The sequence below is a fragment of the Seonamhaeicola sp. ABD4_175 genome (assembly GCF_056160885.1).
Genome location: NZ_JBSWYC010000001.1, coordinates 989900 through 1105242, shown reverse-complemented (window position 1 = coordinate 1105242; position 115343 = coordinate 989900). Strand labels below are relative to the sequence as shown.

Genomic DNA, 115343 nt, shown 5'->3' with positions numbered 1-115343 from the left:
ACAATGGATTTACACGCAGACCAAATACAAGGTTTTTTTGAAAAACCAGTTGATCATTTGTTTGCTTCAACTATATTTTTACCGTATTTGCAAAGTTTAAATCTTGATAATTTAACAATAGCATCACCAGATATGGGTGGCTCAAAAAGAGCTTATTCATATTCAAAAGCATTAAAAAGTGATGTTGTAATTTGTTATAAACAACGCGCAAAAGCTAACGTAATTTCACATATGGAATTAATTGGTGATGTTACAGGAAAAAATGTAGTGCTTGTTGATGATATGGTTGATACCGCAGGAACATTAACAAAAGCAGCCGATTTAATGATGGAACGTGGCGCCTTAAGTGTAAGAGCCATTTGTACACACCCAATTTTATCAGGTAAAGCTTATGATAATTTAAAGGCATCAAAATTAGAAGAATTAATAGTAACAGACTCTATACCATTAACGCAAGAAAGCGAAAAAATTAGAGTGTTAAGTTGTGCAGATTTATTTGCCGATGTTATGAAAAAAGTACATAACAATAGCTCTATTAGTTCAACATTTGTAATGTAATGTTTTAACAAGCATTATAAAAAAAGAGAATATTAATTAAATTTTAAATAGAAAAATGAAATCGATTACAATCAACGGATCTCAAAGAGAAAGCGTGGGCAAAAAAGCAACTAAAGCCTTACGTAATGCTGGACAGGTTCCTTGCGTATTATACGGAGGAGACAAGCCAGTGCATTTTGCAGCACAAGAGTTAGACTTCTCTAATTTGGTATACACACCAAATGCGCATACAGTTGTAATTACTTTAGATAACGGCGAAACTTACAATGCTATTTTACAAGATATTCAGTTTCACCCTGTAACAGATAGAATTTTACACATAGATTTCTACCAGTTATTTGATGATAAAGAAATTACTATGGATATTCCTGTAACATTTGTTGGTAACTCTAGAGGTGTTAAAAATGGTGGTGTTTTACGTAAAAACAAACGTAGTTTAAGAGTTAAAGCTTTACCAGCTAACTTGCCAGATTTTATTGAGGCAGATATTACGCCTTTAAAAATTGGTGGTAAATTATACATAACTACTTTAGAAAATGATGCATACAAATTTATGCACCCAGACAACACTGTTGTTTGCCAAGTAAGACGTTCTAGAGCATCTGTAGATGTTGAAGATGAAGACGAAGATGAAGCAACTGAAGCAGCAGAAGCACCAGCAGCTGAAGCATAAGTAGCAAACTTATAAATAACAAAAAGCATTCTGTTTTCAGGATGCTTTTTTATTTTTACGCAAATTTGTAACATGTAATGTGTAAATTTATTTTCAATTTTTTAAAAAAAAGACAAAGCACTTTTATTGTTGAAGAACAAAACGAGATGAAAAAATTTTTAGTAGTAGGCTTAGGAAATATAGGAGAGAAATATGAAAACACACGCCACAACATAGGCTTTAAAGTGTTAGATGCATTTGCGAAAAATGAAGATTTAACATTTCAAACCGATAAATTAGGTGACGTCACCTCATACAGGTTAAAAGGGCGTACCATTATATTTTTAAAACCAAGCACATACATGAATTTAAGCGGAAAAGCAGTATTGTATTGGCTAACAAAAGAAAAAGTGCCTTTAGAAAATTTACTAATTATTACAGATGATTTAAACTTGCCCTTTGGTAGCTTAAGGCTAAAAACTAAAGGGAGTGATGGTGGCCATAATGGTTTAAAAGATATACAAGCAAAATTAAATACAACTGCTTACAACCGTTTTAGGTTTGGTATAAGTGATGCTTTTAGTAAAGGCAGACAAGTAGATTATGTTTTAGGTGAATGGAATGATGATGAAATGAGTAAATTAAACGAACGATTACAAAAATCTACCGAGTTAATAAAATCATTTGTTTTAGCGGGCGTAAGCAACACCATGAATACCTTCAACGGAAAGTAATAAAAGCATTATTTTTTTACTTTACCTAACAATAATTTTTTTGGTAGCCTTTTTTATACCATCAGAAATATTTACAAAATACATACCTGCTTGAGGATATTTTAGTAACGTGTTTTCTTCAAAATCACCACCTGTATTGTAGGTTTTTTTGTAAATAAATCGGTTTCTAATATCAAATATTTCAACAGTAATTGGGCGAGAAAGTGCGCCGTTTAATCTTATTGTAAATATACCATTATTAGGGTTTGGGTACAATATAACATTTTCAAAACCACCATTTTCAATACTCATAGTAGGTATTACATTTATGGTATAATCTTCAGTTTCACCATCAACATCGTTATTGGTTGCACTAGGCTCAATAGTGCCAGAACCACCAGGATAACTAGTTGCAACGCGCATTATAGTGTTGCCTAAAACAGCATTAATAGGAATTTGTATTGTGAAAGGTGAATTGCTTGTAGGCGTATTTGAGGCATTGGTAGCAGCGCCTAAATTATAAGCTTCATCTTCAGAAAATATGGTATCTTGGTTCCAATCTATCCACGCTTTAGTTATACTAGTAAAGTTTCTTTCGGTGCTAACATTTACTGTTAGTTGATATTCAGAATCTCTATTAACTGTAGTTGAAACATCAGTAAAATCTGAGTAATTTGATGTCTTTCCTGATGCCTGATTTATAGTATTGAAGTTTACTAAGGTTATTGATGTATCAAAGGAATCACTTGAGCCAACCACATTAATAGTATAATCTTCAACTTCACCATCAAAACCATTTTCACAAGCTGTTGGCAAACCATCATCTTTAAATTTAGTAGACACACGCATAATAGTATTGCCTATTAAAGCATTGTTTGGTACTAAAATAGGTAGGCTACTATTTTGGGTAGGCCCATCAGCCACATTGGTAGCATCGCCTAAATTGTATGTTTCGCCAGCATCATCAAAACTACAGTTTTGGTTCCAATCTATCCAAACGTGGGTGTTGGTGGTAAAATTACCATCGGTATTTACCCTAACTGTTAAATTGTAAGTGTCATTTCTGTTTATATCTGTAGACATACTAGTATAATCACTATAGCCATTTGGTTTACCTGATGTTTGATTTATGGTGTTAAATTGCACAAATGTGGTGCTAGTGTTATATTCTGTATTGGCAACAGATTCGCACAAGCCGTTATAAAAAGGCAGATTGAAATTTGTATTTTTAGTTATTGAACTTGATGTGCCAATAACAGTGATTGAGTAATTACCTTGTGGTGTATTGTTTAGTCCGTTAATGGTCATGGTAACACTGCCCGAGTTTGTCATGCTAGCTGGTGAAAAACTAACGCTGCTACCTGATGGATTATTTGATGCGCTAAAGGTAGTGGTTTCGTTAAAACCGTTTACAGCTTCATAATTAAAAGTATACGTTACACTTGTAGCGTTACACTCAATAGGTGATAAAGTTTCATTTACAATAAAAAAATCTGGATTTGTTGATATTGAAAAATTAAAATCAGATACATCATAAAAAATATTATCTGCAGCTTCAATTAAAATTCTAGCATTATCAGTATCTGCAATTGCAGGAACATTGTAGGTAAAAGAACCGTCGTTTGGTGTGTTTGTTGCTATTACGGTATCAAACGTAGTGCCTCCGTTAGTAGATAAAAGAATATTTACATTCTGGCAATTAATAGTAGCGTTGTTAGTTTCACCAACAATCCATTGTATATTTTGTGTGCTACCTTGAGCCCAAGACACGGGGTTTTCAACACTAAAAGGTGTAACATCTTCAACGGTTATTTGCATGGTATCGTAACTAGATTGTCCGCCCGAAGCATTATTAGGTGCACGGTCTCTAACGGTTAAAGCCCAATTTAAAGTACGTGCAACACTAGCAACTGTTTCCCAATCACTACCAAGCGTAGGGTCTGTTTGTTCAATATTTCCAGCTAAAACACTATTAAAATTAGGAATATACCTATCTGGATTACTAGTTGGTGGTAAAGATCGGTTCATAGAACCAGTGGTTAATGAGGGCCCAAAATTTAAAAAATTGGTAACACCATTGTCTATTTGTTCCCAGCAAAAAGTTAAGTTATCGGTACCGTCCGCATCAGTAGCATTTCCTTTTAAAATGTAAGGTGTGCTTTTGGGTATGTTGTAATTATTACCTGCATTGGCACTTGGTGGGTTGTTAGCAATACCTTCAGTAGTTTGGCAACTTTTGGTAGTAATATTATCAAGAATTTGTTTTATACTGTGATAATGAAAATAATCATCGCCACTTAGTTCAACGTTATTTGCTCCCTCTAAACCTGCATATGCCATTATGGTTGAGCCACTTCCGGGTTCAGAGTTTACGCCAGTTCCTTCGCTTTCATAAGCCCATGTGTGGTTGGCACCCATTTGATGCCCAATTTCATGTGCAACAAAATCAATATCAAATAAATCACCTTCAGGAACATTGTTTGATGGCGATGTAAATGCACTTCCTTTCTGGTTGTTTATACAAACACAGCCAATACAACCAGCATTTCCGCCGCCGCCCGAAGCTCCAAATAAATGACCAATATCGTAGTTAGCTTCACCAATAACACTTGTTAGTGTATTTTGAATTTCTGATGTCCAAGCACCATCAACCCCTGTGTTAGACTCTGAATACGGGTCTGTGTTAGCATTGGTGTAAATTATGGCATCATTATTAGCAATGAGTTCAAACCTTATAGCCATATCGGTTTCAAAAACTTCATTTACTCTGTTTAGTGTTGTATTTATTGCCGCCAAAGCATTGGCTACAGTACCACCGTGGTATGCGGTATATTCGCCAGTTACAGAAATAGCTATTCTAAATTTTTGAAGTGTTTGGTTATTAGCGCCACTTTCATTAATTTTTGAAGTTTTATTGTTAGATTTTGCTAATTTATTTAATGCACTAAAGGTTTTACATTCTAAATTATTTGATAATCCTTTATGATCATTTTTACTGTACAACACATATTGGTTTGAGTTTTTTGTAATAGGTTGCATAAATACATTGGGCTTATCTATATAAGTTATCATGGTTTGAACACCATTGGGCGAAACACTCATGCGTAATCTTGCTCCAGAATTATTTGCGCTAAAACCAATGTATGATTTAATATTAGGAAATTTAGCAGCCAGTTCTGGTGCAAAAACTGGCGCTTCAAAAATGGTAAACGTTTCTAAAGAGCCGTTAATTCCTGGAATGCGTATGGTTGTATTTTGTGTTTTTTTAGTAGAAAACCTTAAAGCAACATTAGCAATACTTTTGTTAAAATGGTTTCTGTTTAAGCTAAATAAATGAGCATTATCTTGGTTTATTTCTAATTTAGATAGGGTTGAAGTGTTTTCAATGTTTTTTAGTTTTTCCCAAGAATATGTTTGCGCAAATCCTGAAAATGCTGTTAAAACCATTGCTATTGAAAAAACATAATGTAGTTTTGTTTTCATAAGGTTGTACAGGGCAATTTTTTAAACAAATCTAGCTTTTTTAAATTAATATAACAATTAAGCTCTATAAATGAGTGAAGTAAAAAATATAGCAGCATACAAATCTAGTGAACCAACCGTAGTTACTATTGGTACGTTTGATGGTGTGCATATTGGCCACAAAAAAATTATAAATAGGCTTGTAAATACAGGAAAAATAGAAGGTTTAAAATCGGTTATTTTAACGTTTTTTCCGCATCCAAGAATGGTATTACAAAAAGATGCCAATATTAAATTAATAAATACTATTGAAGAAAGACGTAGTATTTTAGAAGCCGCAGGTATAGACCACTTACTTGTAAAAGAATTTACACATGAATTTTCTAGACTTAGTGCCGAAGATTTTGTTGTAAAATTATTATTGGGTAAACTAAATGCTAAAAAAATAATTATTGGTTATGACCACCGTTTTGGAAGAAATAGAAGAGCCGATATTAACGATTTAAAAAAATTTGGAGAACAGTACAATTTTAATGTTGAAGAAATATCAGTACAAGATATTGATGATGTTGCAGTAAGCTCCACAAAAATTAGAAAAGCATTAGTAGAAGGCCAAATAGAAAAAGCAAACCAATATTTAGGTTATAATTATATGCTATGTGGCACAGTAACTAAAGGCAAAGGTTTAGGTAGGCAATTAAATTATCCTACGGCCAATTTACATATTGAAGAAACTTACAAACTTATACCAAAACAAGGCGCTTACATAGTAAAAGCTACTATTGATAATAACATGGTTTTTGGTATGATGAATATTGGTACAAACCCAACTGTAAATGGTAGTAAAGAAACTATTGAAGTGCATTTTTTCAACTTCAGTAAAGATATTTATAATACATCTGTAAAAATTGAAATGTTAAAGCGTTTAAGAGATGAGCAAAAATTTGAATCTGTTGAAGCTCTAAAAGCACAATTAAACAAAGACAAGCAAATAGCACAAGATTATATAGCAACTAAACATGGTTAATACATGGTTATTTAAACATATTGATAACAGTGCACTTATAATTTTTAGAATAATATTTGGGCTGTTATGTTTTTTAGAATCGGTTGGTGCTGTTTTTACAGGTTGGGTAAAAACCACGCTTATAGACCCCAAGTTTACATTCTCTTTTATTGGGTTTGATTGGTTGCAACCGCTCCCCGGAAATGGTATGTATTTTTACTACATTATTATGGGTGTTTTTGGGCTGCTTGTTATGGTTGGCTACAAATACAGGTTTAGCATGTTTGCCTTTGCACTTATGTGGGCTGGTACTTATTTTATGCAAAAATCATCATACAACAATCATTATTATTTGTTAATGTTGTTAAGTTGTATCATGGTTTTTTTACCAGCAAATACCTATGCTTCTTTTGATGTTAAACAAAACCCAAGTATAAAAAGCGTTTCAATGCCATTATGGTGTAAATGGGTTTTTGTTGTACAACTTTTAATAGTTTATACCTATGCCTCGGTGGCTAAATTATATCCAGACTGGTTAAACACTAGCGTTTTAGAATTACTTATGAAATCTAAAGAAAGTTACCCTGTTGTGGGTAGTTTTCTGCAGCAAAAATGGTTGCATTACGTGTTAAGTTACGGTGGTATTTTGTTTGACGGATTTATTATACCACTTTTACTATTTAAACCAACCAGAAAGTACGTTTTTGTAATATCTATTTTCTTTCATTTATTTAATTCATTTATATTTCAAATAGGCATATTTCCGTATTTATCATTAGCATTTTCGTTGTTCTTTTTTGAGCCAAAAACTATTCAGCAGTTATTTTTAAAAAAGAAACTATTTTATACTGATAATATCATAAAAGTACCATCATATAAAAATATTTTATTGTCAGTTTTCAGTATTTATTTTATAATTCAAATAGCGCTACCATTGCGCCATCATTTTATTAAAGATGATGTTTTATGGACCGAAGAAGGCCACCGTTTATCATGGCGAATGATGCTACGTAGCCGCGGCGGATACGCAACGTATCGCATTAAAAATAATGATACAGGAGCCTCTATGATTGTTAATTTAAACGATTATTTAACAAGAAAACAAAAACATAATGCTAGTACAAAGCCAGATTTTATTTGGCAGTTTTCACAATATTTAAAAAAGAAATATAAAAACGAAGGGCAACATATTTCAGTATTTGTAACCAGTAAAGTAAGTATAAATGGCAAACCTTTACAACCGTTAATAAATTCTGAAATAGATTTAGCAAACACCAGTTGGCATACTTTTAAGCACAACAGCTGGATTTTACCTTCAAAACAAGACTAAATAAATTAGTAATTTCCTAAATTTGTCGCTTAAATTTTTCAACGTATGTTACAAGTACCTTTTATTAGAGAAAACAAAGATTTGGTTATTGAGCGTTTAACTAAACGAAACATTGATGCAACGCAAGATATAAACCAAATAATCTCTTTTGACGAAGACAGAAGACGCATTCAAACAGAATTGGATAATACCTTAGCAGAATCTAACGCATTATCAAAAGAAATTGGTATGCTTTATAAGTCCGGAAACGTTGAAAAAGCCAATGAAATAAAAGCAAAAACAGGCCAGTTAAAAGAAGCTTCAAAAAAATTAGCCGAAGATTTAAACAATGCCACCAATGCTTTAAATGAATTACTGTATAAAATTCCTAATGTGCCAAACAGCATTGTGCCTAAAGGAAATACAGATGAAGATAATGAAGAGGTTTTTAAAGAAGGCGATATTCCTGTTTTACACAAAAGCGCATTACCGCACTGGGAATTAGCTAAAAAATATGATATTATAGATTTTGAACTTGGTAATAAAATTACAGGCGCTGGTTTTCCGGTGTACAAAGGTAAAGGTGCTAGGTTACAACGTGCATTAATTAGTTATTTTTTAGATAAAAACACACAAGCAGGTTACACAGAGTTTCAATTACCTCATTTAGTAAACGAAGCATCTGGTTTAGGCACAGGCCAATTGCCCGATAAAGAAGGGCAAATGTACCACGTAACTGCCGATAATTTATATTTAATACCAACTGCCGAGGTACCAGGAACCAATATTTTTAGAGATGTGGTTTTAAACGAAGCAGAATTACCAGTTACCATTACAGGTTACACACCTTGTTTTAGGCGAGAAGCTGGTAGCTATGGCGCACATGTTAGAGGTTTAAATAGGTTGCACCAATTTGATAAAGTTGAAATTATACGTGTAGAACATCCAACAAAATCTTACGAAGCCTTAGATGGTATGGTAGCACACGTTAAAACCATTTTACAAGAACTTAAATTGCCGTACAGAATTTTAAGACTTTGTGGTGGCGATTTAGGATTTACATCAGCCTTAACCTATGATTTCGAGGTGTTTTCAACAGCACAAGACAGATGGTTAGAAATTTCATCAGTATCTAATTTTGAAACATTTCAGGCTAACCGTTTAAAGTTAAGGTTTAAAAATACCGAAGGTAAAAATGAATTGGCACACACTTTAAATGGCAGCTCATTAGCATTACCAAGAGTGTTGGCTGGTATTTTAGAAAATTACCAAACCGCAGAAGGTATTGTAATACCAGAAGTTTTACAGCCTTATACAGGTTTCAAAATAATTAATTAAAATCAAAAATTTTTTGACTTAAAAAACTCACTTTTTTAGTGGGTTTTTTTGTTTTTATCGGTGAAATGCATTTTAATCATGCTGTTTAACGATTTTTTAGTAGGTTTTTTTGTCTTTCTATATTTATTTTAGAAGTTAGCTATACCAAATCTATCAACCTACTAACCATGAAAAATTTAAAGCGCATAATCATTTTAATAGCCTTAGTATTTTTTGCAGGAAAGGTGTTATTTTCAGATTTTAAAATTGATAAATCAGAAAATAACGTAACGGCCTACGCAAAAAAATAGTTGCTAATTATTTCCAAGATTTTAAAATTTTTATAACTAAAATGTCCTGAATCTTAACAAACTGTTGTTTTTTAAACGTAACGGTAGTTAATGGAACATTTATTTTTGGTTGGTTAGGATGCCCGAAATGTATTTTTCGGGCATTTTTGTTTTTAAATGCTAAACTAAACCTTAAGGTTTATAATAATATTTACAAGTACTAGCATGCCATTTATTATATTTACAACATGAGATTGTTTTTGGTATTATTTTTAATGTTTTCTGCCAGCTTGTTTGCACAAGATGAAACCTTGGCTTTAAATTATTTTAAAAAAGGGCATTATGAAAAAGCTTTGCATGAATACCAAAAGTTATATGCGCAAAGTACTTCAAACATCAACTATATTTATAAAATAATTGAAACGCATCAGCAATTAGAACAGTTTGATGAGGCTGAAACTTTTTTACTAAAACTAATTGCAAAAAAAAATTATCCAGCATTTTTGGTAGAGTTAGGGTACAATTTTCAACTAAAAAACAATTTAGAAAAAGCCAACCAATATTACCAAGAAGCCTTAAATTTTATAAATGAAAGACCAAGCCATGTATACGCTGTAGCAAGAGCATTTCAAAACCATGCCTTGTTAAACGAGGCTATTACAGCTTATGAAAAGGCTATGGAACTTAACAGCAGCTATAATTTTAGTATACAGTTGGCACAATTATATGGAGAGCAGGGACATATTGAAAAAATGTTTAATAGTTACTTAAATTTCACACAAATAAATCCTGCTGCTTTGCCCGATATTAAACGTAGAATAAATGAATTTTTAGGTGAAAGTGGTGATGATGTTAATAACACACTTTTTAGAAAAACCTTACTAAAAAAACTTCAACAAGAACCAAACGTACTTTGGAATCAGTTATTAAGTTGGTTGTTTATTCAGCAAAAAGATTTTAATAAAGCGTTTATACAAGAAAAGGCCATTTTTAACCGTAAACCCGAAAGTTTAGATAGAATTTTAGAACTTGCTTTAATTGCTGTAAATGATAATGATATTGAAATAGCCACCCAAATACTTAACTACATTATAACCACTGCCCAAGATGCAGATACAAAGCTAAATGCGCATTACACTTTATTACAGTTAGAAACTAAATTTGGCAACACCAACAATTATAATGATATAAATAATAAGTATTTAAAGCTTTTTGATGAGTTTGGTAAATTTTCGCAAACCTTAAACCTGCAAATAGCTTACGGTCATTTTTTAGCGTTTTATAAAAATGATACCAAAGCAGCCACCAGTTTTTTAGAAAAAACATTAGAGTTACCTATTTCGCAAATGCAAAAAGCACAAGTAAAATTGCAGTTAGGTGATATTTTAGTGTTACAAGAAAAGTTTAATCAAGCGCTTATTTATTACACCCAAATACAACGTAATTTAAAAAATAGTACCATATCACAAGAGGCACGTTTTAGGGTTGCAAAAGCTAGTTATTATAAAGGCGATTTTAAATGGGCAGAGTCTCAGTTAAAAATTCTAAAATCGTCAACATCGCAGCTAATAGCCAATGATGCACTAGATTTAAAGTTGTTAATTTCAGATAATAAATACGAAGATTCACTTCAAACAGCATTAAAATTGTACGCTAAGGCCGATTTGTTGGCCTTTCAAAATAAAAAAGATGAAGCAATAACCGTTTTAAACACAATTTTAAACAACCATAAAACCGAGCCAATAATTGCACAAACTTTGTTTAAACAAGGGCAATTATTTAAAGATAAAAACCAAATAGAAAAAGCGGTAGCTAATTTTGAAAATCTCATAAAAAACTACAGTGATGGTATTTTGGTTGACGATGCCTATTTTCACTTAGCTCAAATTTATGAAAAACAGCTAAACCAACCCGAAAAGGCAAAAACACTGTATGAGCAAATTATATTTAATCACGCAGATAGTATTTACTTTATTGAAGCCAGAAAACGTTACAGAACCTTACGTGGCGACGCTATAAACTAAATTCCAAAAGGCAAAAACCAAATTCCAAAATCAATACCATACCTTTGTGCTTTAATAAAGGTTACTAAAACTAATTGTTTTAAAGCTTTTTTATAAGAATTTTGAATTTTTTATAATTATGATAATTTATAACGTAACAGCAAATATAGATGCATCTATTCATGATGAATGGTTAGTATGGATAAAAGAACATATACCGCAAGTACTGGCAACAGGCAAATTTGATAAAGCCACACTAACACGTGTTTTGGTTGAAGAAGCCATGGGCGGCATAACCTATTCTATACAATACAGAGCCTATTCACGCGAGGCTTTAAATGATTATTACAAACAAGACGCACCACGGTTGAGAGCCGATGGCTTAAAGCGCTTTGCCGATAAAATGTTAGCTTTTAGAACAGAGTTAGAAATGGTAGACGAGTATTTTGTGAACATAAACCCTAATTAAAAACCAAACGCCCAATGACGGTAAAAGCAAAAAAACATTTAGGTCAGCACTTTTTAAAAGACGAAAATATTGCAAAAAAAATTGCCGATACTCTCACCTTAAATGGCTATAAAAAAGTGTTAGAAATTGGTCCGGGCATGGGCGTACTCACAAAGTATTTATTACAAAAAGATGTTGAAACATATGTTATTGAAATTGATACAGAATCTGTTGAATACCTGCAAGCTAATTACCTAAATTTAGCACCAAGAATTTTAGAAAAAGACTTTCTTAAATATAATTTAACTGAAGTTTTTAACAATCAACCTTACGCCATAACAGGCAATTTTCCGTATAATATTTCAACACAAATAGTATTTAAAACGTTAGAAAATCGTCATCAAATACCAGAGTTTACAGGCATGTTTCAAAAAGAAGTAGCACAACGTATTTGCTCAAAAGAAGGCAGTAAAGTTTACGGTATTCTTTCAGTTTTAACCCAAGCATTTTATAATGCCGAGTATTTGTTTACGGTACCACCAACGGTTTTTAATCCACCACCAAAAGTAGATTCTGGTGTTTTAAGGCTTACACGAAAAAAAGAATTTACCTTGCCATGTAATGAAGCCCTTTTTTTTAAAGTAGTAAAACAAGCATTTCAACAACGCCGAAAAACACTTCGTAACAGTTTAAAAACATTCAATTTATCTAATAATTTAAAAGCAAATACTATCTTTGGCCAGCGGCCAGAGCAATTACCAGTTCAAGCGTTTATAGAACTTACGCTGCTTATTGAAAAAGATCAAGAATAAACATCACACAAAGTGATTTCTATTTTCATCAGAAATATATGCAAGAGGAAAAAGAAAACATACAATTTCAGTTAACCGATGAACTTTTAGAGCAGGTTGAGTTACTAATCGAAATTAAAAAAGATAAAGAACTTAAAGCTTTAATGGATGACTTCCATTATGCTGACATTGCCGAAATTCTAGATGAACTTAATTTAGACCAGGCCATGTACGTCATTAAACTATTAGATTCTGAAACAACTTCAGATATTCTAATGGAACTTGACGAAGACAACCGTGAAAAGGTACTTAAAAATTTATCTGCAAAAGAAATTGCTGAAGAAATTGAAGAGTTAGATACTGATGATGCTGCAGATATGATTGCAGAATTACCAGAAGAGCGCCAAAAAGCTGTAATAGATCAAATTGAAGATGAAGACCACAGAGCCGAAATTACAGAGCTTTTAGCCTATGATGAAGACGTTGCCGGTGGATTAATGGCAAAAGAGCTTGTAAAAGTATATGAAACATGGACGGTTGCAGGTTGTTTACGCAGAATTCGTGGGCAAGCTAAAGATGTAAAACGCGTACATTCCATTTACGTAGTTGATAAACAAGAATGTTTAATTGGGCGTTTATCATTAAAAGATTTAATTACCGCTAAAAGCGAACAAAAAATAGCCGACATTTACATTTCTAGCGTAGATTATGTAAATGTAAACGAAGATGCCGAAGAGGTTGCCAAAATTATGGCAAAGTATGATTTAGAGGCAATACCAGTAGTTGAAAGCGATGAAAACAAAGTGCTTTTAGGCCGTATTACCATTGATGATATTGTTGATGTTTTAAAAGAAGAAGCAGATAAAGATTACCAATTAGCAGCAGGTATATCAAAAGATGTTGAGGCCGATGATAGTATTTGGCAACTAACACGCGCTCGCTTACCATGGTTAATTTTAGGTTTATTTGGCGGTTTAGGCAGTGTGTTCATTATGGAAGGTTATGAAGAAGCCCTAAACAGTTATAAAGAACTCTTTTTCTTTACACCACTTATAGCAGCCATGGCCGGTAATGTAGGTGTGCAATCTAGCGCTATTATAGTACAAGGTTTAGCTAATGATATTGTTAAAGGTAGCCTTTTAAGCAGGCTGTTAAAAGAAGTAGGTTTAAGCCTTATAAATGGTGCCGTTTTAGGCATTTTGGTAATACTTTTTGGTTATGTAATGGACATGCAATTTAATTTCAGCATGACTATAGCTATTTCAATGATGTCTGTAATTATTATAGCGGCTTTAATAGGTACTTTTGTGCCCATTATTTTAGATAAACGTGGTATTGATCCGGCCATTGCAACGGGGCCTTTTATTACAACAAGTAACGATATTTTTGGTATTTTCCTGTTCTTTTATATTGCAAAACTTATTTTAGGGTTTTAATTTTTTAGATGTTAAATTGCCTCAAATTCATATAACATTTTAGTTATGAAAATTCTTCATTTAGATACTAATAATCCACTTTTAATCAATCAATTACAAGATTTAGGATTTACTAATTATGAAGATTATACCGCATCAAAAGCTGAAGTTGAAAAAAAAATTTCAGAATATGATGGTATTATTATTAGAAGCAGATTTACCATTGATAAACAATTTTTAGATGCTGCAAAAAACCTTAAATTTATTGGTAGAGTTGGTGCCGGTTTAGAAAATATAGATTGTGAGTATGCTGCAAAAAAAGCCGTGTACCTAATTTCTGCACCCGAAGGTAATAGAAATGCTGTTGGAGAACATTCATTAGGCATGTTGCTATCATTATTTAATAAATTGAATAAAGCCAATACCGAAGTAAAATCTGGCAAATGGCTTCGCGAAGAAAATCGAGGCATTGAGTTAGATGGTAAAACCGTTGGACTTATTGGTTACGGTAATATGGGCAAAGCATTTGCAAAAAAATTACGCGGTTTTGATGTTGAGGTTTTATGCTATGATATTAAAAATCATGTAGCCGACGAAAACGCAAAACAGGTAAGTTTACAGCAACTTCAAGAAAACGTTGATGTTTTAAGTTTACACACACCACAAACATCATTAACGTTAAATATGGTAAATACAGATTTTATTAATGCATTTAAAAAACCGTTTTGGTTAATAAATACTGCCCGCGGTAAAAGTGTTGTTACTAAACATTTGGTTTTGGCATTACAAACAGGCAAAATTTTAGGTGCTGGTTTAGATGTTTTAGAGTATGAAAAAGCATCTTTTGAAAGCTTATTTTCTACTGAAATGCCTGAAGCATTTCAATATTTAATAAAAGCAGAAAATGTTTTGTTATCACCGCATGTTGCTGGTTGGACGGTTGAAAGCAATGAAAAATTGGCGCAAACTATTGTAGATAAAATTAAAGAAAAGTTTGTTACTTTGAGTGATTCCAATTTATAATTAGAATCGTAACAAGAAGTTTATTAACTTTAACATCAACCCAACGTCTTGCTTAATTTCTGCTTTTCTAAATTTTAAATTATGACATTAGGTGCGTTTTCTATTAGTTTAAGTGTAAAAGACATTTATAAATCAAAAGATTTTTATGAGCATTTAGGGTTTACTGTTTTTGCAGGTGATATTGAAAAAAAATATCTCATTATGAAAAACGGAAATGCTCTAATTGGTTTATTTCAAGGCATGTTTGAAAGTAACATTATAACGTTTAATCCTGGTTGGGATGAAAGCGCAAATAAGCTTGATAATTTTACCGACGTTAGAGATATTCAAAAGCATTTAAAAAATAATGAAATAGCACTTATAAATGAAGCAGATGATAACACCAAAGGTCCTGCAAGCGCAATGCTTTTAGACCCTGATGGAAATGCTATTTTGCTAGATCAGCACGTTTAAAAATTAAGTGATGCAATACGAAGCTAATTCTCCAGAAGATTACATAAACCAAGTATCCGAAGATCGTAAAGTTATTTTAAAAAAGTTAAGACAAGTTATAAATGATAATTTACCAAAAGGCTTTAAAGAGGGAATGCAATATAAAATGATAGGTTATTTTGTACCGCATACGGTATATCCAGACGGCTATCACTGTAACCCAAAAGAACCTTTACCTTTTATGAGTTTTGCATCACAGAAGAATTCTGTAAATTTATACCATAGCGGTATTTATGCAAAAAAGGAATTGCATGATTGGTTTGTTGCAGAATACCCTAAACACAGTAAGCGTAAATTAGATATGGGTAAAAGTTGCATTAGGTTTAAAAACATGGATGATATTCCGTTTGATTTGATTACCCAATTAGTCAAAAAAATAACTTGTAAAGAGTGGATTGAAATTTATGAATCTGCAATAAAAAAATAAATATTAAACATGGGTGCTAAAGCAAAAACTTTAATAATTAAAATTAATCTATGAAATTTAGTTATAGTTTATAGTAAGTATGGTAATATATTTTAACTACCTATTTTAGCATGCTAGATATTCTTCAGCAGTATAATTTATCGGTTTATAAATGGATAGCCATTGGTTTTGCAGCTTTTGTTTTAGGCGCTTCAAAATCTGGTATAAAAGGCATTGGCATAGTAATAGTTATAATGTTGGCATTTGTTTTTGGCGAAAAAGCTTCAACAGGTGTATTATTACCAATGTTAATAAGTGCAGATGTTTTGGCAGTTAGTTATTACAACCGCCATACGCAATGGAAATTTATAAAAATGCTTTTGCCTTCAATGATTTTGGGTGTTTTAGTAGGCGTTTGGGTGGGCGATACTATCTCTGAAATTGTTTTTAAACGTATAATGGCACTTATAATTATTAGTTCTATAGGTATTATGTTGTTTTTAGAACGCCAAAAAAGCAACAACATACCAAATAACAAAGCATTTTCGTATTCAATGGGGTTTATGGCTGGCTTTACAACCATGATAGGCAATTTAGCTGGCCCTATTTCAAACATTTATTTTTTAGCTATGCGTTTACCAAAAAATGAATTTATTGGTACTGCGGCTTGGTTATTTTTTATTATAAATGTATTTAAATTACCGTTTCATTTTTTTGTTTGGAAAACGGTATCTGTGCAATCACTTACTCTAAACGCCTGCTTATTTCCAGCGGTAGTTATTGGTTTCTTTTTAGGTGTAAAATTGGTAAAACTAATTTCAAATACAAACTATAGGCGTTTTATAATTATTATAACTACTATTGGTGGGCTTGTTATGCTATTTAGTTAATAAACAATAACCTATTAAATAGTAATATGAAAAAATTAAAACACCAAGTAGTATAAAATAAATTTTAATTTATAAATTTATACACTAACCATTTAAACAATTTTATATCATGTCTGATGAAAAAAATTTAAGCGACGACCTAAACGATATGTTAGGCGATGCTAAAGAAGGCGTAAAAAAAGCAGCAGATAAAGCTGAAGATTTTGCTGATGACGCCAAAGAAACAGCTAAAGAGTTTACAAATGATGCCAAAGAAGTATTAAGTGATGGTAAAAATGTAGCAATAATTGCCCACATTACTTTAATAGGATGGATTATTGCTTTGGTAATGAATAATGGCAATAAAACTGAACTTGCTTCATTTTACATTAGGCAAATGTTAGGACTTATGATTTGCTCTTTTGTATTATGGTTTGTGCCAGTAGTTGGCTGGATTTTAAATCTTGTACTTATTGTTTTCTGGATTATGAGTTTAGTAGGTGCATTAGGCGGAGAAAAGAAAGAAACACCGGTTATTGGAAAGTTTTTTCAAGATTGGTTTAAGTCTTTATAAATACATAAAAAGTCAAAATTTTATTATTTTGACTTTTTTATTTAATTACATTATCGTAATATTGCAATATATAATTTATATGAGTTATGGGAATTACAAAATCACAAATATTTACACAGCAGCAAAATGATTTAGCACAGTTTTTTAAAGTATTGGGGCATCCGGCACGTGTGGCTATTCTTCAATATATAAGTGAGCAAAATAGTTGTATTTGTAATGATTTGGTTGAAGAAATTGGTTTGGCCCAGGCTACCATTTCACAACACTTAAAAGAATTAAAAAGTATAGGCTTGCTTAAAGGTGAAATTGAAGGTAAAAGCATGTGTTACTGTATAAATATTGACCGTTGGAACGAGATTCAAAATCATTTAAACTCATTTTTTAATAATACAAAACAAAATTGTTGTTAAAATATATATTATGAAAACACAAGAATTATTACACATTTTAGAGCAAAACCAAGACAAAGCATTGCTTTTTGAATATGCACCAAATATGTTGGTGGGCACTAATTACCACATAACCGAAGTGAAACACATAACTGTAGAATCTGTTGATTGTGGCGCACAAACTGATGATTGGAATGAAACCATTATTCAACTTTGGGAAAGCCCTAGTGAATTAGGTAAACCTAATTACATGAGTGTTTTAAAAGCACAAGGCATACTTAAAAAAGTAGGTAAAATTAAACCTTACAACCTAAACGCTGAAGTTAAGTTTGAATACGGTAATGCGGCATTTCATACAGCACAACTTTTTGTTAACGATTTTGAAATTAAAAACAACAACTTAATTTTTAAGTTAGCTGTTGAAAAAACCGATTGTAAAGCCAAAGGTATTTGTGGTGTGCCAGAAGAAGATGTTAAAATGGAGGCAAGTATAAATAATAACGAACCTTGTTGCTCACCAGATGGTAATTGTTGTTAATTAATAAATATTTTTTATTCCCGCAAAGGCGAGAAAACTATTAAAAAAGAAAACTAATTAAAATAAATTCCTGTCTTTACGGGTAAGATAAATTATGAATAATACCTTATTTGAAAACATATCACAAACTATAGCATCTTTAGATGTAAATACAGTTACCGAAGAAAGAAAAGCAATACTTAAACCGTTAATTAATTATATAAAGAAAAAAATAGAAGCCAAAGCCCCTGTTAGATTAAACTTTATTTGTACACACAATTCTAGAAGAAGCCATTTATCTCAAATATGGGCACAAACTATGGCGGCTTATTTTAATATAAATAACGTAACATGTTATTCTGGTGGCACTGAAGCTACTGCAATGTTTCCAAAAGTGGGTGAAACGCTGCAAAGCCAAGGTTTTAAAATAGATCAATTATCTGAAGGTTTAAACCCCGTTTATAGCGTAAAATTTTCAGAAAATGCACCTGCAGTAATCACATTTTCTAAACGCTATGAAAACGCGTTTAACCCATCATCAAACTTTGCAGCCATTATGACTTGTTCATCGGCAGACCAAGGTTGCCCTATGGTTTTAGGCTGCGATAAACGTGTGGCGGTTACCTACGAAGACCCAAAGCAATCTGATGGTACTCCACAACAAACTGAAACTTACTTTAACCGAAGTTTAGAAATTGCTACAGAAATGAAATATGTGTTTGAGAGTTTATAGAAACTAATTATTTTTTTTAAGTGCCTGTATTTTGTCATTTATTTTTGTGATAGTAAATGTACAAATCACAATAAAAATAAACATAGCAATAACAAAATCGGTTAAGCTTTCGGCTTTCATATCGCTCATAAATGTGTATAAAATAATACCAAAAGCAATAGCAATATATATAATAATTTCGGGGGTTAATATTTTAAATAGTTTCATAGTTCGATAGGGTGTTTTTTTAATCTTTTCATAACAAAAAGAAAGCGTTTTGTTTAAATAACGCATTTATTTTGCAATTATTTTTTCTGCAAAATATTGCAATTTTCGTACCAAAAGCTATTGTAAATTATTATTATGTTAATTTTAAGAAAAGATTAACGGTATTTTTTAACATATAAACTGTTGTAGTGATTTTAAATTGAAAGATTTTACACCAAAAAGAAGTGGTTTATTTTTCAATAAATTTACGTTCTAATTCTGCTTGAAATTCTTCCATAACAGGGCGCACGGTGCTTTCGGGTAAGTCGGCTATTTTAATGTACATTAAGCCATCAACAGCATTATTAAATAAAGGGTCTACGTTAAAAGCAACCAAACGAGCATTTTGTTTAATATATTTTTTAAGTAAAACCGGAAGTCTTAAAGCACCTGGTTCAATTTCATCAATAATTTTGTCAAATTTATTAAGGTCTGCTTCGGTTTCATCAAAAACAAAATCTTTATCGGCGTCTTTTAATTTTACTTTAAATTCTTTTTTAGGGCGCACGTATTGTGCCAAATATGGGTCGTAGTAATGTGATTTCATAAACTCAATCATCAACGATTTTGAGAAGTTTGAAAATTGATTACTAATACTAACACCGCCAATTAAATAATTGTGTTCTGGATAACGTAATGTGGTGTGTACAATACCTTTCCAGAGTAAAAATAAAGGCATTGGTTTTTGTTGATAGGCTTTAATTATAAAGGCGCGCCCCATTTCAATAGACTCGCTCATCATTTTATAAAGTTCGGGTTCAAACCTAAATAAATCTTGCAGGTAAAAACCATCAATTCCATATTTTGCAAATATTTTTGATCCTAAGCCCATGCGGTAAGCGCCTGCAATTAGTTTACTTTCATTGTCCCATAAAAACATATGGTGGTAGTAGGTGTCAAACGTATCTAAATCTATGGCTTCGTTGGTGCCTTCTCCAACTTCTCTAAAAGTTATTTCGCGTAAGCGCCCAATTTCTCTTAAAATGTTGGGTATTTTATCGGCTGCAGCCAAAAACACTTCGTAATTTTTACTTTCTAGTAAGCGGGCATTGGCTTTACGTAAGGTTTCAACTTCGGCATCCATAACGCTAGTATCAATAGGGGTTACAATGCGTTTGGGTGGTTTAACGGTTTTAAGCGTTGTTGGTATTTTATCTAATATTTTAGGTTTATCTTCAAAAGCATTAGAAAGCATATAGGTTTTTTTTCTAATAAATTCTGAAAAATCTTCTAGTGTTTTATGCTCTTTTTGGTCTTTTACTAAAATAGGTTTACCAATGCGTACCTTAATGGTTCTGCGTTTTTGAGTTAGTAATTCTGAAGGTAATTTAGCAGTGCGAAACGTATCACTAATTTTTGAAAGTTTGTAAAATAACTTGCTGTTTTTAGCGTGAAAATAAATAGGCACAATAGGCACTTCGGCTTTTTTTACTAGTTTCATAGCAGCTTCTTCCCATGGTTTATCAACTACTAATTTGCCATCTCTGTAGGTTGATACTTCACCTGCTGGAAAAATACCCAATGGATGCCCTTCGCGTAGGTGTAAAATAGCATTTTTAAAACCAGCAATACTTGAAGCCGCATCTTTTCTGTCTTCAAAAGGGTTTACGGGCATTATGTATGGTTTTAAAGGTGCAATTCTGTGTAATAAAAAGTTGGCTATAATTTTAAAATCTTTACGCTGTTCTAGCATAAGTTTTAATAGTAAAATACCATCTATACCACCAAGCGGATGATTTGATACGGTTATGTAAGCGCCATCTTTAGGAAGGCGTTTAAGGTCTTCTTCTGGGATTTCAAATTTTATACTAAAATCTGATAAAATGCCATTTAAAAAATCAAGGTCGTTTAAATGTTTGTTGCGTTTATAAATGCGGTTAAGTGTTGAAATTTTTAACACCTTCATTAAAAGCCAACCTATAAAAGTACCAATAAACCCGTATTTGCTTAATTGTATGGCTTTTGCAACTTCTTTGGCAGATACTAATCCTTGATCTTCTTGTTTAGTCATAAGTGTAAAAGTACTAAATTTTCAATCTGATATTTTAAAAATATTAGTTATTTGGTAACTATTTGAATAGTTTCTTGTGTTAACTGTTTAAGTAAAACGGTTTTATCTGTTTCTAATTGTTTAATGGCTTTTTGGTTGTAATGCCTAATTGTGTACAATGATACGTTGTAATGGCAAGTTACACTAAATTTAGCTTTTAGTTGTTGCAGTAAGTTATCTAAATTATTATACATGTTATTTATGCAAACAGAAAAGCTTATGGCAGAGTTTTGTATTACATCAACTTTCATTTTATGTTGATGTAGTAGAGCAAAAATTTCGCTAATATTTTCTTCAACTACATACGAAAAATCTAAGGTAGATAATGAAATTAACACCAGGTTTTTTTTCACAATAAAACAAGGAATTAAGGGTTCAATAGTTGTTTCTTTACTTACTGTTGTACCCAAATGTGTTGGGTTTAAAAATGATTTTACATGTAAGGTAATTTCTTTTTTCTGTAAAGGTTGTAATGTTTTTGGGTGAATAACAGAGGCGCCATAAAAAGCAAGTTCAATAGCTTCAGTATATGATATTTTATGTAATAATTGGGTGTTTTCAAAATAACGCGGATCTGCATTTAAAACTCCCGGAACATCTTTCCAAATAGTTACGCTTTGTGCATTTAAGCAGTATGCAAAAATGGCTGCTGTATAATCACTGCCTTCGCGCCCAAGTGTAGTTGTAAAATTATTGGCATCGCTACCTAAAAAACCTTGGGTTACGTTTAAAATATTTGTATTTAAATTGCCAGAAATGGCTTTTTGTGTGGCTTGCCAGTTAACATTGGCACTACGGTAGTAATCATCGGTTTTTATAAAATTTCGGGCGTCAATCCAATTGTTTTTTATACCAATAGTGTTTAAATAATGGCTTACAATGGTGGTTGAAACAAGTTCGCCGTAGCACACAACCTGATCATAAACAAAACTATAGTTTGGTGATTTGTTTGTTTTTAAAAATGCATTGAGCTCATTAAATAGTAGTTTTACTTGTGTAAAAACTGGGTGATTTTCGTTATCAAATAAATCGAATAAAATATCATTATGAAATTTAATAATATCCTGTACAGTGCTTTGTAGCTCACTTTTATTATTAAAATAATTGGTAATAACAACCTCTAAAGCATTGGTAACTTTACCCATTGCAGATATAACAACTAAAGTGTTTTGGTAGCCAACGGTTTTTAAAACATTTGCTAAGTTTTTAACACTTTTTGCGTCTTTTACTGATGCACCACCAAACTTAAATATTTGCATTTTAAAGTTTTGCTATGTAGTTTTTTATGCTTTCTTGGTTCATTTGTACCACATCCCAATCGCGCATAACGTTAGCGCCTTTGCTTTGGTAAAATTTTATGGCGGGTTCATTCCAGTCTAGCACTTCCCAATTAATACGTTTTACGCCTAAACTATGCCCGTATTTAACAACTTCATCAAGCAGTTTAGTGCCAATTCCAGCACCACGGTATTTATTGCTTACAATTAAATCTTCTAAATGAATTATTTTTCCTTTCCAAGTAGAGTATCGGTTGTATACAAGTGCAATACCCTCAACGCTTTTATTAACTTCTGCAACAAAGCATGTAAAGGCTGGTTGTTGGCCAAAGCCATCATTAATTAAATCTTCAACAGTAACTTCAACAGCATGGGGTTCTTTTTCAAATTCGGCCAGTTCATTTATTAAAGATAAAACTGCAGGCATATCATGTTGCGTTGCTTTTCTAATATTAAATTGCATAGTAAATTTTATATTTTCAAATATAAGTTAAAGAAAAATAAAGTTTTCATTATTCTAATACGAAAACGTTGTAGTTAATAGAAATTTAATTGATATTTGTAAAGAATTTAATACTAAATATTTATGACCCACCAAAAACAAACGCTAGGTGAATTTATTATTAAGAATCAAGCATCTTTTAAATATTCTTCTGGTGAATTGTCTAGTTTACTAAACTCTATTAGGCTTGCCGCAAAAGTTGTTAATCATGAAGTTAATAAAGCTGGTTTAGTTGATATTTTGGGCGCTGTTGGCGATACCAATATACAAGGTGAAGACCAACAAAAACTTGATGTTTATGCCAATACTAAGTTTATACAAACGCTTACAAAGCGTAATATTGTTTGTGGTATTGCAAGTGAAGAAGAAGACGATTTTATAACAATTAATAGCCAAGATGAAAACCACGGAAATAAATATGTAGTATTAATTGATCCGTTAGATGGTTCATCAAACATTGATGTAAACGTATCTGTAGGTACTATTTTTTCAATTTACAGACGTATAACACCTATTGGAACACCCGTGCAACTAGAAGATTTTTTACAAAAAGGAAGTGAGCAAGTTGCCGCTGGTTATGTGGTTTACGGCACATCAACCATGTTAGTGTACACCACCGGCGATGGTGTAAATGGTTTTACATTAAACCCTGCAATAGGTTCTTTTTACCTATCGCATCCTTGTATGGAGTTTCCTGAAGATGGTAATATTTATTCGGTTAACGAGGGTAACTATGTGCACTTTCCGCAGGGTATAAAAAACTACATAAAATACTGTCAGGAAGAGGTTGATGATAGACCTTACACCTCAAGATATATAGGCTCTTTGGTGTCTGATTTTCATAGAAACATGATAAAAGGCGGTATTTATTTGTATCCGCAAAGTTCAAAAAATCCAAATGGAAAATTAAGGTTGCTTTATGAATGTAATCCTATGGCATTTTTAGCAGAACAAGCTAATGGAAAAGCAAGCGATGGTTTTACTAGAATTATGGATGTTGAACCAACTGAACTACACCAACGTGTACCGTTTATTTGTGGTAGTAAAAATATGGTTGACAAAGCCGAAGCATTTATGCGTAAAGCCCAAAACTAGTATTATTTTATTTGTAATAAATATGCTTTTTGAAGCACAGTATTACGTGTTTCAGGATTTAGAAAATTAAATGTCAATTTAGTAACGCGGTAATGATTAAACTCATGTTTTTTACTCAAATTTACGTGAGTTTTAAGCGTGTCTAATTGTTGTTTGTAAGCAAATAACCAAGCCCCTTTTTTTAGTGTGCTTAATTTGTTAACCGAAACCCGAGAAAGGTTTTTTTGTGTGTAAAACTCTAAAGACCAGCTTTGTTTTCCTTCTAATATATAAACATCATTAGTATTAATATTTTCTGATGCTATAATTTTTGAAGCATTATTACCCGCTTGATACTTTAATAAATTTGGGTAGAACATCATATTTAAACAAAAGTTTATAAACACCATAAATAACACAGATGTAGTTATTAGTTTTATATGTGTAGCACTTGGCTTTTTAAAATGATAAAACATAATAAAAAGTAAAACTAAAAGGCACAAAACAAAAATTACAAATGAAATTTTAAAAGCCCAGTAACATAAAAAAAGAACCAAAACACTACCTAAACTAAGCGTTATATACTGCGTTGTTAAAAGTATTTTTAAAGTTTTTGTTTTGCCATTTTCTTTTAAAAATAATATATATCCAGCTACTAAAACGGCTGCAATAGGAAATAAGCTATTTAAATAATGAGGTAATTTAAATTTTGAAAAACTCATAACAACTAAGGCTGCTAATACACCTATTGATGTTAAGGTTTCTTGGTTTTTAATATCTTTAAATTTGGAGGTTACATGTTGTTTTATTCTTGTAAAAAGTGCTGCATAAAAAATTAAACTCCAAGGTAAAAAAGCCCAAAGAATGGTGTGAAAAAAGAATAAATAATCGGGGCTTGTTGGTTTGAAACCACGCGATGTTAAACGATTAAAACTTTGATCCCACAAAATAAATTTAATACCAGAAACATTTTTTTGTCCGTTAAATACTTTTTCAGGATGTAAATCAAATTGATAATAATAAGCGTATAAAACAGGACTAATACTTAACGCAAAAACCAATAGACCTATTATAGATTTCCAATTAAAAACCAATATTAGTTTCCGTTTATATAAAACATAACTTAATGTACAAACTCCTAAAATAAAAACACCCAAAAGTCCTTTTGTTGAAAATGCTAAACTCGCAAAAAAAGCTCCAAAAATTAAATGTTTAAGTTTTTCAGAGTTTACATAGCATACAATTTGCCACAAACTTAAAATTACTGAACCAGTTAAAACAGCATCAGTTCTCACGTCATGGTTAGCTAAAAAAATAGCTTGTGTTGATAAAAAAATTAAAGCAGCAGGGTGTCCGTTTCCTTTTTGGTAAAGCGTATTGGCTAGTTTAAAACAAGCAAAAACACCACCAAATGTAAACAGTAAAGCAGGAATTCTATATGCCCAATGATAAACTCCAAATATTTTGAATGATAGAGCGGCTAACCAAAAGTGCAAATGTGGTTTATCTAAATAAGGGTTTTCGCCTCTGTAAATATTAAAAAAATCGTTTTCAAGATACATGCGCATTGCCATGGTGGCATGTTGCGCAGAATCGTTTTCCATTAACGGAATAAACAAACCTGTTATATAAATTATTAATAAAAGACTATATAAAATTGTATAATCTTTTTTTTGAAGCAAAAACACCATTTTAAGTTTGGTTTAATGGTGCAATTTATAAAGATGAAACAGTTTATTTATACGCCATTAAAGAAATTAACTATTTAATAATTTTAGCATGCATTACATGTTGAAACTAAAAAAGCGGACTTAATAAAAGCCCGCTTACCATTAACTATTTTAACTAACAACCAGTAAAAAATAGTAAATTACTTATGTTTTTTACCACGATATAGTGCCATTCATTGTTAAAATTTTACCCGAAACGGTATTTATAACGGTTGTATTATTAAAAACAACTTCTTTTTCACTTTTACTAACACTAAAACCGCTACCACAATCGGTATTGTTAGCTGAGGATGTTGTTGGTGTTGAGCAAACATACCTATATTCTGTACTGTTTTTTACTATTACCATAGATATAACTTTATTAACAGCAGCAGTATCTTCAGTATCAAATTGAGCGGCAACAATTACAAAACCGCTAGTGGCACCATTGCTTGAGTTAATTTCATCACCATCAATAGTAGTGTTTTTATCTAAAAGTGTCACAGATTTTGTGGTACCTGTAGAGCTTAAACCATCTAAATTAATGTTTCCAACGGTTAAAGATGTGCCCACAAAAGATGTATCATCACCTGAAAGCTGAATGGTTCCTGAAACGTTAGAATTTTGGCTATCAGTATCATCACTACTTGAACATTGTAAATAAAATAACGACAGTATTGTAAGAATTAAAACTTTTGTTTTTTTCATTGTTGAGTGGGTTTTAAGTACGGTAAATAAGTAAATGCTAAAACTTTATTTTTTTATTATTTTGAATGAAGCGTTGCCCACGTTAGTTTGTAAATTTAAAATGTACATACCGCTTTTTAATTGATGTAGCTCTAGTGTTTTTGTGTTTTTAATTGTTGAGAACACAGTTTTGCCAAGGGTATTATAAATTTTAATAGCTTTAATATTTGTGTTTGAAGGAACGTTAATATTAACATGATTTTTGAATGGCGAAGGATATAAACTAATATTTTTATGTAAGCTAGTTTCTGTGCTTAATGAGTTATCAATGTTAAAAAGTGCAGTGTCATAAATAGACCAATCGCCGTTAGTATCTTGAACTCTAACATAAAAAACATGTTCTCCTTCAGCTAAACCTGTGGTGTTAATATTTAGTGTTTGCGTGTTTTGTGATGCATCGCCAAAGGCTACTTGTGTTCCATTGCCCACTCCAGGATCAGTATCTATAAAATACTCGGCATTGGTTACTTGATGCGATGAAAAATCAAAGGTTTTTATGTAAATAGTTTGTCTGTCATATAAACTCCAATTACCATTGCTATCTTGAGTTCTTAAATAAAAACTATGAAAACCTTCAGTTAACCCATTTGTTGGAATTGTAAAAACCTGGCTTAAACTACCTGAATTGCTATCAATAGTAAGCGGATTACCGTTACCTATTCCAGGGTCGGTATCAAAAAAGTATTCAGCAACTGCAATATTCGCTATTAAAAAACTTTTTAGGTAAAAATGGTGTCTGTCATACAAACTCCATTTTCCATTATTATGCTGGGTTCTTATATATAAATTATGAAATCCTTCGCTTAGCGTATTTGTTGCAATTGTGTACGTTTGTGTTAAAACACCGGTATTTCCATTAACAGTAAGTGCGGTTCCATTACCAACACCAGGATCAGTATTAAAAAAATACTCTGCGCTAATTATATTTTGGCAAATAGCATTTAAGCTAAAAAGTACCAAAAAGCATATTAAAATGCATTTTTTCATATTAGTTGGTATTTGTGTTTATGGTAACACTAAGGTTGGCTCCGGGGGCAATTCTATCTGTAATATCAGTAATTTTTACTGTTGGAATGCCATTGGTATATCCATAATTATTAAATGCATTTGAACCATCAAATAGTCCCATATCTACGCCGCCAGCACCTGTACCAATTGCCGGAGAACCAGCTTGTAAATTATAATCATCTGTTAATGCATTAAATGCGCTGCCTGTAGCGCTCACAAAGTTTGGGTTTTGATTGTTTAAATTATTACTGCCAGATAAGTTACTGTAGTTACCACTACCTAAATTGTAGGTTAAGCAATTTTCAAAATTAACACCTGTAGAGTTTATGTTTAATGTTGTACTAGATGATTCTATAAATATACAATTTTGAACATCTAAATTTCCTGTAGCGTTATTTACATTAATTGGGGCTGAAGCATCTATAAATATGTTGTTTTTTATAGTTACAGATTCAGGATAATAAACGTAAATATTATCAGTAATAACATTATTGCTAATTGTTGTATTGGTATAATTAGTATATGTAGAAGAGTTACTTGCAATTCTAAAAAGAATATTTCCTCTAATAAGCATATTATTTACGCCAGCATTGTTGGTGTTAGACCAAAAAGTGCCTTCAATATAATTGTTTTCAATAATCAAATTTGTTATTGCTGTAGATGGGTTTAAGGCGTTTATATCATTTGTTATATTAAAACCTGTTATTGTAACATTAGATGCGTTGTTAAGTAAATCAACCTCATCTATCATTGATTTTTTATCAGCATCACTGTGTGAAAAACCAATAAGTGTTAATGGTTTATCAATATCAATATCTCCATAATTTATTTCAGAGGCGTGTACATATATGATGTCTCCGTTACTTGCGGCACTAATTGCACTTTGTAAATCACTGTATTGGGCGTTTGCTCCAACTGAATTATCAACAGTTAATGTGTTTTGGGCTTTTAGAAAAAAAATGCATAGCAAAGCCATGATCAAAAGGGTGTTTTTTGATGTCATTGTGTTTTGTTTTAAAGGATTAATTAATAGCTAAATTTTATAGTTTGAATAACTTTTTTAAGTCCTTTTTAGGTTTTGATGTAGTTGGTTTTTTAGGTTGAGTTGTTGTGTTAACAGCAGGAATTTGTTTTTGTTGGTTTGTATTAATAGAATTATCTGGTGTTGGTTGTTCAGGTGTACTGCCTTTAATTCCTGCTTTACGTTTTACTAAAGCCACCAGAATTTTGGTGTCTTGGTGGTAATAATACCCGTAACCATAGCCATTGTTGTAAACATTATTATAAACATCAATAGCTTCGGTGTAGCGTTTTTGTTCTTCTAAAATCCAGCCTAAAAGCGTTTGTTCTTTTTTTAAGTATGCAGAATTGTAGCCTGTTTTATGCAGCTTTAGGCTTTGTCTAACATCGGCTTCGGCTAATTGTAATTCGCCTAAATAAAAATAGGTTTCTGCACGTCTGTAATATGCGGTAGAGTTAGGTGTCATGGCTACTTGTTGGTCTAAACGCTCTAATTGTGAACGTGACACGCGTGCTTTAGCAGACATGAGTTTGCGTTGCCTTTCTTCTTCAAGAATTTGATAATACATATCGCAACTATTAACAAGCTCATAAAAGAATTTAAATTTAAGTTCTTTTCTTAACTCTTGCCCTTTTTTGTATTTAAGTTGTTGGTTTTCTTCGTTTATGCTAGCATCAATAGCACTAGCATGGTTTGGTAGTGTTTTGTTAAAACAATACTCGTAGGCACTTCTACTATTTCTTACTTCGTTTATTTTGTTTTCAAAGCAATTACAAATATCGTTTTTAAACTGGGTTTTGTAGCCTTGAGCAATCATTGTATTCGGTAACAATGTTAACAAAAAAATAGTTGCAATTATGTGTAATTTATTCTTCATCTTCTTTAGTATTGGTGCCAGTTGCATAGCCTTTTACCGTTTTTAGGCAGTATTTTAGTGCTTTTTTTGATTTGTTTAGGTTTGCCGTAGCTTTTAGTTTTTTTAAATAAGCACCATCATCAGAAAGATCATCAATTAAATCTGGTAATACGTGTAGTAAACTATCAATGTTTTTTTCTGCTTTAGTAACAACTTCAGATTCTAATTCAGAGGGTATATCTACACCTGCAGTAGTTAAACTATCATAAACAAAAACCTTGTTATATAAGTCAAATGATTGTGTTACAAAAACATCAACAGTTTTAATGTTTGATGCCCGTTTAGGTTCGGTTAATCGTTTAGGTTGAGAGTAACCAATAGCTACATTAAAAAAAATAATAAATAGCATACCCAAAAGGGTGTGTGTGTGAGGTAGAGATTTCATTCTTGTTAGGATTAATTAATAGCAAATTAAAAATAAGGCTATAACGTATAATGAAATACTTAAATTTATTATTTGGCGGGTTTCAGTTATTATTTGTAGGTTTTTTTATTGTGAATTAACAGTATATTCTTTCTGTTGTTTATATATTTGGCTTAACAACAATATTTTAACCCTTTTGTATGTGTAAAAAAATAAGTTACTTGTTTTTTTTACTAAGTTCTTTTTTGGTTGCTCAACAAAAAGAAATTGATTCTTTAGAAAACCAATTAAAAAACACAAAATTGGCAGATTCTACACGATTGAATTTGCTAACAGACCTTGGCTATTACTACTATAACATAAATGCCAATAAAGGTTTAAAAGTATTGGATGAAGCTATTGTTATAGCCAAAAACTTAAAAAATACCGATAAGGAGGCCAGAGCATACCAATATAAAGGGCATAATTACTCAACAATTGGTAAAGATTCTATGGCATTGGCCATGTATGATAAAGCTGGTGAAGTATATAAAACCAATAACAACTACAATAAACAAGCACGCCTTATTTATAACAAAGGCCTTATTTATTTTAATAAAAGCAATTATGTAAAGGCTAACAATTGTAATGTTCAAGCTTTTGAGGCATTTAAAAAAGCAAACGATAGTGTTTTAATGGCAAAAATGCTTAATAGTATGGGTATAAACTATATGTATTTGTCTGATTATCCATCATCTTTATCAAAGTATTTAGAAGCACTTACTATTTATAGAAATTTAAATGATACTATTAGTTTAGATTTTGCAAATGCTAGCCAAAACTTAGGTATTTTATATACTAAATTAAAAACTTATAATAAGGCCTTAGTGTATCATGAAAAAGCCGCAAAAATTTACCAAAAGTTAGAGTATGAATACGGTTTAGCTAATAGTTACAATAACATTGGTAATATTTATGATTATTTAAAGCAACAACAAAAAGCCATTAATAATTACCAAAAATCGTATGATATAATGCAAAAAAACGGCAATAAATTAGGTATGGCTAATGCATTAACCAACATAGGAATTGTAAACGTTGGTTTAAACAAACATAACCAAGCCCTAAACTATTTTAATAAAGCAAAAGCGTTATATGAAACTTTAGGCAACACTAATAATTTAGCAATAGTTTATGAGTACATTGGTGAAAATTACTTAAACACAAACAGTTTAAATAAAGCTAAAAATAATTATCAAAAGGCCTATAGTTTAGCAAAAAATGCGCAAAGCTTATCATTACAAGTCTCAGCTTTAGAAGGTTTAACTCAAGTAAATAAGCAATTAAAAAACTATAAAAACGCTTATAATTATTTAAGTGAGGCTGTTACATTAAAAGACAGTTTTAATTCTATAGAAAACAAAGAAGAGTTGGTAAGACTTGAAGAAAAATATAAGTATCAAAACGAAAAAAATATATTAGAAAACAACCATAAACAAGAACAGTTACTTTTTAAAAATGAGTTAAAAAGACAAAAATTTATAAAAACCACCTATTTATTAGGAGGTAGTATTGTTGTATGTTTTATAATAGGTTTAATGGTTTTTTATAAGAAGAAACAAAAAGCCGATTATAACGCCAAAGTTGCAACAACCGAATTAAAAGCGCTACGTGCACAAATGAATCCGCATTTTATATTCAACACCTTAAACGCTATAAATAATTATATTGTTAGTAATAAGGTTGATGATGCTTCAAATTATCTCACTAAATTCTCTAAATTAATGCGGCAAACTTTAGAGGTTAGTATGTATGAAAACATTACTGTTGAAGAAGATTTAAAGTTATTAGAAAATTATTTAGATATTGAAAAAAAACGTCTTCCTAACGGGTTTAATTACCTAATTAATATTGATAAAAATATAGACGTAAACAATACGCTAGTGCCATCAATGATTATGCAACCCTTTGTTGAAAATGCTATTTGGCATGGTATATCTAAACTAGATGTTGAAGGATTTATTACTATTCAAATAAAAAAAATAAACAACCAACAGTTGTGTTACAGTGTAGATGATAATGGTGTTGGTATAGCTTCTAAAAAGAAAAAGAATATTGAGCATACATCATTAGGAATTAAAATTACAAACGATAGAATTGCAGTAATAAACAAAACCCAAAAAACAAATGCACAGGTTAAAATTATAAGTAAATCAGTTGGTACCAGAGTAGAAGTTATATTACCATTTCAAATAGCATATTTAAATGATGATTAATACAATAATTATAGATGATGAACAGCATTGTATTGATGCTTTACTTAAACTAACAAGCAAATACAATCATGTTTTTAATGTTTTAAAAACATGTACTAATGTTGCAGATGCGGTAGAAGCCACAAAAGCCTTAAAGCCCAATTTAGTTTTTTTAGATGTTGAAATAAATAATACCACAGGTTTTGAGTACTTGAAGCAAGTGGCGCATTTAAATTTTATGGTTGTTTTCACAACGGCCTACAGTAAATATGCCGTAAAAGCGTTTAAATTTGCAGCGCTACATTATTTGTTAAAACCTATTGATTTTGATGATTTTGATGAGGTTGTAAATAGGTTAAAATCTCAAAAATCTACACAAGATGTTAGTACAAAAATAGATACCTTACTTTATAATTTAAAAGAAGATAATACTAAAAAAAGAATAAGTGTAAATACAGCCAATGAGTGTGTTGTTTTAAATGTTTCTAATATTATTTATTGTGAGGCTAAAGTAAATTATACTGATATTTATATTGAAAATGGAAAGAAAATAACAAGTTCAAAAACCCTAAAGCGTTTTGAAGAAATGCTACAAGAAAGTGGTTTTTACAGAGTGAGTCAATCATGTTTAGTAAACTTAAGCCATGTTAAGAAATACACAAAAACAAAACCACCATATGCTGTTATGAGTAATACCGAAAAAGTGAAAGTATCATTAAGTAGTAAAGAGGGTTTTTTAAAACAGTTAATAAATTTATAAGCATAAAAAAAGCGAACTGAAAAGTTCGCTTTTTTTATGGATTATATATAGTTTTTAAAGAGCTACTAAATCACCTTCTGCATTTTTAGTTGGAAGGTCTGATTTTCCCATTAAAAATATATCAACTTGTCTTGCAGCTTCTCTACCTTCAGAAATTGCCCAAACAATTAAAGATTGCCCACGGCGCATATCGCCAGCAGCAAAAATGTTTGGTACATTTGTTTGGTATTTACCATATTCAGCTTTGTAATTTGAGCGCGCATCTTTTTCAATACCTAATTTATCGGCTAAAGTACTTTCAGGACCTGTAAAACCTAAAGCTAATAATGCTAAATCACAAGGCCATGTTTTTTCAGTACCTTCAATTTCAACCAATTTTGGTCTTTCACCAGGAATCATTTCCCATTCAACATTAACGGTTTTTAAGGCTGTTAATTTTCCGTTTTTATCTTTAATAAATTCTTTAGTGTTAATTAGCCAGTTGCGTTCAACGCCTTCTTCGTGTGAAGAAGATGTTTTTAACTGTAATGGCCAATAAGGCCAAGGAGTAGATGGCGAACGGTGCCCTGGAGGTTTTGGCATAATTTCAAAGTTAGTAACAGATTTTGCACCTTGGCGGTTTGATGTACCAATACAATCTGAACCAGTATCACCACCACCAATTACAATTACATCTTTACCAGTAGCTAATACTTGATTTTTTACTTCTTTGCCAAAAACAACTTTTGTTTGTTGTGTTAAAAAGTGCATTGCTTGTACAACACCATCGGCATCAATGCCAGGTGTTGGTAAGCTACGTCTTTCTGTAGCACCGCCACAAAGTACAATAGCATCAAAAGCCTTTAATTCTTTCACATCATAATTAACCCCAACATTTACATTGGTTTTAAAGGTGATTCCTTCGGCTTCTAATATTGCTACACGTCTATCTATGATGCCTTTTTCCATTTTAAAGTTAGGAATACCGTAGCGTAACAAACCACCTATTTCATCGTCACGTTCAAAAACAGTTACTGTATGGCCAGCTCTGTTTAATTGTTGCGCTGTAGCTAAACCAGCAGGTCCTGAGCCTACAACAGCTACAGTTTTACCAGTACGTACTTTTGGTGGTTGAGGTTTTATCCAGCCTTCTTTAAAAGCACGTTCAACGATGTTTTTTTCAATATTTTCAATAGATACAGGGTCTTCAATAATACCTAATACACATGATTTTTCACATGGTGCAGGGCATAATCTACCTGTAAACTCTGGGAAATTGTTAGTTGAGTGTAATATCCAAGAAGCTTTTTTCCATTCGCCTTGATGAACCATGTGGTTAAAATCTGGAATTAAATTACCAAGCGGGCAACCACTATGGCAAAACGGAATACCGCAGTCCATACAACGTGATCCTTGTTTTGATATTTCTTCCTCAGATAACGGAACAGTAAATTCTTTATAATGCTTTACACGTTCATCAACTGATTTGTAAGCTTCGTCTTGTCTTTCAAATTCTTTAAATCCTGTTACTTTTCCCATGACTATGCAATTGTTAATTCTTCAACCATTGGTTCTTCGTTAGCTATTCTTTCTAAAGCTACTTTATATTCTTTTGGCATTACTTTTACAAACTTAGGTAAGTAATCATTCCAGTTTGCTAAAACGTCTTTACCTTTGTTACTATTTGTGTAGGCTACGTGGTTTGTTATTAGTTGTTTTAATTCTGCTTCATCAGCTTCGGTAATAGGATCAAAATCAATTGTTTCTTCATTACATAAACCTTTTGTAAATTGATCAGCTTCATTTAAAACAAAGGCATAACCACCACTCATACCTGCGGCAAAATTTCTGCCTGTTTTACCAAGTACTACTATTTTACCACCAGTCATATACTCACAACAGTGGTCTCCAACACCTTCAACTACCGCAGTTGCACCAGAGTTACGTACAGCAAAACGCTCACCAGCAATACCGTTAATGTAGGCTTCACCTTGTACGGCACCAAATAAGCATACATTACCAACAATAATGTTTTCTTCGGCAACAAAATCGGCTTGGGTTGGTTTTTTAACAATTAGTTTTGCACCAGATAAACCTTTACCAAGGTAATCGTTTGTGTTTCCTTCTAATTTAAAGGTTAAACCGTGTGCACCAAAAGCGCCAAAACTTTGTCCTGCAGAACCTGTGAAATTGATGTTTAACGTGTCTTCAGGTAAGCCTAAATGGCCATAAATTTTAGAAATTTCGTTACTAACAATAGCACCAACTGTTCTGTTAATGTTGCTTATTTTGTATGATAAATTTGTTTTCTCTTTACGGTATAAAGCTCGGTGAGAATCTTTTAATATTTTGAAATCTAAAACGTCCTCTAAATCATGATCTTGCTTTTCAGTATTTCTAATAGTAAGATTGTTATACTCGGCAGGTCTGTGTAAAATACTAGATAAATCTAAACCTTTAGCCTTATAGTGTTTTATAGCTTTATTAGCGTTAATTTTTTGGGTTTGCCCTACCATTTCAGAAATTGTTCTGAACCCTAATTGTGCCATAATACCTCTTAATTCTTCGGCAACATAGTAGAAGAAGTTAATAACGTGTTCTGGCGTGCCTTTAAAGTTTTTACGCAACTCTTTGTCTTGTGTAGCAACACCTACCGGACATGTGTTTAAATGACACTTACGCATCATGATACAACCTGAGGCCACTAATGGTGCGGTTGCAAAACCAAACTCTTCAGCGCCTAGTAAAGCTGCTATAGCAACATCACGTCCTGTTTTTAATTGTCCGTCACATTCAACAACAATTCTACTTCTTAAGTTATTAAGAACTAATGTTTGTTGCGCTTCAGATAAACCAAGCTCCCAAGGTAAACCAGCGTGTTTTAATGATGTTAGTGGAGAAGCTCCAGTACCACCATCAAACCCTGAAATAAGTACAACATCAGCTTTGGCTTTAGCTACACCGGCAGCAATGGTACCAACACCAACTTCAGATACTAATTTAACGTTAATTCTAGCATCACGATTGGCATTTTTAAGATCGTAAATTAATTGCGCTAAATCTTCAATAGAGTAAATATCGTGATGTGGCGGTGGTGAAATTAAACCAACAAATGGTGTAGAGTTTCTGGCATCTGCAATCCATGGTAAAACTTTTTCACCAGGAAGCTGGCCACCTTCACCAGGTTTAGCACCTTGTGCCATTTTAATTTGAATTTCTTTGGCGTTTGATAAATAGTGTGATGTTACACCAAAACGCCCTGAAGCAACCTGTTTAATGGCAGAGTTACGGCTATCGCCATTAACGTCTTTTTGGAAACGACGTCTGTCTTCGCCACCTTCGCCAGAGTTAGATTTACCGCCAATACGGTTCATAGCAATGGCTAGGTTTTCATGAGCTTCTCTAGAAATAGACCCGTAAGACATAGCGCCTGTTTTAAAACGCTTAACAATTTCTGTCCAAGGTTCTACTTCTTCAATAGGAATTGGGTCTAATTTATCAAACTCAAATAAACCACGAATAGTCATTAACCTTTCGGCTTGTTCGTTGATGGTTTTTGAGTAAATATCGTAACTTTTTTGATCACTTAACCTAACAGCTTGTTGTAATTTAGCAACTGTTGTTGGGTTAAACATGTGGCGCTCGCCATTACGTCTCCAACGGTAATCGCCTCCAATATTTAAACCTAAGCGGTTTTTAATTTGTGTATCTGGATAAGCGTATTTATAGCGTTCGCTAATTTCTTTTTCAATTTCATATAAGCCAATACCTTCAATTCTTGAGGCTGTATATGGGAAATATTTTTCAACAAATGCAGAGTTGAAACCAACAATTTCAAAAATTTGAGAACCTCTGTATGAGTGTAATGTAGAGATTCCAATTTTATTCATAATTTTTAATAAACCTTTACCAATGGCTTTGTTGAAGTTTTCTACAGCTTCATCTTCATTGTAATCTGTAATAAAACCTTCTTTCACCTGCATTCTAATAATTTCATTAACCATGTACGGGTTAATTGCAGATGCACCATAGCCAAATAATGTGGCAAAGTGGTGTGGTTCACGAGGTTCGGCAGATTCAATAATAATATCAAAATATGAACGCTTACGCAAACGGTTTAATTGGTGGTTTACATATGAACACGCTAATAAAGCAGGAATTGGTGCGAAATCTTTATTTACACCTCTGTCTGATAGAATGATAATATTTGTTTTTCTATCAAGTGCTTTTTCAACTTGTTTTATAATATCTTCTAAAGCATTTTCCAATCCGTTTAATCCTTGTTCTTTAGGATATAACATGTGGATGGTTTCTGCTTTAAAGCTTTCAATATTAATGGTTCTAATTTTTTCTAAATCGGCATTAGAAATAACAGGGTTTTGAATTCTTAATTTTCTACACTGTCTTTCAGTAATGCTGAAAATATTGCGGTCTTTACCAAGATTTAAACTAATATCGGTTACAATTTCTTCACGTATACCATCTAATGGTGGGTTTGTTACTTGCGCAAATAATTGTTTAAAGTAGTTTGAAATTAGTTGAGGTCTGTCTGATAACACAGCCAAAGGCGTATCAATACCCATTGAGCCAAGAGCTTCTTTACCTTTTTGCGCCATTGGTGTTATAACATCTTGTATGTCTTCAATGGTATAGTTAAATAAGCGTTGGCGTGTTTTAGTATCAATAGTTTCTATTGGGCAAGTTTCATTGGTGTAAGGTACATCTCTTAAGTGTAGCCTTGTTTTATCTAACCATTCTTTATATGGTCTTTCAGAAACTATTTTATTTTTTATTTCGTCATCACCAATAATACGTCCTTCGTTCATATCAACTAAGAACATTTTACCTGGTTCTAGGCGTCCGTGTTTTTCAATATCTGTTGGGTCAATATCAACAACACCAACTTCTGAAGACATAATTAGTTTACCGCTTTTGGTAAGGGTGTAGCGTGATGGTCTAAGGCCATTTCTATCTAAAAGAGCACCAATATAATCACCATCAGTAAATGGTATAGATGCAGGCCCATCCCAAGGTTCCATAATACAGCAATTGTATTCATAAAATGCCTTTTTCTCTGGGCTCATGGTGTTGTGTTTTTCCCATGCTTCAGGAATCATCATCATCATTATTTCTGGCAAAGAACGATTGGTGTGTGTTAAAAGTTCTACCACCATATCCATTGATGCAGAATCTGATTTTCCTGGCAATACAATAGGGAAAAGTTTATCTATTTGTGGGCCAAAAACATCACTTTTCATGATTTCTTCGCGCACGCGCATTCTACTTACGTTACCTCTTAGGGTGTTAATTTCACCATTTTGACACATAAAGCGGAATGGTTGTGCTAACTCCCAAGCGGGCATGGTGTTAGTAGAGAAGCGTTGGTGCACCAGCGCTAACCTAGTAACAAGATCTTGTTGCTGTAAATCTGTATAATAAGGCCCAATATCTTCAGGCATTATAATACCTTTATATATTAAGGTTGTAGTTGATAAACTAGGAATGTAAAAGTAATCGCTTTGTGAAATTTTAGATAATCTAATTTCATGCTCAGCTATTTTTCTGGCAGCGTATAATTTGGCTTTAAAAGTAGCTTCTTCTATAGCATCGGTTTTACCAATAAAAATTTGTTCAATTTCTGGTTCAGATGCTTTAGCAATGGCTCCTAATTGCGATGAATCTACAGGTACAGTTCTCCACCCTAAAATAGAAAGTCCTTGTGCTTTTATTTCTCGTTCAAAAATGTTTTTGCAAAATTGGTATTGGTTTTTAATTTTTGGTAAAAACACCATACCAACGGCATACTCTCTGGGCGCAGGTAAATTAAAATTACATACGCGGTTAAAATAATCATGAGGGATATCAATTAATAAACCAGCACCATCACCTGTTTTTCCATCGGCACTAACACCACCACGGTGCTCTAGTTTTACTAAAATTTCTAAAGCATCATGAATGATTTGATTTGTTTTTTCTCCTTTAAGATTACAAATAAAGCCGGCACCACAGTTTTCGTGTTCAAATTCCGGCGAATACAATCCTTGTTTCTTAAGCATAATCAACTAATTATATTGGTTTAAAGCGTGACTAAGTAAGCTAAGATAGGCATACATTTTAAATATATAATAATGGTGAATTCATTATTTCGATTTTAATGGTGAACTAGAGCTAAAAATAATTATATGTTAATATTAGTCTATAATTTTAATAAATATTCAATTGCTAAAATGCAATGATAAATGCGGATATGTGAATTAATCATAACAAAACTTGAAGTTATTGAAAATAACACAATTAAAACTTTGAAAATACTGACAATAATTCAATTTAATGAGTTGTTAAAAAATTAAAAAATTAAAAAATAAACATAATACCCCTAAAAAAATGGGGGTAAAATTAAAATATCATCAAAAGTTATTCATTTACCCCTATTTTTTATGGGGGTTAAAAGTTTTTGGCATAGTTTAGCCTCGTTCTTAAGGAAAATAACTAATAAAAATTAATCTTAAATGAAAACAATTATGAAAAAATTATTTACGCTTTCATTCCTTTTTGTAGCAACTGTTTTATTTGCACAAGAAGAAGAGAAAAAATCACCTTTAACAATTTCAGGTAGTGTTGATGCTTATTATCAAACATATTTAACTGCTCCTGATGATGCAGGCGTTTCTTTTGGAACTGCTTTTGCAGGAAAATCTGGTTTTGCTTTAGGTATGGCAAATATTATTGCTAGTTACGAAGGTGAAAAAGCTGGAGTAGTTTTAGATTTAGTAACTGGACCAAGAGGTGCTGGTGCAACTTTTAATAGCGATATTGTTGATGGTATTGTAAATCAAGCTTATGTTTACTGGAATGTATCTGAAAGCACTACGTTAACATTTGGTAGATGGAATACATTTTTAGGGTATGAAGTTATTGCGCCAGCAGCAAACTTTAACTACAGTACGTCTTACTTATTCTCTAGTGGACCTTTTTCTCATATGGGTTTAAAAGCAGATTTTGCTTTATCTGATGACTTTAGCTTAATGTTAGCAATTACTAACCCATGGGATACTAATGATGTTTCTATGACAGGCGAGTATGCTTTAGGTGCTCAATTAGGGTATAAAGGGCAATTCTTAAACCTATATTATGACAGTGGAAACAATGGTGGTTTAGGTTTTGAAGTTGATTATACTGGTGGTTTTGATTTATCTGATTCATTCTTTTTAGGTATCAACGCTGCTTATAATGATAATGATGGTGAAGGTTTCTACGGTGCTGCACTATATCCTCAAGTTGCTACTTCTGATAGCTTTTCAATTGGTTTAAGAGGTGAGTACTATGGTTTACATGGCGAAGGTGATGATTTACCAAGTGTATTTGCTACAACTTTAACTGGTAGCTATACTGTTGATAACTTAATTATTAAACCAGAAATCAGATTAGATTCTTGGAGTAATGATATGCCATACATTGATAGTGATGGTGCTGCAGCAGATAACTTAGCTGCATTTACTTTAGCCGCAATCTACTCTTTCTAATATATATAATACAGTTTAGGTGTTCTGTAGCAGAGCACCTAAACATTTCAAAAAAAATAAATTACTAACCGTAAAACAATTATTATGTCTTTATACAACATACCTCTTTTTTTTCAAGACACCGCCGCTATTGAAGGCGATATGGGAATGCTATGGATGCTTATATCTGGTATCTTAGTATTTTTAATGCAAGCAGGATTCACGTTAGTGGAGTCTGGAATGACACGTTCTAAAAACGTGGTTAATATAGCCATGAAAAACGTACTAGATATAGCCGTAGGATCACTTGTTTATTGGGGTGTAGGTTATTCATTAATGTATGGAGATACAAATGGTTTGATTGGTTGGAGTGGTTTTGCTTTTAACCAAGGACCTGCAGATTTATTCTTTCAAACTGTATTTTGTGCTACTGCTGCAACTATTGTATCAGGTGCTATTGCTGGTAGAACAAAATATAACACGTATATCATTTTCTCTATTGTAATGACTGCTTTAATTTACCCAATAGCAGGTGGATGGCAATGGAATGGCGATGGTTGGTTAGCTCAAATGGGCTTTATTGACTTTGCTGGTTCTTCAATTGTACACGCCGTAGGTGGTTGGGCTGCATTAATTGGTGCTGCATTAGTTGGTCCAAGATTAGGAAAATATACCGAAGATGGTAAAGCTGTTGAAATTCCAGGTCATAACAAATTATTAGGTGCTTTAGGTGTATTTATCCTATGGTTCGGATGGTTTGGTTTTAACGGTGGTTCTCAATTAGCTTGGGGTGGAGATGATGCTGTAGGTGCTTCTATGGTAGTGTTAGTTACTAACTTAGCTGCTTCTGGTGGTGCTTTAGGTGCGTTAATTATCTCTTGGGTTAAATACAAAAAACCAAATTTAGATATGACATTAAACGGAGCCTTAGCTGGTTTAGTAAGTATTACTGCAGGATGTGGTAACATGGGCGAAGGTGGTGCAATAATAGCTGGTTTAATTGGAGGTATTATTGTAGTATTCTCAATGGAGTTTGTTGAGCAAAAATTAAAAATTGATGATGCTGTTGGTGCGTTTTCAGTACACGGTTTAGCCGGTGCTTGGGGAACACTTGTAATTGGTTTATGGGGTATTGATGGCGATGCTGGTATTGGTTTATTCAATGGCGGTGGTTCAAGTCAGTTTGTAACACAATTAATAGGTACACTTGCATACGCTGCTTGGGCAGTTGTAACATCATTTATTTTCTTCTTTGTGCTTAAGAAAACAATGGGACTTAGAGTTACTGAAAAAGAAGAAATTGAAGGTCTTGATTTATCAGAACACGGTGCATTAGCTTACCCTGGTAAAAGACAAAGAGAAATAGAAGATTAGTATTTCTTTATAAAATAAGCTTTTAAGCTTGATAAAATGGATGCCTGAGAATTTCCTTAAGGCATCCATTTTTGATGAAAAAAAATATTTCAATTTTCAATAAACGCAACCAATAACTTATATTGTACCAACTAACACGCAATTTGTTACTAATTAAACAAATTATTAAAATTAAATATTATGAAAAAAATTGAAGCAATCATTAGAAAATCCAAGTACAGTGCTGTAAAAGAAGCTTTGCACGATGTTGGAGTTAACTTTTTTTCTTACTGGGACGTAACCGGTCTGGGAAATGAAAAAGAAGGGCACGTTTACCGCGGTGTGTCTTACAGTACTAGTGATATTCAACGTAGATATTTATCTATAGTTGTAAATAATGATTTCGAAGAAACTACAATTAATGCCATTTTAAACTCAGCTGCAACTGGTGAAGTTGGAGACGGAAAAATTTTCGTGTCTGACGTTTCAGAATGCTACAGAATACGAACTGGCGAAAAAGGTGGAGACACATTAAAATAACAACAACTAAATTAAAAACTCTTAAAGAAAACGAATTATGGAAGGATTATTTACAGCAAATAACGTATGGATGATGATTTGTACGGCACTTGTGTTTTTTATGCACACAGGATTTGCTTTTTTAGAAATAGGACTTACAAGACAAAAAAATACTATTAACATTTTATTTAAAAATATTTTTATCATTACAGTTGGGCTACTGTTATACTACATAGCAGGTTTTAACTTAATGTACCCTGGTTTTGCCGAGGGTTCTGCTGGAATTTTTGACTTTCCTGGTTTTGGTATAGCGCCGCCAGAAAACGGAATGACTCCAGAATATGCCGATGGCGGTTACACATGGTGGACAGACTTTTTATTTCAAGGTATGTTTGCAGCTACAGCGGCAACAATAGTATCTGGTGCTGTTGCAGAGCGTATTAAAATTGGCCCATTTATGGTTTTTACTGTTATATATGTAGGTTTAATTTATCCAATAGCTGGTTCATGGAAATGGGGTGGTGGTTTCTTAGATATGAGAGAAACACCTTTTTATGATTTTGCAGGTTCTACTTTAGTACACTCTGTAGGTGGTTGGGCTGCTTTAGTGGCAGTTTGGTTACTTGGTGCTAGAATTGGTAAGTTTGATAAACAAGGAAAACCACAAGCTATTCCTGGGCATAATATACCTTTAGCTACGGCCGGTGTATTAATACTTTGGTTAGGTTGGTTTGGTTTTAATGGTGGTTCTGTGTTATCTGCAGATCCTGAGTTAACATCATTAACCTTAGTAACTACATGTTTAGCTGCGGCTGCAGGTGGTGTAGTGTCTGCTCTTGTATCATTTTTACGTTATAAAAACTTAGATTTAACCATGTTTTTAAATGGTATTTTAGGTGGTTTAGTTGGTATTACTGCTGGCGCAGACCAAATGACACCTGAAGATGCTATAATTATAGGTGCTATTGCTGGTGCTTTAATTGTATTTGCCGTTAGTTTTGTAGATAAAATTAAATTAGATGACCCTGTAGGTGCTATTGCTGTACATTTAGTATGTGGTATTTGGGGTACTTTAGCGGTTGGTTTATTTGGTGTGTTAGCTGGTGTAGATCAGTTTATTAGTCAATTAGTTGGTGTGTTATCATACGCAGCTATTTGTATACCGTCTGCTTTCTTAATTTTCTTTATTATGAAGAAAACAGTTGGTATTAGAGTTTCTGAAAAAGAAGAGCTAGAAGGCTTAGATGCTCATGAGCATGGTATGGATGCTTATGCCGATTTTAGAATGAATGAACACTAATAAAATTTAGATTATTATATAGTTAGTAAAAAGAGGTTCTTATTTTTGTATTTTTAAGAGCCTCTTTTTTTATTTAAGGTATTAATACTTTTAAATTAACCCTAACTTAGAGGTATTTATAGCCCCAAGCGAAAGTTTGGGGCTTGTTTTTTGTAATAATATTGTGTTAAATTGAAACTATAATTACCCCTTTTTGCTTTAATTGTAAGCTAATTTCCTTTTGGTTCAATATTTTAACTTTTCAAGATAAAAAAACATTTTAAAATATAAGTTTAATGTGTTTTTTGTTATAAATTGTAACCGGTTTAAAGTTGTTGTAACTTTTAGTTTTTTCCTTAATTTAGAACATAAAAAAAGCCTTCAATTTCTTGAAGGCTTTTTTGTTTTTTAAAAATATTACGTTGTTTTATTAAGCTGAATTTCTACTAGCATTAATATTACCAAATAGAGAGCGTGTAACTATTTTTTCAAAAATTAGCTTCTCAGGATTATCATTTGCTACCCCAGCTTTTTCTAACTCTTGTACTTTTTTAAGTGCGTACTGTTGTATAGTTAAAAGAGGTAAAACAATAGATTCTCTAACTTCAATAGAAGCTTTGCCTGATGGTTCATTCTCCATAAGTTCACTGTAACCAGTAAGCTTTAATAACAGTCTTTTGGTAATTTGATATTCTTCAAAAATAATATTCCAAAATGCACCAAACTCTTCGTCTTTAGCCATATACTTGGTTAAATCAAAGAATGATTTGGTTAAAGACATCATACTATTTTCTAAAAGTGTTTTAAAGAATTTTGAATTGTTATAAAGTTGTTCAACTTTTTGCCACTCGCCATTGTCTTCATAAGCTTTTAGTGCAGTACCAACGCCATAAAAACCTGGTACATTTTGTTTTAATTGGCTCCAAGAACCAACAAAAGGTATAGCTCTAAGATCTGAGAATACTAATTTATCAGATGTACCACGTTTTGATGGCCTACTACCAATATTAGTTTTAGCATAGTATTTTAAAGTACTCATGCGCTCTAAATATGGTATAAACATTGGGTGGCTTTTAAAATCTTTATAGGTTTGATAGCTTGTTTCTGCTAAGTCTGTCATAACAGCTCTATCTTCATCAGATAAGCGATTCTTTTCACCATCAATCCTATTTTTAATACCAGAACTTATTAATTGTTCTAAGTTGTATTGTGAAGAATGGTTTGTACCAAAGTTAGAGCTTACTGTTTGCCCTTGAATAGTTATTTGTACTTCTTTATCTTCAATTGTAGGCCCTAATGATGAATAGAAATTATGTGTTTTTCCGCCGCCACGAGCTGGTGGTCCACCACGTCCGTCAAAGAAAATAACAGTAACATCGTATTTTCTAGACATTTCAGTTAGTAATTCTTTGGCTTTATAAATACCCCAGTTGGCCATAAGGTAACCACCATCTTTAGTACCATCAGAGAAACCTAACATAATATGTTGTTTGTTGCCTCTGGCTTTTAAATGCGCTCTATATTCCGGGTTTGTATAAAGTTGCTCCATTACGCTTGGTGCATTTTCTAAATCTGGAATAGTTTCAAATAATGGCGCTACATCAACCGTTAAATCATCTTTAAAAGATACCATTCTTAACATGGCAAAAAGTTGCATTACGTTAAGGGCTGTTTGGTTGTTGCTTATAATGTAACGGTTGGCTCCACGTTCGCCGTTTGCTTTTTGAATGTCTTTAATAATGGCAATGGTTTTTAATGTATTTCTAACCATTTCATCTTCAAAAGCATCTAAATCGCCAACATCATCGGTAGCTTTTGATAGTATTTCAATTTGCTCAGCTTCAGATAAAGTGTGATAATTTTCTGGAAATGATGATGTTCCTGTAGCAATTAAACTATCAATAACGGTAGTAAATACACTGTGGTGTATTCTACTATCTTGCCTAATATCTAATGATGCAAACCTGTATTCAAATAAATGAACACGGTTTATAAGGTTGTTAATTTCGGTAACGTATAATGATTGGTGTTCGTTTACAATTACATCTCTAATGCTTAAAAGTTCTGCCTTTAGTTCTTTAACGCTAATGGCTTTTTTAGATTTTAAGTTTATGCTGTAATCATACATTATAGTTTCTAAACGTATAATTCTGTCTTCAACACCTCTAAATGTTAGTTTTTTACGTAAATCTCTTAAATCTTGATAGTATTTTTTAAGAATTGCTTTTTTAAGCTTTTTGGCAACTTTAAGTGTTGTTTCTGGTTTTACAAAAGGGTTTCCATCGCGGTCACCACCTGGCCAGAAACCAATATTTATAATGTCGTTATGTTTTTTACCATCATCATAAATATTAGATTGTATGTAGTTATATATATCGCCAAATGTTTTATAAAAAACGTTTTCTAAATACCAAATTAGGCTTTTAGCTTCTTGGTAAGGGGTTGGTTTTTTATGTTTAAAAAATGGCGTTTTACCTAACTGCCCAAACAGGTTGTTAATTTCAGTTAAGTCGTTGTTTTTAATAGCCTCGGTAAGGTTTGTAATAATACCTAAAACAGAGCCTGGATAAAACTGCGTTGGGTGTGCTGTTAGCACTATACGTACTTTAAATTCTTCAAGAAATTGTTTTAATTCTTCAAGTTTACCTTCAGATCTGGCATTGCCTTTAAGGTTTCTTAAAGTACCAACACCATCCATATTGTTTACAATAGGAAATGCGGCATCTTCAATGGCGTCAAATAGTACTACTTGCCTTTCAATGTACTGAATAAAACGGAATAGTAGGTTTATTTGACTTTCCTCGGTGCGTCTTGCTTGGTATTTTTTAAAGAATGTTTCAACAATAGTTGTTGGGTCATCACCTTTAGCAAAACCTTTTTCGCAAGTTTCATGAAAAAGAGGAAGTAATACACCAGTTTTTGTAACAGAATCAAAAGGTAAAGTCATAAATATACTGTTGTATATTTGGTATTTTGACATTACGTTATGATTAAATCGCTTTAATTTTGGTTCAATAGACATTCTTTAGTTTTATGAATAATTAATAATTATTTGTTAGTAAAAATACTAAAGGATTATGAAAGCCCCTTAACCCGCATTAAGTTTTATTAATAATTTGGCATAATGTTGAACAAATTATCAATAATTAAAGAAACGCTTTATATCTTTTTACTTTTTGTAAGCAATTTTAGTGGTTGTATTAAGCTGTGTGCGTTATTACGCATGATAAATATCATATTATGTAGTAATTACTGAATTTATCTTCGTTTTTTCTTAGTTCAAATAATCTAAAAAATCATTCAATTTTTATAGTTATGAGACAACCTCATTCATTTCACATTCCAGTTATGGGTATAGCATTTACTATTGATACTCCATTAAAAGTTGCACACTATGGTATAAACTCAGTAATTTCTTTGGTAGATGATATTTTGCTAGAAAAACTTCGAAAAATGTACTGCGAAAAATTTGAAATGCAATACACTGAAATAACCAATAAAGTAAAAGATTTTAGAGCAAAACGTATTACCTCATATCTGAATTTGATGAATTATTTAGTTGATGAAAAATTCACAGCTTTAAAAAATGATTCTTTAGATAAAGTTGAAGACATAAAAACCCATTTAAGCATGTTGCCATGTGGTGCGGTTTTAAAACAAGAATTTACAAAATTACTTAAAAGTGGTATTGCTGTTTCTGAAATTAAAAATTGGTTGTCAAAACATTTAAAACAAGGAAGTATTGATGTAAATATAATGACAAAAGTTGATAAAGAAAACACATTTAACAAGCAACAATTACCAACAGAATATAATGATGCGCATGCTGCTTTAAGAGGTTTTGCAAATAGTAAACTAGAATCTTCGGTTGTGTTATCGGCAGGTTTAAACCCAAGGTTGTATGCATATATGGCGCAATTTGATGATTTTTTTCCTAATAAAAATGGCCAAATAAAAAAGAAAATAATTTTAAAAGTAAGTGATTATCGGTCGGCTTTAGTACAAGGTAAATTTCTTGCCAAAAAAGGCTTATGGGTTTCTGAGTACAGAATAGAATCTGGTTTAAACTGTGGAGGGCATGCCTTTGCAACTGATGGTTATTTGCTAGGGCCCGTTTTACAAGAATTTAAAGATAAACGCGAAACACTAACAAACACTATACATGAGGTGTTAATTGGCGCGTTAAAAACAGCTGGTAAAACGCTGCCAAAAACTCAATTGGAAACAGCAATTTCTGCGCAAGGTGGTGTTGGCACACATTGGGAACATTCGTTTTTACTAAACGAATATAAATTAGATTCTGTAGGTTGGGGTAGCCCATTTTTATTGGTGCCAGAAGCTACCACTGTAGATAATGATACGCTAAATAAATTGGCAAATGCCCAAGAAAACGATTTGTATTTAAGTGATATTTCGCCACTTGGTGTGCCATTCAATAGTTTAAAAAATAATACAAAAGACATTGAAAAAAATAAGCTAATTTTAAAACAAAGACCCGGCAGTTCTTGCCCAAAAAAGTTTGTGGCTCTCAATAAAGAGTTTACTGAAAAAGGTATCTGTACAGCATCAAGAGAGTATCAGTATTTAAAACTTAAGGCGCTTGATGCCCAAAATTTATCTACTGATGCCTATAAGAAAGCATTTAATAGTATAACTCAAAAATCGTGTACCTGTGTTGGGTTGGGCACATCGGCTTTGTTAGCGTATAATTTAAGCACAAAAGTTGAAGGAAAAGGTGTTTCTGTTTGCCCAGGACCAAATATGGCTTACTATTCAAAAATAATGAGTTTGAAAAATATTACAGATCATATTTATGGCAGAGACAATATGGTAACAGATGCAAACAGACCAAATATGTTTATTAAAGAACTTAATATTTATATAGATTTTATTTTGAAAAAAATAGATGCTGTAAAAAGTAATATGAACAAAAAAGAAGTTAACTACATTATGGCATTTACAAACAATTTAAATAATGGTATTACGTACTACAAAAGGTTGTTTAATGGCGCAAAAACCGTATTTGAAGATACAAAACAACAAGCCTTAAATGAGCTTGATAAAAACGAATGTTTACTAAATAAACTGCAACAGCAACTACAACAAAAAACACCATTTTAAAAATAATACAAGTATTTGTTTGGCAAATATTTAATTTTTTAATTAAACACCGTTTGTATTTAATTGATTGTTATTTTTTAGTGAAAATGTAATTCAATAAAAATTATAATTAGGATATTTGTAGTCTAGTTTCAAATTAACGTGTAAAAACGCTAATTTTAACAATACTTATTTATTCAAGAAATGGATTTTGTAAAAGAGATAAACCAGTTAAGAAAAGAAAAGAATGCCGTTATTTTAGCACATTATTACCAAGAAGGTGCTATACAAGATATTGCAGATTATGTGGGTGATAGTTTAGGTTTATCACAACAAGCAGCACAAACCAATGCCGATATTATTGTTTTTGCAGGCGTGCATTTTATGGCTGAAACTGCAAAAATTATAAACCCAACAAAAAAAGTAGTCTTGCCAGATTTAAACGCAGGTTGCTCATTGGCAGATTCTTGTCCGCCAGAGTCATTTAAAGCGTTTAAAGAAAAACATCCAGATCATATTGTAATAACTTACATAAACTGTTCAGCAGAAATAAAAGCACTAAGTGATATTGTTTGTACATCATCAAACGCGCTTAAAATTGTAAATTCCGTGCCTAAAGAAACACCCATAATTTTTGCACCCGATAAAAATTTAGGGCGTTATATTATGAAAGAAACAGGTAGAGATATGTTACTTTGGGATGGTAGCTGTGTGGTACACGAAGCCTTTTCAATGGATAAGTTAATTGAATTGCATAAAAAACACCCAGATTATAAAATTATTGCTCACCCAGAATCTGAAGAACATATTCTAAATACAGCCACCTACATTGGCTCAACTTCAGGTATGATAAATTATGTAAAAGAAAACCAAAATGATAAGTTTATTGTAGCTACAGAGGCTGGTATTTTACATAAAATGCAGTTAGAAATGCCAAACACAGAGTTAATTCCGGCACCAGCTGTTGAAGATAATACCTGTGCGTGTAGTGAGTGCCATTTCATGAAAATGAATACCATGGAAAAACTTTATAAGTGTTTATTACACGAAACACCAGCCATTGAAGTGCTAGAGCCATTAAGGTCTCGCGCATTATTACCTATTGAACGTATGTTAGAACTTTCAAAATAAACCATGCTAGAAACGCATTATTTAGTTATTGGTTCGGGCATTGCGGGTTTAACATTTTCAGTTAAAATAGCCGAAACATTTCCTGATAGAAATGTTGTTATAATAACTAAAGATAGTGAAGACGAATCTAACACAAAATATGCCCAAGGTGGTATGGCTGTGGTGCTTAATAAAGAAGAAGATTCGTTTAAAAAACACATAAAAGATACGCTTATTGCGGGTGATGGTTTATGTAAAAAAGAGGTAGTTGAGTTAGTTGTTAAAGAAGGACCAAAACGCTTAAAAGAACTTATTGAGTGGGGTGCTAATTTTGATGAAGATGCCTCTGGAAATTTAGATTTAGGAAAGGAAGGTGGCCACTCTGAATATAGAATTGTACATCATAAAGACTTAACCGGTGCCGAAATTGAACGTACACTTATAAAAAGGGTACATCAACTACCAAATATTACGTTATTGCCACATCATTTTGCTTTAGATTTGGTTACAAATCATCATGTAAAAGCAGGTAATACAAATGAGTTAACTTGTTACGGCGCTTATATTTTTAACCAAAAAACGGGCGAAATTTTCACCATAAAAGCTAATGCAACATTGTTGGCTTCGGGCGGTATGGGTTGTGTTTACGGCCACACTACAAACCCAGTTATAGCCACTGGAGATGGTATTGCCATGGCCTACAGAGCCAAAGCTCGTATTAAAGATATGGAGTTTGTGCAGTTTCATCCAACAGCATTGTATCAGGAAAAAGGCGAATCGGCTTTTTTAATTTCTGAAGCGGTTAGAGGCTTTGGCGCGTATTTGCGTAATGGTAAAGGCTACCGTTTTATGCCAGATTATGATGAGCGTGCAGAATTGGCATCGCGTGATATTGTTTCACAAAGTATTGATGCCGAATTAAAAAAATCTGGTGATAACCATGTGTATTTAGATTGTACACATCTTGATATTGATGGTTTTAAAAAACATTTTCCAACCATATATAACAAATGTTTATCACTTCATATTGATGTTGAAAAAGATTGGATTCCGGTAGTGCCAGCTTCACACTACTTATGTGGTGGCATAAAAGTTAATAAAAAAGGCAAAACTACAATAGATAATTTATTTGCCTGCGGCGAATGTTCTAGAACAGGTTTGCACGGGGCCAATAGGTTAGCGTCAAATTCACTATTAGAGGCTTTAGTGTATGCGCACAATATTTACAAACATCATACAAAAAAAGAATACCCAGCGCATAATGTTATAATTCCTGCATGGAATGATGAAGGCACTGTAATACCCGAAGAGCACGTTTTAATTAAACACAATTTAAAAAGTTTACAAGCTTTAATGCGTAATTATGTTGGTATTGTTAGAAGCAATAAACGTTTAAAAAGAGCTATTAAACATTTAGATGTAATTTACAATGAAGTTGAAGATTTGTATCGCGAGTCTAAAATTACGCCTTCACTTTGTGAGTTAAGAAACATGGTTAATGTGGCGCATCTTATTATTACGCAATCTTTAGAGCGTAAAGAAAATAAGGGTGGTTATTTTAATAAAGATAATGTTTAAAACACGTTTTTTTTAAGCAATTTTTAAATCGGGGTTGTTAGTGTCTATCTCAGAGTTAATATGCTTATGCTGATTTATTTTTTCTAACAAAAGTTGCTTGTTTACTGGTTTAGTAAGGTAGTCATTCATACCTAAATTTAAAACTTTGGTTTTGGTTTCTTGCATAGCATCGGCAGTAACAGCAATTATTGGTATGTTATTTTTAATGCCGTTTTCACTTCCGTTTCTAATAATTTCAGTGGCTTCATAACCATCCATAACGGGCATTTGTAAATCCATTAAAACAAGGTCATAAACATGTTGCTTAAGTGTGTCTAAAGCTTCTTGCCCGTTGTTTACAATAGCAAAGGTTGTATTTGAAAAACCGCTTAAAATTTTTCGCATAACCATTTGGTTCATTTTATTGTCTTCAACTACTAAAATATGTACAGGATTATCGTTATTAGTATTATTAGTTACAGTAGTTTCAATTTGGTTAAAGCTTTTTAAATTTAAATCTATAAAAACGGTTGTACCTTTATTAGGCTCGCTGTCAATTTTAAGAGAGCCGTTAAAAAGTTCAATAATATGTTTTGCTATGGTTAAGCCTAAACCAATACCGCCAAAAGCTCTTTTATGGTTAAGTTTCATTTGGTTAAAGCTATCAAAAACGCGGTCTTTATCTTTAGGGTCTATTCCTATACCTGTATCAGATATTTGAAATGAAAAACGGCACATATCATTTGGTTGCTTTAAGCATTTTACTTTGAAGTAAATATTGCCTTCTTTTGTAAATTTAACAGCATTACTAAGCACGTTGTTTATTATTTGAATAAACCTATCAGGGTCTGCGTAAACACTTGAAGGTATTTCAGAATCCATTTCAAACGTATATTTTAACCCTTTTTTTAAGGCTTCAGCTTTCCAATTATTACTAATTTGATTGAGTTTAATTGTAGGGTTAAAACTAGTTGAATTTAACTCTAGCTTATTGGTTTCAATTTTTTCAAAATCAATAATATCATTTACATTACTAAGTAAGCTAAGTGATGCATTTTTTATAATTTCAAAAGGTTTGCGGTTGTTGTTATTTTGTTGGGTTTCTAGTTCGCTTTCGGCAATGCCCATAATGGCATTTATTGGTGTGCGTAACTCATGACTCATGTTAGACATGAAATAGGTTTTTAACTGGCTTATTTCTTCAGATTTTTTTAAGGCTTCTTCTTGCGATTTTTCTTTTTCTAGCCTTAATTTTTTTATAAGATTTGTCATTGACAACGATAGAAATATAACTTCAAAACCAGACCCAAATTTTGCACTGTTTAGCGTAATAAAATTGTTAGGTAATAAACTTAAATTATTCATTACAAAACCAAGTAAGCCAATAACTAAAAATAAAATCCCAACTGAGAAAAACGGGTCTATTTTAATACGCTTAAATTGCATGGTAAATATGGTTGTAAGAATAAGTAGTAAACTAAACAAACCATTTATGTTGCTTAATGGGTAAGCAATTTTAAGCGTTTCAGCATTTATAAATAACATTAAAAATGAAATACCTATAATACCATAAATAATATTAAAAGCTTTTTTAAACGAATGTAGTTTTGTGTGAATGTTTAAAAAGTGCTCACAATATTTAAGTAAAAAAAAGTTAGATGATAATGCCGTTATTAAAACAGTTCTGCTATTAAAGTAGCCGCCATTTACTAAAAAGTATTCATGTATAAAACCATCTAAAGCGGCTTGCATTAAACCAATTGAAAACACATAAATACCATAATATAAAAATGATTTTTCTTTTAAACTAGTGAAAAAAAACAAGTAGATAATTCCGGCTAAAAAAAGGAGTCCGTAAAATAAACCAAAAAATAGTTGTTGTTTGTAGTTAACTAATAAAAATTCTGTTTCAGAGTATAGGTTTAAAGGTAAGTTTATAGTTTCACCATCACTTTTTAAATGGATATAAATATTTTGAACTTGGTTTGGTGGTAATACTAGTTTAAAAACTGTAGCGTGATGTTTTACATCTTTTTGAGTAAACGGAATTTTATCACCGTTTTTAAATAATTCTATATTGTTTTTATCAATTTTATAAAGATTAACAACATCTGTTATAGGTCTTGCGGTTTCTAAATAAAATGTTTTTGCTTGGTTATTGGTGTTCTTTAGTTTGAAGTTTACCCAATAATTATCGTTTGTAAAACCTACGCTATGGTTAGCATTTTCTAGCCTTTGGTATTTTAAATTAGTAGTGTTTAAAATAGTATGAATGTTATAGTTTGTTTTTCCAACATTAACATATTCAGCATATTCAAAAAGGTTGGTATTTTCGTTTTCTTGTACGTTGTAAATAGGTACCTGAGAGAATAATGTAATGCTTATAAAGCAAATTAAAATTGAGAGTGTATATTTCATTACTAAGGGGCTATTAGAAATCAAACATACTTAACTATGGGCTTAATAGTAATAAAATAATGTTAAAAAATGCATTTTGAAGATTATTTATGCATTTCATCGTGTTTTTTTAATTAAAAAAGGCCACTAAAATAGTGGCCAATTATTTGTGAGCAAAAAAAGGTTATTTACTAAGCATGAGTAATTCATTGCAAAGTATTTCGGTTATATAGCGTTTTTCGCCATCTTTTGTTTCATAAGTTCTATTAGTAAGTTTACCCTCTACGGCTATTTCTTTTCCTTTAGTTATGTAGCTTTCAACTACACTAACTAAGCCACCTTTTACAACAACGTTGTGCCATTGGGCGCGTTCTACTTTGTTACCGTTTTTGTCTTTGTAACTATCATCTGTGGCAAGGGTAAATTTTGCCATTTTGTTGCCATCATTAAAGTTAATAATTTCTGGGTCTTGCCCTAATCTACCAATCAACTGTACTTTGTTTCTAAGTGCGTTCATAATTTTATTTTTAAATGTTAAACAGTTAATACTATCGAGTTCTAATGTTTCGACATGGCAAATGTCACACAGAAAGCAAACGTTATTCGGTATTTACTTGTTTAAAATCGTTTGTAAACGTTTGTAGTCGTTTAAAAATGATTAATATTTAATTTGTTATATTTACAACATAATAGCAATCTCTCTCAAAAACAACCATATGTTAAACGTAAAAAAAGAAGCGTGGGAAACACTTAAGCGCCCTATTTGGAAAGAAAACGAAATGTACCAAGTATCAAACTTTGGTAGAGTTATTAGATTTAAAATGAAATCTAAAGGTGAATTTTTTAAGTTTTCAACAGTTGCTAATGGCTATGAAGCTTTTACAGCCGTTAAAAAAAATAAAAAAAATGATTTGCAATACGTGCACCGTGTTGTGGCCGAACTTTTTATTGAAAACCCAGAAAATAAACCTTTTGTGATTCATAAAGATTATGATAAAACTAATAACCATGTTGATAATTTAGCTTGGGTTACACGAAGTGAACTGGTGCAGCATAACTTAAAAAACCCTAATGTAATTGCTTCTAAAGAAAAAAAGAAACACAACCCGCCATATTCAAAACTGTCAGAAGGCAAAGTAAAAATGATTAAACGTAAAATTTTTGATCCTAATAGGAAAACAAGATTACGGTTAATTGCAAAACAATTTGGTATTTCTGAAATGCAACTATACCGTATTAAAACAGGCGAAAATTGGGGGCATGTTACAGATTTTTAACAAAAAATAAATATAAAACATCAAATCATTTTCTTTATTTTGAAAGTAATTTAAACCACTTACTATAAGTAATGTATTAAATTATTATGCATTTTTCAAAGTAAAAACCACTAAACACCCTATGAAAACACTACAATTTAGTAACAACCACGAAATGCCAGCTTTTGGATTAGGAACATGGAAATCTGCCGAAGGCGAAGTATATAATGCTGTAAAAACCGCTATAAAAAATGGTTACAGACACATAGATTGTGCAGCTGCATATGGAAACGAAGCAGAAGTTGGTAAAGCCTTAAAAGAAGTTATAAACGAAGGCATTGTTACTAGAAATGAGCTTTGGGTAACATCAAAACTATGGAGCAACATGCATGCAAAAGATGATGTTATTGAAGCTATTAATAAAACATTAAATGATTTACAATTAGAATATTTAGATTTATACCTAATACATTGGCCAATAGCACAAAAAAAAGAGGTGCCTTTTGTAAGTAAAGTTGAAGATTTTATTCCGTTAGAAGAATTACCTAACGAACTTACTTGGCAAGGTATGGAAGAAGCTGTATCTAAAGGTTTAACAAAGCATATTGGTGTTTCAAATTTTGGTCCCAAGGCATTAAAGCAGTTATTAGAAAGTGCTAAAATTAAACCAGCAATGAACCAAATTGAATGTCACCCTTATTATCAACAAAATGATATGCTAGCGTTTTGTAAAAAACACGGTATTCATGTTACGGCTTATGCGCCATTAGGTTCGGGTGATAGAGCTGCTAAATTTAAAGCTGAAGATGAGCCTGTTCTTTTAAAAGACCCAGTAATTTTAAACATTGCTAAGGCTAAAAACGCATCGGCAGGTCAAATATTAATAAGTTGGGCGTTACATAGAGGTACTTCGGTTATACCAAAATCTGTAAATCCAAAACGAATTGTAGAAAATTTTGAAGCCCAAGCTGTTGAATTATCGCAAAGCGATATGGATAAAATAGCGGCTTTAGATAAAAATTACAGATTTTTAACTGGCGAGCATTGGGTTTATGAAGGAAGCTCATACACACTAGAAAGCATTTGGGCTTAATGCCGTAATAAATGTTTCTTAAATATAAACTTTATGGAAAGACAATGCTTAGAGTGTGGAAGCAAAATTGTTGGCAGAATAGATAAGAAATTTTGTAGTGATGGTTGCCGTAATGCTTACAACAATAAAATAAATAAAGACAATAAAAACCTTATTCGAAACACCAATAATAGGCTTAGAAAAAACTACAGAGTTTTAGAAATGTTAAACCCTAACGGAAAAACAAAAGTGTCTAGATCTAAGCTTATAGAAAATGGTTTCGATTTTAATTTTTTTACAAGTATTTATACCACAAAAGCCGGAACTGTTTATTATTTTGTATACAATCAAGGGTATTTACCTATAGATGGAGACTACTACGCTCTAGTTACCAGAGAAAAATAAAATGTAACACACCGTAATAAATACATACTAATAAGGCAATAATGTAAGTTTAATTATGCAACTATTTATACCTGTTTTATTTATTGCTGTTTTTATTACAATAGTTTTTTTATTTATTTACTATAGTAAAAAAAAGGTGCTATTACGGCAATTAGCTAAGTTTCAATTTAAAAATATAGCACAGTTTAAAACCAATACACCCATAAAAATAATGGGCAAAGTTTTACAAAGTCATGAGCCTTATGTTATGCCTTTTAGTAAACGAAAATGTGTAGCTTTTGAGTTTAAAATAGAACAGAAAATTAGCACAGGCAAACATTCTAGATGGAAAACACTTGTTGAAAAACAAGATATTCAAGATTTTTTTATTGAAGAACGCGGTGAAGTTGTTATGGTAAAACCTACAAACCAACCAAAAAACTATATTAGTTATTTGGTGAAAGATAAACGAGTGTCTTCAGGATTTTTTAAAGAACCAACGCCAGAGTTTAAAAAACTTTTGTCAGATTTTGATATTGATAGCCAAAACTTTTTCGGTTTAAATAAAACACTACGTTATTCTGAAAGGATTTTAGAAGTTGGCGAAACTATTGTAGTAGCAGGTGTTGCAAAATGGAAAACATTGCCACAACCCATTGAGGGTTATAGCTACTCTAAAATTGCAGCTTTAGAAAGTACCAATACACAAAAATTAATAATTACAGATTTGCCCGAAGCCCAAAAAAATAAGCACGCTTAATGCTTATTTCCACCAGTTTTGCCCTTTTAATTCCATGGCAGCTTTTAAAACATCTTTTTGGCTAATTTGCCCAACTAATTTACCATTTTCAATAATAGGAAAGCGTCTACGTTTGGCATTTAAAAATTTATTAGCGGCGTCAAAAATATTCATATTACCATCAATAGTTTCAATATTTTTAGCCATATGTTTTTCAATGGTTTTATCTTGCATTGGCAAGTTGTAATAACGGCTTTCGCTAATTTGCTTAATACAATCACCTTCAGAAATAACACCAATTAGTTCATTATTTTCATTAACCACTGGTCCACCCGAAATACGATTTTTAATTAAGGCTTCCATAACACTTTCAATGGTTTGGTTTGGGGTAAACGTAATCAAATTGCGTGTCATGTAATCACTCACCTTTAAAGGTTTATTTTCTGTTGCATTACCTTGTTGCCTTCTGGCTCCTTGAAAACTTTTTATACCCATAATATTTAAATTTAGTCTTACTAAATGTAGAAATTATTTTTTAGTTTTCCTAATACTAGCAACTTATAAAACGCTTTATATTAGGGTTTTTGGTTTTGTATAATGAAAGTTTATTAAAATAAATAAGATACTTTTTAAGCTAATAAATGTTTATTTTTTTAGCTTTAGGCCTTAAAATTTTAAAAAGATGAAGCAAATTTTAGTATTGCTAGTAGCAATAAGTGGTTTTGTAATGCAAGCGCAAAATAATGAAGCTATGTTAGCACATTATGAAGCTTATTACAAGGCAATGAAAAAACAAGGTGATATACAAGGTGTAATTAATGCCATGACGCATTTAAATGTATTAGCACCATCGCAGGCAAGAAAAGATACGTTGGCTTATATTTACATGGACCAAGGTATGAATACACAAGCTTTAAACACTATAGGGTTTGAAAAAAATGCTAACGATTCTGATATTGCTATTCAAGTAAAAGCTTTGGCGCTTAAAGCACTTAAACAACCCAAATTAGCTATTACTTTTTTTGAAGAAATGTTTAATAGAAACGAAAATCCTTTAATAGCTTATGAATTAGCTGAATTAAATATTCAGGTTAGAAATAATGCTGAAGCTGAAAAACATATCATTTATGGTTTAGCAAATTCAAAAGATTTAAAAAAGGCGTTTTTTGAAAGGCAAACACCTTATGAAGTACCTTTAAAATCGGCCTTTAAATATTTAAATGCTTTGAACATTTTTTCAAAAGACCCAAAAAGTAATATAGATGCAGCTGTAGATGTTTTAGATGAAGCTTTAAAAGAAGCGCCAAACTTCAATATGATTAATATTACTAAAAATGAATTGCTAAGGCAAAAGCAAGTGTTAAACAATCAAACACAAACATCAGAAGATAAAAACTAAAAAAAAATCGGCATTATTTAATGCCGATTTTTTTTTGATTTATAAGCCATTGGTTGTTACCAAATTTTAACGCGGTTTTCTGGCTTTATGTATAATTTGTCGCCTTCTTTGATATCAAAAGCAGTATAAAAAGCATCAACGTTTAAAAGTGGTTGAACCGCTCTTGTCATACCTGGTGAATGCGGATCGGTTTTAATTTGATTTTTAAGCGCATCATCTCTCATTTTGGTTCTCCAAATGGTTCCCCAAGACATAAAGAAACGTTGTTCTGGTGTAAAACCATCAATGTTTTCAGGTCTTCCGTTTTCTTCTATACTTAGTTGTAAAGCATCATAAGCAGCAACTACACCACCTAAATCACCAATGTTTTCGCCTAAAGTAAACGGACCGTTTATGTTAGTTTCAGGTAAAACTTCAATAGCGCTATATTGGTCTGCAAGGTTTTTGCCTAACGTTTCAAATTGTTTTAAATCTTCGTCTGTCCACCAGTTGTTTAAGTTACCATCTTTATCATAACGTGCTCCAGAATCATCAAAACAATGTGAAATTTCATGACCAATAACAGCACCAATTCCACCGTAATTTACTGCATCATCAGCTTGGTAGTTGTAAAAAGGCGGTTGTAAAATAGCAGCAGGGAACACAATTTCATTAAACGCCGGATTAAAATATGCGTTTACCACTTGTGGTGCCATAAACCAGCGGCTTTTATCAACAGGTTGTCCTAAATCTTTTAGGTTTGAATTGTGCGACCATTTACTTGCATTAAGCATGTTTTGGAAGAATGATCCGCCTTCTTCTACACCACTTATTTCTAGCTCAGAGTAATCTCTCCAAGTATCAGGATATGCTATTTTTATTTTTAAAGCCAATAGTTTTTCAACAGCTTTTTCTTTAGTTTCAGGGCTCATCCAATCTAGGTTATTAATTCTATTTTCATAGGCTTTAATAACGTTGGCAATCATTTTTTCTGCTTTTACTTTAGCTTCTGGCGGAAATTTTTCATCAACATAAAGTTTTCCTAAAGCCTCGCCAATAGTACCGTTAAGGGTTTGTAATGCATCTTCATCACGTGGCTGTTGCTTTTTTGCACCTCTTAAGGTTTTGCTGTAAAATTCCCAAGATGCCGTTTCTAAATCTGTACTTAAAGAACCGGCAGCATCGTTAAATAAATTCCAGCGTAGGTATGATTTCCAATTGTCTACATTATTTTCGGCAAAAATGTTTTGTAAAGCATTCATGTATTTCACTTCGGTAACAATAACGGTATCAATTTGGGTAACGCCAATACCAGTGAAGTAGTTTTTCCAGTTTATTGCAGGTACCATTTTTTGTAAATCTGCAATAGACCTTGGGTTGTAGCGTTTGCGAGCATCTCTTCGGTCTACTTTGTCCATTCTAGGTTCAGCCAAACGCGTTTCAAAAGCTAGAATTTTTTCAGCTTCAGCATTTGCAGTAGCTTCGTCATTACCTAAAAACTGAAGCATTTTTGTTATATAAGCTACATATTGCGCTCTTTTTTCTTTTGAGTCTTCATCATCCTTTACGTAGTAATCTCTATCTGGTAAACCTAAACCACCAGTGCCAAGGTAGCCCGCATTAATATTACTATTTTTAGTGTGAGGTGATACACCAAAACCAAAAAAGCCACCACCACCAAGAGGTTCCATTTCAACTAAATAATTTTGTAAATCTTGAATGTTTTTAATGGCGTTAACTTTTGCTAAATAAGGTTTTATAGGCTCTAAACCTTGTTTGTTTCTGTTAATAGTATCCATAATGGTTTGAAAAAGCATAACAGCTTTTTCTTGGTCTGAACCAGGAACGACGTTTATTTTATTAAGATCTTTATCATCGGCCATGGCAGCTCTTAAAATAGCAAGAGCATCGTCATTGGTGTTTTTTCTTAATTCATCAAAGCTTCCCCAGCGGGTACGATCGTCAGGAATTTCATTGTTGTCAAGCCATTTTCCGTTTACGTATCTAAAAAAATCGTCACTTGGTTTAACAGATGTATCCATGAATTCTATATTAATTCCTGGTGTGGTTTCTGCCTGTGCAGTTTCTTTTTTTGCATCATTTTTACAAGATGCTACACCCAACAATATGGCCAAACCATAAACGGGTATTAGTTTTGAGTTAGTTTTCATTTTTAAAGAACTATGTTTTAAGTTTTTTTATGAGACGCACTTATTGCAAGATTGTTTCATATTTTTTGTTAAAAAAGTTTTAAGCTTACAATTTAATGCTAATACTTGTTTTTTTGGCTTAAACAATAAATATATTAACATTTTTTTAATAAAATGAGAGCAAAAAAATAGGCGTACTACACATACGCCTATTTTTAAAATGGATTTACCAATTATTATGGTTTTATAATGTCTTGATTATCAAACTCTATTTTTTTATTTATTTGAAGGTTTAAGTTTGAAAAAGCAATAAAAACATCTTTAATAACAGCTAAAAGTTCTGTTTTAGAGGTAGATTGTAAATTATATAAACTTTCTAGTTTTAAAAACTTGGTTTCAAAAGCATTTATTCTTGCCGTAATTGAGGCGGCGTTTAATGGTTTAGGTATGTTTTTCTTTAAATCTGTTAAGGTGTTGTTTACAACTTCTTTGTTTTCTAAGAAAAACGATAAATCGGCTTTTTTTAAATTAACAATTACTTCTTTTAATTGTGTATACTCTGTCCATTCTGCCACAAAAACTTGGGCTTTTTCATCAAGTAAATAATCGGCATATTTAATTTTAGTAATATCTTTTTCTGTTACTTTATGGTTTTGGTTTTCAGTGTTTTTGGTAGTGTCTTCAGCGTTTTTTTTGCATGAAAACATTGTGAAAAATATGCATAAAGCACTAATTACTAATTTGTTCATAAAGCTTGTTTTATTAGTATAACGCAAATATATACTAATAGTTTATTTTTTAATTTAATTAATAAAAATTATAAGTTAATTGTATCTTTGGGCGCTACCCTAAAAGCTTAATTATTATGATGGAAAATTTTTGGTTTAATGTTGAATACGGAATAAATCATGTATTAGATATTAATGCCTATGACCATGTTTTATTTTTAATTGCATTAACTGTACCGTATCTTTTTAAAAACTGGAAGCGCGTTTTGCTTTTGGTGTCTACATTTACTTTAGGGCATACATTATCATTGGTATTAGCATCATACGGTGTTGTTAGAATTAATGCAGAAATAGTTGAATTTTTAATACCGGTAACCATTTTTGTGGTAGCAATATTTAATGTGTTTACAGCCGGTAAAAATGCGCAAAAAGAAAAAATTGGTGTTTTGTTTATATCTACACTATCTTTTGGTTTAATTCATGGTTTAGGTTTTGCTAGAGAGTTTCAAATTTTGTTAGGCGATTCAGATAATAAATTAATAATGTTACTAGAGTTTGCTTTAGGTATAGAAATTGCGCAGTTAATTATAGTTTTTATAGTGTTATTTTTGGGCTACATTGTGCAAACAATCTTTCGCTTTTCAAAAAGAGATTGGGTTATGGTAATTTCGGCTATTGTAGTTGGTTTGGTTATACCAATGATTTTAGAAAGTGATTTTTTAGCCTAATAACACAACTTTTTAAAGTACTTTTTACGTAAATACCACAAAACCTGTAGTATTTTATAAAACTTTAACTAACAAGCATTGTATTTAAAATACATAGCAAGTATATTCGTTATACTTAATGTGTTTACGTTATAAAAACAAAAACGTAATAAACACATACTTTAATAAACATATTAATGCCAGAACAAAAACAATTAAAGTACGATAAGGCATATTTAAGAATTGCTAAAGAGTGGGGGAAGTTATCTTATTGCAAACGCAAACAAGTAGGCGCCCTAATAGTTAAAGACAGAATGATAATTTCTGACGGCTATAACGGAACACCATCTGGTTTTGAAAATTGTTGCGAAGATGAAGAAAATTATACAAAATGGTACGTTTTACATGCCGAAGCCAACGCTATTTTAAAAGTAGCAGCATCAACACAATCTTGTAAAGGTGCTACATTGTATATAACATTATCACCATGCAAAGAGTGTAGTAAGCTCATTCATCAGGCCGGTATTGTTAGGGTGGTTTATCACACAAAATATAAGGATGATTCTGGCCTAAAGTTTCTAAAAAAAGCAGGTGTAGAACTTAAATTAATTGAAGATATAACAGCCTAATGCCTTACAAAAAAAAATATTTGCCACTTTTATTAGGTGTAGCCACAGCCGCAGGTATTTTTATTGGCGGTAAACTAAATTTTAGTGATTCGCCAGATAAGTTATTTTCAACCAACAGTAAAAAAGAAAAGTTAAACAGGCTAATAGATTATATTGAATACGATTATGTAGATGATATTAACACAGATAGTATTGTTGATGTTACCGTTAATGGTATTTTAGATAATTTAGATCCGCACTCTGTTTACATTCCAAAAGAAGATTTAGAACGCGTTACCGAAAACATGAAAGGTGATTTTGTAGGTATTGGCGTTAGTTTTTACACCTACCGAGACACTATTACAGTTATTAGAGCTATTGAAGGTGGCCCAAGTGAAAAAGCGGGTATTAGAGGAGGCGATAGAATTTTGATGGCTAATGGCGATTCACTTTTTGGCGATAAAATTTTAGATACCGAAATTATAAAAACACTTAAAGGCCCTATAAATTCAAAGGTAGATTTAACAATATACAGAAAAGGTGCACCAAAACTTTTAAATTTCACCGTAAAACGTGGTGTAATACCCATAAAAAGTGTTGATGCATCATACATGCTTACTAATAAATTGGGCTACATAAAAGTTAACAGGTTTGCAGAGTCAACGTATAAAGAATTTAAAAAAGCACTTGAAAAACTTATAGATAGTGGCGCTACAGAAATAGCCCTAGATTTACGAGGAAACCCCGGCGGATTTTTAACCATAGCAGAACAAATGGTTGATGAGTTTTTGGGTAAAAATAAACTCATTTTATTCACCAAAGATAAAAGAGGCCATATAGAAGAAAGTTATGCTACCAAACGTGGTAGTTTTGAAAACGGAAAGGTATATGTGCTCATAGATGAAAACTCAGCATCGGCTAGCGAAATTGTGGCTGGTGCACTTCAAGATAACGATAAAGGTGTTATTGTAGGAAGGAGAAGTTACGGCAAAGGCTTAGTGCAACGCGAAATGGATTTGGGTGATGGTAGCGCTGTACGTTTAACGGTGTCTCGTTACTATACACCAACAGGCAGATCTATTCAAAGGCCTTATAAAACCATTGGTCATAAAGATTATTATGATGAATATTCTGAAAGATTAGATAGTGGCGAACTCTTAGATCCTACTAAAATTGAAGTAGCCGATTCTTTAAAATTTAAAACACCAAAAGGCAAAATAGTGTATGGCGGTGGAGGTATAATTCCTGATGTTTTTGTACCTATAGATAATACCTTGCATAATGAAACATTACAATATATAGAACAATATCAGTTTTTTGATAACTTTATTTTTAGGCAGCTAGATTTAGATCGTAATGCGTATGACGGTATTTCAAGAAAAGATTTTATTGAAAGTTTTGAAGTAGATGACGATATGGTTATAAAATTTCAAGATTACGTAAATACTCAAACACGGTCAAAAATAACCTTTGTAGCGTATCATGATGAGGTAAAGCAATATTTAAAAGCATCATTAGCCGAACAATTATATGGTAATGGCGCTTTTGAAGAAGTTATTAATAAAACAGATATAATGATTGAAGAGGTTATTAAGTTAAGCGAAACAGCACCTTAATTATACACTAACCTTATCATGTACTTTGGTGTGTTTACCGTCATTCCAAAGTGTTAAAATATCTGTAGCTACATGTGCACCACTACCAGTAGCCATGGCAAATTGGCTACGCCATCCGGCAAGTGAACCTGCAACATATAGGTTTTCTTCAATTAAATGATTATTGTTTTTTAGCCAAATACGCTCTTTCTCAATTGGTGAGCGTGGGTGTGGTGCAATATAACTTTCTAAACCTTTAATACGCATTAAATTGGTGTATCCAACAGCAACTACTACAATTTCAGTTTTATATGTGTTTTTGTTGGTTGTAACATCAAATCCTTCTTCAGTTTTACAGATTTCTATAACTTTTTCTTTATCAATTTGTTCAATATGCGGGTAAAGTTCAGCTAATTGTTGTTTGCCTGTTTCTAAAATAGAAGCGCCAGTAGTTCCAGGAGCTAGCCCCAAAACATTATTAAATAAAGCGGTTTGTAAATGCGATGTTTTTTGGTGCGCAAAAATACCAACGCGTTTATTTTGTGCAAAAGATTTGTTTTTTGCAGAGCCTAAAACCAATGCACAAGATAAACCTGCGGCTCCGCCTCCTATAATTAGTGTGTTAAACATAAATTCTATTTACGTTCTTTTACCTTTTGTTCAATTTTTTTTGAAATTCTTAAAATAAGCATCAATGCTATAGCGCATAAACCAGCAACTATAGTAATTATAGCCACCATACTTTCTCCAGTAAAAGGCGCATTAAAATTTATTTTTGTGAAGTTGAAAATAGTCATAGCACTGGCTAAAACTATAATAATTAAGGTTGCTATTTTCATTATATATTTAGTAGAATTTTAATATTTACAGCAAAAAGTTTAACGGCAATAGCTAATAAAATTACACCAAAAACTTTTCTAATTATATTAATACCGTTTTGCCCTAAAAAACGTTCAATTTTTTTTGAGGTTTTTAAAACTACAAAAATAACAATAACGTTAAGTATAATGGCAATTATAATGTTTTCAACTCTAAATTCTGCACGTAATGATAACAAGGTGGTTAAACTACCAGGTCCTGCAATTAAAGGGAATGCTAACGGAAAAATTGAAGCCGTCATTACATTGTTTTCTTCTTCTTTGTAAAGTGTAATGCCTAAAATCATTTCTAAAGCAATAAAAAATAAAATAAAAGCACCAGCAATGGCAAAAGAGTTAACATCAATACCAATAAGGTTTAAAATGCTTTTACCCAAAAACAGAAAAACAATCATAATGGCACCTGCAATAATTGAGGCTTTCTCGCTTTGAATATGCCCTACCTTTTTTCGTAAATCTATTATAATAGGTATGTTGCCAATAATATCAATTACTGCAAATAAAACCATAAATGCGGTAAAAATTTCTTTAAATATTAACTGCATGCTTATTTTTTTAAATTTTCTGCAAATGTCGGTATTTAATACAACATTTAGGTGTTAAATTAAATTTAAAGTTTTCTATTTTTGCAAGCATGTTTCAATTAGGAAAAACTATAATATCAGAAGATGTGCTTAAAAAAGAATTTGTATGCAATTTAAGTGCATGCAAAGGCGCATGTTGTATTGATGGTGATGCAGGAGCACCACTTGACGAAGCTGAAACCAAAATACTTGAAGATATTTACCCAAAAGTAAAGCCCTTTTTGCGGAAAGAAGGTATTGAGGCTATTGAGCGCCAAGGTACTTTTATAACTACAGAAGATGGTGAGCTGGAAACACCTTTAATTGGTAATGCAGATTGTGCTTACGTGATTTTTGATGATAATAACACGGCACTTTGTGGTATTGAAGAAGCTTATAACCAAGGTGAAGTTAGCTGGAAAAAACCAGTGTCTTGCCATTTATACCCTATTAGAGTTACAGATTATACCGAGTTTTCTGCGGTTAATTACCATAAATGGCAAATATGTGATGATGCCTGTGAGTTGGGTGAAGAATTAGGCGTGCCAGTTTATAAATTTGTTAAAGAAGCACTCATTAGAAAGTTTGGTGAAGATTGGTATGCGGAGTTAGAGAGGGTGGCTAAAGAAGGATCTTAATTTTAAAAAAACCTCTGAAAGTTGACTGCCAATAAACTCTTATTTATTTTTTTAGTTATATGTAATATAATTGGAGGGCAGTCTGAAATTTCAAATCTAAAATTAAAAATTGAAGATTTTTACATTAAAAAACAGTATGACTCTGTTATTAATGTATATAGCAATTATAGCTGGAAAAGCTTAAAATTTATCAATAAAAATGATAGCTTAACAGCATCAGAAGTATTTCACAATATAGCAAATAGTTATTACGAAAAAGCAAACTACACCACTGCCATTGTTTTTTATAATAAGGCAATAATCTTTTCACCTAAAAACCCCGAGGGTCTTAACCAAAAAGGAATAGCGCTTTATGATAGGGCTTTTGCTGAATACGAAATACAAAATTACACACAATCATATAAAACGGTAAAGCAGGCCGAAGTAGTTTTAAGTGCATTATCAAACCCTGATTATGATTATTTATTGTCAGTTTATGCTGATTTAGCTGGCGAAGCTACTACACTAGGATTTTATGATGAGGCAGAATTTTATTTAGACAAAGGATTTAATTTATACCAAAATAACAAAGGTAATTTTAAAACAGATGTAACTAATGCGTCAAAACTTGTATTGTTCCATCATAAATATATTAGGTTATTTGCTTACAGTGGTAACCAAGCAAAACTACTTAAACATATAAATAAACTTCAAACACTTAAAAACAAGCGTGTATTTAATGCCTCTGAAAACTTAATGTTGGCAGTTGCGTATAATTATGTAGGCGATTTTTATATAGAAAAAAAAGCACCAAATACTAAAGTTCATAAAGCTTATTTAAACCAAGGTATTGCATACTTAAATAAAGGTTTACTGTATTTAGATAAAAATGCTTACACAGGTAATTATACCCAAATTTTATTTAACAAAGCAAAGTATTATATGTATAGTAAAGCATATAAAAAGGCGCTTCTTGTTAATAATGAAATTCAGCAAATAGCAAGTGCAAATGATAGTAGATTACCTTTTTTTAAAGCTCAAGAAGCCTTTATTTATTTGAGGGCTAAAAACAAAGCAAAGGCAATAAATGCTTATAAAAATGTTGTAAATTTTATTCATGCTTCAAAAACAAAGTTACTTGCAAATTATTCAAATTTTAAACCTAGTGCAGTTGTTAAACATTCTGGTTTATTAGCAGAATTGGCCGATGCGTTTGTGAAAGCTTACCCAAATGATCATACAGTTTTAAATGAAATGGCATATTGTTATCATTTAAGCTTAAAGCAATTAATAGCTAGTTATGAAGGTGAATGGTTTAGCAAATCTTTAAAGGAATATTACGACAAAGCTATAGCTGGCGTTTTAAAATTGAAAAGTAAAGGCTTTGGTAATATAAGTAACGCAGAGCTTTTACAGATTATTGAAACTACTGAAAACAGACTTGTTTGGAAACGTTACGTTCAAAACCAAGCATTTACTAAACACGGTTTAGATCAGCTTGTTTTTAATGAAGATATACATTTGAGAAAACAATTAGTAGAAGCAATTCAAAATAACGATTCTGTAAATATTGCTGAATTAAAATTTAAAATTGAAAAGCACAACACGCAACTAAAAAATAGATATCCAAACATATACAAATATGCTTATGATATATTTGATATAAATAATTTTAAAAATGAAATACCAGATAAAACACTTGTTTTAAAATACAAAATAGTAGATACCACTTTGTACACCTTTGAAATTACAAAGCAATCTGTTAAAGTAACAGATAAAGTGTTTGATAGTGTAGCTAATAAAAAAGTAACATCTTATTTAAATACCCTAAAAAACAGGGGTGAAAATAAGCCGTTGGCAGAAAATTTATGGCAACTATTAAAACCTACTAATAGCAATGCATATTCAAGTTTAGTTGTGTTGCCAGATGGAGTTTTAAATAATTTTCCGTTTGAAGCTTTGGTTAATAAAGGTAATTATTTGGTAGGTAATAAAATTATTAGTTACGCATCTCACCTAGTGTTTTTAGAGCAGTCATCAAAAAGTACAGCGTTAAAAAAAGTAGTTGTTTGTGCGCCTAATTATTCAAAAGGAAACACATTAAATGGTGCGAAATATGAAAAAGAAATGCTTTCAAATATGTTTCCAAATGCGTTTCTTAATATCAAAAAATTAACAAAAAACGAATTGTTTGATAAGGCTAAACAAGCCAATATTTTACATCTTGCAATGCATGTAAAAATTAATGAGGTAAATTCTGAGCTTAGCTATTTTATGTTTGATGAAGCTAATACAGTAAATAATTTATATTTAGAGGAGTTGTATGCTTATAAACTACAAGCAAATTTAGCTTTTTTAAGTGCGTGTAACACAGGGGTTAGCTTAAACAATGGTTTAAATGGTGCTGCATCTATTCAGCGTGCTTTTTTTATGGCTGGTGTACCGTCAGTCATATCAAGCTTTTGGAACGTGCCAGATGATGCAACAAAAAAAATAGTTTCAAATTTTTATTCTAATTTAAAAAAAGGGCAAACAAAAGCAGAAGCACTACAAAAAGCTAAAATATCTTATTTAAAAGGTGTTGAAGATGCTGATTTATCTAAGCCATATTATTGGGCTGGTTTTATATTGTCTGGCAGTACAAATGCTATGTTAGTTGAAAGTAAGCAAAACTATTTTACGGTTGCTTTTTTGATTTTGTTGTGTTTTGTATTTATTATAGGTTTACTTAAGCGTTTTAAGTAGTTTTAATCGTTGTTTCTTTTTAAAATTTGTGTTTATCTTTTCAAGTGTTTTTATTGCTAAATCTTTGTTGTTGTTTTTTAGATACGCTAGCGCTAAAAACCATAGGTTTTTGTCTTTCCAGTAATTACTACTCTCGCTATTATATTTTAAAATTTTAATAGCCTTATCAATATTGGTGTTTTGTTGTAGAAAAATATTGGCTTTGTAAAAGTTGTAAATAGTTTTGTTCTGTGGGTTTTTGGTAATTAGCGAATCTAAAGTTACTAAAGCATTATTATATTGTTTGGTTTCATAATAGTAAAAAGCACGCTCTTGAGTGTTTTGTGCGTTTTTATTGCGTGAAATAGGTGCTATAACATTTTCATAAGGTTTAAAGTGTTTAGTAAAAAGTGTTTGGGTGGTATCTTGTTTGTAAAAATTAGAGGTAATACCAAATGTTAAACTAAATAAAACAACCAAACAAGCTGCCCATAACAGGTGTGTTTTATTTTTCTGGTTGCGTTGTTCTAAATTTTGTAAAAAAGTTTTGCCTTTTTTGTATTCAGATTTAGCAATTATTTTTTGTAATAATCTATCGTTCATTTTCAAAAATTTCTTTTAAGTGTTTTAAACATCTATATTTTTGCGATTTTACGACGTCTTTAGATTTGTACTCTAACAATTCAACAATTTCTTCAGCATTGTAATTCTGATAATAAAATAGTTTTAAAATAGTCTTGCATTTATTACCTAACTTATTAAAAGCTAATTCAAGTTTTTTTTCTGTTTGGTTACTTTCTTTTTTAAATAAAACGTCAAAATCAAAATCTATTTTTAAACCTAGTGAATTAAAATGGTTGTCATCAACATGTTTTAATTTGTTTTTGGCTCTTAAATAATCAAAAACCATATATTTTCCAATGCTAAAAAGGTATGTTTTTAATGAGCTGTTTAGGCTTGTTAGTTTACCTGTGGCAATGTTTTCACTAAGCGCTAAAATAGCGTCTTGGTAGAGGTCTAAAGCATTGTTTTTAGCTATTCCATAGTTTTTAGTAAAGTTTAAAAAGGCGGCTTTGTGTTCTAAATACAAGTGTTTTAAAAAAGCATTATTGCCTGTTTTTAAGCCTTCTAAAATAGCGTTGTCTGTCATGTTAATGTAATTCCACTTTAATTGTAAACAAAAAAATAAAAAATTAATGTTTACTTTTTAAAAACTTGTACATAAAGGGCATGTAACCAAAAATTAAAATTATGAAAACATTGCTCGTTTACACTGCTTTTTGTCTTTTTTTATTAGTTAAAAATGCAGATTTTTACAAATTGTCTTTCAATTCTATTAGTATTGAAAATGAATTTTTTTCACAATCTAAAAATGTATATCTTGAAATTACATTTAATAAAGGTAGCTTTAGGGGTACGCACCTTTTTAAGCCTGAAAAAGGTAATTATTTAAGTCAAATAAATCTCGAATATTTTGACAGTTACAGCAATTTAAATGCCTCAAAACTTGTTTCTGAAAACGGTTTGCAAATCCATTACATTAACCGCACTTTTCTTGGAGAAGCTACTAAAGGACAACATCAGGCAAAAATGTTTACTGATGGCTGTGGTCACCTCAATTTTATTGATGTTAAAGACAGTATGCCTTACAAAAGGGTTGATAGTGATTTTGTTGCCTGTAACAAAACATTGATTGAAGACACAACTCCTTGGAAAGACGGTGTGGTAAAAAAAAGACGACTCGTTTCAGGAAGCTTTCAAGATACAATACAATTTGAGTTTACCATGGATGATGGTTCAAAAAAGCAAGAAACTGTAGATGCTTTCATTAAATTCAAAGCAAACCAATCAATAAAAAAATAAAAAACTTAAACAAAAAACACATGAAATTAAAAGTACTTTTTTTAGTGATAATAATAGGCAATTTAGGCTATGCGCAGTATAATTTTGAACAGGTAGATGTTTGGTCAGGTAGTAATGGGGGTTCAGCAAAATATTTAACGCAATATAATGGAGCTATGTATTTTCAAGCTGCTGAAATTACCCCATCGTTTAAAAAACTATATAAAACAGACGGAACGCTTTCAGGTACAGTGCAGGTTGCTACAAATTTAAATGCAGGTGCTGGTTATTCACCTGAATCCTTCACTGTTTTTAACGGTCAATTATTTTTTACTGCACAAGTTTCTGGTCTAGGTATTGAACTTTATAAAACAGATGGTACCGAGGCAGGAACATTGTTAGTTAAAGATATTAGAGCAGGGAACTCTAATGGGTTAGACCAAAACACTAATAATGATAAGCAATTATTTGTTGAATTTAATGGCGAACTGTATTTTAGAGGAAGCACAAGCTCATCAATAGAACTTTGGAAAACTGATGGGACAGAAGCTGGTACAGTTTCGGTAAAGAATTTTGAAGCAACTCAAACAGGGGCACCTGTATATGTAGCTAATAACGAACATGAATACTTGGGGGTAGTTTTTAATAATGAGTTATATTTTGTGGTGAATAGATCTGGAAATTACGAACTTTGGAAAACCGATGGCTCTACCACAGGAACAGTTATTGTTAGAAATGGTTTTAGTAACATATCTAATTTAATAGTTTTTAATAATCAGTTGTTTTTTTCTGCAACTGATGGTAGTTCAGGTAATGAAATTTGGGTGTCAGATGGTACTTCAATTGGTACACAATTAAAACATGATATTTTTCCAAATAATCTTAATCCTTCATTAGGTTTGGGAAGTTCACCTGATGACTTTGTAATTTATAATAATGAAATGTTCTTTACGGCTCGTGGTTATGATGATTTGAATAATAATGTTATAGGCAGAGAGCTTTATAAAACCGATGGAGCGCTATCAAGCTTAGTAAAAAATATTAATACTACTATTTCTGGCAGTAATGTTGAGCGTAGTGGTTTAAATATGCCAAAATTTAAAATATTTAATAATAAATTGTATTTCATAGCTGATAACGATGTTAATGATGCATTTGGTTTATGGGTAACAAATGGTACTGAGTTAGGTACTGTGGAGGTAGTTTCGCCTAATGATACGGGTGTTTCATTTCAGTTTTTAAATGCAACAGAATATAATAACGCATTGTTTTATTTTAATAATCAGCAGCTTTGGGTAACCAATGGTACATTGTCTGGTACTCAAATTTTAACTGATATTAATGGTGTTAATAGTGATATTTTACAGGTACAATCAGGGGCTCTAATAAATTTTAGTAATAAACTTTGGTTTGAAGGTTTAAGTAATAGTAACGGAAGTGAATTAACAAGTTTGGCTGATAATACGCTTTCAAATTCTAAAGTAGAAGCTTTTTTAGAAGTTAAGCTTTATCCCAATCCATCAAAAAGCATAATAAATATTAGTAGTAATTTTGAAATTGACAGCATAAAAGTATTCAATTATTTAGGGCAAAAGGTTATTGAAACTTCAGATAAAATAATAGATATTTCAAGTTTTCCAATTGGTCAATATGTTGTAAAGTTTCAAACTAACGCAGGTACTTTAACAAAAAAAATAATTAAAAGTTAGTATTAAAAAAAGCGGCTTTTTTAGAAGCCGCTTTTTTAATTTTTATTACACAATGCAATTAATTGTATTAGAAATTTACAATGTATAGTGTATTGCCGTCTATATTTTCACTGGTTTCGGTGTTTGAAATGTATTTTTGTATGGTAGCACTGTTGTCACCCGTCCAAACAGCAAAATCATCATCATTAATAACGCCAATTGTAGTAGGGTTTATTAACCAAATGCCTTCAAGTTTGTCATGTGGGTAATCACCTAATTCAGCAATTAAATCTACGGCTAATGTTTTGGTAACAGGTGTAATGCCAGCATTTGCTAACTCAGTCCAAGTACATTGTTCAATAGTTTTACCGTTTATTAGTTTTCCGTTTAAGGTATCATCTGCGTCAGATACATCGGTAGCGTTTGAAATGTCTATTTTGTAAATGTGTTTTTGTACTTGGCTCTTATCTTTGTCTTTAGTAAATGCGCCATCTCTTTCAACAATTAAAAATTCGGTATTGCTTAATGCAACAATTTCAGAGTTTGAGTTTTTAGCTTTTTCTTGTTTGTGTAAATACTGTTTTGTGGCGCCGGTTTCAATATCAAAAGTAACAATTCTTGTTATTGTAAAATCGGCAACTTCAGCTTTACTAGGGTTGTAAAGTGTAGATTGCATAATGCCTACCAAAGTTTTTTCATCTGGTGTAATAGCTAAACCTTCCATACCTCTATTGGCCCAACGCGTTTCAAAAACAGCAGGTAGTTTTCTGTCTCCAGTTTCACCTGTAATTCCTTTAGGGCTTAGTCTTTCTAATTGTTTTCCGTTTGCATCAAAATGCACAATGTGTGGTCCATATTCATCAGATACCCAAAAACTACCATCTTTCATGGCTACTAAACCTTCGCTATCTAAACCATATTTATCATCATCAAGTGTGGTGGTTTGGTCTTCGGCATAGGCGGTTTCACCTGTAGCGCCATAACCTTCAGGGTTTGGTCTTCCGCTTATGTTAACTCCGGCAGGATTTTTAAATAAAATTTCTCTAATCATTTCAATACTGCCATCGGTATTTAATTTAAAGTGGCCAATACGAGGTGTGTAATTTGGTGTAGGGAAAATTTTATCACTACCAAATTTAATGTTAGCACCCCTATCGGTTAATGCATAAAATTCACCTTCGTTAGTTGGGTGAGCGGTAGCGGCAGAACCAAAACCACCGTTTCTTACTTCTACATTATTACTAGTTGTTTTTAATACAGAGTAAGGTAATTTAATGCCTTTGTTTGAAATTTCTGGAAGTTGGTAAGGTGCTGGCGTGTCATCATCATTACAGGCTGTAAAAGTTGCAACTAAAGCAGTTGTAAAAACTACTTTTAAAATGTGTGTTTTCATGTTGTTGTTTCTAGTTTTTAAAGCTTGTAAGGTAATTTTATGTTATTAAGCTTTTGTGTTGGTTTTTTTAACTTGACGTTAAGTTTTGTAGTTAATTTGGCAAAATTATTTAATGTTTAAATAATACATTGTTTAATGAGTAATTGTATATTTATTGTTGATTTCAACAAGTAACAAACAACTTGTAAAATTCCTTATAAAACCCTTTGTTTTTAAGGTTTTTAGTGTTTAAAAACTATTTTTTCTTGTAAACTTTTTTAATTTCAAAAAAAGTTAAATAACTGAAAAACAATACTGTAGGTGTTTTTTCTTGTAAACTTCTCAGTACTAGTACTTTTTTAGTTTGTTAAAAACTTGTTGAAAAGCTTTCTAAAAAAATGTGAAATTATATTGATGATTTTACCATCTTTGTTACACTCTAATTCTGAGTAAAAAAGCAATTAATTTAATATAATAATCCATTTAAAGTTATGTCCCAGGCAGTAGAACCTATTCTTCAAGAAAACAAAGATCGTTTTGTAATTTTTCCTATTCAACACCATGATATTTGGGAATGGTATAAAAAATCGGAAGCCAGTTTTTGGACTGCAGAAGAAATAGATTTACACCAAGATTTAACGGATTGGTCATCAAAATTAAATGATGATGAGCGTTATTTTATTAAACATATTTTAGCGTTTTTTGCTGCTAGTGATGGTATTGTAAACGAAAATTTAGCCGAAAACTTTGTGAATGAAGTGCAATATAGCGAAGCTAAATTTTTCTACGGTTTCCAAATTATGATGGAAAACATTCACAGTGAAACCTACTCATTGTTAATTGATACATACGTAAAAGACGAAAAAGAAAAAGATATATTATTTAAAGCGTTAGAAAACTTTCCTGCTATTAAAAAGAAAGCAGATTGGGCTTTAAAATGGATAGAATCCCCAAGTTTTGCAGAACGATTAATTGCCTTTGCAGCCGTTGAGGGTATTTTCTTTTCAGGTGCATTTTGTTCTATTTTCTGGTTAAAAAAACGTGGTTTAATGCCAGGTTTAACCTTTTCAAACGAATTAATTTCAAGAGATGAAGGTGTGCATTGTGATTTTGCTGTGCATCTACACCAAAACCACTTAGTAAATAAAGTACCAAAATCTAGAATTAAAGAAATTTTAGTTGATGCTTTAGATATTGAGCGCGAGTTTATCACAGAATCTTTACCTGTGAGCTTAATTGGAATGAATGCCAATTTAATGACCCAATATTTAGAGTTTGTAACAGACAGACTTTTAAATGAGTTGGGTTGTGAAAAAGTATATAACACGTCTAATCCGTTTGATTTTATGGACATGATTTCGTTACAAGGAAAAACTAATTTCTTTGAAAAACGAGTGTCTGAATATCAAAAAGCAGGTGTTTTAAATAAAGAAGAAGAAAAAGACAAATTTAGCTTTGATGCCGATTTTTAATCTGTAAAAGCTAGTTCAAAATTTTCTTAAGAACCCTATTATTTTCCACTAAAAGAAAATAAGCTAATTATTTAATTTTTATCCAACTAAACTACTCTAATTAACCAATAGAGGCATTTTTAGTATAACTAACTAATCCATAATCTGAAGTAATTCAGGTAAAAAAAAACTTAAAAGTAAACAGCAGTATGTATGTAATTAAAAGAGACGGCAGAAAAGAACAAGTAATGTTCGACAAAATCACCGCAAGGGTGAGAAAACTATGTTATGGTTTAAACGAGTTGGTAGATCCTTTAAAGGTAACCATGCGCGTTATTGAAGGGTTGTATGATGGTGTAACTACCAGTGAACTTGATAATTTAGCAAGTGAAATAGCTGCTACAATGACAACCGCACACCCAGATTATGCGCGTTTAGCAGCCAGAATTTCAGTATCAAACTTGCACAAAAACACTAAAAAAACCTTTAGTGAAGTTATGCAAGATTTATATGCATACGTAAACCCAAGAACAGGTAAAGAAGCACCACTGCTGTCTGATGAGGTTTATAACGTTATTATGGAAAATAAAGAGCGATTAGACTCTACCATAATTTACAACCGCGATTTTGGTTATGATTATTTTGGATTTAAAACATTAGAGCGTTCATACCTTTTAAAACTAAATGGTAAAATAGCAGAACGCCCACAGCATATGTTAATGCGTGTATCTGTAGGTATTCATTTAAATGATATTGAATCGGCTATTGAAACGTACGAGTTAATGTCTAAAAAATACTTTACACACGCCACACCAACCTTATTTAACTCAGGTACACCAAAACCACAAATGTCTTCTTGCTTTTTATTAACAATGAAAGAAGACAGTATTGATGGTATATATGACACCTTAAAACAAACAGCTAAAATATCGCAATCTGCTGGTGGTATTGGTTTAGCTATGCATAACATACGTGCAACAGGAAGTTATATTGCCGGTACAAATGGCACAAGTAATGGTATAGTGCCAATGCTACGCGTGTTTAATGATACTGCACGTTATGTAGACCAAGGTGGTGGTAAACGTAAAGGAAGTTTTGCTGTGTACTTAGAGCCTTGGCATGCTGATATTTTTGATTTTTTAGATTTGAAGAAGAATCATGGTAAAGAAGAAATGCGTGCACGCGATTTATTTTACGCTATGTGGATTCCAGATTTATTCATGAAACGTGTTGAACAAGATGCTGAATGGACGCTTATGTGCCCAAATGAATGCCCAGGATTACCCGATACGCACAGTGAAGAGTTTGAAGCTTTATACGCAAAATATGAAGCTGAAGGAAAAGGAAGAAAGAAAATTAAAGCACGTGAGCTTTGGGAAAAAATATTAGAATCTCAAATTGAAACAGGTACACCATACATGCTTTATAAAGATTCTGCTAACCGAAAATCAAATCAGCAAAATTTAGGTACCATTCGCTCATCAAACCTATGTACTGAAATTTTAGAATACACATCGCCAGATGAGGTTGCAGTATGTAATTTGGCATCTATTGCCTTACCAATGTTCATTAAAAATGGCGCGTTTGATCATAAAGAACTATTCAGAATTACTAAACGTGTTACTAAAAACTTAAACAAGGTAATTGATAGAAATTACTATCCTGTAAAAGAGGCCGAAAATTCAAACATGCGTCACCGTCCAATTGGTTTAGGTGTACAAGGTTTGGCCGATACGTTTATAAAATTACGTATGCCATTTACTAGTGATGAAGCTAAAAAATTAAATCAAGAAATTTTTGAAACCCTCTATTTTGCTGCAGTTACAGCAAGTATGGAAGAAGCAAAAGCCGATGGGGCTTATCAAACTTATGAAGGTTCTCCAATTAGTAAAGGTGAGTTTCAGCATAACCTTTGGGGCTTAAAAGATGAAGATTTAAGTGGCCGTTGGGATTGGGATAAACTACGTAAAGATGTTGTTAAAAATGGCGTACGTAACTCATTGTTAGTAGCGCCAATGCCAACAGCATCAACATCGCAAATTTTAGGAAATAATGAGTGTTTTGAGCCTTACACATCAAACATTTACACACGTCGTGTATTATCGGGTGAGTTTATTGTTGTAAACAAACATTTATTAGAAGATTTAGTAGAATTAGGCCTTTGGAACGAAGCGCTTAAACAAGACATCATGAGGGCTAATGGTTCAATTCAAGGTATTGATATTATTCCGCAAGATATAAAAGATCTTTACAAAACAGTTTGGGAATTAAGTATGAAAGATATTATTGATATGTCTCGCCAACGCGGGTATTTCATTGATCAATCACAATCTTTAAACTTATTTATGGAAGGTGCTACTATGGCAAAACTTACATCAATGCATTTTTACGCTTGGAAAAGTGGCTTAAAAACAGGTATGTACTATTTACGTACAAAAAGTGCTGTTGATGCCATTAAGTTTACATTACAAACTACTAAAAAAGAACAGCCTAAAGCTGAAGCTGTTGAAGTTGATAACGTAGCTGTAGAGCAACATAAAGCTAAAAAAGAAAAATTAGCAGCCCAAAATGCTGCTAAGTTTGCTAAACAAAATGCCGCAGAAGTTGATGTTGAACCAATGACTGCCGAAGAAATGAAAGCGCTTATTGCACAAGCAAAAGAAGCCGAAGGCGATGATTGCTTAATGTGCGGTTCTTAAGAACTGGGTTGTTCCCTCGAAAGGGGGAACCCCAAATTTAAAAAGAGCATCTCAAATGAGATGCTCTTTTTGATTTTAGAAAATAATGGATTAATTAATCTTCTATATTATTGTTTGCAACAGTTGTATTGCTTTCACTCATTAACGCAAAAAACTTATCAATATTGGGTAAAATAATAATTTTTGTACGTCGGTTTTTTGCTCTATTATCTTTTGTGTTGTTATCGGCAATAGGTTGGTAGCTACTTCTGCCTGCGGCAATAAGTTTTTCTGGTGCTACATTATATTTTTCTTGAAGTTTTCTAACAACCGATGTGGCTCTCATAACACTCAAATCCCAGTTATCTGCTAAAAATTCTGTGCTAATTGTTCTGGCATCAGTGTGCCCTTCAACCATAACATCTAAACTAGGTTCAGAGTTAATAACATCGGCTAATTTTTTTAAAACATTATCAGCTTTACTGCTTAATCTGTAACTTCCGGTGTTAAATAACATGTTATCTGCTATAGAAATCATAACAACGGTTTCATTAATATTTACGGCAAAATCTTCGTCATTATTCATATTGCTTTCGCTTATAGTTTTTTCTAAATTATAAGCAACGGCTAAATTCATTGAATCTTTAAGCGTTTTTGCTTGAGCAAGTTTTGCAGCATCAACGTTTTTTAATGTTTCGCGCATTTTTTCTTTTGTACTATTAGAAATAACGGCAACATTACCAACGGCATCTAATTTGGTATCGTTTTCTTGTTTTAAAGTTGAAATTTTAGCGTTGTATTCATCAACGCGTGCTTGAATTTTGCTAAACTTGGCTTCTAAATCTTCTTTTGCAACTCTAGTTTTAAGTAGTTCGCTTTTTATATTTCCATTTTCTTGCTGTAAAGCAACATATTTTTTCTTTGATACACATGAAAATGTAACTGTAGTTGCAAGTAGCAATGCAAAAAATTTATTCATAATAATAATTTTAGGTTTACTACTATGTACGAAGCTTAGCTTTATATAGATGTTTTATATAAAATAGATGCTTTTAAATTTTTGTTAAAAAAAGTATGAAAACGTTGTGTTTTTGTTGGTATACAGTGTTTTAGTATAAAATGTCTGTGCCTAAATATTTGTTGTTTTTGTTGTAATACCAAGCTCTGTTTTTAGGCATTTTAACGCCGTTTATCGTTTTTATGTCTGATAGTAAAATGTACTCTCCAGAGTCTTTTTTTACGGTGCCATTCTCATTGGTTTTGTAAAATTGATAGGCTTCCATGGCGTAAGTTTTAGGGTTGAAATAAAAGAGCCATACATCATTACCAACGGCTTCATCATAATTTGCTTTAAGTACAAAATAAGTTTTTCCTTTAAATTGCTTTTTTTCAACAGTTGGGTTAATGTTGGTGCCAGGGTCTTTTAGTTTCATAGGTAAACCATAAAGGTATGTGTAATAGTTTTTATAAAGTACGGCACGCTCACAATTTAAGTTGTGTTTTTTTATATTTTCTTCTGAAATGTTTTCAGAATTATTCAAAGCAAATGAACAGTTGTTTTTATCAATAGTAAAGCGGGTTGTAATAGTGTCTTTGGTAGCGGTAACTTGAAAATATTCATTGGGTAAATCTATTAAAACAGCACTAACTCTGGGTGAATTATTAGGTGTTTCCATGGTGATAACAAAATTTCCTTTAAAGGTAGACCATTTGTTTTCTGGATCATGAAAGGATATGCTTTTTTCAAGCAATTCAGTAGCTGTTAATTGTTGTGAAAAAGCGTTGTTAAAAGCACATAAACAGCTAAAAAGTAAGAGATAAATTTTCATGGTGTAATTATTAATATAATATAGTTAAAAGTACAAAAAACAAAAGCACCTAATTTGGTGCTTTTGAAAAATATATTAAAAAAAATGGTTTATTCTTCCTCGTCTTTTTTGGCTACTTTTGCTGGTGCAACAGAGTCGTCATGCGCATTGTAATACTCTTCAAGAAGGCTCATGGTTGCAGTAAGTAAATCTTTGGTTTCTAATAAAATACCAAAGTATAATGTTGTGTTTTTTGGGCTAGATTCTTCGGTTCTAGTGCGTTCAACTTGCTTTTGAATTTTATTGGTTAACAAATTGAACATGCTTTCTTTTTTAGCTAACACAGCACCTATTTTATCAAATGAACCTGAGCTAAAAGCTTCTTTTGTGTTTTCAAATAGTTTTTCAAAAATAGCATCAATTTCTTTCAGCTCTTTAATTTGACTAAACTTTAACTTTTTATGGTTGTTGTTTACGTGTTTGTAACTGGTGTTAGATATGTATGTTAAAGATTGCGCCATGTCTTGCAAGTGTCTTAAAACGCTTAAGTAAAAGTTACTAGCACTTACACTTGGCTCATCTAAATTTTTAATAAAGTAGAAAATATGATCTTTTAGTTCATCAATTTCATCACTTAAAGCTTCAACCTGGTTTTTATTCTTTTTTAAAGATTTTAAATTATGAGTTGCAAGTCCATTTACAGCATTGGTGTAAATTTTATTACCACGTTTAACAACCGTAGCTATGTTGCTTGCACTTTCAGTTATTACACCTTGTATAGAACTGCTTTCAGCTTTTTGAAGGCTATCTTCGGCTTTAAGAATTTTAGCTTGTTTTCTATGACTTAGATAGTTTCTTACTAATACAAAAATGGCAAATGCAATTAAAGCAACTAATGCATAACCTCTTCCGTAGTATAAAATTAGAGCCATTATAGCTGCAGCAACAAAGGCACTTAAGGCTGTTAAAAACCAACCTCCAACAACATTTAGCACACCTGCAACTCTATAAACGGCACTTTCGCTTCCCCAAGCCCTGTCTGCTAATGATGTACCCATGGCAACCATAAAAGTAACGTATGTTGTAGAAAGCGGTAATTTTAATGATGTTGCTAAAGATATTAATACACTAGCAACCATTAGGTTCACAGCAGCTCTAACCATATCAAAAGCTGGTAAATCTTCTTTTTTTATGGCCGCAGATATTGTTGCTTTTTCAAATTGTTTTTCTATTTTATTTTTTGCCGATTGTGGTAATAAATTATTAACACTTTCTGCAGTTGCGATAGTCATTCTAACTATGCTTCTAGATAAAAAGTTAGGTTCAAAACGTTCTTTAACATTATCTTGACGCGATAAATCAACCGATGTTTTTACAACCGCTTTTGCTTTGCTTGAAAACCATAAGGTTAATACCATAACCAAGCCAGCAATTAGCAAAATGTATGTTGGTGTGAATATTTTTTGACCAAGGCTTTCCATGGTGAACTCTGTTGCAGATAGACCTAATGTGTTTATTTCCGGATTACCAAAATCCATGTATGCTTGGTATGCACCTGTTGTAGGCCCAATAAAGTTTACTAAATCATTGCCAGCAAAAGCAACAGCAAGTGCAAATGTGCCTATTACAATAATTATTTTGTAAATATTTACTTTTAAAAATTGTATAAGTAATAATGAAATTAAAGTGAATAATGCAAAGCCAATAAGTAAAACTAAACTTGTATTGTTATTTATAAAACTAACAATAGTATCATTCATAAAAGAGGCGTTTTTAATACCTTTTATAAGAATGAAATACATAATGGATGTTACTGCAAGACCACTAAAAATAGCGCCATAATATTTAGGTTTTTTAGCAAAATTAAATGATAGTAATATACGAGCTATATATTGTACTATAGCACCAACAGAAAAGGCTACAACAACCGAGAGTAGTATGCCCAGAATAATTTCAATGGCTTTTTCATTGTTTATAAAGTTACCTAAATCTAAAAGCGTAAGATTTTTATCGGCAGTAATTTTAATAATAGCAACACAAACTGATGCACCTAAAAGCTCAAAAACAATAGACACTGTTGTTGATGTTGGTAAACCTAGTGTGTTAAAAAAGTCTAGCAGTAAAATATCAGTAATCATAACCGCCATAAAAATGATCATGATTTCATCAAATACAAATTGCCCGGGTACAAAAATACCTTTACGCGCAATTTCCATCATACCACTAGATGAAAGTGCTCCAAAAGCAACACCAATACTAGCAACAATCATTAAAGTTTTAAAAGACACAGCTTTTGAGCCAATGGCTGAGTTTAAGAAGTTTACAGCATCATTACTTACACCCACAACCAAATCTGCAATTGCCAAAACAGCAAGCGCAATTATCATAAAAGTATACAAACTATCCATTAAAAAGAAGTAAAATATATTGTGAGCAAATGTCAATATTTTAATTAAACCTAATGTTATGCTAATGTTATGTTCTTTCTGTACTTATTTAATTAAATTAAAGTTTTGCTAGTTACCTTAGCTTATGTACCAATGTTATTATTTTAAATAATTACAAAAACCTGTAAATCAAGTTAATACAAGTTTAATGTTAAATTAATGTTATGTAAATGTTGTGTAAATGTAAATTATTTTATATATTTGTAACGTAATAATTAATTAAAACCCCACATATTATGAAAAAATATATTTTATTATTAGCAGTTGTGTTCATGGGAATTTCAGTATACGCTCAAGATAAGAATGTTACGGTAAAGCATGAACAAAAAAATGATTTAGTTGAATCAACCTATTTTTATGCAGATGGAACTGTACAACAAAAAGGTACGTTTAACAAAGAAGGAAAGTTACATGGCACATGGACTAGCTTTGATACTAAAGGAAACAAAATAGCCGTTGGAAATTATGAGAATGGAAAAAAAGTTGGAAAATGGACGTTTTGGGCCAATGGTGTAGCTAAAGAAGTTAATTACAAGAATTCTAAAATTGCTAAAATTACTGAAGTAAGCAGTAACAATAGCCTATAATTTAGATAATTTTTATTCAAAAAAAAAGCTCCCGATTTGGGAGCTTTTTTATACCTAAAATTTAAGGCTATTAAAATTTTAATGTGTAACCTAGGGAAAATTCTGTTCCAGGTTGTCTTAAAGAAAATATTTTGTCATCTGCATTGTAAGCATCAAAAGTACTTTCTTTTTCAGCACCTAAAATATTTGTTACCTTAAGGTCAATTGAAGAGTTTTTCTTCTCTCCAAAAGATTTATTTAATGTAAAGTTTAAACTCTCAAAAGGTTGTGTGTATACATCTGGTACACCACCTAAACCTACAACTTCTAAAGTTTCACCTTGCATATTAAAGAATAAACCAGACTGTAAACCTAAGTCGTTATTAGTGTAATTTAAGCTTGTATTAATTAAGAAAGGAGCTTGACCTTGCATGTCTCTTTCTCTATCAATAGTTTGTCCTGTTCTAGCATTTGCAACACGAGAATCAAACTCACCTTGAGACATGGTTAACTCAGATTTTGTGTACGAAGCGTTTAAGCTAAATTTTAAGTTAGATAAACCTTCAGTAATGAAACCTAAATTTTGTCTAAACTCAACCTCTGCACCGTAAACATCGGCGTTACCTAAGTTACCAACTGTTAACTGTGTAGGAGCACTAGCAAAGAATGATTTTTCAATAGGGTCTTTAAACTTTTTGAAAAAACCACTTACTGCAAACATTTGACCAGCTTCACCAAAACGTTCAAACCTTAAATCGAAGTTGTTAACATACGTTGGTACAACATCAATATTACCAATAAATAATCTATCAGTAATTGGGTCATAAATTTGAGAGTATGAAGATTCTTTAAACGATGGACGCGCAGTAGTTCTGTAATAAGAACCTCTAATATTAGCCTGTTCTGTAACGGCATAAATTACGTTAGCAGATGGGAATAAATCGTGCTCGTCAATAATTTTAGTACGTAAAAAATCTTCACCAGTACTGTTGTTTCTTCCTGTGTAGTATGATGTGAAAACTTCAGCTCTTAAACCTAATATAGTTTTAATTTTTTCAGAAATATTAAACTCATTAGATATGTAAGTTGCTGCTATGTTTTGCTCACCTTCATAAGCATCACCAGGGTTAAAAATATCTGTTGAAATTAAATTAGTACCGTTTTCATTATCACGATTCCATAAGTTTTCTGGTGCTAAGAAGTTGTTTGGGTTTCCATCTGCAACAGGTTCATTGTTTTGGAAAGTCCAATCATCAATACTAAAATCTCTAAATTTATACGTATAACCACCACCAAATTTAAGTTTAGCAGGTCTTCCGCCTAAATCGTACTTTTTATTAAAATCAAATTTTGAAGCCCAGTTTTCTTCTTGTAAGAAACGCCAAATACGAATTGGGAAGGTAGCAAATGATGGTGTAATTTGAAATCTTCCATCATCAAACCTTTGTAAAGGTGTTACTTTATGGTCTTTATCGTGTACTTTAGAAAACGTAGGTGATAATTTCCATTCAAAATTCCAATCGTTAGTAGCACCAAAAGTATGGTCTCCATTAATTAATAAGTTGGTAACAGAACGCTCTGTATACGTAATAGCATCTTTTGTAATTGGCTCAAAACCTGAACCAGCAACAGCACCAGCAACAGATTGGTTAAAGAAACCACCTGCAGACTCGCCATTTTGAATGTGTAATACGTTTACTTTGTATTTTGAACGTTGTGTTTTAAACGTTAAACCAACCAAACCATTAACAAGAATGTTGTTAATACCTTCTTTACCAGTTGATAGTCTAGAGGCTTGTAACTCGTTATTAGACTTATCTAAGAAGTCGAATTGATAAGCACCGTCTACTCTGTTTTCATAAAACGTTGTGCTGTTTTTGTATGAAAATAAGGCCATGTAACCAAGTTTGTTGTCTCCAACAGTAAATTGATCACCAATAGTAAAGCCAAAATCAAAATTAGGCTTACTTGTTTCTTCTTGAGCTCTTAATTCATTATCAAAACGGCTTGTTAAAGAGTTAAGTAAAAGTTTATTATCAAAAGTACCAGGAATGTTTTGGTATCTGTGAATTGGTACAGCTCTTGTACCATCATCATAACCCCAAAAATCTGTATCACTACCAGAACCAATTAAAAAATCATCTTTACCATGCATGTCTGGGTTAAAACCAGCGCCAACAGATATTGATGCTTCAAATTTGGTAGGGAAATCTTTAGTAATAATGTCTACAACACCACCAGTAAAGTCTGCTGGGTATTCTGCTGCTGCAGATTTAACAACAACAATATTATCTAAAATATTTGTTGGGAATATATCCATTTGAATGGTATTTCTATCAGGGTCTAAACCAGGAATATCAACACCGTTTAAAGTAGATTTTGTATAGCGGTCTCCAAGACCTCTAACATACACGTATTTTCCGCCTTCTACAGATACACCAGGAACACTTTTTACTGCACTTGCTAAGTTACCTGCACCACTAGCTTTAATGGTTTGGGCAGACATGGCATCTAAAAGTGTAGCTGATTTTTTTTGAAGTGCTAAGGCAGCACTTTCAGTATTTCTTTTAACACTTGTGGTAATTACAATTTCATCTAAAGCGTTTGATGCTAAGGTTACATCTAAATCTGTTACTTGTCCAGCTTTAATAACAACACCACTAATTTCTTTAGTTTCGTAACCCACAAAAGAGAAAAGAATTGAGTAAGTACCGGCTTCTAAATCTAATTGATATTTACCATCAAAATCTGAAGTAGTACCTGTAGTAGTTCCTTTAACAAGTATGTTAGCAAATGCAAGAGGCTCATTGTTGTAGTCACCATCAATTACATTACCGGCTAAAATACCAGACTGTGCATTGGCAACGTTTAATGATCCTATTACAAATAGAATAAGAACTATTATAATATTTTTCATAAATGTGATTTATATACAACTGCTCACCTGGTGAGCAGTTGTAATTATTTTTTTAATAAAGAATTGTGATTATAGTGCTACACCGCCAGTAGAAACAGCGTAAGTCCAGCTTAATACAGCTGTATCAGCACCAACAGTTTGAGCACCATCAGTAACTTGTGTAGTCCAATCTGCAGCTCTTTCAGTAAAAGTAGGGCTAGCTATAATAGTAGGTTCAAATTCATCATTATCATCGTTATCATCATCACAAAAATTTATACAACCACCTTTTTCAACAAAAATACTGTTATCAAACCCAACAACTTCCCAGTTAGAGAATGTTAAATTACCATCTAAAAAGTTTTGAGCAACGGCGTTGTTATCTAACTCAACATCTTTACCAGAAGGGAATCCTTTAGCAAATACGTTGTTAGTAGCACCTGTAGCTTTACTTCTGTAATCTGCGTACTCACCACCAGATGTAGTTTCGTTACCAATTAAAGTTAAATCGTTAATTGTGAATTTACCATCAAAATCTGCACTTAAAGTAGCTTCAGAACCTTCTCTACCATCAATTTCTAAACCGTGATCAGAAACTTCACCTAAAACAACAACAGCGTTAGTAATAGTACCAGAGTAACCTTGGTCAATATCTAAAGCGTCATCACCTTGAGCCCAAACTAATAAGTTAGAAGCATCTACATTTCCACCAAAAAATTCAATACCGTCATCAACGTTAGCAATAACTTCAATATGGTCTAAAGTAGTACCAGCACCAACACCACCTAAAGTTAAACCGTTAATTTCGTTTCCTTCACCAATTAAAGCACCACCGTGACGGATTGATACGTATTGTAAAACACCAGAGTCATCATTAAGATCATCACCACCGTAAAGACCAAAAGTATCATCAGCAGGAATACCTTCAATTTGAGTTTCTTCTAAATCACCTTTTAAAGAACAAGGTGCATAACCAAGAATTAATAAACCACCCCATAAACCTCTGTTTGAAGCAGATAAGTTTGTACCAGCATTTTCACCTGGTTGAATGTTATCACTTTCAGAAGTAAAGATAATAGGATCACTTGCAGTACCAACAGCGTTAATTTTACCACCTCTAGCAACAATTAAAGCAGAAGCTAAAGATCCTGTACCAGCTCTACCTTTTACAATAGTACCAGCTTCAATAGTTAAAGTTGCACCAGATTCAACTACAACTTTTCTGTCTAATACATAAATTTTGTCGTTAGTCCAAGTTTCATCAAGTACAATACCACCAGCTTTAACAACAACTTCAGCGCCGCTAGAGTTACCGCCACCTTGGTTTATTATTGTAGTTTCTTCAATAACAATTGGGGTGTCATCATCTTTAAAACATCCAGTAAATACTAAAGTAGATGCAATTAAAAGTGTTAAAATTATTTTTTTCATGAGTTTTAAATTTTAGATAATTTTTTTATTCAATTAATGCCGCAAAGAAAGCTACATAATGTAAATACGGTGTTATGCCGGCATTAAAGAACAGTAATAAAAATGTTATGCAAATGTTACTAAAAACAGTATGTTTTAGTTTAAAACGAAACAATTTGTTAACATTAATTAACGCAACTTTTTGGTTTAAGTGTGTAGGTGGAATATACAACCGATAACAAGAAAAGCTAGGAATTAACTTACTTGATGGTTTGCGAAAGAGTACTTGTTGAGGGGTGAAACAAGCGTAAACAAAAAGAGTTAACCGTTGTTTGATGCGGTTTCAATAGCAGGTAAAGTAAAGGCGCCTAATGATAATTTAACTTCTGCAGGAAATTGCTCGTTCACCTCAATTATAATTTCTTCAGTTTCATAACCAGCAAAGTTGCAAATTAGTGTGTATTTACCGCTTTTTAAGTTTTCAAAAAGAAAAGCACCAGAAATATCAGAACTAACATTTAAGTTAGTACCTTTAATTGAAACATTAGCAAAAGCCAATGGTGTGTTATTCAGTTCTTTATCTAAAACTTTACCAACAATTAATCCAGTATTTTGAGCACACATAACTGCCGATGAAAATATAAATAATAAAGCTACTAAATGTTTCATTTCTAACTGCTTAAATTTTGAGATGCAAATAACCTATATTTCTTACATTTCAATGTTACCTAATTGTTAATGCTATTTCATTTTTAAGTTACCTTAATGTTAAGAAGTTTAAGATTTTATTTTTAGTTAATTTCTTTATCTTGCCAAAGCTTTAACCAAATAACTATGAACTGGGAACAATTACTCTCTTTAAAACGCTTTGGCGATACTAACAAACGCTTACGAAAAGAACAAGACCAAACACGTGTAGGTTTTGAGGTTGATTATGACCGTATTATATTTTCGCAAGAGTTTAGAAGCCTGCAAGATAAAACACAAGTAATACCACTATCTCAAACAGATTTTGTGCACACACGCTTAACACACAGTTTAGAGGTTAGCGTTGTTGGCCGTTCATTAGGGCGTAAAGTAGGGCAAAAGCTTTTAGAAAAATACCCGCACTTAAAAGAAGTACACGGTTATACAATAAACGATTTTGGTGCTATTGTTGCCGCAGCAGCTTTAGCACATGATATTGGTAATCCGCCCTTTGGGCACTCAGGTGAAAAGGCTATTGGCGAGTTTTTTAAAACCGGTAATGGGCAACAATATAAAGCGCATTTAACAAGTGAAGAGTATCAAGATTTATGTGATTTTGAAGGAAACGCCAACGGTTTCAAAATTATAACCCAAAATAATTTAAGGCTTAGTTATGCTACGCTAGGGGCGTTTATGAAATACCCTAAAACATCGTTGCCAAAAAAGCCAACCAGCCATATAGCTGATAAAAAATATGGGTTTTTTCAATCTGAAACAGCCCTTTTTCAAAATGTTGCAGAAGATTTAGGTTTGCTAAAACGAAGCGAAACTAGCATGAGTTACGCACGCCACCCACTAGCATTTTTAGTAGAAGCTGCCGATGATATTTGCTACACTATAATAGATTTTGAAGACGGTATAAACCTAGGTTTAATTGAAGAAGAATACGCCTTAGAGTACATGTCTAAAATTATAAGAAACAACATAAAACCCGAAAATTATTATAAACTATCTAGCAAACAAGAGCGCATAGGTTATTTAAGAGCTCTAGCAATTGGTACTTTAATTGATGAAGCGGCCCATATTTTTATGCAACACGAAGATGCCATTTTAAAAGGTGATTTTGATTGCGCTTTGTTAGATAAAAGCAGTTACCAAGCACAAATAAACGATATTATAAAAATAAGTGTAGATAAAATTTATCAATCTGAAGAGGTTATAAATAAAGAAATAGCCGGCTACCAAATAATAAACAAACTATTAGGCGTTTACACCAATGCGGTAAACAACAGTTTTGCTGGTAAAGCATCAAACTACGATAAGCTTATTTTAAAAGGACTGCCAAAAACTATAGATTTTACCAATGAATCTCTTTACAATAGGCTGCTAGCAGTGTGTCATTACGTGTCATTACTATCCGATAGTAAAGCAATCTTAAATTTTAAAACCATAGAGGGCGTCACTTTTTAATTGCCACAAAAAGTTAGTCATTTTTTTAAGTTAATAGTAGCAATAGGTTGGGCGTTCCCTTATCAGGGCGGGCTTTCGGCAGTCGCTACCTCCTACGTCGGTGAGCTTCAACAAATGCCTCAATCCCTAACGCGGTGTGTGTTTGGTTTTCTTGTTTTATTTTCTAAACGAACTATAACCAATTAAACTCCAAACTATAAACAAACCTAATAAACCTATTTTTGAGTAGCCAAAAAAAACATTAAACAACAGTAATAGACTAAGCAATAAAATTATAGTTTTTATTATGTTTTTTGTTTTTCCCTTGTTTTTAGACGTTGTATTATCTGTTAGTTGATTTAAAAATAGTTCGTCAGACTTTTTTAAGTAATACTGAATTTGAGACGCATTTAAACCTTCATCTTCCAATCTCTTTTTTATTTCATTTGATGAAAGACCCTTCTCTCTTAATGAAATACTATATTCTAATTTGTTCATTTTGTTTAAAATTGATAGCTTTTTCTTGAGGTTGTTTTAAACTATAGAAATCGTTTTTTTGAAAAGGTTCGTTAACGTGTTTTATATGGTTTTTTTGTGTGGTTGAGCAATAAATTATATATATTGTTGTAGATAGTTTTTATTATTCTTTGAAGTTAACAAGCCCTTTCTCTTTAGCTATTTTAAGAGTTTCTGATATTTGTTTATTCTTGTCTTTAATTCTATTTATTTTGTTAAATTGAGGTTCAGTTAATTCCATATTTATCTTAATAGGCCTATCATTTTCCTTTTGGTTAATTGTAATTTCTACTGGATATGTTTTTGCATAAAGATTCATAGAAATTTTTGAGTTTGAAATGTCAACTGGTTCTATTCTTTTTGATTCATAATTATATTTCTGAATTCTAAATCTTCTTGCATAAATTGTTTGAGTTGAAGTTATCTTCAATAAATCAGAGTTTTTGTTTCTTCTAGGTAGTTTTTTAGAATTAATGGAATAGAGTGCAAGGTCAAGAAATAAACCAATGGAATTTAATTTTTCAATCCACATATTTATGATTTCAGTGAGAAGTTCATAGAGCACTATTGTTTCTCCCGAATCCAATTCAATAACTACTTCAACCTGAATGTGTTGAAATTCACCTTTTTTATCAATGTACTTAGTGCAAACAATCTCCTCATAAATATTTTTCGAATCAGTAATTTGAGGATTATTTCTGTTTATAGTTCCATGTTTTGAAACATTCACAACGTCAGCTAAGAGTTTGAAATTCGGACATGTAGATTCTATTTGATTTCTAGATAAATTCAATTCGCTGGAAAACTGTTCTCGAAACTGAAACATAGATTAAGCACTTTTTAATCCTTGTTTGAGGTCTTCACTAAATCCTGTTTTGTTGTTACCTCTCAACTTAACATATTTGTTATATTCAGTTAATATGTTTTCAGTAAAATATTGATGAATGCTATTAAACATTTTTTGGGAAATTATCTTTACATTGTTAAACGAAGTTAGTTGAAAATTTTTACAAAATAAAGTGTTTCAATACCTCTTTTATGCTTTCGGTATCAATCCCAATCATGTTTTGCAATTCATTAACTTTACCATGCTCTATAAAATTATCAGGAACACCTAAAGTTTTAATGGTGTTTTGGTAATTGTATTCAGCAGAAAACTCTAAAATAGCACTTCCTAAGCCACCTTTAATTGTGCCATCTTCAACAGTTATAATTGTGTGGTGTTCTTTTAAAACGTTATGCAGTAAATTTTCATCTAAAGGTTTTAAAAAACGCATATCATAATGAGAAACATTTAAGCTTTCTGTGGCATCAGCAACATTTTTAGCTATAGTTCCAATACTTAAAATTGCTAAATCTTTACCCTGTTTTAACGCAATACCTTTACCAATTTCAATTTTAGAAAATGGTTGTTTCCAATTTAACGTATTACCTCTACCACGCGGATATCTTATAGCAATAGGAAATTCTAAACCCAATTGCGCCGTGTACATGATGTTGCGTAATTCAACTTCATTTCTGGGAGCAAAAATAATAAGGTTTGGTATGCATCTTAAATACGCCAAATCAAAAACGCCGTGGTGTGTAGCGCCATCTTCACCAACCAAACCAGCACGGTCTAAACAAAAAATAACTGGTAATTTTTGTAAAGCAACATCGTGAATTATTTGGTCATAAGCCCGCTGTAAAAACGTAGAGTAAATGTTGCAAAACGGAATTAAACCTTGGGTTGCCATACCAGCAGCAAGAGTTACGGCGTGTTGTTCGGCAATACCAACATCAAAAGCCCGTTCAGGAATAGCATTCATCATGTATTTAAGTGAGCTACCCGTTGGCATTGCGGGCGTTATACCAATAATCTTTTTGTTTTCTCTGGCTAATTCAACAATAGTATGTCCAAAAACATCTTGGTATTTTGGCGGTTCTTTAATGTTAGGTTTTATAATTAAATCGCCCGTTTTTGCATTAAATTTTCCTGGTGCGTGGTATTTAACTTGGTCTTTTTCAGCTTGTTTTAAACCTTTGCCTTTGGTGGTAATTATATGAAGTAATTTTGGGCCTTCAACGTGTTTTAATCGTTCTAGTTCAGATACAATTTTGTTTATGTCATGCCCGTCAATAGGTCCTGAATAGTCAAAATTTAAGGCTTCAATAATATTATTACGTTTATTAGTGCCTTTTTTAACATTGGTTAAATATTGTTTTAAAGCCCCAACGCTAGGGTCTATACCAATGGCATTATCATTTAAAATCACCAATAAATTTGCATTCGTAACACCGGCATGATTTAAACCTTCAAAAGCCATACCGCTAGCAATAGAGGCATCGCCAATTACAGCAATATGATGTTTGTTTTCGCCTTTTAATTTTGAGGCAATAGCCATACCCAATGCCGCAGAAATTGAGGTTGATGAGTGCCCAACGCCAAACGTGTCATAAACACTTTCATCACGCTTTGGAAAACCGCTAATGCCACCCAATTGTCTATTGGTTTCAAAAACCGCTTTTCTACCTGTTAAAATTTTATGGCCATAAGCTTGGTGGCCAACATCCCAAATTAATAAATCTTTGGGTGTGTTAAAAACATAATGTAGCGCAATAGTAAGTTCAACTACACCTAAACTAGCACCTAAATGGCCTTCTTTTGTTGCCACAACGTTTATTATAAACTGGCGCAACTCTTTGGCAAGGTTTGGTAAATCTGCCAATGTTAAAGCGCGTAAGTCTTTAGGTGAGTTTATATTTTCTAATAATTGTTTTTGCACACAGCAAAAGTAAAGATTGAAATTGTATTTTTGACATTATGATACAACCTTTTGATGATACTTATTTTATGAAGAAGGCCTTACAAGAAGCTGAAATAGCTTTTGAAAAAGGAGAAATACCCGTAGGCGCTGTTATTGTAATTGATGATAAGGTAATTGCACGCGGACATAATTTAACCGAAATGTTAAATGATGTTACGGCTCATGCCGAAATGCAAGCCATTACAGCAGCTGCTAATTTTTTAGGAGGTAAGTATTTGCAAAATTGCACCATGTATGTCACTTTAGAGCCATGCCAAATGTGTGCCGGTGCCTTGTATTGGAGCCAAATTTCTAGAGTAGTTTATGGTGCTAGAGATTTAGAGCGCGGTTGTATTAATTTGAATACCAAATTGCACCCTAAAACTAAAATTGAAGGCGGTGTTTTAGCTGAAGAAGCTAGCGAATTATTAAAACGTTTTTTTGTAACGAAACGTAATTTGAATTGATTTAGTTAGTCTGAACTTATTTCATGGTTTCACAAGATCTAAAAAATTAATATTTATTATCCTCTTGAGACTCGCGCATTTTATCTAAGTTTTCCTTTGTTAACATATAGTCTTTAACGTCTTTATCTTTCCAACGGTAATAAGAAAACAGCGGAAAAACACCCAAAAAAAGAACTACTACCCCAAAGCCAACAAGTTTTTGCGAATATTCTAAATTAGTTAAAAAACCTGTAGCTATTAAAGCTATAGAAATTAAAAAAAGCACAAGTGTAAGTTGTTTCATTTTAATGTGTTACGTTTAATAGTTGACGACGATAAGCACTCAGTAATTTAGATTTTGATATGTAGCCATAGTATTTACCACCTTTTATAACGGGTAAATTCCAAGCGCCAGAGGTTTTAAATTTCATCATAATATCATTCATAGAATCTTCATCATAATTAATAATACCAGCATCGGCATGCATAAGGCTTTCGGCGTTTACTTTATTATATAAATCTGTGTTAAACATCATGTGTCTAATATCATCAAGTCTAATAACACCTAAAAATTCATTATGTTCACTTACTACAGGAAAATGATTTCTAGATGATTTTGCTACCGCATTTTTAAGAATGTGTTCCAGTGTCATTTCGGGTGTTAAAATAACAAAGTTGTTTTCAATTACTTTGTCAATTTCTAACATCATTAAAACATTTTGGTCTTTATTGTGTGTTATTAATTCACCACGATTTGCTAATTTCAATGTGTAAATTGAATGTGAAACATAATATTTTGTAATGGCAAATGAAATGGTAGATACCAACATTAGGGGTACAAATAATTCATAGCCACCGGTAATTTCGGCAATTAAGAAAATAGCTGTTAGAGGAGCATGCAGTACGCCTGCCATTAAACCCGTCATGCCAAGTAATGTAAAGTTAGATTCTGATACATGAAACCCAAAACCAATGTTGTTAATTACTTTGGCAAATGCATTACCAAGTGCGCTACCCATTACCAATGTTGGAATAAAAACACCACCAACACCACCAGCACCAAAGGTAGTTGTCATTGCAATGGCTTTAAAAAGGGTAATACCAAAAAGTAGTGCAATAATAATCCAGATATTGTTTAAATCTAAATTAAAGGGTGTTTCGCCAATAGCTGCTAAGTGGTCGCCTTTTAAAAGGTTATTCATAATTCCGTAACCTTCACCATAAAGTGGCGGAATAATATAAAGCATAGTACCAATGGCTAAACCGCCAATAAGTAACCGTTTTGCTCTACTTTCAAATTGTTTGAAAAAATTAGTGATTGAAAAAAATACTTTTGAAAAATAAACAGACATAAGACCTGTAACTAAACCAAGCACAATGTAAAACAGAATATCATTAATTTGAAATTTGTCTATAAGTTCAAATCGTAATAAAACATCGGTACCTAAAAAAAAATATGATGTAACCACTGCCGAAACAGAAGCTAATAATAGTGGGATTAATGATGTGAAAGCAATATCTAAAGTAAAAATTTCAATAGCAAAAACTATAGCTGCAATAGGCGCTTTAAACATAGAAGCCATAGCGCCTGTTGCGGCACAACCAATAAGCAACATGCGTGTTTTTGCATTCATATGAAATAAACGCGCTGCATTTGATCCTAAAGCAGCACCAACGCTTACAGCAGGACCTTGCAAACCTACTGAACCACCAAAACCAACCGTAAGCGGCGCGGTAATTAAACCTGCATAAATATTATATCTTGGAATAATACCATTAAGTTTTGAAATGGCATGTAGTGTTGTTGATATGCCGTGGCCAATATGCTTTTTTAACCAAGTTTGTTTTATAATATAAACCAATAAAAGTCCAATTATTGGCAGTATAAAATACAGTGAACTTTGGTAATCTTTAAAAATATATAAGTTGAAAAAATACCTAATATAATGTGTTAGGTTTTTTAAAACTACGGTGCCCATACCTGCCAAAAAGCCAACTAAAATACTAAGCATGTAAATAAACTGGCGTTCAGAAACATGTTTGTATCTCCAAATTAAAAATTTTCGTAAAAGGCTTTTAGCGTTTAAAGGCATTTTTAAAATTACTAAAAAATCCTGCGCAAAGCAGGATTTTTTTTATTATGATTTTATATTAAGTTTTAAGCTTAATTCTTCTAGTTGTTCATCATCAATTGGTGCAGGAGCATCTATCATTACATCTCTACCAGAGTTATTTTTAGGGAATGCAATAAAATCTCTAATAGTTTCTTGTCCGCCTAAAATAGCAACTAATCTATCTAAACCAAAGGCTAAACCACCGTGTGGAGGTGCTCCGTATTGAAAGGCATCCATTAAAAAGCCAAATTGTGCTTTAGCTTCTTCTTCGGTAAATCCTAAATAATCAAACATTAATGCTTGGGTTGCTTTATCATGAATTCTTATAGAGCCACCACCAATTTCGTTTCCGTTTAAAACTAAATCGTAAGCATTGGCTTTAACCGCTCCTGGATCTGTTTTCAACAATTCAATTTGTTCTGGTTTGGGTGATGTAAATGGGTGGTGCATAGCATGGTAGCGTTCTGTTTCTTCATCCCATTCTAATAACGGAAAATCCATTACCCATAGTGGTGCAAATTCGTTTGGTTTACGTAATCCTAAACGCTCAGCTAATTCCATGCGTAATGCGCTTAGTTGCGCACGTACTTTATTAGTGTTTCCTGAAAGTACACAAATTAAATCACCAGCTTTGGCTCCAGTGGCTTCAGCCCATTTGGCTAAATCGTCTTGGTTGTAGAATTTATCAACAGATGATTTGAACGTGCCATCATCATTACATCTACAATACACCATACCTAAAGCACCTATTTGCGGACGCTTTACCCAATCTATTAATTTATCAATTTCTTTACGGGTATAACTGTTTCCTCCAGGTACTGCAATACCAACAACTAATTCAGCATTGTTAAATACATTAAAATCTTTATGTTTAGCAACGTCGTTTAATTCTCCAAATTCCATTCCAAACCTAATGTCTGGTTTGTCGTTTCCGTATAAACGCATGGCGTCATCGTATTGTATTCTTGGGAATTTATCAACTTCAACACCGTTAATTTCTTTAAGTAAGTGGCGTGTTAAACCTTCAAAAGCATTTAAAATATCTTCTTGCTCAATAAAGGCCATTTCACAATCTATTTGTGTGAATTCTGGTTGTCTATCAGCTCTTAAATCTTCGTCTCTAAAACATTTTACAATTTGAAAATATTTATCCATACCGCCAACCATAAGCAATTGCTTAAAAGTTTGAGGAGATTGTGGTAAGGCGTAAAATTCACCTTCATTCATGCGTGATGGTACCACAAAATCGCGTGCACCTTCAGGTGTAGATTTTATTAAATAAGGTGTTTCAACCTCAATAAACCCTTGGTTAGATAAGTAATTTCTAACTTCTTGGGTTACTTTGTGCCTAAATATTAAACTGTTTTTTACAGGATTTCTTCTAATGTCTAGGTAGCGGTATTTCATGCGTAATTCTTCACCACCGTCAGTTTCATCTTCAATAGTAAAAGGTGGTAAAATAGCTGTGTTTAGAATGTTTAATTCTGAAACTAAAATTTCAATATCACCAGTAGGTATATTGGCGTTTTTTGATGCGCGCTCAACAACAATTCCTTTGGCTTGAATTACAAATTCTCTGCCTAAGTTTTGTGCTTTTTCTATTAATTCTTTTGAGGTGCGTTCTTCATCAAAAACTAATTGGGTAATACCGTAACGGTCTCTTAAATCTACCCATACAATAAAACCTTTGTCTCTAGATTTTTGTACCCAACCAGCTAGGGTTACTTCTTTATTTATGTGTTCAGCTCTTAATTGGCCGCAGTTATGACTTCTATACATTGCTAAAAAATTGAAATGCAAATTTAATATTAAAATTTCTATATAACAGATTGCTTTTTAACTAAATGCTTATAATTCTCAAAAAGAAATTGTATTGATGTATGTTTAAAAAAAACAACTAAACATTGATAGTAATAAAAAAAAATAACTATTTTGCTATTAAGTTTGTATTAATTAACCAAAAATGAAATATTATGATTAAAAAAATTAATGCTTTTATTTTTTTCTTAATGGCAACACATGTTGCGTTAGCTCAATCTGAAATAAAAGGAAAAGTTAGTGATGATACTGGTCCTGTACCGGGAGTGTCTGTTATTGTTAAAGGTACTAACACAGGAACAACATCAGATTTTGATGGTAATTATATTATTAAATGTAACATAGGAGACGTTTTAGTGTTTTCTTATGTGGGTTATGAAACTCAAGAAGTTACTGTTTCAGGCAGTACTGTAAATGTTACACTACAGTCTGGTGTAGCGTTAGATGCTGTTGTTTTGGTAGGTAATAGAGCTAAGCCAAGAACAATACTAGATTCTCCGGTACCAATAGATAATATTGGAGCTGATGAGCTTACAAATACAGGGCAACCTACTATAGATAAAATGTTAACATATAAAGTGCCTTCATTTAACTCAACAAACCAAACAGTTTCAGACGCAACAGCACATTTTGATCCTGCAGATTTAAGAGGTTTAGGGCCAAGTAGAACATTAGTTTTGGTTAATGGTAAAAGAAAAAACCAAAGTGCTTTGGTTTACATAAATGATACGCCAGGAAAAGGAGAAGTAGGTGTAGATTTAAAAAGTATTCCTGCAGCAGCCATTGAAAGAATTGAGGTTTTAAGAGATGGAGCTTCTGCGCAATATGGTTCAGATGCCATTGCGGGTGTAATTAATATGGTGTTAAAGAAAGGAGTAGACTACACAACTGTAAATGCTAAATCTGGCATTACCACTGAAGGCGATGGTTTTAATTTTGGTGTAGATTTAAATACCGCTATAAACGGTGATAATGGAGAGTTTTTTAATATTACTGTAGGCTACTATGAGCAAGAAGAAACTAACAGAGCAGGAACACCTGGTGAAGATAATTTGTTTGGAGTGCCTGCTAACGATCCTACTTGGGGCCAATGGTTATCTGAAAATCCAGATTTAGGTATGACAGTAGGACAGCCTGAACTGAAAAAATTTGACGTGTTTTTAAACAGTGAGTTACCTTTTAACAATGGAAAAGGTGAGTTTTATACTTTTGGAGGCCTAACTTATAGAAAAGGAAAAAGTTTCGCATTATACAGAACCCCGTATTGGGTGCAAGACCCTCATAATTTGCTTCATGAGGCAGGAACAGAATATCAAGGATTTCAACCAACTTTTGAAACAGATATTAGAGATAATAATATGACTGCAGGTATAAGAAGTGAGTTGTTTGGTTTTAATATGGATATAAGTGGAACGTTTGGAAGAAACGCTGTAGATTATGAAGTTAATAATAGTTTAAACCCAGATTTAGGAGCTAATAGCCCAACTTCTTTTGATGTAGGAGCTTATACTTTTAGCACTACTTTAGCTAATTTAGATTTTTCAAGAAGTTTTGGTGCAGTTAATTTAGCATTTGGAGCAGAAGTTAGAGGGGAACGTTTTACGGCTAAAGCTGGTCAATCTGAATCTTATTTTGGCGGAGGCGCACAATCGTTTCCAGGGCTACAACCATCAAATGAGGTAAGAGCTACAAGAGATAATTTTGGTGTTTATGGTGATGTAGAGTGGGATGTGTCTGAGGCATTTTTAATTGGAGCTGCTTTAAGGTATGAAGATTTTAGTGATTTTGGTGATAACACCTCTTGGAAAGTAAATGCAAGATATTTATTAGGAGATAAAGGTGCTGTTAGGGGTTCATACAGTACTGGTTTTAGAGCACCTTCACTTCATCAAATTTATTTAAGTAATATTCAGACCTTAGTTTCAGGCGGAACAATTTCTAATCAAGGAACCTTTAATAATGTAGATCCTGTTATTAGAGAAGGTTTAGGAGTACCACAATTAACAGCTGAAACATCTAAAAATATTTCTGCAGGTATAACGTATAAGTTTGATAGTAATTTTTCAGCATCAGTAGATTTTTATAACGTAAAAGTTGATGATCGTGTTTTATTTACTGGTGAAATTGGATTTGATTCCAATACAGGAACCACAAACCCTGTAGAGCAAGTGTTGCTAGATAATTCTATTACCAGTTTAAAATTCTTTGTAAATGCAGTAAATACATCTACTACAGGAGTAGATGTAGTACTTAACTATAATAACATTGAACTAGGAAATGGTTTTTTAGAAGCTACACTTTCTGCAAATTTTAACGAAACAAAAATTGAAGGAGATATAGAAACGCCTGCTTTATTAGCAGCAAATGGCTATGAAATATTTAACAGAAAAGAACAATCTAGAATAATTTCAGCAAGACCAAAATCTAAAATTTTATTAGGTTTTAATTATGAGTTAAATAAATGGAACTTTATGTTGAATAACACTTATTTTGGTGAGGTAACGTGGCAACATGCTACAGATATAGATAAAGATCAAACATTTGCAGGAAAGGTAATTACAGATTTAGGTGTTAATTACACTTTTAGTGAAAAGTTATCGGCAAATATTACTGCAAATAATTTATTAGATGTTTACCCTGATGAAATTGATACAAAAGGTGATGTTGTTACAGATTTGGGTGGACGTTTTAGATACCCATGGGAAGTAAACCAATTTGGCTTTAATGGAACAACAATTAATGCTGGTTTAACTTTTAAGTTTTAGTTAATATTATTTCAAAAAAAAAGCGGTGTATTTTACACCGCTTTTTTTGTTTTTAAGTATGAGCTAATTAAGCATCTTCAAGTCTTTTATCCATATTAAACACGTGTTTTTCTGTGTTTAAATCTTCAAATACTCTGTCTTTGTATAACCACATTTTAAATTTAGTTACTAAGTAAAATAAAATTGGCACAACAATAAGGGTTAAAAATGTTGCTACAAATAATCCATAAATAACGGTCCAAGCTAATGGCCCCCAGAAAATAACATTATCACCACCCATGTAAATATGCGGATTAAATTCACTAAACAATGTAAAGAAGTTTATGTTTAAACCAGTAGCTAATGGTATAAGCCCTAAAATAGTGGTAATAGCCGTTAATAATACAGGGCGTAAACGCGCTTTACCGCCTTTAACAATAGCTTCTAAAAGTTCGTTGTTAGGTATGTATGCGTTTTCTTCTAAATCATGCGCTACCTTTTTTCTATCAATTAAAAGTTGTGTATAATCTAGTAAAACAACACCGTTATTTACAACAATACCGGCTAATGATATAATACCCATCATGGTCATCATAATTACAAATGAGCTTCCTGTAGCAACAATACCACCAAATACACCAATTAAACTTAAAAATATGGCTAGCATAATAATACCCGGTTTTGAGATGGAGTTAAACTGAAATATTAATATGAAGAATATTAAACCAAGCCCTGTGAAAAATGCACCCATTAAAAAGGCCATTTGTTTATTTTGTTCTTCAATTTGCCCAGTGTAATCTATTTTAACGTCATCAGGTTTTTCAGTAAAACCATCCATTTCATCTTGTATTTTTGAAACAATGGCAGCAGCATCAGTATAACCAGGAGCTAATGCCGAATAAAGCGTTACAACGCGCTTAACATCTTTATGCTTAATGGCGCTAAAACCAGAGCTATTGCTTTGTTTAGCTACGGTTGAAACGGGTATTTCTTTAATCTGGCCAGAAGCCATGTCTCTAAACGTTATTTTCTGATTAAAAAGCGCGCTGGTGTTATAACGGTTTTCTTCATTAAAACGCACGTAAATATCATAATCTTCACCGTCTTTTTTGTAAATGCCTGCTTTGGCACCAAAGATAGAATTACGTAATTGTTGGCCTACTTGTCCGGCATTTACACCTAATTCACCTGCTTTTTTTCTGTCAATGGTTACTTGCATTGATGGTTTAGATTTGTTTACATCAATTTTAAGCTCATCAATACCTTGAATATTTTTAGTGTTGATGAAATCGCGCATTTTTTCGGCAGTTGTAATTAATTCTGCATAATCTTCGCCTTCAAGCTCAACGTTTATGGGGTAACCAGCAGGCGGACCAACTGCATCTTTTTCAACAGAAATAGCAACACCCGGATAAATATCTTTTAAGTTTTCTTGTACTTTTTTAAGCAGCACATTACTATCTGCGCCATCTCTAAATTTGTACTCGCGCATGGTAGCTGTAATTTTACCACGGTGAGGCATTTCGGCTTGCGAACCACCATCGGTTTGTGGGTTTCCAGCACCTTCGCCAACTTGTGATACAGCACTTTCAGTTAAAAAATTAAAATCGCCATTCATATAAGCATCTTGGTTTATAATTGCATAAACACGTTGCTCTATTTCTTTTGTAATAGCGTTAGTTTTTTTAATATCGGTACCTTCAGGATATTCAATATAAACTATAATTTGGTTTGGTGTATTGTCAGGGAAAAACTCAACTTTTGTACGTTGACTTCCTACAGAAGCTCCAAAACCCATAAAGGCAATAATTAACAGTACAAATGTGCCAACAGCTATAATTACAGGTTTTTTTCCGCTTAAGGCAAAACGTAATGATTTTTCATACCAACGTTCCCAAACCGGTAGTATTTTATTTTGAAATGCATTTGCCCAATTTCTTAATAACAAACGGTAAAACCATAGCATAATTACGGTAACAATCATTAAAGTGCCAAGGCCACGGTATGCACCGCCAAAAATTAATATTAGTAAGCCAATGCCGCCAACAATGGCTGATATTTTTATGATATTTTTTAGCGGCATGTCTTTATCTTCTGTTGTCATGAATTCAGATACCATAACCGAGTTGAAAAAGATGGCAACAAATAATGACGAGCCTAAAACAACAGATAATGTTATGGGGAAATATATCATGAATTGTCCCATAACACCCGGCCATAAGCCTAACGGAATAAATGCTGCCACGGTTGTTGCTGTTGAAATAATGATAGGAAATGCTATTTCGCCAATACCTTTTTTGGCGGCTTCAACTCTGCCCATACCTTCTTCATCCATTAAACGGTATACGTTTTCAACAACTACAATACCATTATCTACTAGCATACCTAAGCCCATAATTAAACCAAATAATATCATGGTATTCATGGTGTAGCCAAACATATTCAAAATCATTAAAGACATGAACATAGACATTGGTATTGCAAAACCAACAAATAGTGCGTTTTTAAAGCCTAAAAAGAACATTAAAACGGTTACAACCAGTATAATACCAAATATGATGTTGTTTACTAAATCATCAACTTGACCAATGGTTTTTGATGATTGATCGTTAGCAATGGTTACGGTTAAATCTGGTGGGAATACGTTTTCAATGGCATCATCAACTATAACACGAATTTTTTCGGCGGCATCTACCATGTTTTCACCGGCACGTTTTTTAACATCTAGCATTACAACTTCATGACCAAACTCGCGGGCGTAAGTGGTTTTGTCTTCGTCTTTAAAACTTACTTTAGCTACATCTTTTAGGTAAATAGCGTTGTTGTTTTCAGATTTTACAACAAAGTTTTCTAATTCGCTTGGGTTTTCAATTTCACCAATAATTCTAATGGTTCTGCGCTGGCCACTGCTAATTAAGTTACCGGCAGACATGGTTACGTTTTCTCTGTTAATGGTGTTTATTATATCATCAAAGCTTACTTGTGCTGCCATCATTTTGTAAATATCAACAGCTACTTCAACTTCTTTTTCTTGTGCCCCACGAATATCAACTTGTTTAATTTCTAGTAAACTTTCAATTTCGTCTTCTAAATACTCGCCAAATTCTTTTAGTTTACCAACAGGGTAATCTCCAGAAATGTTAATATTTAAAATGGGTATTTCTTCAGACATACTTAAATCGAACACATTGGGCTCTACCTTAGCGCCGTTAAATGTTGGCCAATCTTCGCCTGCAGTTTCAGAATCTACCTCGTCTTTTACCTTTTGTTTTGCTGCTTCAACACTTATTTTTTCATCAAATTCAACTACAACTATTGAGTAATCTTCCTGTGATGTTGAGGTTATTTCAATAACATTACTAACAGTTTTTAGCTTATCTTCAATAGGGTCTGTTATTAGTTTTTCAATATCTTCGGCAGTATTTCCAGGGTATATAGAACTAATGTATATTTTAGTTTCTTTAATTTCAGGGAAATTTTCTCTAGGCATGCTAAAGTATGCGCTTGCACCTAAAAATAGAATGAGTGCAATTAAAACATACATGGTTGTTTTGTTGTTTATAGCCCAAGATGATAACCCAAATTCTTTATCTACTTGTTTGTTGTTTTTCTTTTTTGTCATTGGTCTATGGTTTTTAGACGTTTTTTGAATTTAGGCTTAAATAGATAGAATTTTTACATCCTGCCCGTCTTTTACACTTCTTGCGCCTTCATCAATAATTTCATCGCCGCTTTTTAAGCCAGAAAGTACTTCAATATTATCACCTTGTGTTTTGCCGGTTTTAATTATTACACGTTTTGCTTTTGCCATAGCATCTTTTTTATCTGAAATAATGTAAACGTATTGTTCGCCTTCAGCGTTTTCAGAAATAATACTTTGTTTAATTAAAATGGCGTTTTCGCTGGTGTAATCATTCACCTTTAATTTTGCAGTAAGGTTGGGTTTTATGTTGTTGTCTTTGTTTTTTATGGCAACTTCAGCTTTAAAAGTTCGGTTAGCGGGATTGATAAAATTTCCTGCTTGACGAATTTTAGCATCAATGGTTGTGCCTAAAATAGGAAACTCTACTTCTACATTTTTACCAGGCACAACGTTTGAAATGTAGCGTTCTGGCACATCAGTTTCAATATACATATCTTGTAGGTTTACAATTCTGAAAAGCATTGACTGCCCTGGGGCTACAACGGTACCTTCTTCAGTAATTACATCATCAATTGTGCCTGTAAAAGGTGCTCTAACTAGTGTTTTGCCTACTTGTTGCTGTAGTTGGCTAACGGCTTGTTCTTGCGCTTCGAAAGCCGATTTTGCTTGTAAATATTGAATTTCACTACCTATTTTTTGATTCCAAAGTCTTTCTTGTCGCTCAAAGGTAGTTTTGGCTAAATCTGTTTGAATTTTTAATTGGGCTAATTGTTGGCTTAAGCCGCCATCGTCAATTTTAGCTAATATTTGCCCTTTGCTAACTTTTTGTCCGTCTTTTACGTATACTTTGGTAAGTAATCCAGAATATTCAGGGTAAATAACCACGTTTTGTTTTGTGCTAACGTTGCCTTGTAATTCAACAAAGTGGTTAAAAACGGTTTCTTTTGCTGTAAAGGTTGTTATTAACGGTAATTTTTCTAACGGATCTAAAACTTTAATTTCTTTTTCAAGTTGTTTTAATTGCGCCGAAATTTCTTGAGCAGCAGCATCAAGTTCGTTTTTCTTTTTTCTTATAAGTTCTAAGTTTTTTGAAGCAATAACATCTTCAACAGATTGTTTTTTATCTCCACCACAAGATGTTAATATTATGGCGCTAAATACGGTTAAATAAATATATTTCATGATGGGTTATTGTTTTAGGTTTAATAAGTTTTTTAGTGTTGCTTTTTTGTTAATTACATCAATAATAGCTTGTAAGTACTCTTGTTGGCTAGCGTAAAGCTGCGTTTGTGCTTGTCTTAAATCAAAGCTACTAGCAATACCTTCTTTGTATTTTATGGTGTTTTTGCGTTCTATTTTTTCGGCAAGCTTTAGGTTTTTTTGTTTGTTGTTATAGGTGTCTATAGCTAATTGGTAATCGTTTTTTGCATTTTTAAATTCAATAGCCAATTGGTTTTCAGTATCAATTAAATTGTTTTTGGCTATATCCCATTGAATTTTTGCGCGTTCTCTTCGGGCTTTACCTCCAAACGATGTGAAAATTGGCACTGTTAGCGTTACACCACCGGCGGTTGTAAATAACCATTCTTGCTCTGGTTTAAAGTAGTTTGAAAATGAATTGCTGTAACCTAAATAATTGGAAGTAACATAGGCGTTTAGCTTTGGTAGTTGTTCAGATTTTTCTAGTTTATACTCTAATCGTTTACTTTCTACATCATTTAAAGCTATTTTATAATCAATATTATTGCTTACTTGGTGCGTATCACTAATTAAGTTTAATGCTATATTTTCTATTACTAAATTATCTAAAGTATCTGTAAGTGATATTGTTTCGTTTTGGTTAATACCTAATAATATTTTTAAATAACCTTTTGAAATATCAAACAAAGTTTCTAAACTTCGTAGGTTGTTTTCTAAGCTAGATAGGGTTAGTTGTAGTTGTTCAATATCTTCTTCTTCGGTTAAACCATTTTCAAATATTTTTTGAGTTTCGTTTAAGTTTTCAGTTAAAACATTGATGTTGTTTTTGGTAATAACAATACTCTCTTTAGTTAGTAAAGCGTTGTTGTAAGCACTAACTACATTGTTTTCTATAGTGTTTATGGTTTTGTTTTTAGCATTTTTTGATATTTCTAAAAATACTTTGTTAGATTGTAAACCAACAATGTAGCCGCCATCAAAAAGTAACTGGTTTAAAGTGATGCTTGGTGTTACATTATGCTTTGGAAATAGAAACCTAAAAGGATCATCTTCAGGTAAGCTATTAATATCAAAAGGAGTTTTTATGTTAATAGAATAATCTACTTTACCATTAATTTGAGGTAAACCGCGTGCGGTAGTTTCCCAAACTTGTTGTTTAGCTGCTAAAACATCAAGTTCAGCATTTTTAATGGTTCGGTTGTTTTCTAAAGCATAATTTATGGCTTCTTGCAAAGAAAAACTATGTTTGTTTTCTTGGGCAAAAACGCCATATGCACATAGAAAACTAAAAAATATTACGAACTGGTTTTTCATGTTTTTATGATTGATTTGACTTTATGTATTTGTTTAATATTTCAAAACCTTTGCTTGTAACAATGGCTCTTAAGTGGTACTCTAAATAGCTTTCAATAAGGTACTCCATGTCATATTCTGTTGAAGGAAAAAGCGTTTCGTCTTTTATACCCATCATACCGTTGTAGTACATTCTTGCAATAAAATCTATGTTAATGCTATCTCTAAATAATCCTGTTTTTACACCTTTTTCAAGGCTGTTTTTTACAGAGCCAAACATTTTGTTAAACTGTTTAACTTTTAACTGATTAAAAATATTAACATAGTATTTTTTTAATTGGTATTGTGGTGAAGTTTTTTCGTTTTTTAAATGCTGTAAAACAAATAATTTAATATCGTATAGCTCTTCAATTGGGTTGGCCGATGTGTTATAAATACCATCAATACCTTGGCAAATATTTTCAAACACCGAAAACGTTACGGCTTCAACCAATCTGGTTTTATTGGCAAAATGTACGTAAATGGTTTTTTTTGATATGCCCATTTCATTAGCAATATCATCCATTGTAACGCTTTTAAAACCAAGTGTTAAAAACAAATTTGTGGCTTTATCTATAATTTTTTCTCTCATAAGTGGCGCAAAAATACTTTAGGAAACTTAAAAAACAAAAAAAGTTTCCTAAGTTTTACTTTTTTTTAACACTAACTTTACCTTAAGTGTATTTAATACGGCTAATTAATTTATTTTTGTTGCATGTTATCAATAGAAAAATACCAAGAAGCTTTTTTAAATTATTTAAAATCGAATAGTTTTGAAAAGCAACCTGCAGGTTTATACAATCCGGTAAACTATATTTTAGGGTTGGGCGGTAAACGCTTAAGACCCGTTTTAACGCTTATGTGTACCGATATTTTTAATGGCAATTACCATAAAGCTTTAAAAGCTGCTATGGCTGTTGAGGTGTTTCATAATTTCACACTAGTGCATGATGATATTATGGATGATGCGCCTTTACGAAGAGGTAAAGTAACCGTACATGAAAAATGGAATATAAATACTGGTATTTTGTCTGGTGATGCTATGCTAATTTTAGCTTACCAGCTTTTTGAAGGTTATGATGATGGTACTTTTAAAGCACTTACAAAATTATTTAGCAAAACCGCATTGCAAGTTTGCGAAGGCCAGCAATATGATGTAGATTTTGAAACGAGAAACGATGTAACCATTGCAGAATATTTAACAATGATTGAATATAAAACGGCGGTATTAGTGGCAGCTGCAATGCAAATGGGAGCAATTATTGCTAAAGCAGATGTTAAGAACCAACAAAGTATTTATAAGTTTGGCCAAAATTTGGGTATTGCGTTTCAGTTACAAGATGATTATTTAGATGCCTTTGGAAACCCAGAAACCTTTGGCAAACAAGTTGGAGGTGATATTATTGAAAACAAAAAAACCTATTTGTATTTAAAAGCTTTAGAGTTTGCCGATGCTAATGAAAAACAAAGGCTCATTCAATTATTTAACACCGAAACCACAAAAACCGAAGAAAAAATATTTGTTGTTAAAGAGTTGTTTAAATCTACTGGAGCAGCCAAAGCAACGCTTCAAGCAGTAGAAAATTACACCAATAAAGCTTTTGAAGTTTTAGAAACGTTAAACATTTCAGAAGAAAAAAAACAACTACTAAAAACTTTTGGTAACAACCTAATGCGCCGTAACGTGTAATGCAACTGCCAACATCATTTGATAATTTAATAGAAGAAGCTCATAGCTTAAATTTGTACAAAAATCTTATAAATCAGCTTAATAAAGATTTTTTATATGCTAATATAGATTTAGATTTTCATGAAGATATCTTGCCTTCAAGTTTAAAAATTATGTTGCATGAAACTGTTTACAAACTAATACAAGAAAAATTTGCCGATTACCTAAATCTACTTTATATAGTTGATGTATCTGAAAAAGCCGTGAAAGCTTTACAAGGTGATGATGTTGTAAAACTAGCCGAAGATGTAGCGTTTCTAATTCTAAAACGCGAATGGCAAAAAGTGTGGTTTCGTAATAAGTATTAAAATTACAGCGTTCTAAAATATTCTAAAATGGCTCTGGCATCAGCTTCGGTTACATCTTGCTTTGGCATAATAGTACCTTCAAACTCATTAAATAACGCTTTTGCAAGTGTGTCTTTTTCAATCATTTCAATAGGGTTAAGCAAAAAGTTCATAACCCATTCTGGTGAGCGTCGTTTTAAAACATCTTTTGGTGCCGGACCAATAAACTTTTTGTCAATTCTATGGCAAGCGGCACAAAGCTTTTTAAAACGCTCTTTGCCATGTGCAGCCATGGTTTGGTCTATATTATTTTGAAGTGTAACATTGCTAACAGGCCCTATACCTTTGTTGTTTAAATGTACTTGTTTTGATGGTGGTAAACCAACGTCTTCTTTCTTAATATTAGCATTGGTAGTTTCAGTTTTTTTTTCTTGGTAGCTAAAACCGTTTTTTTCTTGTTGGTTCTCTTTACAAGCTAAAAAGGTTAAGCAAATAAAAAAAAGTATTTTAAGTGAAGATTTCATAAGCTACTTGCTGGTTTTCTAGCAAATTTAAAAACATAAAAAACTAAAAATTATGATAAATGTCAATTTAAAATGTTAGAAGACTGTTAAAGGATAGTTTGTTCTATTTGTTAAAATTTAAAATTATTATTGCGTAATTTGTCAATTCTCTTGGTAAATATGTAATTTTTACTAAAAACCATTGAAAAAGATTGAATAATTAACAATTTATAGGATGTAATTGTTAAAAGTAGTTGTATAGCTTTTAAATATTTTAAAAGAAAGACTTAATTTTTATAAAAGTTGTATTTTTGATGAATGTTTTTTAAGACGAGTTAGGATAAAAAAATAATGGACAGATATTCCTTTTTAAATGCAGCTCACACGGCTTATTTTGCCGATTTGTATGAGCAATATTTACAAAACCCAGATAGTGTAGAACCTAGTTGGAGAGCTTTCTTTCAAGGGTATGATTTTGGTAGCGAAAGCTATGGTTTAAACGGCGAAATACTTGAAGGTGTTTCTACCCAAATGCCAGAGCAACTTCAAAAAGAGTTTCAAGTTGTTAAACTTATTGATGGTTACAGAATGCGCGGGCACTTGTTTACTAAAACAAACCCTGTTAGAGAAAGACGTACTTACAAACCAACTTTAGAGCTTCACAATTTCGGACTTTCCGAAAACGATTTAGATACCGTTTTTAATGCCGGTGAAGTTTTAGGTTTAAAAGCACAAACACTTCGTGAAATACTAAAACACCTTGAATTAATTTATTGTGATTCTATTGGTGTTGAATACATGTATTTGCGTAACCCTGAGGTTATTAAGTGGTGGCAAGACAAGTTAAATGTTAACGATAATCACCCACAATATTCAGCCGATACCAAAAAGTATATTCTTTCAAAACTAAACCAAGCTGTAAATTTTGAAAACTTTTTACAAACCAAATATGTTGGGCAAAAACGTTTTTCTTTAGAAGGAGGCGAATCGTTAATACCAGCAATTAGTAATGCGCTATACAATGCTGTTGAAAAATACGGTGTTAAAGAGTGTGTATTAGGTATGGCACACCGTGGTAGGTTAAGCACACTAGTAAATATTTTTAGAAAACCATTACACGAACTTTTTAGCGAGTTTGAAGGTAAAGATTTTGAAGATCAAAATATTGATGGTGATGTAAAATACCACCTAGGTTTAACCTTAAATAAAACCTACCAAAACGGTAAAAATATAAAAATGAATTTAGTGCCTAATCCTTCGCACTTAGAAACTGTTGGTCCAGTTGCCGAAGGTATAACACGCGCTAAAATAGATAACGATTATAACGGCGATGACTCTAAAATTCTGCCAATTTTAGTACACGGTGATGCCGCCATTGCAGGCCAAGGTATTGTGTATGAGGTAGCCCAAATGAGCAAGCTAAACGGGTACAAAACCGGCGGTACCATTCATATTGTTGTGAATAACCAAATAGGATTTACAACAAACTATCTAGATGCCCGCTCAAGTACATATTGTACTGATGTTGCAAAGGTTACATTATCACCAGTAATGCACGTAAATGCTGATGATGCCGAAGCTGTAGCGCATGCAATTGAAATGGCGTTAGATTACAGAATGCGTTTCAAAAAAGATGTATATATAGATTTACTGGGATACAGAAAATACGGGCACAATGAAGGTGATGAGCCAAGATTTACTCAACCAAAACTATATAAAAACATAGCAAAACACCCTAATCCGCTTAAAATTTATGTTGATAAGTTAATAGCTGAAGGAACTATTGATAAAGCGTACTCTGAAGGTATTGTAGCCGAATTTAAAGAGCGTTTAGAAAGTGAATACACAAAAGCCAAAGAAGCTGATGCTTCAAAAGTACGTGAGTTTATGCAAGAACGCTGGACAGACTTTACACGCCGTGGTCTAGATGCTATGTTGCAAGAAACAAACACAGCATATGCCGAAGATAATTTAAAACACATTTCAAAAGTCGTTTCAACAGTGCCCGAAGGTGTTAAGTTTTTACGTAAAGCAGAACGTATTCTTCAAGGTAGAGAAAAAATGGTTTTTGAAACTGATACTTTAGATTGGGGAATGGCTGAAACTTTAGCATACGGAAGCTTACTTGAAGAAGGTTTTAATGTTAGAATTTCAGGGCAAGATGTTGAGCGAGGTACCTTTAGTCACCGTCACGCTATTTTACGTGATGAAATTTCCGAAGAACGCATCAATTTATTAAATACAAACCCAAATAATAAAGGCGAAATGTACATTTACAATTCGTTCTTATCAGAATACGGTGTATTAGGTTTTGATTATGGTTACGCCATGGCAAACCCAAACACATTAACCATTTGGGAAGCACAGTTTGGAGATTTTAGTAATGGTGCACAAATTATTTTTGATCAGTATTTAAGTGCTGCCGAAGATAAATGGAAAGCACAAAACGGTGTAGTAGTGTTGTTACCACACGGTTATGAAGGTCAAGGCTCAGAGCACTCATCAGCAAGAATGGAGCGCTACTTACAATTATGTGCTAATGATAATATGATTGTGGCCGATTGTACAACACCAGCAAATTTCTTCCATTTGTTACGCAGGCAAATGAAGCGCGATTACCGTAAACCATTAATTGTATTCACGCCCAAAAGTTTACTAAGGCACCCAAAAGCAGTTTCGTCTATAAAAGATTTAGCTAACGGAACATTCCAAGAAGTAATTGATGATACTATAAACCCAGAAACAGTAAAAAAACTAGTTTTCTGTACAGGTAAATTCTATTATGAATTATTAGAAGAAAGAGAAACACATAACAGAAACGATGTTGCTATTGTTAGAATAGAGCAATTATTCCCGCTTCATACTGATAAAATTCAGTCAATAATAAACCGTTACTCAAATGTAGAAACGTATATTTGGGCACAAGAAGAACCTAAAAACATGGGGGCTTGGGGGCACATAGCACAGCGTTTAGATTTAGTAAAATTAGAAGTGTGTTCAAGACCATACAATTCGGTACCAGCGCCCGGTTCAAGCGCTAGAGACAAAGCAAGACAACGTAAAGTTATAGAAGACGTTTTCAGTATATAAAAATTAAAAAAGAAAAAATTTACAATTAAAATTATTACAAGATGATTTTAGAAATGAAAGTACCATCACCAGGAGAATCTATTACAGAGGTAGAAATAGCAACTTGGTTAGTAGAAGATGGAGATTATGTTGAAAAAGACCAAGCTATTGCAGAAGTAGATAGTGATAAAGCAACACTAGAACTTCCTGCAGAGGTTAGTGGTACTATAACACTGAAAGCAGAAGAAGGTGATGCTGTTGAAGTTGGAGCCGTTGTTTGCTTAATAGATACAAGTGCAGAAAAACCTAAAGGAGGCGAAGCGCCAAAAGCAGAAACTAAAGAAGAAGCACCTAAGGCTGAAGTTAAAAAAACTGAGCCAGCAAAAACAGAAACTTATGCTACCGGAACAGCAAGTCCTGCTGCTAAAAAGATTTTAGCCGAAAAAGGAATGGAAGCAGGTTCTATAAAAGGTACAGGTAAAGATGGTAGAGTAACAAAAGACGATGCAATTAAAGCAGTACCATCAATGGGAACACCAACCGGTGGTAGCCGTGGCACCTCAAGAAGTAAAATGTCTATGTTACGCCGTAAAGTGGCAGAGCGTTTAGTAGAAGCTAAAAACACAACGGCTATGTTAACAACGTTTAACGAAGTTGATATGTCTCCAATATTTGCTTTAAGAAGTGAATATAAAGAAACCTTTAAAGCTAAACATGGCGTTAGTTTAGGGTTTATGAGTTTCTTTACACTAGCTGTTGTGCGTGCATTAAAAATGTATCCGGCAGTAAATTCTATGATAGATGGTAAAGAAATGTTATCATATGATTTTTGTGATATTAGTATAGCAGTTTCTGGCCCAAAAGGATTAATGGTACCGGTTATTAGAAATGCTGAAAACTTAAGTTTTAGAGGTGTAGAGTCTGAAGTTAAGCGTTTAGCTTTACGCGCCAGAGATGGCCAAATTACGGTTGATGAAATGACAGGTGGTACTTTTACAATCACCAACGGTGGTGTGTTTGGTAGTATGTTATCTACACCAATAATTAACCCACCGCAAAGTGGTATTTTAGGTATGCACAATATTGTTGAGCGCCCAGTTGCTGTTGATGGTAAAGTGGAAATTAGACCAATTATGTACGTGGCATTATCTTATGACCATAGAATTATTGATGGTAAAGAAAGTGTTGGGTTTTTAGTGGCTGTTAAAGAAGCTTTAGAAAATCCAATTGAAATATTAATGAATAACGATGTTAAAAAAGCTTTAGAACTTTAATAACAATTGTTTCAAATATAATATTAAAACCCTGTTAGATTTCTAACAGGGTTTTTTTATTAATTAAATGTTATGATTGATAATGGTTCATTGGCGTTTAATATAAGTAAGTGTGTTTTCCCTTTAATTGTAATTTTTTCAATAGCCAAAGCATCATTATTGTTAATTACTGTATTTGGGTATAAAGCATTTAATGAATTGGTGCCCTTTTTTGAAAGTATATAGCCTTTGCTGGCATCATACCTAATGGTTTCAACCTCTGCGTTGTAAACACCGCCAATACCTATTATTTCAGGTGTTTTATCATTGTTTATGTCAATAAATTCAGCATCTGATGTTGGGGCAAATTGTGCCTTGTTTGGTAGTTTTGTAAACTCTAAATTACCATTATTATTCTCAATAAAATATGAACTAAAACTTGTGGCTTCAAGATGAAGGGCGCTTTCTAAAGTTTCTTTGCCATAAACGTCAAAAAGATTTGAATTAGCAAATTGTTTATAGGTTTCAATTTTTTCTTTTAAAAATGGTGTTTGTTCAGTTGAGCATTCTTTACCTCTAATAGGGTATAGTTGACCCTGTGAAGTTTTACTTAAAGCAAAATCATAACTGTTGTTATCGTCAAAATTATTTGCATAGATGTGAAGAGGTGATTTTTTTGATGGATGAAATTTATTGTTCTCACCAAAGTTACCTACTAGGTAATCATCATCACCATCATTGTCAAAATCAAAAGCTTTTATAGTTTGGTACCAACCATTTTCAGAGTTTATATTGTGTTTAGTGAAACGGCCATTATTATTGTTAAATACTGTTATTGGCATCCATTCTCCAACTACAATTAAATCGTTATCACCATCGTTATCATAATCGGAAAATATGGCATCATTAACTAAGCCAGTATGTTTTGCATCTTCAGCTAGATTATCTATTACATTTACAAAAGAACCATTTTTATTTTCTAATAAATATGACTGTGGAATTTTTGGGTACTCTCCAGGTATAACGCGTCCTCCAACAAATACATCAAAATCACCATCGTTATCAAAATCATCAATAGCAATAGCTTTTGTAACGGTAAGCATTTTAGGAAGCAACCCTTTTTTAAATAAACCTTCACCATTATTTATATACAATCTGTCTTGTAATAGTTTACTGTTTTTGGGTTGGCAGTAATTTCCAGATGATACATATATATCTAAATCACCATCATTATCAGCATCAAAGAATTTGGCATTATTGTCATTAAAAGCTTTATCCTTTATAAATTGAGGTTGATTTGTTTTGTTAAAAATTCCGTTTTCATTTTGAATGTAAAGTTCGGCTGGAAATCCTGTGGTGTTTCCTATAAAAATATCATCAAATCCATCATTATTTACATCGGCAACAGCTAAAGCCTTATCTATGGTTGATTGTTTTTGCGGAAGTAATACCTGAAGTTTAAAATCATTAAAATTTACTTGTTTGTGTTTATAAGTAATTCCAATAGTTTCAGAAGGAATTGTTTTAAAAACATCATTAATTTTGGTTGGCTTAAGTGTTTCTTTTTTGGCATTTTTAAAAGAAAGTAGCAAAGTGTTATTTGCTTTTACGTTTTTTAGTGTTTGTGTGTTTGTGTTATTCCAAATTACTTTTAAACTGTCAATAGTTTTTAATTTGCCTAACCCAAAATTTAATGTGTAGCTAATTGATGACTGAAACCCTCTACTGGGATATTGTTCTTTTAATTGTTTATTGTTTTTACTGTAAACAATTACTTTGGTGCCAATAGCATTTATATTGTTTTTTGGGCCTTCAAACTTTACTTTTAAATAATTATTTTTGGTATTGTTTCTATAAATTGAAGCAGGGCTTGATTGGTTGTTAATAATTAAATCTAAATCACCATCATTATCTAAGTCAGCATAAGCAGCTCCGTTTGAATTTACTTTTTCACCAAAACCATAACTAGATGAAACATCATTAAAGGTGTAATCTTTATTGTTTATAAACATGTAGTTTGCTAGTTTGGTTGATGGTAGCATGCTAAGGGCTTCATCTAAACTTTTAATATCTCCTTTTTTAAATTTTTTCCTAAAAGTTTTTCTAAAATCTTGATTGCTTATATCATGTTTTATGCCATTGGTAACAAACAAATCGTTGTAACCATCGTTATTAAAATCGGTAAGTAAGGGCGCCCAACTCCAGTCTGTTTTAGCAATACCTGCAAATTGCCCAATTTCACTGTATAGGCCTTGTTGTGTGTTTAGTTGTAAGGTGTTAGACATGTACTGATGATGAAAGCCATTTTCTACCATTACATTAAAATTAGCAACATTCATTGTTGCCATGTTTTCTTTACCACGTTTACGATCTGCAGCAAGCATATCTAAAACAACTAAATCAGGTAATAAGTCGTTGTTTACATCGGCAAAGTCTGATCCCATACTGTTTGTAGAAATATGTTTAAACCTATTTAAAATATCATCAGTAAATGTTCCGTTTTTATTGTTTAAGTAAAGAAAATCTGGTTCCCAAAAAT

95 protein-coding genes (2 of these 95 running past the window's edge) are annotated in these 115343 nt (G+C 32.3%); 51 read left to right on the top strand and 44 right to left on the bottom strand.

Features of this window, described 5'->3' with window-relative positions; translation table 11 throughout:
- The 3 genes from ACXAG4_RS04470 to pth all read left to right on the top strand — a co-directional run.
- Nucleotides 1-558 carry the 3' portion of a ribose-phosphate pyrophosphokinase gene (locus tag ACXAG4_RS04470; RefSeq protein ID WP_475294870.1) on the top strand. Its footprint begins 384 nt before the window's first position, so 558 of the gene's 942 nt are visible here — the last part of the coding sequence; its start codon lies off the left edge, out of view; its stop codon occupies nt 556-558.
- A 55-nt stretch (nt 559-613) separates the two neighbouring features.
- Nucleotides 614-1231, top strand: coding sequence for a 50S ribosomal protein L25/general stress protein Ctc (locus ACXAG4_RS04465; protein WP_475294869.1), 618 nt, complete (start codon nt 614-616; stop codon nt 1229-1231).
- Nucleotides 1232-1377: 146 nt separating this feature from the next.
- Nucleotides 1378-1944 (top strand): aminoacyl-tRNA hydrolase, encoded by a 567-nt coding sequence (pth, locus tag ACXAG4_RS04460; RefSeq protein WP_475294868.1) that lies wholly within the window; start codon nt 1378-1380, stop codon nt 1942-1944.
- Nucleotides 1945-1965: 21 nt separating this feature from the next.
- On the opposite strand, the gene ACXAG4_RS04455 is transcribed toward pth, so the two are convergent.
- Nucleotides 1966-5406: a reprolysin-like metallopeptidase gene (locus tag ACXAG4_RS04455; protein WP_475294867.1), complete on the bottom strand. Its 3441-nt coding sequence runs from the start codon at nt 5404-5406 to the stop codon at nt 1966-1968.
- Nucleotides 5407-5476: 70 nt separating this feature from the next.
- Between ACXAG4_RS04455 and ACXAG4_RS04450 the strand changes: the two genes are divergently transcribed.
- The 16 genes from ACXAG4_RS04450 to ACXAG4_RS04375 all read left to right on the top strand — a co-directional run bounded on the left by ACXAG4_RS04450 (nt 5477) and on the right by ACXAG4_RS04375 (nt 18967).
- The gene (locus ACXAG4_RS04450; protein WP_475294866.1) at nt 5477-6412 is read left to right on the top strand and encodes a bifunctional riboflavin kinase/FAD synthetase; all 936 of its coding nucleotides are present in this window, start codon (nt 5477-5479) and stop codon (nt 6410-6412) included.
- The gene (locus ACXAG4_RS04445) at nt 6405-7721 is read left to right on the top strand and encodes an HTTM domain-containing protein (protein WP_475294865.1); all 1317 of its coding nucleotides are present in this window, start codon (nt 6405-6407) and stop codon (nt 7719-7721) included. The genes ACXAG4_RS04450 and ACXAG4_RS04445 overlap by 8 nt, the downstream gene beginning before the upstream one ends.
- 45 nt (nt 7722-7766) lie before the next feature.
- Entirely contained in the window at nt 7767-9038 is a 1272-nt protein-coding gene (gene serS / locus ACXAG4_RS04440) for a serine--tRNA ligase (protein ID WP_475294864.1), read from the top strand.
- Nucleotides 9039-9205: 167 nt separating this feature from the next.
- Complete coding sequence (locus ACXAG4_RS04435) at nt 9206-9328, top strand: hypothetical protein (protein WP_475294863.1); 123 nt, start codon at nt 9206-9208, stop codon at nt 9326-9328.
- Nucleotides 9329-9555: 227 nt separating this feature from the next.
- Nucleotides 9556-11331 (top strand): tetratricopeptide repeat protein, encoded by a 1776-nt coding sequence (locus ACXAG4_RS04430; protein ID WP_475294862.1) that lies wholly within the window; start codon nt 9556-9558, stop codon nt 11329-11331.
- A 118-nt stretch (nt 11332-11449) separates the two neighbouring features.
- Nucleotides 11450-11779, top strand: coding sequence for a DUF4286 family protein (locus tag ACXAG4_RS04425; RefSeq protein WP_475294861.1), 330 nt, complete (start codon nt 11450-11452; stop codon nt 11777-11779).
- Nucleotides 11780-11793: 14 nt separating this feature from the next.
- Nucleotides 11794-12570: a 16S rRNA (adenine(1518)-N(6)/adenine(1519)-N(6))-dimethyltransferase RsmA gene (rsmA, locus tag ACXAG4_RS04420; RefSeq protein WP_475294860.1), complete on the top strand. Its 777-nt coding sequence runs from the start codon at nt 11794-11796 to the stop codon at nt 12568-12570.
- A 38-nt stretch (nt 12571-12608) separates the two neighbouring features.
- Nucleotides 12609-13985, top strand: coding sequence for a magnesium transporter (gene mgtE, locus ACXAG4_RS04415; RefSeq protein ID WP_475294859.1), 1377 nt, complete (start codon nt 12609-12611; stop codon nt 13983-13985).
- A gap of 45 nt (nt 13986-14030) precedes the next feature.
- Entirely contained in the window at nt 14031-14987 is a 957-nt protein-coding gene (locus ACXAG4_RS04410) for a 2-hydroxyacid dehydrogenase (protein WP_475294858.1), read from the top strand.
- An 81-nt stretch (nt 14988-15068) separates the two neighbouring features.
- Entirely contained in the window at nt 15069-15440 is a 372-nt protein-coding gene (locus ACXAG4_RS04405) for a VOC family protein (protein WP_475294857.1), read from the top strand.
- Between the two features lie 10 nt (nt 15441-15450).
- Nucleotides 15451-15906 carry a DUF1801 domain-containing protein gene (locus ACXAG4_RS04400; RefSeq protein WP_475294856.1) on the top strand — a complete coding sequence of 152 codons (456 nt, stop codon included), beginning with the start codon at nt 15451-15453 and terminating at the stop codon, nt 15904-15906.
- A 110-nt stretch (nt 15907-16016) separates the two neighbouring features.
- Nucleotides 16017-16775, top strand: coding sequence for a sulfite exporter TauE/SafE family protein (locus ACXAG4_RS04395; RefSeq protein ID WP_475294855.1), 759 nt, complete (start codon nt 16017-16019; stop codon nt 16773-16775).
- 109 nt (nt 16776-16884) lie between these two features.
- The gene (locus tag ACXAG4_RS04390) at nt 16885-17328 is read left to right on the top strand and encodes a YtxH domain-containing protein (RefSeq protein ID WP_475294854.1); all 444 of its coding nucleotides are present in this window, start codon (nt 16885-16887) and stop codon (nt 17326-17328) included.
- An 86-nt stretch (nt 17329-17414) separates the two neighbouring features.
- Complete coding sequence (locus tag ACXAG4_RS04385; protein WP_475294853.1) at nt 17415-17738, top strand: ArsR/SmtB family transcription factor; 324 nt, start codon at nt 17415-17417, stop codon at nt 17736-17738.
- Nucleotides 17739-17748: 10 nt separating this feature from the next.
- Entirely contained in the window at nt 17749-18255 is a 507-nt protein-coding gene (locus ACXAG4_RS04380) for a DUF6428 family protein (RefSeq protein WP_475294852.1), read from the top strand.
- 94 nt (nt 18256-18349) lie between these two features.
- Entirely contained in the window at nt 18350-18967 is a 618-nt protein-coding gene (locus ACXAG4_RS04375; protein WP_475294851.1) for an arsenate-mycothiol transferase ArsC, read from the top strand.
- A gap of 3 nt (nt 18968-18970) precedes the next feature.
- On the opposite strand, the gene ACXAG4_RS04370 is transcribed toward ACXAG4_RS04375, so the two are convergent.
- From ACXAG4_RS04370 to ACXAG4_RS04355, 4 genes are all read right to left on the bottom strand, one after another.
- The gene (locus tag ACXAG4_RS04370) at nt 18971-19174 is read right to left on the bottom strand and encodes a hypothetical protein (RefSeq protein WP_475294850.1); all 204 of its coding nucleotides are present in this window, start codon (nt 19172-19174) and stop codon (nt 18971-18973) included.
- 229 nt (nt 19175-19403) lie between these two features.
- Nucleotides 19404-21224 carry a GNAT family N-acyltransferase gene (locus ACXAG4_RS04365; protein ID WP_475294849.1) on the bottom strand — a complete coding sequence of 607 codons (1821 nt, stop codon included), beginning with the start codon at nt 21222-21224 and terminating at the stop codon, nt 19404-19406.
- A gap of 47 nt (nt 21225-21271) precedes the next feature.
- Nucleotides 21272-22522, bottom strand: a complete 1251-nt coding sequence (locus ACXAG4_RS04360; protein ID WP_475294848.1) for an aspartate kinase — start codon at nt 22520-22522, stop codon at nt 21272-21274.
- A 1-nt stretch (nt 22523) separates the two neighbouring features.
- Nucleotides 22524-23003: an N-acetyltransferase family protein gene (locus ACXAG4_RS04355; RefSeq protein ID WP_475294847.1), complete on the bottom strand. Its 480-nt coding sequence runs from the start codon at nt 23001-23003 to the stop codon at nt 22524-22526.
- A 123-nt stretch (nt 23004-23126) separates the two neighbouring features.
- Here ACXAG4_RS04355 and fbp point away from each other — a divergent pair, with 123 nt between their 5' ends.
- Entirely contained in the window at nt 23127-24137 is a 1011-nt protein-coding gene (fbp, locus tag ACXAG4_RS04350; RefSeq protein ID WP_475294846.1) for a class 1 fructose-bisphosphatase, read from the top strand.
- A 2-nt stretch (nt 24138-24139) separates the two neighbouring features.
- On the opposite strand, the gene ACXAG4_RS04345 is transcribed toward fbp, so the two are convergent.
- The 6 genes from ACXAG4_RS04345 to ACXAG4_RS04320 form a co-directional block, all read right to left on the bottom strand.
- Nucleotides 24140-25798, bottom strand: coding sequence for an ArnT family glycosyltransferase (locus ACXAG4_RS04345; protein ID WP_475294845.1), 1659 nt, complete (start codon nt 25796-25798; stop codon nt 24140-24142).
- Nucleotides 25799-25999: 201 nt separating this feature from the next.
- A complete protein-coding gene (locus tag ACXAG4_RS04340) occupies nt 26000-26533 on the bottom strand; it encodes a hypothetical protein (RefSeq protein WP_475294844.1) in 534 nt (177 codons plus the stop codon).
- Between the two features lie 45 nt (nt 26534-26578).
- Nucleotides 26579-27559 carry a T9SS type A sorting domain-containing protein gene (locus ACXAG4_RS04335; protein WP_475294843.1) on the bottom strand — a complete coding sequence of 327 codons (981 nt, stop codon included), beginning with the start codon at nt 27557-27559 and terminating at the stop codon, nt 26579-26581.
- A 1-nt stretch (nt 27560) separates the two neighbouring features.
- Entirely contained in the window at nt 27561-28556 is a 996-nt protein-coding gene (locus tag ACXAG4_RS04330; RefSeq protein ID WP_475294842.1) for a right-handed parallel beta-helix repeat-containing protein, read from the bottom strand.
- 64 nt (nt 28557-28620) lie between these two features.
- Complete coding sequence (locus ACXAG4_RS04325; RefSeq protein ID WP_475294841.1) at nt 28621-29478, bottom strand: hypothetical protein; 858 nt, start codon at nt 29476-29478, stop codon at nt 28621-28623.
- Nucleotides 29468-29902, bottom strand: coding sequence for a hypothetical protein (locus ACXAG4_RS04320; RefSeq protein WP_475294840.1), 435 nt, complete (start codon nt 29900-29902; stop codon nt 29468-29470). Before ACXAG4_RS04320 ends, ACXAG4_RS04325 begins: the two co-directional genes overlap by 11 nt.
- A 179-nt stretch (nt 29903-30081) precedes the next feature.
- On the opposite strand from ACXAG4_RS04320, the gene ACXAG4_RS04315 reads away from it, so the two are divergent.
- On the top strand, nt 30082-32136 hold the full coding sequence (locus tag ACXAG4_RS04315) for a tetratricopeptide repeat-containing sensor histidine kinase (RefSeq protein ID WP_475294839.1): 2055 nt from the start codon (nt 30082-30084) through the stop codon (nt 32134-32136).
- Nucleotides 32126-32875, top strand: a complete 750-nt coding sequence (locus tag ACXAG4_RS04310) for a LytR/AlgR family response regulator transcription factor (RefSeq protein ID WP_475294838.1) — start codon at nt 32126-32128, stop codon at nt 32873-32875. The genes ACXAG4_RS04315 and ACXAG4_RS04310 overlap by 11 nt, the downstream gene beginning before the upstream one ends.
- A 54-nt stretch (nt 32876-32929) precedes the next feature.
- Here the strand turns inward: ACXAG4_RS04310 and ACXAG4_RS04305 are convergent, their stop codons facing one another.
- Both ACXAG4_RS04305 and gltB read right to left on the bottom strand, forming a co-directional pair.
- Nucleotides 32930-34393 carry a glutamate synthase subunit beta gene (locus ACXAG4_RS04305; RefSeq protein ID WP_475294837.1) on the bottom strand — a complete coding sequence of 488 codons (1464 nt, stop codon included), beginning with the start codon at nt 34391-34393 and terminating at the stop codon, nt 32930-32932.
- A 2-nt stretch (nt 34394-34395) separates the two neighbouring features.
- The gene (gene gltB, locus ACXAG4_RS04300) at nt 34396-38910 is read right to left on the bottom strand and encodes a glutamate synthase large subunit (RefSeq protein WP_475294836.1); all 4515 of its coding nucleotides are present in this window, start codon (nt 38908-38910) and stop codon (nt 34396-34398) included.
- 465 nt (nt 38911-39375) lie between these two features.
- On the opposite strand from gltB, the gene ACXAG4_RS04295 reads away from it, so the two are divergent.
- From ACXAG4_RS04295 to ACXAG4_RS04280, 4 genes are all read left to right on the top strand, one after another.
- Nucleotides 39376-40377 carry an outer membrane beta-barrel protein gene (locus ACXAG4_RS04295; RefSeq protein WP_475294835.1) on the top strand — a complete coding sequence of 334 codons (1002 nt, stop codon included), beginning with the start codon at nt 39376-39378 and terminating at the stop codon, nt 40375-40377.
- A gap of 84 nt (nt 40378-40461) precedes the next feature.
- The gene (locus tag ACXAG4_RS04290; protein ID WP_475294834.1) at nt 40462-41730 is read left to right on the top strand and encodes an ammonium transporter; all 1269 of its coding nucleotides are present in this window, start codon (nt 40462-40464) and stop codon (nt 41728-41730) included.
- Between the two features lie 180 nt (nt 41731-41910).
- On the top strand, nt 41911-42249 hold the full coding sequence (locus tag ACXAG4_RS04285; protein ID WP_475294833.1) for a P-II family nitrogen regulator: 339 nt from the start codon (nt 41911-41913) through the stop codon (nt 42247-42249).
- Nucleotides 42250-42286: 37 nt separating this feature from the next.
- A complete protein-coding gene (locus ACXAG4_RS04280; protein WP_475294832.1) occupies nt 42287-43528 on the top strand; it encodes an ammonium transporter in 1242 nt (413 codons plus the stop codon).
- 409 nt (nt 43529-43937) lie between these two features.
- Here the strand turns inward: ACXAG4_RS04280 and ACXAG4_RS04275 are convergent, their stop codons facing one another.
- Nucleotides 43938-46529 carry a phosphoenolpyruvate carboxylase gene (locus ACXAG4_RS04275; RefSeq protein WP_475294831.1) on the bottom strand — a complete coding sequence of 864 codons (2592 nt, stop codon included), beginning with the start codon at nt 46527-46529 and terminating at the stop codon, nt 43938-43940.
- Nucleotides 46530-46822: 293 nt separating this feature from the next.
- On the opposite strand from ACXAG4_RS04275, the gene ACXAG4_RS04270 reads away from it, so the two are divergent.
- From ACXAG4_RS04270 to nadB, 3 genes are all read left to right on the top strand, one after another.
- Entirely contained in the window at nt 46823-48628 is a 1806-nt protein-coding gene (locus ACXAG4_RS04270) for a hypothetical protein (protein WP_475294830.1), read from the top strand.
- 183 nt (nt 48629-48811) lie between these two features.
- Nucleotides 48812-49738: a quinolinate synthase NadA gene (gene nadA / locus ACXAG4_RS04265; RefSeq protein ID WP_475294829.1), complete on the top strand. Its 927-nt coding sequence runs from the start codon at nt 48812-48814 to the stop codon at nt 49736-49738.
- Between the two features lie 3 nt (nt 49739-49741).
- Nucleotides 49742-51295, top strand: a complete 1554-nt coding sequence (gene nadB / locus ACXAG4_RS04260) for an L-aspartate oxidase (protein ID WP_475294828.1) — start codon at nt 49742-49744, stop codon at nt 51293-51295.
- Between the two features lie 12 nt (nt 51296-51307).
- On the opposite strand, the gene ACXAG4_RS04255 is transcribed toward nadB, so the two are convergent.
- Nucleotides 51308-53692 carry a hybrid sensor histidine kinase/response regulator gene (locus ACXAG4_RS04255; RefSeq protein ID WP_475294827.1) on the bottom strand — a complete coding sequence of 795 codons (2385 nt, stop codon included), beginning with the start codon at nt 53690-53692 and terminating at the stop codon, nt 51308-51310.
- 163 nt (nt 53693-53855) lie between these two features.
- Nucleotides 53856-54188, bottom strand: coding sequence for a single-stranded DNA-binding protein (locus ACXAG4_RS04250; protein ID WP_475294826.1), 333 nt, complete (start codon nt 54186-54188; stop codon nt 53856-53858).
- A gap of 199 nt (nt 54189-54387) precedes the next feature.
- On the opposite strand from ACXAG4_RS04250, the gene ACXAG4_RS04245 reads away from it, so the two are divergent.
- From ACXAG4_RS04245 to ACXAG4_RS04230, 4 genes are all read left to right on the top strand, one after another.
- Nucleotides 54388-54948 (top strand): HNH endonuclease, encoded by a 561-nt coding sequence (locus tag ACXAG4_RS04245; protein WP_475294825.1) that lies wholly within the window; start codon nt 54388-54390, stop codon nt 54946-54948.
- A gap of 121 nt (nt 54949-55069) precedes the next feature.
- Entirely contained in the window at nt 55070-56020 is a 951-nt protein-coding gene (locus ACXAG4_RS04240) for an aldo/keto reductase (RefSeq protein WP_475294824.1), read from the top strand.
- 33 nt (nt 56021-56053) lie between these two features.
- The gene (locus ACXAG4_RS04235) at nt 56054-56404 is read left to right on the top strand and encodes a hypothetical protein (RefSeq protein WP_475294823.1); all 351 of its coding nucleotides are present in this window, start codon (nt 56054-56056) and stop codon (nt 56402-56404) included.
- Between the two features lie 211 nt (nt 56405-56615).
- On the top strand, nt 56616-57143 hold the full coding sequence (locus tag ACXAG4_RS04230) for a GIDE domain-containing protein (RefSeq protein WP_475294822.1): 528 nt from the start codon (nt 56616-56618) through the stop codon (nt 57141-57143).
- 3 nt (nt 57144-57146) lie between these two features.
- On the opposite strand, the gene ACXAG4_RS04225 is transcribed toward ACXAG4_RS04230, so the two are convergent.
- Nucleotides 57147-57617, bottom strand: a complete 471-nt coding sequence (locus ACXAG4_RS04225) for a CBS domain-containing protein (protein WP_475294821.1) — start codon at nt 57615-57617, stop codon at nt 57147-57149.
- Between the two features lie 187 nt (nt 57618-57804).
- On the opposite strand from ACXAG4_RS04225, the gene ACXAG4_RS04220 reads away from it, so the two are divergent.
- Nucleotides 57805-58521, top strand: a complete 717-nt coding sequence (locus tag ACXAG4_RS04220; RefSeq protein WP_475294820.1) for a tetratricopeptide repeat protein — start codon at nt 57805-57807, stop codon at nt 58519-58521.
- Nucleotides 58522-58577: 56 nt separating this feature from the next.
- Here ACXAG4_RS04220 and ACXAG4_RS04215 read toward each other — a convergent pair whose 3' ends face one another.
- Entirely contained in the window at nt 58578-60671 is a 2094-nt protein-coding gene (locus ACXAG4_RS04215) for a M13 family metallopeptidase (RefSeq protein ID WP_475294819.1), read from the bottom strand.
- Nucleotides 60672-60886: 215 nt separating this feature from the next.
- Complete coding sequence (locus tag ACXAG4_RS04210) at nt 60887-61399, bottom strand: hypothetical protein (RefSeq protein ID WP_475294818.1); 513 nt, start codon at nt 61397-61399, stop codon at nt 60887-60889.
- Nucleotides 61400-61515: 116 nt separating this feature from the next.
- Between ACXAG4_RS04210 and ACXAG4_RS04205 the strand changes: the two genes are divergently transcribed.
- The 3 genes from ACXAG4_RS04205 to ACXAG4_RS04195 all read left to right on the top strand — a co-directional run bounded on the left by ACXAG4_RS04205 (nt 61516) and on the right by ACXAG4_RS04195 (nt 64309).
- Nucleotides 61516-62106 (top strand): HupE/UreJ family protein, encoded by a 591-nt coding sequence (locus tag ACXAG4_RS04205; protein ID WP_475294817.1) that lies wholly within the window; start codon nt 61516-61518, stop codon nt 62104-62106.
- A gap of 176 nt (nt 62107-62282) precedes the next feature.
- A complete protein-coding gene (locus ACXAG4_RS04200; protein WP_475294816.1) occupies nt 62283-62714 on the top strand; it encodes a deoxycytidylate deaminase in 432 nt (143 codons plus the stop codon).
- Entirely contained in the window at nt 62714-64309 is a 1596-nt protein-coding gene (locus ACXAG4_RS04195; RefSeq protein WP_475294815.1) for a S41 family peptidase, read from the top strand. The genes ACXAG4_RS04200 and ACXAG4_RS04195 overlap by 1 nt, the downstream gene beginning before the upstream one ends.
- On the opposite strand, the gene ACXAG4_RS04190 is transcribed toward ACXAG4_RS04195, so the two are convergent.
- Genes ACXAG4_RS04190 through ACXAG4_RS04180 form a run of 3 tightly spaced genes read right to left on the bottom strand, consistent with a single transcriptional unit; the run spans nt 64310 to nt 65711 of the window.
- On the bottom strand, nt 64310-64918 hold the full coding sequence (locus tag ACXAG4_RS04190) for an FAD-dependent oxidoreductase (RefSeq protein ID WP_475294814.1): 609 nt from the start codon (nt 64916-64918) through the stop codon (nt 64310-64312).
- Nucleotides 64919-64923: 5 nt separating this feature from the next.
- Complete coding sequence (locus ACXAG4_RS04185) at nt 64924-65127, bottom strand: hypothetical protein (protein ID WP_475294813.1); 204 nt, start codon at nt 65125-65127, stop codon at nt 64924-64926.
- Nucleotides 65127-65711, bottom strand: a complete 585-nt coding sequence (locus ACXAG4_RS04180) for a MarC family protein (protein WP_475294812.1) — start codon at nt 65709-65711, stop codon at nt 65127-65129. The genes ACXAG4_RS04185 and ACXAG4_RS04180 overlap by 1 nt, the downstream gene beginning before the upstream one ends.
- 89 nt (nt 65712-65800) lie before the next feature.
- On the opposite strand from ACXAG4_RS04180, the gene ACXAG4_RS04175 reads away from it, so the two are divergent.
- The gene (locus tag ACXAG4_RS04175) at nt 65801-66367 is read left to right on the top strand and encodes a DUF3109 family protein (RefSeq protein ID WP_475294811.1); all 567 of its coding nucleotides are present in this window, start codon (nt 65801-65803) and stop codon (nt 66365-66367) included.
- A 21-nt stretch (nt 66368-66388) separates the two neighbouring features.
- Complete coding sequence (locus ACXAG4_RS04170; protein ID WP_475294810.1) at nt 66389-69091, top strand: CHAT domain-containing protein; 2703 nt, start codon at nt 66389-66391, stop codon at nt 69089-69091.
- Here the strand turns inward: ACXAG4_RS04170 and ACXAG4_RS04165 are convergent.
- Both ACXAG4_RS04165 and ACXAG4_RS04160 read right to left on the bottom strand, forming a co-directional pair.
- A complete protein-coding gene (locus ACXAG4_RS04165) occupies nt 69071-69673 on the bottom strand; it encodes a tetratricopeptide repeat protein (protein ID WP_475294809.1) in 603 nt (200 codons plus the stop codon). The two genes, ACXAG4_RS04170 and ACXAG4_RS04165, sit on opposite strands and share 21 nt — an antisense overlap.
- The gene (locus ACXAG4_RS04160; protein WP_475294808.1) at nt 69663-70220 is read right to left on the bottom strand and encodes an RNA polymerase sigma factor; all 558 of its coding nucleotides are present in this window, start codon (nt 70218-70220) and stop codon (nt 69663-69665) included. Before ACXAG4_RS04160 ends, ACXAG4_RS04165 begins: the two co-directional genes overlap by 11 nt.
- Before the next feature lie 101 nt (nt 70221-70321).
- Between ACXAG4_RS04160 and ACXAG4_RS04155 the strand changes: the two genes are divergently transcribed.
- Nucleotides 70322-70933, top strand: coding sequence for a hypothetical protein (locus ACXAG4_RS04155; RefSeq protein ID WP_475294807.1), 612 nt, complete (start codon nt 70322-70324; stop codon nt 70931-70933).
- Between the two features lie 20 nt (nt 70934-70953).
- Nucleotides 70954-72621, top strand: a complete 1668-nt coding sequence (locus ACXAG4_RS04150) for a T9SS type A sorting domain-containing protein (RefSeq protein ID WP_475294806.1) — start codon at nt 70954-70956, stop codon at nt 72619-72621.
- Between the two features lie 67 nt (nt 72622-72688).
- Here the strand turns inward: ACXAG4_RS04150 and ACXAG4_RS04145 are convergent, their stop codons facing one another.
- Entirely contained in the window at nt 72689-73993 is a 1305-nt protein-coding gene (locus ACXAG4_RS04145; protein ID WP_475294805.1) for an esterase-like activity of phytase family protein, read from the bottom strand.
- 470 nt (nt 73994-74463) lie between these two features.
- On the opposite strand from ACXAG4_RS04145, the gene ACXAG4_RS04140 reads away from it, so the two are divergent.
- Both ACXAG4_RS04140 and ACXAG4_RS04135 read left to right on the top strand, forming a co-directional pair.
- A complete protein-coding gene (locus ACXAG4_RS04140; protein ID WP_475294804.1) occupies nt 74464-75444 on the top strand; it encodes a ribonucleotide-diphosphate reductase subunit beta in 981 nt (326 codons plus the stop codon).
- A gap of 188 nt (nt 75445-75632) precedes the next feature.
- Nucleotides 75633-78122: a ribonucleoside-diphosphate reductase subunit alpha gene (locus ACXAG4_RS04135; protein WP_475294803.1), complete on the top strand. Its 2490-nt coding sequence runs from the start codon at nt 75633-75635 to the stop codon at nt 78120-78122.
- A gap of 94 nt (nt 78123-78216) precedes the next feature.
- On the opposite strand, the gene ACXAG4_RS04130 is transcribed toward ACXAG4_RS04135, so the two are convergent.
- The 3 genes from ACXAG4_RS04130 to ACXAG4_RS04120 form a co-directional block, all read right to left on the bottom strand.
- A complete protein-coding gene (locus ACXAG4_RS04130; RefSeq protein WP_475294802.1) occupies nt 78217-79080 on the bottom strand; it encodes an OmpA/MotB family protein in 864 nt (287 codons plus the stop codon).
- Nucleotides 79081-79210: 130 nt separating this feature from the next.
- A complete protein-coding gene (locus ACXAG4_RS04125; protein WP_475294801.1) occupies nt 79211-79930 on the bottom strand; it encodes a DUF6503 family protein in 720 nt (239 codons plus the stop codon).
- A gap of 89 nt (nt 79931-80019) precedes the next feature.
- Nucleotides 80020-82317: an inorganic phosphate transporter gene (locus tag ACXAG4_RS04120; RefSeq protein ID WP_475294800.1), complete on the bottom strand. Its 2298-nt coding sequence runs from the start codon at nt 82315-82317 to the stop codon at nt 80020-80022.
- Between the two features lie 275 nt (nt 82318-82592).
- On the opposite strand from ACXAG4_RS04120, the gene ACXAG4_RS04115 reads away from it, so the two are divergent.
- Nucleotides 82593-82943: a toxin-antitoxin system YwqK family antitoxin gene (locus ACXAG4_RS04115; protein WP_475294799.1), complete on the top strand. Its 351-nt coding sequence runs from the start codon at nt 82593-82595 to the stop codon at nt 82941-82943.
- Between the two features lie 70 nt (nt 82944-83013).
- Here ACXAG4_RS04115 and ACXAG4_RS04110 read toward each other — a convergent pair whose 3' ends face one another.
- The 3 genes from ACXAG4_RS04110 to ACXAG4_RS04100 form a co-directional block, all read right to left on the bottom strand.
- Nucleotides 83014-85839, bottom strand: coding sequence for a TonB-dependent receptor (locus ACXAG4_RS04110; RefSeq protein WP_475294798.1), 2826 nt, complete (start codon nt 85837-85839; stop codon nt 83014-83016).
- A gap of 69 nt (nt 85840-85908) precedes the next feature.
- Entirely contained in the window at nt 85909-87249 is a 1341-nt protein-coding gene (locus ACXAG4_RS04105) for a hypothetical protein (protein ID WP_475294797.1), read from the bottom strand.
- 300 nt (nt 87250-87549) lie between these two features.
- Entirely contained in the window at nt 87550-87897 is a 348-nt protein-coding gene (locus tag ACXAG4_RS04100) for a carboxypeptidase-like regulatory domain-containing protein (RefSeq protein WP_475294796.1), read from the bottom strand.
- Nucleotides 87898-88062: 165 nt separating this feature from the next.
- On the opposite strand from ACXAG4_RS04100, the gene dgt reads away from it, so the two are divergent.
- Nucleotides 88063-89385 (top strand): dGTP triphosphohydrolase, encoded by a 1323-nt coding sequence (dgt, locus tag ACXAG4_RS04095; RefSeq protein WP_475294795.1) that lies wholly within the window; start codon nt 88063-88065, stop codon nt 89383-89385.
- A 156-nt stretch (nt 89386-89541) separates the two neighbouring features.
- Here dgt and ACXAG4_RS04090 read toward each other — a convergent pair whose 3' ends face one another.
- From ACXAG4_RS04090 to dxs, 4 genes are all read right to left on the bottom strand, one after another.
- Nucleotides 89542-89862 (bottom strand): hypothetical protein, encoded by a 321-nt coding sequence (locus tag ACXAG4_RS04090; RefSeq protein ID WP_475294794.1) that lies wholly within the window; start codon nt 89860-89862, stop codon nt 89542-89544.
- Between the two features lie 142 nt (nt 89863-90004).
- Entirely contained in the window at nt 90005-90610 is a 606-nt protein-coding gene (locus tag ACXAG4_RS04085) for a hypothetical protein (RefSeq protein WP_475294793.1), read from the bottom strand.
- A 99-nt stretch (nt 90611-90709) separates the two neighbouring features.
- Complete coding sequence (locus tag ACXAG4_RS04080; RefSeq protein WP_475294792.1) at nt 90710-90838, bottom strand: hypothetical protein; 129 nt, start codon at nt 90836-90838, stop codon at nt 90710-90712.
- Nucleotides 90839-90887: 49 nt separating this feature from the next.
- Nucleotides 90888-92645, bottom strand: coding sequence for a 1-deoxy-D-xylulose-5-phosphate synthase (gene dxs / locus ACXAG4_RS04075; RefSeq protein WP_475294791.1), 1758 nt, complete (start codon nt 92643-92645; stop codon nt 90888-90890).
- Between the two features lie 38 nt (nt 92646-92683).
- Between dxs and ACXAG4_RS04070 the strand changes: the two genes are divergently transcribed.
- The gene (locus tag ACXAG4_RS04070) at nt 92684-93133 is read left to right on the top strand and encodes a nucleoside deaminase (protein ID WP_475294790.1); all 450 of its coding nucleotides are present in this window, start codon (nt 92684-92686) and stop codon (nt 93131-93133) included.
- Nucleotides 93134-93179: 46 nt separating this feature from the next.
- Here ACXAG4_RS04070 and ACXAG4_RS04065 read toward each other — a convergent pair whose 3' ends face one another.
- From ACXAG4_RS04065 to aspS, 3 genes are read right to left on the bottom strand one after another with little or no spacing between them, the layout of a single operon-like run.
- Nucleotides 93180-93416, bottom strand: coding sequence for a hypothetical protein (locus tag ACXAG4_RS04065; protein ID WP_475294789.1), 237 nt, complete (start codon nt 93414-93416; stop codon nt 93180-93182).
- A gap of 1 nt (nt 93417) precedes the next feature.
- Nucleotides 93418-95205, bottom strand: a complete 1788-nt coding sequence (locus ACXAG4_RS04060; protein WP_475294788.1) for a chloride channel protein — start codon at nt 95203-95205, stop codon at nt 93418-93420.
- A 45-nt stretch (nt 95206-95250) separates the two neighbouring features.
- Nucleotides 95251-97005 carry an aspartate--tRNA ligase gene (gene aspS, locus ACXAG4_RS04055; RefSeq protein ID WP_475294787.1) on the bottom strand — a complete coding sequence of 585 codons (1755 nt, stop codon included), beginning with the start codon at nt 97003-97005 and terminating at the stop codon, nt 95251-95253.
- 194 nt (nt 97006-97199) lie between these two features.
- Here aspS and ACXAG4_RS04050 point away from each other — a divergent pair, with 194 nt between their 5' ends.
- Complete coding sequence (locus ACXAG4_RS04050) at nt 97200-99809, top strand: TonB-dependent receptor (protein WP_475294786.1); 2610 nt, start codon at nt 97200-97202, stop codon at nt 99807-99809.
- A 67-nt stretch (nt 99810-99876) separates the two neighbouring features.
- Here ACXAG4_RS04050 and ACXAG4_RS04045 read toward each other — a convergent pair whose 3' ends face one another.
- From ACXAG4_RS04045 to ACXAG4_RS04030, 4 genes are read right to left on the bottom strand one after another with little or no spacing between them, the layout of a single operon-like run.
- Nucleotides 99877-103410 (bottom strand): efflux RND transporter permease subunit, encoded by a 3534-nt coding sequence (locus tag ACXAG4_RS04045; protein WP_475294785.1) that lies wholly within the window; start codon nt 103408-103410, stop codon nt 99877-99879.
- Nucleotides 103411-103446: 36 nt separating this feature from the next.
- Complete coding sequence (locus tag ACXAG4_RS04040; RefSeq protein WP_475294784.1) at nt 103447-104613, bottom strand: efflux RND transporter periplasmic adaptor subunit; 1167 nt, start codon at nt 104611-104613, stop codon at nt 103447-103449.
- Between the two features lie 6 nt (nt 104614-104619).
- Nucleotides 104620-105945, bottom strand: coding sequence for a TolC family protein (locus ACXAG4_RS04035; protein ID WP_475294783.1), 1326 nt, complete (start codon nt 105943-105945; stop codon nt 104620-104622).
- Between the two features lie 4 nt (nt 105946-105949).
- On the bottom strand, nt 105950-106555 hold the full coding sequence (locus tag ACXAG4_RS04030; protein WP_475294782.1) for a TetR/AcrR family transcriptional regulator: 606 nt from the start codon (nt 106553-106555) through the stop codon (nt 105950-105952).
- A 123-nt stretch (nt 106556-106678) separates the two neighbouring features.
- On the opposite strand from ACXAG4_RS04030, the gene ACXAG4_RS04025 reads away from it, so the two are divergent.
- Together ACXAG4_RS04025 and ACXAG4_RS04020 are read left to right on the top strand one after the other, a co-directional pair.
- On the top strand, nt 106679-107653 hold the full coding sequence (locus ACXAG4_RS04025; RefSeq protein ID WP_475294781.1) for a polyprenyl synthetase family protein: 975 nt from the start codon (nt 106679-106681) through the stop codon (nt 107651-107653).
- The gene (locus ACXAG4_RS04020) at nt 107653-108000 is read left to right on the top strand and encodes a hypothetical protein (protein ID WP_475294780.1); all 348 of its coding nucleotides are present in this window, start codon (nt 107653-107655) and stop codon (nt 107998-108000) included. Before ACXAG4_RS04025 ends, ACXAG4_RS04020 begins: the two co-directional genes overlap by 1 nt.
- A 2-nt stretch (nt 108001-108002) precedes the next feature.
- Here the strand turns inward: ACXAG4_RS04020 and ACXAG4_RS04015 are convergent, their stop codons facing one another.
- Nucleotides 108003-108503 carry a c-type cytochrome gene (locus ACXAG4_RS04015; protein ID WP_475294779.1) on the bottom strand — a complete coding sequence of 167 codons (501 nt, stop codon included), beginning with the start codon at nt 108501-108503 and terminating at the stop codon, nt 108003-108005.
- Nucleotides 108504-108833: 330 nt separating this feature from the next.
- Between ACXAG4_RS04015 and ACXAG4_RS04010 the strand changes: the two genes are divergently transcribed.
- Nucleotides 108834-111572 carry a 2-oxoglutarate dehydrogenase E1 component gene (locus ACXAG4_RS04010; protein WP_475294778.1) on the top strand — a complete coding sequence of 913 codons (2739 nt, stop codon included), beginning with the start codon at nt 108834-108836 and terminating at the stop codon, nt 111570-111572.
- A 41-nt stretch (nt 111573-111613) separates the two neighbouring features.
- The gene (gene odhB, locus ACXAG4_RS04005) at nt 111614-112825 is read left to right on the top strand and encodes a 2-oxoglutarate dehydrogenase complex dihydrolipoyllysine-residue succinyltransferase (protein WP_475294777.1); all 1212 of its coding nucleotides are present in this window, start codon (nt 111614-111616) and stop codon (nt 112823-112825) included.
- 59 nt (nt 112826-112884) lie between these two features.
- On the opposite strand, the gene ACXAG4_RS04000 is transcribed toward odhB, so the two are convergent.
- A protein-coding gene (locus tag ACXAG4_RS04000) for a VCBS repeat-containing protein (RefSeq protein WP_475294776.1) crosses the window boundary here: on the bottom strand, nt 112885-115343 show its 3' portion. 799 nt of this gene lie beyond the right edge of the window; only the last 2459 of its 3258 coding nucleotides appear in the window; its start codon lies beyond the right edge, outside the window; its stop codon occupies nt 112885-112887.

What these genes read in the sequence shown, in the direction of transcription:
- ACXAG4_RS04365 (WP_475294849.1), bottom strand. Translation starts at nt 21,224, where the DNA reads ATGACTAAACAAGAAGATCAAGGATTAGTATCTGCCAAAGAAGTTGCA.
- ACXAG4_RS04305 (WP_475294837.1), bottom strand. Translation starts at nt 34,393, where the DNA reads ATGGGAAAAGTAACAGGATTTAAAGAATTTGAAAGACAAGACGAAGCT.
- ACXAG4_RS04165 (WP_475294809.1), bottom strand. Translation starts at nt 69,673, where the DNA reads ATGAACGATAGATTATTACAAAAAATAATTGCTAAATCTGAATACAAA.
- ACXAG4_RS04030 (WP_475294782.1), bottom strand. Translation starts at nt 106,555, where the DNA reads ATGAGAGAAAAAATTATAGATAAAGCCACAAATTTGTTTTTAACACTT.
- ACXAG4_RS04465 (WP_475294869.1), top strand. Translation starts at nt 614, where the DNA reads ATGAAATCGATTACAATCAACGGATCTCAAAGAGAAAGCGTGGGCAAA.
- ACXAG4_RS04220 (WP_475294820.1), top strand. Translation starts at nt 57,805, where the DNA reads ATGAAGCAAATTTTAGTATTGCTAGTAGCAATAAGTGGTTTTGTAATG.
- ACXAG4_RS04280 (WP_475294832.1), top strand. Translation starts at nt 42,287, where the DNA reads ATGGAAGGATTATTTACAGCAAATAACGTATGGATGATGATTTGTACG.
- ACXAG4_RS04390 (WP_475294854.1), top strand. Translation starts at nt 16,885, where the DNA reads ATGTCTGATGAAAAAAATTTAAGCGACGACCTAAACGATATGTTAGGC.
- ACXAG4_RS04210 (WP_475294818.1), bottom strand. Translation starts at nt 61,399, where the DNA reads ATGAACAAATTAGTAATTAGTGCTTTATGCATATTTTTCACAATGTTT.
- ACXAG4_RS04330 (WP_475294842.1), bottom strand. Translation starts at nt 28,556, where the DNA reads ATGGCTTTGCTATGCATTTTTTTTCTAAAAGCCCAAAACACATTAACT.
- fbp (WP_475294846.1), top strand. Translation starts at nt 23,127, where the DNA reads ATGACCCACCAAAAACAAACGCTAGGTGAATTTATTATTAAGAATCAA.
- ACXAG4_RS04020 (WP_475294780.1), top strand. Translation starts at nt 107,653, where the DNA reads ATGCAACTGCCAACATCATTTGATAATTTAATAGAAGAAGCTCATAGC.
- ACXAG4_RS04040 (WP_475294784.1), bottom strand. Translation starts at nt 104,613, where the DNA reads ATGAAATATATTTATTTAACCGTATTTAGCGCCATAATATTAACATCT.
- ACXAG4_RS04215 (WP_475294819.1), bottom strand. Translation starts at nt 60,671, where the DNA reads ATGAAAACTAACTCAAAACTAATACCCGTTTATGGTTTGGCCATATTG.
- ACXAG4_RS04060 (WP_475294788.1), bottom strand. Translation starts at nt 95,205, where the DNA reads ATGCCTTTAAACGCTAAAAGCCTTTTACGAAAATTTTTAATTTGGAGA.
- ACXAG4_RS04245 (WP_475294825.1), top strand. Translation starts at nt 54,388, where the DNA reads ATGTTAAACGTAAAAAAAGAAGCGTGGGAAACACTTAAGCGCCCTATT.
- ACXAG4_RS04275 (WP_475294831.1), bottom strand. Translation starts at nt 46,529, where the DNA reads ATGTCTATTGAACCAAAATTAAAGCGATTTAATCATAACGTAATGTCA.
- ACXAG4_RS04185 (WP_475294813.1), bottom strand. Translation starts at nt 65,127, where the DNA reads ATGAAAATAGCAACCTTAATTATTATAGTTTTAGCCAGTGCTATGACT.
- ACXAG4_RS04080 (WP_475294792.1), bottom strand. Translation starts at nt 90,838, where the DNA reads ATGTTTAATAGCATTCATCAATATTTTACTGAAAACATATTAACTGAA.
- ACXAG4_RS04380 (WP_475294852.1), top strand. Translation starts at nt 17,749, where the DNA reads ATGAAAACACAAGAATTATTACACATTTTAGAGCAAAACCAAGACAAA.
- ACXAG4_RS04090 (WP_475294794.1), bottom strand. Translation starts at nt 89,862, where the DNA reads ATGAACAAATTAGAATATAGTATTTCATTAAGAGAGAAGGGTCTTTCA.
- ACXAG4_RS04230 (WP_475294822.1), top strand. Translation starts at nt 56,616, where the DNA reads ATGGGCAAAGTTTTACAAAGTCATGAGCCTTATGTTATGCCTTTTAGT.
- ACXAG4_RS04235 (WP_475294823.1), top strand. Translation starts at nt 56,054, where the DNA reads ATGGAAAGACAATGCTTAGAGTGTGGAAGCAAAATTGTTGGCAGAATA.
- nadA (WP_475294829.1), top strand. Translation starts at nt 48,812, where the DNA reads ATGGATTTTGTAAAAGAGATAAACCAGTTAAGAAAAGAAAAGAATGCC.
- ACXAG4_RS04310 (WP_475294838.1), top strand. Translation starts at nt 32,126, where the DNA reads ATGATGATTAATACAATAATTATAGATGATGAACAGCATTGTATTGAT.
- ACXAG4_RS04375 (WP_475294851.1), top strand. Translation starts at nt 18,350, where the DNA reads ATGAATAATACCTTATTTGAAAACATATCACAAACTATAGCATCTTTA.
- ACXAG4_RS04100 (WP_475294796.1), bottom strand. Translation starts at nt 87,897, where the DNA reads ATGAAACATTTAGTAGCTTTATTATTTATATTTTCATCGGCAGTTATG.
- ACXAG4_RS04035 (WP_475294783.1), bottom strand. Translation starts at nt 105,945, where the DNA reads ATGAAAAACCAGTTCGTAATATTTTTTAGTTTTCTATGTGCATATGGC.
- ACXAG4_RS04395 (WP_475294855.1), top strand. Translation starts at nt 16,017, where the DNA reads ATGCTAGATATTCTTCAGCAGTATAATTTATCGGTTTATAAATGGATA.
- serS (WP_475294864.1), top strand. Translation starts at nt 7,767, where the DNA reads ATGTTACAAGTACCTTTTATTAGAGAAAACAAAGATTTGGTTATTGAG.
- dgt (WP_475294795.1), top strand. Translation starts at nt 88,063, where the DNA reads ATGAACTGGGAACAATTACTCTCTTTAAAACGCTTTGGCGATACTAAC.
- ACXAG4_RS04400 (WP_475294856.1), top strand. Translation starts at nt 15,451, where the DNA reads ATGCAATACGAAGCTAATTCTCCAGAAGATTACATAAACCAAGTATCC.
- ACXAG4_RS04435 (WP_475294863.1), top strand. Translation starts at nt 9,206, where the DNA reads ATGAAAAATTTAAAGCGCATAATCATTTTAATAGCCTTAGTATTTTTT.
- nadB (WP_475294828.1), top strand. Translation starts at nt 49,742, where the DNA reads ATGCTAGAAACGCATTATTTAGTTATTGGTTCGGGCATTGCGGGTTTA.
- ACXAG4_RS04160 (WP_475294808.1), bottom strand. Translation starts at nt 70,220, where the DNA reads ATGACAGACAACGCTATTTTAGAAGGCTTAAAAACAGGCAATAATGCT.
- ACXAG4_RS04070 (WP_475294790.1), top strand. Translation starts at nt 92,684, where the DNA reads ATGATACAACCTTTTGATGATACTTATTTTATGAAGAAGGCCTTACAA.
- ACXAG4_RS04120 (WP_475294800.1), bottom strand. Translation starts at nt 82,317, where the DNA reads ATGGATAGTTTGTATACTTTTATGATAATTGCGCTTGCTGTTTTGGCA.
- ACXAG4_RS04250 (WP_475294826.1), bottom strand. Translation starts at nt 54,188, where the DNA reads ATGAACGCACTTAGAAACAAAGTACAGTTGATTGGTAGATTAGGGCAA.
- ACXAG4_RS04445 (WP_475294865.1), top strand. Translation starts at nt 6,405, where the DNA reads ATGGTTAATACATGGTTATTTAAACATATTGATAACAGTGCACTTATA.
- ACXAG4_RS04410 (WP_475294858.1), top strand. Translation starts at nt 14,031, where the DNA reads ATGAAAATTCTTCATTTAGATACTAATAATCCACTTTTAATCAATCAA.
- ACXAG4_RS04195 (WP_475294815.1), top strand. Translation starts at nt 62,714, where the DNA reads ATGCCTTACAAAAAAAAATATTTGCCACTTTTATTAGGTGTAGCCACA.
- ACXAG4_RS04065 (WP_475294789.1), bottom strand. Translation starts at nt 93,416, where the DNA reads ATGAAACAACTTACACTTGTGCTTTTTTTAATTTCTATAGCTTTAATA.
- ACXAG4_RS04150 (WP_475294806.1), top strand. Translation starts at nt 70,954, where the DNA reads ATGAAATTAAAAGTACTTTTTTTAGTGATAATAATAGGCAATTTAGGC.
- ACXAG4_RS04450 (WP_475294866.1), top strand. Translation starts at nt 5,477, where the DNA reads ATGAGTGAAGTAAAAAATATAGCAGCATACAAATCTAGTGAACCAACC.
- ACXAG4_RS04315 (WP_475294839.1), top strand. Translation starts at nt 30,082, where the DNA reads ATGTGTAAAAAAATAAGTTACTTGTTTTTTTTACTAAGTTCTTTTTTG.
- ACXAG4_RS04430 (WP_475294862.1), top strand. Translation starts at nt 9,556, where the DNA reads ATGAGATTGTTTTTGGTATTATTTTTAATGTTTTCTGCCAGCTTGTTT.
- ACXAG4_RS04125 (WP_475294801.1), bottom strand. Translation starts at nt 79,930, where the DNA reads ATGAAAATTTATCTCTTACTTTTTAGCTGTTTATGTGCTTTTAACAAC.
- ACXAG4_RS04325 (WP_475294841.1), bottom strand. Translation starts at nt 29,478, where the DNA reads ATGAAGAATAAATTACACATAATTGCAACTATTTTTTTGTTAACATTG.
- ACXAG4_RS04115 (WP_475294799.1), top strand. Translation starts at nt 82,593, where the DNA reads ATGAAAAAATATATTTTATTATTAGCAGTTGTGTTCATGGGAATTTCA.
- ACXAG4_RS04270 (WP_475294830.1), top strand. Translation starts at nt 46,823, where the DNA reads ATGAGACAACCTCATTCATTTCACATTCCAGTTATGGGTATAGCATTT.
- ACXAG4_RS04355 (WP_475294847.1), bottom strand. Translation starts at nt 23,003, where the DNA reads ATGCAATTTAATATTAGAAAAGCAACGCAACATGATATGCCTGCAGTT.
- odhB (WP_475294777.1), top strand. Translation starts at nt 111,614, where the DNA reads ATGATTTTAGAAATGAAAGTACCATCACCAGGAGAATCTATTACAGAG.
- ACXAG4_RS04360 (WP_475294848.1), bottom strand. Translation starts at nt 22,522, where the DNA reads ATGCAAATATTTAAGTTTGGTGGTGCATCAGTAAAAGACGCAAAAAGT.
- ACXAG4_RS04140 (WP_475294804.1), top strand. Translation starts at nt 74,464, where the DNA reads ATGTCCCAGGCAGTAGAACCTATTCTTCAAGAAAACAAAGATCGTTTT.
- aspS (WP_475294787.1), bottom strand. Translation starts at nt 97,005, where the DNA reads ATGTATAGAAGTCATAACTGCGGCCAATTAAGAGCTGAACACATAAAT.
- ACXAG4_RS04010 (WP_475294778.1), top strand. Translation starts at nt 108,834, where the DNA reads ATGGACAGATATTCCTTTTTAAATGCAGCTCACACGGCTTATTTTGCC.
- ACXAG4_RS04130 (WP_475294802.1), bottom strand. Translation starts at nt 79,080, where the DNA reads ATGAATAAATTTTTTGCATTGCTACTTGCAACTACAGTTACATTTTCA.
- ACXAG4_RS04180 (WP_475294812.1), bottom strand. Translation starts at nt 65,711, where the DNA reads ATGCAGTTAATATTTAAAGAAATTTTTACCGCATTTATGGTTTTATTT.
- ACXAG4_RS04255 (WP_475294827.1), bottom strand. Translation starts at nt 53,692, where the DNA reads ATGAAATATACACTCTCAATTTTAATTTGCTTTATAAGCATTACATTA.
- ACXAG4_RS04145 (WP_475294805.1), bottom strand. Translation starts at nt 73,993, where the DNA reads ATGAAAACACACATTTTAAAAGTAGTTTTTACAACTGCTTTAGTTGCA.
- ACXAG4_RS04290 (WP_475294834.1), top strand. Translation starts at nt 40,462, where the DNA reads ATGTCTTTATACAACATACCTCTTTTTTTTCAAGACACCGCCGCTATT.
- ACXAG4_RS04015 (WP_475294779.1), bottom strand. Translation starts at nt 108,503, where the DNA reads ATGAAATCTTCACTTAAAATACTTTTTTTTATTTGCTTAACCTTTTTA.
- ACXAG4_RS04240 (WP_475294824.1), top strand. Translation starts at nt 55,070, where the DNA reads ATGAAAACACTACAATTTAGTAACAACCACGAAATGCCAGCTTTTGGA.
- ACXAG4_RS04105 (WP_475294797.1), bottom strand. Translation starts at nt 87,249, where the DNA reads ATGAAAAAAATAATTTTAACACTTTTAATTGCATCTACTTTAGTATTT.
- mgtE (WP_475294859.1), top strand. Translation starts at nt 12,609, where the DNA reads ATGCAAGAGGAAAAAGAAAACATACAATTTCAGTTAACCGATGAACTT.
- ACXAG4_RS04335 (WP_475294843.1), bottom strand. Translation starts at nt 27,559, where the DNA reads ATGAAAAAATGCATTTTAATATGCTTTTTGGTACTTTTTAGCTTAAAT.
- ACXAG4_RS04285 (WP_475294833.1), top strand. Translation starts at nt 41,911, where the DNA reads ATGAAAAAAATTGAAGCAATCATTAGAAAATCCAAGTACAGTGCTGTA.
- ACXAG4_RS04320 (WP_475294840.1), bottom strand. Translation starts at nt 29,902, where the DNA reads ATGAAATCTCTACCTCACACACACACCCTTTTGGGTATGCTATTTATT.
- ACXAG4_RS04175 (WP_475294811.1), top strand. Translation starts at nt 65,801, where the DNA reads ATGTTTCAATTAGGAAAAACTATAATATCAGAAGATGTGCTTAAAAAA.
- ACXAG4_RS04225 (WP_475294821.1), bottom strand. Translation starts at nt 57,617, where the DNA reads ATGGGTATAAAAAGTTTTCAAGGAGCCAGAAGGCAACAAGGTAATGCA.
- ACXAG4_RS04190 (WP_475294814.1), bottom strand. Translation starts at nt 64,918, where the DNA reads ATGTTTAACACACTAATTATAGGAGGCGGAGCCGCAGGTTTATCTTGT.
- ACXAG4_RS04340 (WP_475294844.1), bottom strand. Translation starts at nt 26,533, where the DNA reads ATGAAAAAAACAAAAGTTTTAATTCTTACAATACTGTCGTTATTTTAT.
- rsmA (WP_475294860.1), top strand. Translation starts at nt 11,794, where the DNA reads ATGACGGTAAAAGCAAAAAAACATTTAGGTCAGCACTTTTTAAAAGAC.
- ACXAG4_RS04455 (WP_475294867.1), bottom strand. Translation starts at nt 5,406, where the DNA reads ATGAAAACAAAACTACATTATGTTTTTTCAATAGCAATGGTTTTAACA.
- ACXAG4_RS04135 (WP_475294803.1), top strand. Translation starts at nt 75,633, where the DNA reads ATGTATGTAATTAAAAGAGACGGCAGAAAAGAACAAGTAATGTTCGAC.
- ACXAG4_RS04205 (WP_475294817.1), top strand. Translation starts at nt 61,516, where the DNA reads ATGATGGAAAATTTTTGGTTTAATGTTGAATACGGAATAAATCATGTA.
- ACXAG4_RS04370 (WP_475294850.1), bottom strand. Translation starts at nt 19,174, where the DNA reads ATGAAACTATTTAAAATATTAACCCCCGAAATTATTATATATATTGCT.
- ACXAG4_RS04050 (WP_475294786.1), top strand. Translation starts at nt 97,200, where the DNA reads ATGATTAAAAAAATTAATGCTTTTATTTTTTTCTTAATGGCAACACAT.
- gltB (WP_475294836.1), bottom strand. Translation starts at nt 38,910, where the DNA reads ATGCTTAAGAAACAAGGATTGTATTCGCCGGAATTTGAACACGAAAAC.
- ACXAG4_RS04045 (WP_475294785.1), bottom strand. Translation starts at nt 103,410, where the DNA reads ATGACAAAAAAGAAAAACAACAAACAAGTAGATAAAGAATTTGGGTTA.
- pth (WP_475294868.1), top strand. Translation starts at nt 1,378, where the DNA reads ATGAAAAAATTTTTAGTAGTAGGCTTAGGAAATATAGGAGAGAAATAT.
- ACXAG4_RS04110 (WP_475294798.1), bottom strand. Translation starts at nt 85,839, where the DNA reads ATGAAAAATATTATAATAGTTCTTATTCTATTTGTAATAGGATCATTA.
- ACXAG4_RS04200 (WP_475294816.1), top strand. Translation starts at nt 62,283, where the DNA reads ATGCCAGAACAAAAACAATTAAAGTACGATAAGGCATATTTAAGAATT.
- ACXAG4_RS04155 (WP_475294807.1), top strand. Translation starts at nt 70,322, where the DNA reads ATGAAAACATTGCTCGTTTACACTGCTTTTTGTCTTTTTTTATTAGTT.
- ACXAG4_RS04295 (WP_475294835.1), top strand. Translation starts at nt 39,376, where the DNA reads ATGAAAAAATTATTTACGCTTTCATTCCTTTTTGTAGCAACTGTTTTA.
- ACXAG4_RS04025 (WP_475294781.1), top strand. Translation starts at nt 106,679, where the DNA reads ATGTTATCAATAGAAAAATACCAAGAAGCTTTTTTAAATTATTTAAAA.
- ACXAG4_RS04425 (WP_475294861.1), top strand. Translation starts at nt 11,450, where the DNA reads ATGATAATTTATAACGTAACAGCAAATATAGATGCATCTATTCATGAT.
- ACXAG4_RS04405 (WP_475294857.1), top strand. Translation starts at nt 15,069, where the DNA reads ATGACATTAGGTGCGTTTTCTATTAGTTTAAGTGTAAAAGACATTTAT.
- ACXAG4_RS04385 (WP_475294853.1), top strand. Translation starts at nt 17,415, where the DNA reads ATGGGAATTACAAAATCACAAATATTTACACAGCAGCAAAATGATTTA.